Origin of the sequence: Leptolyngbya sp. GGD (assembly GCF_026735145.1) — a bacterium.
GTDB lineage: Bacteria > Cyanobacteriota > Cyanobacteriia > Leptolyngbyales > Leptolyngbyaceae > Leptolyngbya > Leptolyngbya boryana.
This window is the reverse complement of the sequence record NZ_JAPQKE010000004.1, coordinates 403700-519042: the sequence shown is the minus strand read 5'-3', so window position 1 is coordinate 519042 and position 115343 is coordinate 403700. Positions and strand designations below refer to the sequence as shown.

111 protein-coding genes (2 of these 111 running past the window's edge) are annotated in these 115343 nt (G+C 47.3%); 52 read left to right on the top strand and 59 right to left on the bottom strand.

Features of this window, described 5'->3' with window-relative positions; all coding sequences use genetic code 11:
* The 6 genes from OU814_RS21650 to OU814_RS21625 all read right to left on the bottom strand — a co-directional run.
* A protein-coding gene (locus tag OU814_RS21650) for a hypothetical protein (protein ID WP_017287269.1) crosses the window boundary here: on the bottom strand, window positions 1-160 show its beginning. Its footprint begins 857 nt before the window's first position; only the first 160 of its 1017 coding nucleotides appear in the window; the start codon lies at window positions 158-160; its stop codon lies off the left edge, out of view.
* Between the two features lie 394 nt (window positions 161-554).
* On the bottom strand, window positions 555-2057 hold the full coding sequence (locus OU814_RS21645) for a mannitol dehydrogenase family protein (protein WP_268242048.1): 1503 nt from the start codon (window positions 2055-2057) through the stop codon (window positions 555-557).
* Window positions 2014-3171, bottom strand: coding sequence for an ABC transporter ATP-binding protein (locus OU814_RS21640; protein WP_268242047.1), 1158 nt, complete (start codon window positions 3169-3171; stop codon window positions 2014-2016). The genes OU814_RS21645 and OU814_RS21640 overlap by 44 nt, the downstream gene beginning before the upstream one ends.
* Window positions 3172-3207: 36 nt before the next feature.
* Window positions 3208-4029: a carbohydrate ABC transporter permease gene (locus tag OU814_RS21635; protein WP_017287272.1), complete on the bottom strand. Its 822-nt coding sequence runs from the start codon at window positions 4027-4029 to the stop codon at window positions 3208-3210.
* Window positions 4030-4043: 14 nt separating this feature from the next.
* On the bottom strand, window positions 4044-4961 hold the full coding sequence (locus OU814_RS21630; RefSeq protein WP_017287273.1) for a carbohydrate ABC transporter permease: 918 nt from the start codon (window positions 4959-4961) through the stop codon (window positions 4044-4046).
* Between the two features lie 120 nt (window positions 4962-5081).
* Window positions 5082-6428, bottom strand: a complete 1347-nt coding sequence (locus OU814_RS21625; protein ID WP_017287274.1) for an ABC transporter substrate-binding protein — start codon at window positions 6426-6428, stop codon at window positions 5082-5084.
* A 157-nt stretch (window positions 6429-6585) separates the two neighbouring features.
* Here OU814_RS21625 and OU814_RS21620 point away from each other — a divergent pair, with 157 nt between their 5' ends.
* On the top strand, window positions 6586-7389 hold the full coding sequence (locus OU814_RS21620) for an SDR family NAD(P)-dependent oxidoreductase (RefSeq protein ID WP_268242046.1): 804 nt from the start codon (window positions 6586-6588) through the stop codon (window positions 7387-7389).
* A gap of 134 nt (window positions 7390-7523) precedes the next feature.
* A complete protein-coding gene (locus OU814_RS21615) occupies window positions 7524-8486 on the top strand; it encodes a sugar-binding transcriptional regulator (protein ID WP_017287276.1) in 963 nt (320 codons plus the stop codon).
* Between the two features lie 99 nt (window positions 8487-8585).
* On the opposite strand, the gene OU814_RS21610 is transcribed toward OU814_RS21615, so the two are convergent.
* Window positions 8586-8888, bottom strand: coding sequence for a hypothetical protein (locus OU814_RS21610; protein WP_026148523.1), 303 nt, complete (start codon window positions 8886-8888; stop codon window positions 8586-8588).
* A gap of 108 nt (window positions 8889-8996) precedes the next feature.
* On the opposite strand from OU814_RS21610, the gene OU814_RS21605 reads away from it, so the two are divergent.
* On the top strand, window positions 8997-10226 hold the full coding sequence (locus OU814_RS21605; protein WP_017287278.1) for an ROK family transcriptional regulator: 1230 nt from the start codon (window positions 8997-8999) through the stop codon (window positions 10224-10226).
* A gap of 26 nt (window positions 10227-10252) precedes the next feature.
* On the opposite strand, the gene xylB is transcribed toward OU814_RS21605, so the two are convergent.
* The 6 genes from xylB to OU814_RS21575 form a co-directional block, all read right to left on the bottom strand.
* On the bottom strand, window positions 10253-11719 hold the full coding sequence (xylB, locus tag OU814_RS21600) for a xylulokinase (protein WP_268242045.1): 1467 nt from the start codon (window positions 11717-11719) through the stop codon (window positions 10253-10255).
* 265 nt (window positions 11720-11984) lie between these two features.
* Window positions 11985-12329 carry a hypothetical protein gene (locus tag OU814_RS21595; RefSeq protein ID WP_017287281.1) on the bottom strand — a complete coding sequence of 115 codons (345 nt, stop codon included), beginning with the start codon at window positions 12327-12329 and terminating at the stop codon, window positions 11985-11987.
* 213 nt (window positions 12330-12542) lie between these two features.
* Complete coding sequence (locus OU814_RS21590) at window positions 12543-13046, bottom strand: hypothetical protein (RefSeq protein WP_268242044.1); 504 nt, start codon at window positions 13044-13046, stop codon at window positions 12543-12545.
* 212 nt (window positions 13047-13258) lie between these two features.
* The gene (locus OU814_RS21585) at window positions 13259-14251 is read right to left on the bottom strand and encodes an ABC transporter permease subunit (protein ID WP_017287283.1); all 993 of its coding nucleotides are present in this window, start codon (window positions 14249-14251) and stop codon (window positions 13259-13261) included.
* Complete coding sequence (locus tag OU814_RS21580) at window positions 14248-15801, bottom strand: sugar ABC transporter ATP-binding protein (protein ID WP_017287284.1); 1554 nt, start codon at window positions 15799-15801, stop codon at window positions 14248-14250. The genes OU814_RS21585 and OU814_RS21580 overlap by 4 nt, the downstream gene beginning before the upstream one ends.
* A complete protein-coding gene (locus OU814_RS21575; RefSeq protein WP_017287285.1) occupies window positions 15801-16880 on the bottom strand; it encodes an ABC transporter substrate-binding protein in 1080 nt (359 codons plus the stop codon). Before OU814_RS21575 ends, OU814_RS21580 begins: the two co-directional genes overlap by 1 nt.
* Before the next feature lie 762 nt (window positions 16881-17642).
* On the opposite strand from OU814_RS21575, the gene OU814_RS21570 reads away from it, so the two are divergent.
* Window positions 17643-18059, top strand: a complete 417-nt coding sequence (locus OU814_RS21570) for a DoxX family protein (RefSeq protein ID WP_268242043.1) — start codon at window positions 17643-17645, stop codon at window positions 18057-18059.
* A gap of 96 nt (window positions 18060-18155) precedes the next feature.
* On the opposite strand, the gene OU814_RS21565 is transcribed toward OU814_RS21570, so the two are convergent.
* The 3 genes from OU814_RS21565 to OU814_RS21555 all read right to left on the bottom strand — a co-directional run bounded on the left by OU814_RS21565 (window position 18156) and on the right by OU814_RS21555 (window position 20725).
* Window positions 18156-19211, bottom strand: a complete 1056-nt coding sequence (locus OU814_RS21565) for an NAD(P)-dependent alcohol dehydrogenase (RefSeq protein ID WP_268242042.1) — start codon at window positions 19209-19211, stop codon at window positions 18156-18158.
* A gap of 242 nt (window positions 19212-19453) precedes the next feature.
* Window positions 19454-19936 (bottom strand): hypothetical protein, encoded by a 483-nt coding sequence (locus OU814_RS21560; RefSeq protein ID WP_190651597.1) that lies wholly within the window; start codon window positions 19934-19936, stop codon window positions 19454-19456.
* A gap of 51 nt (window positions 19937-19987) precedes the next feature.
* Window positions 19988-20725: a phycocyanobilin:ferredoxin oxidoreductase gene (locus OU814_RS21555; RefSeq protein ID WP_017287290.1), complete on the bottom strand. Its 738-nt coding sequence runs from the start codon at window positions 20723-20725 to the stop codon at window positions 19988-19990.
* Window positions 20726-20852: 127 nt separating this feature from the next.
* On the opposite strand from OU814_RS21555, the gene OU814_RS21550 reads away from it, so the two are divergent.
* Entirely contained in the window at window positions 20853-21671 is an 819-nt protein-coding gene (locus tag OU814_RS21550; RefSeq protein ID WP_017287291.1) for a serine/threonine protein kinase, read from the top strand.
* Window positions 21672-21882: 211 nt separating this feature from the next.
* Here OU814_RS21550 and obgE read toward each other — a convergent pair whose 3' ends face one another.
* Complete coding sequence (gene obgE, locus OU814_RS21545; protein ID WP_017287292.1) at window positions 21883-22950, bottom strand: GTPase ObgE; 1068 nt, start codon at window positions 22948-22950, stop codon at window positions 21883-21885.
* Between the two features lie 123 nt (window positions 22951-23073).
* Here obgE and OU814_RS21540 point away from each other — a divergent pair, with 123 nt between their 5' ends.
* Together OU814_RS21540 and OU814_RS21535 are read left to right on the top strand one after the other, a co-directional pair.
* Complete coding sequence (locus tag OU814_RS21540; protein ID WP_268242041.1) at window positions 23074-24057, top strand: cysteine synthase A; 984 nt, start codon at window positions 23074-23076, stop codon at window positions 24055-24057.
* Window positions 24054-24335, top strand: coding sequence for a (2Fe-2S) ferredoxin domain-containing protein (locus OU814_RS21535; RefSeq protein WP_268242040.1), 282 nt, complete (start codon window positions 24054-24056; stop codon window positions 24333-24335). The genes OU814_RS21540 and OU814_RS21535 overlap by 4 nt, the downstream gene beginning before the upstream one ends.
* A gap of 122 nt (window positions 24336-24457) precedes the next feature.
* On the opposite strand, the gene OU814_RS21530 is transcribed toward OU814_RS21535, so the two are convergent.
* From OU814_RS21530 to OU814_RS21515, 4 genes are all read right to left on the bottom strand, one after another.
* Window positions 24458-24706 (bottom strand): hypothetical protein, encoded by a 249-nt coding sequence (locus OU814_RS21530; RefSeq protein WP_017287295.1) that lies wholly within the window; start codon window positions 24704-24706, stop codon window positions 24458-24460.
* Entirely contained in the window at window positions 24688-25710 is a 1023-nt protein-coding gene (locus OU814_RS21525; RefSeq protein ID WP_017287296.1) for a ParM/StbA family protein, read from the bottom strand. Before OU814_RS21525 ends, OU814_RS21530 begins: the two co-directional genes overlap by 19 nt.
* 209 nt (window positions 25711-25919) lie before the next feature.
* On the bottom strand, window positions 25920-27215 hold the full coding sequence (locus OU814_RS21520) for a D-alanyl-D-alanine carboxypeptidase (protein WP_268242039.1): 1296 nt from the start codon (window positions 27213-27215) through the stop codon (window positions 25920-25922).
* Between the two features lie 162 nt (window positions 27216-27377).
* A complete protein-coding gene (locus OU814_RS21515) occupies window positions 27378-27611 on the bottom strand; it encodes a Nif11-like leader peptide family natural product precursor (RefSeq protein WP_017287299.1) in 234 nt (77 codons plus the stop codon).
* 171 nt (window positions 27612-27782) lie between these two features.
* Between OU814_RS21515 and OU814_RS21510 the strand changes: the two genes are divergently transcribed.
* From OU814_RS21510 to OU814_RS21485, 6 genes are all read left to right on the top strand, one after another.
* Window positions 27783-28415: an HAD-IA family hydrolase gene (locus OU814_RS21510; RefSeq protein ID WP_036044517.1), complete on the top strand. Its 633-nt coding sequence runs from the start codon at window positions 27783-27785 to the stop codon at window positions 28413-28415.
* Between the two features lie 183 nt (window positions 28416-28598).
* Window positions 28599-29660, top strand: coding sequence for a class 1 fructose-bisphosphatase (gene fbp / locus OU814_RS21505; protein ID WP_017287301.1), 1062 nt, complete (start codon window positions 28599-28601; stop codon window positions 29658-29660).
* An 11-nt stretch (window positions 29661-29671) separates the two neighbouring features.
* Window positions 29672-30820, top strand: coding sequence for a transaldolase (gene tal, locus OU814_RS21500; protein WP_190651607.1), 1149 nt, complete (start codon window positions 29672-29674; stop codon window positions 30818-30820).
* Window positions 30821-31012: 192 nt separating this feature from the next.
* The gene (gene zwf / locus OU814_RS21495) at window positions 31013-32542 is read left to right on the top strand and encodes a glucose-6-phosphate dehydrogenase (RefSeq protein WP_268242038.1); all 1530 of its coding nucleotides are present in this window, start codon (window positions 31013-31015) and stop codon (window positions 32540-32542) included.
* Window positions 32543-32697: 155 nt separating this feature from the next.
* Window positions 32698-34059, top strand: a complete 1362-nt coding sequence (opcA, locus tag OU814_RS21490) for a glucose-6-phosphate dehydrogenase assembly protein OpcA (protein WP_017287304.1) — start codon at window positions 32698-32700, stop codon at window positions 34057-34059.
* 256 nt (window positions 34060-34315) lie between these two features.
* A complete protein-coding gene (locus OU814_RS21485; protein ID WP_268242037.1) occupies window positions 34316-35950 on the top strand; it encodes a mechanosensitive ion channel family protein in 1635 nt (544 codons plus the stop codon).
* A 24-nt stretch (window positions 35951-35974) separates the two neighbouring features.
* Here OU814_RS21485 and OU814_RS21480 read toward each other — a convergent pair whose 3' ends face one another.
* The 5 genes from OU814_RS21480 to OU814_RS21460 form a co-directional block, all read right to left on the bottom strand.
* On the bottom strand, window positions 35975-36883 hold the full coding sequence (locus tag OU814_RS21480) for a succinate--CoA ligase subunit alpha (protein WP_017287306.1): 909 nt from the start codon (window positions 36881-36883) through the stop codon (window positions 35975-35977).
* 373 nt (window positions 36884-37256) lie between these two features.
* On the bottom strand, window positions 37257-38540 hold the full coding sequence (locus OU814_RS21475; RefSeq protein WP_242044454.1) for a succinate--CoA ligase subunit beta: 1284 nt from the start codon (window positions 38538-38540) through the stop codon (window positions 37257-37259).
* On the bottom strand, window positions 38450-39358 hold the full coding sequence (locus OU814_RS21470; protein ID WP_268242036.1) for an SDR family NAD(P)-dependent oxidoreductase: 909 nt from the start codon (window positions 39356-39358) through the stop codon (window positions 38450-38452). Before OU814_RS21470 ends, OU814_RS21475 begins: the two co-directional genes overlap by 91 nt.
* Window positions 39359-39433: 75 nt before the next feature.
* Window positions 39434-40768, bottom strand: coding sequence for a sensor histidine kinase (locus OU814_RS21465; RefSeq protein WP_268242035.1), 1335 nt, complete (start codon window positions 40766-40768; stop codon window positions 39434-39436).
* Window positions 40769-40774: 6 nt separating this feature from the next.
* Window positions 40775-41326, bottom strand: a complete 552-nt coding sequence (locus tag OU814_RS21460) for a heme NO-binding domain-containing protein (RefSeq protein WP_017287310.1) — start codon at window positions 41324-41326, stop codon at window positions 40775-40777.
* 173 nt (window positions 41327-41499) lie between these two features.
* On the opposite strand from OU814_RS21460, the gene OU814_RS21455 reads away from it, so the two are divergent.
* From OU814_RS21455 to OU814_RS21445, 3 genes are read left to right on the top strand one after another with little or no spacing between them, the layout of a single operon-like run.
* Window positions 41500-42114 carry a sigma-70 family RNA polymerase sigma factor gene (locus OU814_RS21455; RefSeq protein ID WP_225903959.1) on the top strand — a complete coding sequence of 205 codons (615 nt, stop codon included), beginning with the start codon at window positions 41500-41502 and terminating at the stop codon, window positions 42112-42114.
* The gene (locus tag OU814_RS21450) at window positions 42111-42449 is read left to right on the top strand and encodes a hypothetical protein (protein ID WP_268242034.1); all 339 of its coding nucleotides are present in this window, start codon (window positions 42111-42113) and stop codon (window positions 42447-42449) included. Before OU814_RS21455 ends, OU814_RS21450 begins: the two co-directional genes overlap by 4 nt.
* A 12-nt stretch (window positions 42450-42461) precedes the next feature.
* Window positions 42462-42950: a Spy/CpxP family protein refolding chaperone gene (locus tag OU814_RS21445; protein WP_268242033.1), complete on the top strand. Its 489-nt coding sequence runs from the start codon at window positions 42462-42464 to the stop codon at window positions 42948-42950.
* A 49-nt stretch (window positions 42951-42999) separates the two neighbouring features.
* Here the strand turns inward: OU814_RS21445 and OU814_RS21440 are convergent, their stop codons facing one another.
* Entirely contained in the window at window positions 43000-43368 is a 369-nt protein-coding gene (locus OU814_RS21440; RefSeq protein ID WP_017287314.1) for a single-stranded DNA-binding protein, read from the bottom strand.
* A gap of 222 nt (window positions 43369-43590) precedes the next feature.
* Between OU814_RS21440 and OU814_RS21435 the strand changes: the two genes are divergently transcribed.
* The 4 genes from OU814_RS21435 to OU814_RS21420 all read left to right on the top strand — a co-directional run bounded on the left by OU814_RS21435 (window position 43591) and on the right by OU814_RS21420 (window position 47532).
* Window positions 43591-44592, top strand: coding sequence for a rod shape-determining protein (locus OU814_RS21435; protein WP_017287315.1), 1002 nt, complete (start codon window positions 43591-43593; stop codon window positions 44590-44592).
* A 98-nt stretch (window positions 44593-44690) separates the two neighbouring features.
* Complete coding sequence (gene mreC, locus OU814_RS21430; RefSeq protein ID WP_268242032.1) at window positions 44691-45572, top strand: rod shape-determining protein MreC; 882 nt, start codon at window positions 44691-44693, stop codon at window positions 45570-45572.
* Window positions 45569-46129 (top strand): rod shape-determining protein MreD, encoded by a 561-nt coding sequence (gene mreD, locus OU814_RS21425; protein WP_017287317.1) that lies wholly within the window; start codon window positions 45569-45571, stop codon window positions 46127-46129. Before mreC ends, mreD begins: the two co-directional genes overlap by 4 nt.
* Before the next feature lie 311 nt (window positions 46130-46440).
* A complete protein-coding gene (locus OU814_RS21420) occupies window positions 46441-47532 on the top strand; it encodes a beta-galactosidase (RefSeq protein ID WP_268242031.1) in 1092 nt (363 codons plus the stop codon).
* Window positions 47533-47649: 117 nt separating this feature from the next.
* Here the strand turns inward: OU814_RS21420 and OU814_RS21415 are convergent, their stop codons facing one another.
* The 3 genes from OU814_RS21415 to era all read right to left on the bottom strand — a co-directional run bounded on the left by OU814_RS21415 (window position 47650) and on the right by era (window position 49476).
* The gene (locus OU814_RS21415; protein WP_017287319.1) at window positions 47650-47985 is read right to left on the bottom strand and encodes a XisI protein; all 336 of its coding nucleotides are present in this window, start codon (window positions 47983-47985) and stop codon (window positions 47650-47652) included.
* A complete protein-coding gene (locus OU814_RS21410) occupies window positions 47973-48389 on the bottom strand; it encodes a XisH family protein (RefSeq protein ID WP_017287320.1) in 417 nt (138 codons plus the stop codon). The genes OU814_RS21415 and OU814_RS21410 overlap by 13 nt, the downstream gene beginning before the upstream one ends.
* Before the next feature lie 154 nt (window positions 48390-48543).
* Window positions 48544-49476 (bottom strand): GTPase Era, encoded by a 933-nt coding sequence (era, locus tag OU814_RS21405; RefSeq protein WP_190651628.1) that lies wholly within the window; start codon window positions 49474-49476, stop codon window positions 48544-48546.
* Between the two features lie 80 nt (window positions 49477-49556).
* Between era and OU814_RS21400 the strand changes: the two genes are divergently transcribed.
* Genes OU814_RS21400 through OU814_RS21390 form a run of 3 tightly spaced genes read left to right on the top strand, consistent with a single transcriptional unit; the run spans window position 49557 to window position 51710 of the window.
* Window positions 49557-50636 (top strand): ATP-dependent 6-phosphofructokinase, encoded by a 1080-nt coding sequence (locus tag OU814_RS21400; protein ID WP_017287322.1) that lies wholly within the window; start codon window positions 49557-49559, stop codon window positions 50634-50636.
* Window positions 50637-51314 (top strand): 5'/3'-nucleotidase SurE, encoded by a 678-nt coding sequence (surE, locus tag OU814_RS21395; protein WP_268242030.1) that lies wholly within the window; start codon window positions 50637-50639, stop codon window positions 51312-51314.
* Between the two features lie 30 nt (window positions 51315-51344).
* Window positions 51345-51710: a VOC family protein gene (locus tag OU814_RS21390; RefSeq protein WP_268242029.1), complete on the top strand. Its 366-nt coding sequence runs from the start codon at window positions 51345-51347 to the stop codon at window positions 51708-51710.
* 121 nt (window positions 51711-51831) lie between these two features.
* Here OU814_RS21390 and OU814_RS21385 read toward each other — a convergent pair whose 3' ends face one another.
* Both OU814_RS21385 and mfd read right to left on the bottom strand, forming a co-directional pair.
* Entirely contained in the window at window positions 51832-52524 is a 693-nt protein-coding gene (locus OU814_RS21385; protein ID WP_268242028.1) for a hypothetical protein, read from the bottom strand.
* A 205-nt stretch (window positions 52525-52729) separates the two neighbouring features.
* On the bottom strand, window positions 52730-56188 hold the full coding sequence (mfd, locus tag OU814_RS21380; protein WP_268242027.1) for a transcription-repair coupling factor: 3459 nt from the start codon (window positions 56186-56188) through the stop codon (window positions 52730-52732).
* Between the two features lie 142 nt (window positions 56189-56330).
* On the opposite strand from mfd, the gene OU814_RS21375 reads away from it, so the two are divergent.
* Both OU814_RS21375 and OU814_RS21370 read left to right on the top strand, forming a co-directional pair.
* Window positions 56331-57653, top strand: a complete 1323-nt coding sequence (locus tag OU814_RS21375; RefSeq protein ID WP_017287328.1) for a hemolysin family protein — start codon at window positions 56331-56333, stop codon at window positions 57651-57653.
* Window positions 57654-57703: 50 nt separating this feature from the next.
* Entirely contained in the window at window positions 57704-57922 is a 219-nt protein-coding gene (locus OU814_RS21370; protein ID WP_017287329.1) for an addiction module protein, read from the top strand.
* 87 nt (window positions 57923-58009) lie between these two features.
* Here the strand turns inward: OU814_RS21370 and OU814_RS21365 are convergent, their stop codons facing one another.
* A complete protein-coding gene (locus OU814_RS21365) occupies window positions 58010-59266 on the bottom strand; it encodes a glutamate-5-semialdehyde dehydrogenase (RefSeq protein WP_190651640.1) in 1257 nt (418 codons plus the stop codon).
* Window positions 59267-59271: 5 nt separating this feature from the next.
* Window positions 59272-59679 carry a hypothetical protein gene (locus OU814_RS21360; RefSeq protein ID WP_026148526.1) on the bottom strand — a complete coding sequence of 136 codons (408 nt, stop codon included), beginning with the start codon at window positions 59677-59679 and terminating at the stop codon, window positions 59272-59274.
* A gap of 201 nt (window positions 59680-59880) precedes the next feature.
* Between OU814_RS21360 and OU814_RS21355 the strand changes: the two genes are divergently transcribed.
* A complete protein-coding gene (locus OU814_RS21355; RefSeq protein WP_017287333.1) occupies window positions 59881-60243 on the top strand; it encodes a translation initiation factor in 363 nt (120 codons plus the stop codon).
* 1 nt (window position 60244) lies between these two features.
* On the opposite strand, the gene OU814_RS21350 is transcribed toward OU814_RS21355, so the two are convergent.
* Window positions 60245-60604 carry a tetratricopeptide repeat protein gene (locus OU814_RS21350; protein ID WP_268242026.1) on the bottom strand — a complete coding sequence of 120 codons (360 nt, stop codon included), beginning with the start codon at window positions 60602-60604 and terminating at the stop codon, window positions 60245-60247.
* A 148-nt stretch (window positions 60605-60752) separates the two neighbouring features.
* On the opposite strand from OU814_RS21350, the gene OU814_RS21345 reads away from it, so the two are divergent.
* Together OU814_RS21345 and OU814_RS21340 are read left to right on the top strand one after the other, a co-directional pair.
* On the top strand, window positions 60753-61355 hold the full coding sequence (locus tag OU814_RS21345) for a DUF4126 domain-containing protein (RefSeq protein ID WP_268242025.1): 603 nt from the start codon (window positions 60753-60755) through the stop codon (window positions 61353-61355).
* 320 nt (window positions 61356-61675) lie between these two features.
* Complete coding sequence (locus OU814_RS21340) at window positions 61676-62620, top strand: hypothetical protein (RefSeq protein ID WP_268242024.1); 945 nt, start codon at window positions 61676-61678, stop codon at window positions 62618-62620.
* Window positions 62621-62712: 92 nt separating this feature from the next.
* Here OU814_RS21340 and OU814_RS21335 read toward each other — a convergent pair whose 3' ends face one another.
* Both OU814_RS21335 and OU814_RS21330 read right to left on the bottom strand, forming a co-directional pair.
* Entirely contained in the window at window positions 62713-63471 is a 759-nt protein-coding gene (locus tag OU814_RS21335) for a lipase family protein (protein ID WP_268242023.1), read from the bottom strand.
* Between the two features lie 145 nt (window positions 63472-63616).
* Window positions 63617-64942: an aromatic ring-hydroxylating dioxygenase subunit alpha gene (locus OU814_RS21330; protein WP_268242022.1), complete on the bottom strand. Its 1326-nt coding sequence runs from the start codon at window positions 64940-64942 to the stop codon at window positions 63617-63619.
* Between the two features lie 274 nt (window positions 64943-65216).
* Here OU814_RS21330 and OU814_RS21325 point away from each other — a divergent pair, with 274 nt between their 5' ends.
* The 5 genes from OU814_RS21325 (at window position 65217) to OU814_RS21305 (ending at window position 69689) form a co-directional block, all read left to right on the top strand.
* A complete protein-coding gene (locus OU814_RS21325; protein WP_268242021.1) occupies window positions 65217-66365 on the top strand; it encodes a hypothetical protein in 1149 nt (382 codons plus the stop codon).
* A 214-nt stretch (window positions 66366-66579) separates the two neighbouring features.
* Entirely contained in the window at window positions 66580-66954 is a 375-nt protein-coding gene (locus OU814_RS21320; protein WP_268242020.1) for a cupin domain-containing protein, read from the top strand.
* A gap of 22 nt (window positions 66955-66976) precedes the next feature.
* Window positions 66977-68173, top strand: coding sequence for a chromate efflux transporter (gene chrA / locus OU814_RS21315; RefSeq protein WP_268242019.1), 1197 nt, complete (start codon window positions 66977-66979; stop codon window positions 68171-68173).
* A gap of 38 nt (window positions 68174-68211) precedes the next feature.
* Window positions 68212-68685, top strand: coding sequence for a peptide-methionine (S)-S-oxide reductase MsrA (msrA, locus tag OU814_RS21310; protein ID WP_017287342.1), 474 nt, complete (start codon window positions 68212-68214; stop codon window positions 68683-68685).
* Window positions 68682-69689, top strand: coding sequence for a VOC family protein (locus tag OU814_RS21305; protein ID WP_017287343.1), 1008 nt, complete (start codon window positions 68682-68684; stop codon window positions 69687-69689). The genes msrA and OU814_RS21305 overlap by 4 nt, the downstream gene beginning before the upstream one ends.
* Before the next feature lie 128 nt (window positions 69690-69817).
* On the opposite strand, the gene OU814_RS21300 is transcribed toward OU814_RS21305, so the two are convergent.
* On the bottom strand, window positions 69818-70621 hold the full coding sequence (locus OU814_RS21300; RefSeq protein ID WP_017287344.1) for a DUF1838 domain-containing protein: 804 nt from the start codon (window positions 70619-70621) through the stop codon (window positions 69818-69820).
* Here OU814_RS21300 and OU814_RS21295 point away from each other — a divergent pair.
* The 7 genes from OU814_RS21295 to OU814_RS21265 all read left to right on the top strand — a co-directional run bounded on the left by OU814_RS21295 (window position 70620) and on the right by OU814_RS21265 (window position 76568).
* Window positions 70620-70757, top strand: coding sequence for a hypothetical protein (locus OU814_RS21295; RefSeq protein ID WP_190651661.1), 138 nt, complete (start codon window positions 70620-70622; stop codon window positions 70755-70757). The two genes, OU814_RS21300 and OU814_RS21295, sit on opposite strands and share 2 nt — an antisense overlap.
* Entirely contained in the window at window positions 70747-71784 is a 1038-nt protein-coding gene (locus tag OU814_RS21290; protein ID WP_268242018.1) for a nitrilase-related carbon-nitrogen hydrolase, read from the top strand. The genes OU814_RS21295 and OU814_RS21290 overlap by 11 nt, the downstream gene beginning before the upstream one ends.
* 3 nt (window positions 71785-71787) lie before the next feature.
* A complete protein-coding gene (locus OU814_RS21285) occupies window positions 71788-73185 on the top strand; it encodes an aldehyde dehydrogenase family protein (protein ID WP_268242017.1) in 1398 nt (465 codons plus the stop codon).
* A 9-nt stretch (window positions 73186-73194) separates the two neighbouring features.
* Window positions 73195-73650, top strand: a complete 456-nt coding sequence (locus OU814_RS21280) for a DUF3598 family protein (protein WP_268242016.1) — start codon at window positions 73195-73197, stop codon at window positions 73648-73650.
* A gap of 27 nt (window positions 73651-73677) precedes the next feature.
* The gene (locus tag OU814_RS21275) at window positions 73678-74496 is read left to right on the top strand and encodes an alpha/beta fold hydrolase (RefSeq protein WP_268242015.1); all 819 of its coding nucleotides are present in this window, start codon (window positions 73678-73680) and stop codon (window positions 74494-74496) included.
* Window positions 74497-74544: 48 nt separating this feature from the next.
* Window positions 74545-75495, top strand: coding sequence for a 3-keto-5-aminohexanoate cleavage protein (locus OU814_RS21270; RefSeq protein ID WP_268242014.1), 951 nt, complete (start codon window positions 74545-74547; stop codon window positions 75493-75495).
* Window positions 75496-75563: 68 nt separating this feature from the next.
* Entirely contained in the window at window positions 75564-76568 is a 1005-nt protein-coding gene (locus tag OU814_RS21265) for a zinc-binding dehydrogenase (protein WP_268242013.1), read from the top strand.
* On the opposite strand, the gene OU814_RS21260 is transcribed toward OU814_RS21265, so the two are convergent.
* Window positions 76565-76999: a RidA family protein gene (locus OU814_RS21260; protein ID WP_017287352.1), complete on the bottom strand. Its 435-nt coding sequence runs from the start codon at window positions 76997-76999 to the stop codon at window positions 76565-76567. The genes OU814_RS21265 and OU814_RS21260 overlap by 4 nt on opposite strands.
* A gap of 36 nt (window positions 77000-77035) precedes the next feature.
* On the opposite strand from OU814_RS21260, the gene OU814_RS21255 reads away from it, so the two are divergent.
* Window positions 77036-77431: a nuclear transport factor 2 family protein gene (locus tag OU814_RS21255; protein WP_017287353.1), complete on the top strand. Its 396-nt coding sequence runs from the start codon at window positions 77036-77038 to the stop codon at window positions 77429-77431.
* Here OU814_RS21255 and OU814_RS21250 read toward each other — a convergent pair.
* Window positions 77428-78228 (bottom strand): aspartyl/asparaginyl beta-hydroxylase domain-containing protein, encoded by an 801-nt coding sequence (locus tag OU814_RS21250; RefSeq protein ID WP_268242012.1) that lies wholly within the window; start codon window positions 78226-78228, stop codon window positions 77428-77430. The two genes, OU814_RS21255 and OU814_RS21250, sit on opposite strands and share 4 nt — an antisense overlap.
* Window positions 78229-78282: 54 nt before the next feature.
* Here OU814_RS21250 and OU814_RS21245 point away from each other — a divergent pair, with 54 nt between their 5' ends.
* Together OU814_RS21245 and OU814_RS21240 are read left to right on the top strand one after the other, a co-directional pair.
* On the top strand, window positions 78283-79746 hold the full coding sequence (locus tag OU814_RS21245) for a dihydroorotase (RefSeq protein ID WP_268242011.1): 1464 nt from the start codon (window positions 78283-78285) through the stop codon (window positions 79744-79746).
* A 154-nt stretch (window positions 79747-79900) separates the two neighbouring features.
* A complete protein-coding gene (locus OU814_RS21240; RefSeq protein WP_268242010.1) occupies window positions 79901-80707 on the top strand; it encodes a class II glutamine amidotransferase in 807 nt (268 codons plus the stop codon).
* On the opposite strand, the gene OU814_RS21235 is transcribed toward OU814_RS21240, so the two are convergent.
* The 6 genes from OU814_RS21235 to OU814_RS21210 all read right to left on the bottom strand — a co-directional run bounded on the left by OU814_RS21235 (window position 80690) and on the right by OU814_RS21210 (window position 86069).
* Window positions 80690-81319: a nitroreductase family protein gene (locus OU814_RS21235; protein WP_017287357.1), complete on the bottom strand. Its 630-nt coding sequence runs from the start codon at window positions 81317-81319 to the stop codon at window positions 80690-80692. The genes OU814_RS21240 and OU814_RS21235 overlap by 18 nt on opposite strands.
* A gap of 78 nt (window positions 81320-81397) precedes the next feature.
* The gene (locus tag OU814_RS21230) at window positions 81398-82954 is read right to left on the bottom strand and encodes a bifunctional metallophosphatase/5'-nucleotidase (RefSeq protein ID WP_268242009.1); all 1557 of its coding nucleotides are present in this window, start codon (window positions 82952-82954) and stop codon (window positions 81398-81400) included.
* Window positions 82955-83276: 322 nt separating this feature from the next.
* Complete coding sequence (locus tag OU814_RS21225) at window positions 83277-83699, bottom strand: hypothetical protein (RefSeq protein ID WP_190647775.1); 423 nt, start codon at window positions 83697-83699, stop codon at window positions 83277-83279.
* Between the two features lie 247 nt (window positions 83700-83946).
* Window positions 83947-84402 (bottom strand): hypothetical protein, encoded by a 456-nt coding sequence (locus OU814_RS21220; protein WP_268242008.1) that lies wholly within the window; start codon window positions 84400-84402, stop codon window positions 83947-83949.
* Window positions 84403-84519: 117 nt separating this feature from the next.
* Complete coding sequence (locus OU814_RS21215) at window positions 84520-84951, bottom strand: EamA family transporter (RefSeq protein ID WP_268242007.1); 432 nt, start codon at window positions 84949-84951, stop codon at window positions 84520-84522.
* Between the two features lie 47 nt (window positions 84952-84998).
* Window positions 84999-86069, bottom strand: coding sequence for an alpha/beta fold hydrolase (locus tag OU814_RS21210; RefSeq protein WP_268242006.1), 1071 nt, complete (start codon window positions 86067-86069; stop codon window positions 84999-85001).
* A 377-nt stretch (window positions 86070-86446) separates the two neighbouring features.
* On the opposite strand from OU814_RS21210, the gene OU814_RS21205 reads away from it, so the two are divergent.
* Window positions 86447-87904 (top strand): mechanosensitive ion channel domain-containing protein, encoded by a 1458-nt coding sequence (locus OU814_RS21205; RefSeq protein WP_017287247.1) that lies wholly within the window; start codon window positions 86447-86449, stop codon window positions 87902-87904.
* Between the two features lie 97 nt (window positions 87905-88001).
* Here the strand turns inward: OU814_RS21205 and OU814_RS21200 are convergent, their stop codons facing one another.
* Both OU814_RS21200 and OU814_RS21195 read right to left on the bottom strand, forming a co-directional pair.
* Window positions 88002-90062 carry a sensor histidine kinase gene (locus OU814_RS21200; RefSeq protein ID WP_268242005.1) on the bottom strand — a complete coding sequence of 687 codons (2061 nt, stop codon included), beginning with the start codon at window positions 90060-90062 and terminating at the stop codon, window positions 88002-88004.
* Between the two features lie 136 nt (window positions 90063-90198).
* Complete coding sequence (locus OU814_RS21195) at window positions 90199-91011, bottom strand: YwiC-like family protein (RefSeq protein ID WP_268242004.1); 813 nt, start codon at window positions 91009-91011, stop codon at window positions 90199-90201.
* 74 nt (window positions 91012-91085) lie between these two features.
* Between OU814_RS21195 and OU814_RS21190 the strand changes: the two genes are divergently transcribed.
* Window positions 91086-91781 carry a Crp/Fnr family transcriptional regulator gene (locus tag OU814_RS21190; RefSeq protein ID WP_268242003.1) on the top strand — a complete coding sequence of 232 codons (696 nt, stop codon included), beginning with the start codon at window positions 91086-91088 and terminating at the stop codon, window positions 91779-91781.
* Here the strand turns inward: OU814_RS21190 and OU814_RS21185 are convergent.
* From OU814_RS21185 to OU814_RS21165, 5 genes are all read right to left on the bottom strand, one after another.
* A complete protein-coding gene (locus tag OU814_RS21185; RefSeq protein ID WP_017287243.1) occupies window positions 91776-92096 on the bottom strand; it encodes a cupin domain-containing protein in 321 nt (106 codons plus the stop codon). The genes OU814_RS21190 and OU814_RS21185 overlap by 6 nt on opposite strands.
* 202 nt (window positions 92097-92298) lie before the next feature.
* Window positions 92299-96519 (bottom strand): PAS domain-containing protein, encoded by a 4221-nt coding sequence (locus OU814_RS21180; RefSeq protein ID WP_268242002.1) that lies wholly within the window; start codon window positions 96517-96519, stop codon window positions 92299-92301.
* A 530-nt stretch (window positions 96520-97049) separates the two neighbouring features.
* On the bottom strand, window positions 97050-97760 hold the full coding sequence (locus OU814_RS21175) for a response regulator (RefSeq protein ID WP_017287241.1): 711 nt from the start codon (window positions 97758-97760) through the stop codon (window positions 97050-97052).
* Window positions 97761-98195: 435 nt separating this feature from the next.
* Window positions 98196-98408: a hypothetical protein gene (locus tag OU814_RS21170; protein ID WP_190647758.1), complete on the bottom strand. Its 213-nt coding sequence runs from the start codon at window positions 98406-98408 to the stop codon at window positions 98196-98198.
* 26 nt (window positions 98409-98434) lie between these two features.
* Window positions 98435-98641 carry a hypothetical protein gene (locus tag OU814_RS21165; protein ID WP_268242001.1) on the bottom strand — a complete coding sequence of 69 codons (207 nt, stop codon included), beginning with the start codon at window positions 98639-98641 and terminating at the stop codon, window positions 98435-98437.
* Here OU814_RS21165 and OU814_RS21160 point away from each other — a divergent pair.
* The 3 genes from OU814_RS21160 to OU814_RS21150 all read left to right on the top strand — a co-directional run bounded on the left by OU814_RS21160 (window position 98627) and on the right by OU814_RS21150 (window position 103128).
* Window positions 98627-99772 (top strand): glycosyltransferase family 4 protein, encoded by a 1146-nt coding sequence (locus OU814_RS21160; protein ID WP_268242000.1) that lies wholly within the window; start codon window positions 98627-98629, stop codon window positions 99770-99772. The genes OU814_RS21165 and OU814_RS21160 overlap by 15 nt on opposite strands.
* Before the next feature lie 151 nt (window positions 99773-99923).
* A complete protein-coding gene (locus tag OU814_RS21155) occupies window positions 99924-101330 on the top strand; it encodes a hypothetical protein (protein ID WP_268241999.1) in 1407 nt (468 codons plus the stop codon).
* A 154-nt stretch (window positions 101331-101484) separates the two neighbouring features.
* The gene (locus OU814_RS21150; protein WP_017287236.1) at window positions 101485-103128 is read left to right on the top strand and encodes an iron uptake porin; all 1644 of its coding nucleotides are present in this window, start codon (window positions 101485-101487) and stop codon (window positions 103126-103128) included.
* A gap of 341 nt (window positions 103129-103469) precedes the next feature.
* On the opposite strand, the gene OU814_RS21145 is transcribed toward OU814_RS21150, so the two are convergent.
* On the bottom strand, window positions 103470-104492 hold the full coding sequence (locus OU814_RS21145; protein ID WP_268241998.1) for an NAD(P)/FAD-dependent oxidoreductase: 1023 nt from the start codon (window positions 104490-104492) through the stop codon (window positions 103470-103472).
* An 81-nt stretch (window positions 104493-104573) separates the two neighbouring features.
* On the opposite strand from OU814_RS21145, the gene OU814_RS21140 reads away from it, so the two are divergent.
* Both OU814_RS21140 and OU814_RS21135 read left to right on the top strand, forming a co-directional pair.
* A complete protein-coding gene (locus OU814_RS21140; protein WP_017287234.1) occupies window positions 104574-105416 on the top strand; it encodes a YaaW family protein in 843 nt (280 codons plus the stop codon).
* Complete coding sequence (locus tag OU814_RS21135) at window positions 105403-106677, top strand: O-antigen ligase family protein (RefSeq protein ID WP_268241997.1); 1275 nt, start codon at window positions 105403-105405, stop codon at window positions 106675-106677. Before OU814_RS21140 ends, OU814_RS21135 begins: the two co-directional genes overlap by 14 nt.
* Window positions 106678-106713: 36 nt before the next feature.
* Here OU814_RS21135 and OU814_RS21130 read toward each other — a convergent pair whose 3' ends face one another.
* The 5 genes from OU814_RS21130 to OU814_RS21110 all read right to left on the bottom strand — a co-directional run bounded on the left by OU814_RS21130 (window position 106714) and on the right by OU814_RS21110 (window position 113297).
* Entirely contained in the window at window positions 106714-107169 is a 456-nt protein-coding gene (locus OU814_RS21130) for a hypothetical protein (protein WP_017287232.1), read from the bottom strand.
* Between the two features lie 317 nt (window positions 107170-107486).
* A complete protein-coding gene (locus tag OU814_RS21125; RefSeq protein ID WP_268241996.1) occupies window positions 107487-110603 on the bottom strand; it encodes a valine--tRNA ligase in 3117 nt (1038 codons plus the stop codon).
* Window positions 110604-110721: 118 nt separating this feature from the next.
* Window positions 110722-111459, bottom strand: a complete 738-nt coding sequence (locus OU814_RS21120; RefSeq protein WP_268241995.1) for a hypothetical protein — start codon at window positions 111457-111459, stop codon at window positions 110722-110724.
* A 381-nt stretch (window positions 111460-111840) separates the two neighbouring features.
* On the bottom strand, window positions 111841-112851 hold the full coding sequence (locus OU814_RS21115; protein WP_017287228.1) for a phosphoribulokinase: 1011 nt from the start codon (window positions 112849-112851) through the stop codon (window positions 111841-111843).
* Between the two features lie 302 nt (window positions 112852-113153).
* Window positions 113154-113297 (bottom strand): hypothetical protein, encoded by a 144-nt coding sequence (locus OU814_RS21110; protein ID WP_268241994.1) that lies wholly within the window; start codon window positions 113295-113297, stop codon window positions 113154-113156.
* 36 nt (window positions 113298-113333) lie between these two features.
* Between OU814_RS21110 and petH the strand changes: the two genes are divergently transcribed.
* Both petH and OU814_RS21100 read left to right on the top strand, forming a co-directional pair.
* Window positions 113334-114575, top strand: coding sequence for a ferredoxin--NADP reductase (petH, locus tag OU814_RS21105; RefSeq protein ID WP_268241993.1), 1242 nt, complete (start codon window positions 113334-113336; stop codon window positions 114573-114575).
* Window positions 114576-114767: 192 nt separating this feature from the next.
* Window positions 114768-115343: the start of a hypothetical protein gene (locus OU814_RS21100; RefSeq protein WP_268241992.1), read on the top strand. It continues 2022 nt past the right edge of the window; only the first 576 of its 2598 coding nucleotides appear in the window; its start codon is at window positions 114768-114770; its stop codon lies beyond the right edge, outside the window.

Genomic DNA, 115343 nt, shown 5'->3' with positions numbered 1-115343 from the left:
CTGGGGAAAGCCCTGCGACATCGAGTTCGACTAGAAAGAAGCGACGCTTGGCAGATAGAGTAGCTTGACTATCGGAGTCATGCTGTCGTGCCAGTTGCACAATGTCGCCCGATCGCTTTTCGAGGCTATCTAATGTCGCTTGCTCAGGAATTGTCACCATGAGATGAAATCTGGAATAGTAATAGGTAATAAATCATACTTCTTCTCAGACCTGCCTAACCTGCCAAGCCAAAGTTAACGCCAGTGTCCCCAGAGCCAGCGTTTGTTTGCAAGCACTCTTGATTGCTGAGGCTACAAATCTTGAAACACAATGCTAGTTTTGAGCGATTGACAGCCATCCCAAAGCAACTCCGATTTGCGAATACGGATGCGAAGACTCTCAAAGATTTCCCATTCTCGATAAAAACCTCATAATTGTTTTTAGAGAGCAGGCGAAGATAGTCACGCTTGACAAATCAGATAAATTTTGAGAATGTTCCTCAGAATGGATTTCGCCCAACACTAAGCGCCTTATGATGACGGGAACGCTTCACGAGCGAGTAACTTCAATCTCTTCATTGATGAACCTGAAGCAGCCCGATTAAGGTCTCTTTTGCTCCGAGATCATATAGATTGCGGAGATGATGCGTCACTGCCTCAACGAAACGCGAGGACTGCGGGAGATCGCCAAAAAGTTCAGAAAGCCCGAAGAGACTACTGGGATCGGAACCGCCTGCTTGGGCACGTTGAGTGAGAGCATCTGCCATTGGATCATCAATTGAAATCGGCTTCTTCTGGTCATCCAGTCCATTTAAGTAGCGGAACCAAGCAGCGATCATCAAACTCAGATAGTCAATGGATTCACCTTGCTGTAGTTTCTCCCGCAGTGGACTGAGCACCCACTTAGGTAGCTTAGCTGAACTATTGAAACACAAGCGTGGAAGCTGATCTCGGATTTTGGGATTTGCAAACCGCTCAATCAATGTCTTTTTATAGGTGTCCAAGTCAATTCCGGGAACAGGCTGAAGCGTAGAAGTTACTTCCTCCATCAACTGTTCAACGGCTTGTCGAATTAACTGATCAGCCATTGCTTCATGAACATAGGAATAGCCCATCAATGTGCCGAGATAGCCGATCAGCAGATGGCTAGCGTTGAGCAGGCGAATCTTCATCATCTCGTAAGGATGAACATCATTTGTAAATTGAACGCCCACTGCTTCGAGTTCCGGTCTACCTGCACAGAAGTTATCTTCGATGACCCACTGAAGAAAAGGTTCAGCAACGACTGGAAAAGCATCTTCAATGCCAAACTGATTCCGAACCATTTCAATATCCGCTGGAGTGGTCGCGGGAGTAATGCGATCGACCATACAGTTTGGAAAAGCAACATGGTCAGTAATCCAACGCCCCAACTCTGGATCGTGCAGTTCTGCAAAAGCTGTTAGCATTTTTTTAACAATATTGCCGTTCCCCTGCAAGTTATCGCAAGACAGGACAGTAAAGGGTGCTACTCCCTGTTGACGACGTTGATCTAATGCAGCTGTCAAAAAGCCATAGACCCCGATCGGTTGATCTGGATGTTGTAAATCATGCTGAATTGTTGGGTGATTGACATCAAATTCACCGCTGCCTTCAATGTAGTAGTAGCCTCCTTCTGTAATCGTGAGTGTCACAATGCGACATTGGGGATGGGCTAAGGTATCAATCACAGCTTGCCGATTTTCTGGTGCAAATAGGTACTGTGTAATCGAACCAATGACTCTAGCATTATCGCTTTCGGGCGATCGCTCTACTAGGGTGTATAAGCAATCTTGTGACTTCAAAGCATCTCGCATCCGCTGATCGAATTCCAGCAAGCCAACTCCGCAAATGCCCCAATCACTGTTGGGATGCTGGTGAAGGTAATCGTCAAGATAAAGGGCTTGATGGGCGCGATGAAATCCGCCTACCCCAATGTGAATAATTCCATTCTTGATTTGATGGCGATCGTATTGGGGAATGCGAACATCACTCGTTAAACGAGAAAGAGATGCTTCATTCAGCTTGATGGCTGATTCGGTTTTGATATTGGGGTTCATGGGATTCATCCATTGTTAAGTGGTGACGACGAGCTTTGGGAACAGATTCACCGTTTTGATCAAACAGGTGGCACAGATCGCCATCTACATGAATAAATGCGCGATCGTGCATCCGGCTAGGATTGTCACCATCGGTTTGCACAACCAATGTGTCACCCCCCGCAATTCTGACGTAGAGAAATGTTTCTCCACCTAGTTGTTCTACGACAAGCACTTCACCTGTCAGAGTTGGATCATTGTGATCCAGTCTTAAGTGTTCTGGTCGAATTCCTAAGGTTGCGCCATCTCCAGTAGAGAGGCTTCCAGGTCTAACGGGAATGGTCACGCGAGCACCCCCCGGAAGTTGAACTGTTGTCCCGGAGTCATTGACGGCGGATACCGTGACGGGGAGAAAGTTCATTTTCGGTGAACCGATGAATCCAGCCACGAATAGATTTCGAGGATGATGGTAGAGTTCCAGCGGTGATCCTACTTGTTCCACAATCCCGCCCTGCAAGACCACAATCTTATCGGCAAGTGTCATTGCTTCGACCTGATCGTGCGTGACATAAATCATCGTGGATTGCAGGCTATCGTGTAGGCTTGCAAGTTCTAGCCGCATCTGTACTCGCAAAGCTGCATCTAAGTTTGACAAAGGTTCATCAAACAAAAATACCTTGGGATTCCGAACAAGTGCCCGACCGATCGCGACGCGCTGACGTTGACCGCCCGATAGCTCTTTCGGCTTCCGGTTTAAGAGAGGTTCTAATTGCAGGATACGAGCAACATCTCGCGCCCGTTCCATTCGTCGTGCTTTTGGCATACCCGAGAGCCGTAGACTGAATGCCATATTTTCTGCCACGGTCATGTGGGGATAGAGCGCATAGGTTTGGAACACCATGGCTAATCCCCGTTTGTCGGGTGGTACATCATTCACCCGTTCTCCATCAATCAACAGATCCCCCGAGGAAATGTCCTCAAGTCCAGCAATCATGCGAAGTAATGTTGATTTCCCACAGCCCGATGGACCCACAAACACCACAAACTCACGATCGTTAATATCCAGATCAATGCCTTTGATGATTTCAACGTCAGTGTACCGTTTATGGATATTTCTTAAAGTAACTGTAGACATGAACTGCTCCTATCGATGATTAAAAACAAGCAGATGCTATTTCACGGCGCCAAAGGTCAGACCTCGAACTAATTGTCGTTGGCTTAACCAACCAAAGATGAGAATGGGTGCGATCGCTAACGTTGATGCAGCAGAAAGCTTTGCCCAGAACAATCCCTGCGGACTGGAGAATGAAGCAATAAACGCAGTGAGTGGAGCTGCATCAGACGTGGTGAGATTCAAGCTCCAGAAGGCTTCGTTCCACGACAGAATGATAGATAGTAGCGCAGTAGAAGCAATTCCCGGCAGTGCTAATGGCAGTAACACGTGGCGAAGTTCTTGTTGAGTACTAGCACCATCCATTCGATCGGCTTCTAGAATTTCTTTGGGGACATCTTTGAAGAAGCTATAGATCATCCAAACGACGATCGGTAAATTGGTCAGCGTGTAAATGATAATCAAAGCGAGACGAGTATCTAGCAGCCCCGCATTCCGACACAGGATGTAGATGGGAACCAAAACGCCAACAGACGGTAGCATTTTGGTGGACAACATCCAGGTCAAGGTTCCCTTGGTGCGTTTGGTGGGGAAGAATGCCATCGCATAGGCAGCAGGAATAGCAAGCAGTAGTGCAAGAATCGTTGAGCCGAGGGAAACGGCTACGCTGTTAAACGCATAATTGAAGTAACTTGCCCGATCCTGGATAGTCACATAATTTTCCACGGTTGGCTGGAAGAACAACTGAGGTGGAGTCGCAACCGCAGCAACTTCAGTTTTGAAACTGGTAATAAACATCCAGAAGATTGGGAAGAACAGGAGTAAAGCAGTTAACCAGCCCAGCACTGCCCACAGCCATGTACGAGAATTTTTACGTGCCATTTTAAGTGCCCCAATTAGGTATCCAAATTACGAGCAACACTCCGCAACAAGAAGATTGCTACGATATTTGCCAAAATTACGGCAATCAAACCACCGGCTGAAGCACCACCGACATCAAATTCTAGTAGCGCTTTCAGGAAGATGTAATAGGCTAGGTTTGTTGTTGCTAAACCAGGCCCACCACCCGTCGTTACGAAGATTTCCGCAAAGATGGTGAGGAAGAAAATTGTTTCAATCATTGCGACAACGGCGATCGCACGACTCAGATGCGGTAGCATCACAAATCGGAATAGCGCGATCGCATTTGCGCCATCCATCCGAGCAGCTTCTAACTGCTCATGATCAAGCGACTGAATTGCGGTCAATAAGATCAGCAACGCAAAAGGAAGCCACTCCCATGACACAATGATGATGATTGCTAGTAATGGGAAATTGGCAAACCAATCGATCGCGCCTAATCCTAAGCCTCGTGTAATTTGAGCAAACAACCCATTGACCGGATGCATCAGCATATTCTTCCAAATCAATGCACTAACTGTAGGCATGACAAAGAAAGGAGAAATCGCTAGCACCCGCGCAATTCCCTGTCCGGGAAAGTCTTGATCAAACAAGATGGCGAGTAATGTCCCAAGTCCGATCGTAATTGCCAAAACGGCAGCAACTAGCACGATCGTAGTCCCAAGCGAAATCCAAAAACCTGAATCACCGAGGATAAAGGTGAAATTCTCAATCCCAATGAACTTTTGTGCATCTGGATTCAACAGGTTATACCGCTGAAAAGAAAACCAGATGGTCATCACCAGCGGCACAATCATCCATAGCAGCAGCGCAATGACGGAAGGCGCAACAAGCGGTAAGGTTGATGCCTGACGACGAGTTCGTCGTCTGGGTGGCGGTGTTTCGGGGTGACGTTCTACAACAATTGAAGACATAGTTTTGAAGACATAGTTTTAACGATCGCAAATTGAATGGTCTTTGAACCGCATTGGTCAGAAAGTAGGAACAGATCTCAAGCGATTGAGTAACCTTGAAAACTGCTGCTCAATCTGTCCCTACTGGATATAGCCTGTATGTCTCATGAAGCGCTCCGTTGTGCGTTGAGATTGCTGCAATGCTTGATCAACAGAGGTACTCCCAGTCAGTGCAGCCGCGATCGTTTGTCCAGTCGATGATCCAATCGCTTGGAATTCTGGAATATCCACATACTGAATGCCTTTATAAGGTGTGGGTTGAGCCGCAGGTCGGGTGACATCAGCAGATTGGATAGAACGCAGCACGATCGAGGCAAAAGGAGCGGCTTTTTGATAGTTAGGATTCTGATAGGTGGAAGTGCGAGTACCCGGTGGTACGGCAACCCAACCATTTTGTTCAGCAACTAGCTGGATATACTCTTTCGAGGTTGCCCAAGCAATAAACCGTTCCGCTGCTTCTGGTGCTTTCGAGGTTTTAGGAACTGCTAAAGCCCAAGCCCAGAGCCAATTTGAACCATTGGGATATTTCTCGATCGGGGCACGAGCAAAGCCTAGCTTGTCATACACTTTAGACTCTTTCGGGTTCGAGAGGAGTCCCGCCGCAACGGTTGCATCAACCCACATTCCGCACTTGCCTGTTGAGAACAAGGCTAAATTTTCATTGAATCCATTAGAACTTGCTCCAGGTGGGCCGTAGTTCCGCATGAGATCTACATAGTAGGTGATCGCTTCTTTCCAAGCGGGTGTATTAATGGTTGGATTCCAGTTCGTGTCAAACCATTGACCTCCATAGGTATTCACGAGCGTTGAAATGAACCCCATATTTTCACCCCAACCCGGTTTCCCCCGTAAGCACACGCCATAAACCCCATTTTTGGGATCATGGATTTTACTTGCCCACTCTTTAATTTGAGGATAGGTGGGCTGTTCAGGAACCGTAATTCCTGCTTTTTCAAATAAATCCTTGCGATAATAAAGCATCGAACTTTCGCCATAGAACGGCACCGCATAGAGTTTGCCGTCATTAGAAAGTCCTTCTCGAATCGGTTTTAACAGGTCGTTGACATCATAGCTAGCAGGCAAATTTAGTGGTCTGAGCCAATCGCGTCTTGCCCAGATCGGAGTCTCATAAGATCCGATCGTCAAAACATCAAATTGCCCACCTTGGCTGGCAACATCAGTCGTGACCCGCTGGCGCAATACATTTTCTTCCAACACGACCCATCTCAGTTGAATGTCGGGGTTCGCTTTCTCAAACTGGCTGGAAAGCTCTTGCATGATCACCATATCGCCGTTATTGACGGTGGCGATCGTGAGTCTTGTTTTTTCTGCCGCTTGCGAACCTGAAGAACAAGCATGTAACAGTTGCGTCAACATCATGCCAATCAGGAACACAACGATGATCTTGGCGAAGCGAGGTGTACGCATCGCTAGCTCCTTATATTAAAGATCGAGCAAGTAATATCGAGTTTATGCTCCACTCTTGGGCAAAAGCTCAATAATAGAAATCATACTGATCTCAGTTCTAAAACTAAATCGTTCATTCGGATTTGAAACAATTCTTGATTAACAAGGAGATAAGACCGTGACGGCAAACGCAACTTATTCGTTTGAGGGAAAAACGATTTTAATCACAGGTGGTGCTGGAGATATTGGAAAAGCAACGGCACAACGCTTTGCAGCCAATGGTGCTGGAGTAGTTTTGCTGGATTTGAATGAAACCAAAATGGCAGAAGTGGTGCAGGAATTAGAGGAGTACAATGTCCCTCTTGGTGCATTTCAGTGTGATGTGACGCTTGCAGACAGTGTGGCGAAAGCATTCTCGGATGCTGTGGCGCAGGTTGGACAGATTGACTACATCTTTAACAATGCTGGTTATCAAGGAGTCTTTGCCAAAACGGATGAGTATCCAGCGGATGATTTTCAAAAGGTCATAGATATCAATGTCATTGGCGTTTTTCATGTGCTAAAAGCTGCGGCTCAGCATCTCCGGGATTCAGGGGGTGGCGCTATCGTCAATATGGCGAGCCATGCAGGAGTGGATGGTCCTCCGAACATGCTGGCTTATGCAGCTTCCAAGTTTGCCGTGATTGGCATGACTCAAACGGCTGCAAAAGATTTAGCAGCTTACGGAATTCGAGTGAATTCTCTCTCTCCTTCACTTATTGGGCCAGGTGTAATGTGGACACGGCAAACTGAATTGCAGGCAGCAGTGGGTTCTCAGTATTTTGATCTCGATCCCAAAATGGTAGAACAACAAATGATCAACTCAGTCCCCATGCGCCGTCTAGGTAGTTTAGAAGAGGTTGCCAACGGGGTTGCTTTTCTCATGAGTGATGAAGCGAGTTACATTACAGGATTTAACCTGGACATTACGGGGGGACAATAGCGATCGCAGAATTTGAGTAGATTTTTGTGAGAGAAATGTGATAAACCTGACAAAGAGATTTGAGCAAATGCTCTAGCTTTAGATATAGGCTCAAAAATCTCTTTGGGTAGATGCTTTTTTCTGGATGGTGAGATATGGGAGAACCTTTTATTGAGCGACGCGATCGTAAACTGGATCTTGCGGCTCATGCAGCTTGGCTCTATTACATTGGTGGCAACACTCAAGAAGAAGTTGCCAGTAAGCTCAATGTCTCCCGCCAGGCTGCTCAACGCCTAGTTGCGTTGGCGGTTAGCGAAAAACTGATCAAGTTTCGCCTTGATCATCCGTTAAAGGAGTGTATCGAGCTAGCTGAATCATTACGGGACAAATTCCAATTGTCTTTGTGTGAAGTAGTCCCCAGTGATACGAGCAAAAATGACGACCTCAGCGGGATTGGTGTGTGTGCTGCTGGTTATCTAGAAACTTACTTGCTCGCAAAAGCTCCAACGATTCTGGCATTCTCTTCTGGGCGGACATTGCGTGCAATGGTGGAACAGATTCCAGCAATGGATCAACCTCAACACAAAATTATCTCTATTATTGGCAACCTGTCCCACTATGGGCGTGCGGGTCGTTATGAAGTTGTTATGCATCTCGCCGATCGCGTCGGTTCTCAAGCCTATCCTGTTCCGACTCCGGTTGTTGCGACCAGCGTTGAAGAACGGCAGCTATTACAGACACAGCGATCGTTTATCACCGTAAAAACCTTAGCAGAGCAGGCGAAAGTAACATTTGTTGGGATTGGTCATATTGTTTGGAATGCTCCACTTCATCAGGACGGCTTTATTAACGATGAAGAAGTTGCGAAATTGATTGAGCTAGGAGCAGTTGGAGAGATTGCAGGTTGGGCATATAACTACGAGGGAGTTTTGCTACAAGAAGGTATCAATAGTCGCGTCGCCAGCGTTCCTTTGCAGCAACCCGCTCAGCGTTTGGTCATTGGTGTTGCAGGGAGTGAAAAAAAGGCAGAAGCCATTCTAGCTGCGATGCGGGGTAAGCTCATTACAGGACTCGTCACTGATAAAGCCGTTGCTGAAGCAATTCTTGCCAAAGTGTAAGTGCGGTAGAACATCAACCCAGAATTGATCAAGAACGACTGTGTGAATTGAAGCCTTATACAGTCTTCTTAATCACTCTCAAGGCTGGAAATTAGTAGCCTATCCATCGATGTTCCATAAATTTGCCCGTGAGCGCCGATAGATTTGTCTATCTAACCACTCCATGACTGCTTGCTCATCCTCGAAGCGGATAGTGAGATGATGCAGAGGATCATAAGCCTGCCAGTATAGAGTGCCAGAGCTATCCATTTTCTGTCGAACCTTGGGTTCGCTAGAAGGTAATTGCCAGAGATTCGACAAAACCTCCCAAATCCAGCGGAAGCTTGAGGCAGTTAATTGATCAAGTTGTGGCGGAAGTTGTTCAAGCCGTTCGTAGTTTCGTTGCTGTTGAAACGTTCGCATCATTAAGACTCCTTAACACTACAATCCCACCTTAGATTGTTTGAATCGTGAACAAACACCCTTATGATTGTTTGTCATCTCAACAAACCTGAAGTTGGATAGTTTCTTATGAAAGCAAACCTCAGTAAGAAACCCCTGGCGACGGATGCGAGCTTGCTGAAGCAAATTAACTTTACGCGAATTCTCAGCCTATTACGGTATTTGCCCCATCTGACCCGTGCTCAGATTGCCCATCGAACTGGCTTGACTCGTTCAACGGTTACTCTCATTACGGCTGAATTAATTGAGGCTGGACTGGTACGTGAGGGAAAATCAACGGCATCTGGAACTGAAGGCGGGCGACCTGGCATCGAGCTAGAACTCAATCCAGAAGGTGCTTTTTTTATTGGAGTTGCGATCGAAGATGAAATCTTGCGAGTTGTCGAACTGAATTTTGCAGCTCAAGTGACCCGACGAGTCGAAATCCCGATTACCGACACGGCTCCAGACATTATTGCTCAGCAGTTAATTGAGTTAATTCAACAGGTCTGGGAAGCAAACCCAGAGAGTAAAGCGCGATCGCGGGGAATTGGTATCACGATTCCAGGGAGTTTAGATCGGCAAGGAATTGTCCTTCGTGCTCCCAGACTAGGCTGGAAGAATATCGACTTACGAACTTATTTGGATCTATATCTGGATGTGCCGCTCTACATTGAAAACGATGCTAATGCAGGTGCTCTCGCTGAGATGTACTTGAGTGGATCGATGCCCAGTCATAGTTTGCTTTACTTATTTCTCAATGTTGGTATTGGCGCTGGCATGGTCTTAAACAATCGCCTAGTCCGTGGAGCGGGAGGTACTGCTAGTGAAGTATCTGAACTGATGATTGACCCGCACGATTCTGATACTCCAGCCGATGTGCGTCCTGGAACCTTTGAAGCTTTGTGCAGCAAGCGAGGTCTATTACACGCCTATTACCGCCGCACTGGAGAAATCATCAATCTTGAAACTCTGCTGTGCTGTTTAGAAGGGGGTGACGCGATCGCTCAAGCTGTCGTGAACGAGTGGGGAAAATATCTGAGTTGGGGAGTTCGAGGATTGGTTGGAGTACTGAATCCAGAACAGATTGTCTTTGGAGGACAACTCGCAGGATTAATCCCCTATGTGCGAGATCAGTTTGATGAAATGTTGCAAGGTTGCTTGCCGGATGGGAGCGGCTATGGTTTTGATCAGGCTGCTCGTTTTCGGCTCAAGATTTCTAGATTTGGAAAGGATTCTACAGCGATCGGGGGTGCAGTCCTGGTTTATCAATCACTGTTTCAAATGCCTGATTTATTACTGCTGCATCATATCGTGTGAATGGCTATTGAATAGTCGTGAATGATTCAACGCACTGCTTTAAGAGCTTCATATAATTGCTGATATTTTTGAAAAGCAGACTCATAAATTAGATTTTTCTGTGGTTGTACAACGTCTTCAGCTTGGGGAAGGATCTGAAATGCAGCTTCTAAATTGGAATACACCCCAACTCCTACCATCGCTAGAATTGCAGCTCCATAGGCAGCACCTTCTTCAGCTTTAGGTGCAATCAATTCTGTCTGCAAAATATCTGCTAGAATCTTGAGCCAAACACTCGATCGTGCTCCTCCTCCGGTTGCCAAGAGTTGCTTCATTGGAGTGATGTTGTGAATTATATCCAAGGCTTCTCGTAGACTGAATGCAACGCCTTCCAGTACAGCCCGGATGAGATCAGCTTGCGAATGGGCTAAAGCTAGATTGACCCAGGCACCCCGAGTTTCTGGATCAAGGTGAGGGCTGCGTTCTCCCGCAAGGTGAGGCAGAAATAAAACACCCCGAGCACCCGGCTGTGAACGTTCCGCCAACTGCATCAGATCCGCGAAGGCAATTTGGGGAGCGATCGTGTCTCGATACCAGCGCAACGAGCCACCTGCTGCGAGCGTCACACCTAGCAAGTGATAGCCGCCATCCGCGTGACAAAACAAATGCACTTGCCCTTCTGGATCAGGGATAGGATGCTCCAGAGGCGCAAAAATCACGCCCGACGTACCGATACTCAGACTTCCTCGATTCAGATTACTGGCTGAAATTCCCAACCCAATTGCGGCGGCGGCATTATCACCCCCTCCAGCAATGACGGGTAATCCGGCTGGTAGCCCCACGTGTGCTGCGATCTCTGGTTTCAAGCGCCCGGCGATCGCCGTAGACTCCACGACAGGTGGAAACCAGGCTGGATTCATCTCAAGCGCATTCAGAATATCAATGTCCCATTGCCGATTTGCTAGATTCAGACAGCCTGTTCCTGAAGCATCGGAGGGTTCTGTAACCGCTACGCCAGTTAGGACATAGCCCAAATAATCCTTAGGCAGCAAGATTTGCCGAACTTGGGCATAGGCTTGTGGCTCTTCTGTTCGCAACCAGACAAGCTTTGGAAGCTGAAACCCTGTAATTGCAGGATTGCCAGTTCGTTGAATCAATTCTTGACGAGGAATTTCAGCTTCGATCGCTTCTACCGCTTTTCCAGTACGCTGGTCATTCCACAAAATCGCGGGTCTGATTACATGACCTTCTGCATCGAGCGGAACCATCCCGTGCATTTGCCCGGATAACCCGAGCGCGATCGCACGATGTTCACTAAGCTGTTGAGCAATGTCTGATAAAGCCTTCAGGCTAGCTTCTACCCAATCTGCCGGATTTTGCTCTGTCCAACCCGGTTGTGGTGTGAACAGGGGATAACTTTTTGTGGTCTGAGCCATGAGTTGTCCATGCAGATCAACCGCGATCGCACGCACCCCTCCTGTCCCCAGATCTAGACCTATCACTACGTCAGCCAAGCTTCCCTCCCAGTTCTGAATGTGGTTTAACGGGCTTTCTTCTTATGCAATCAGGCGAGAATCTCCTTTGCGGCTGAAGTAATTTCAGAGGTGAGGAACGGGATGATCATACGCTTGCCTTAAGTGTATTAGAACTTCCGCAAAGCGTTCATACTCTCAGAGAATGACCCTGAAACAAAAAAAGACCCGTCAAATCTGACGAGTCTAGGCGAGATGATTGACCTTAAGATTTTAAAGAATCGGCAATCAATAGCTCTAGCGAAACTTAATTCGTGAATTCTAGATCGGGTTCGCTGCAAAAGTCGAACTCAGCAGCTTCAGAGGGGCCATCTGCATAAACTCCCCGGACTTGCCAAACGCAGTTCGAGTCATCTGTAGCAGGTGCCCACTGCATGGTTGCAGTTTCACCAGGGTCGATCGAGCTGCCCTTAAATTCTCCCCAAGTCTCGCCATCCTCGGATGCTTCCACCTTGAGCAAAGGAGTGCTGCCACTATTGGTGACTTGAAACGTCCAGCCGGATGCTTGAGCAAATGGCATATTCAGCACAAAAACAGAAACAGCGCTGACAAGACCAATCAGAGGTTTGCGATAGCTATAGTTCAGGTTCATTGGATCATATTCCTATTAGGAGATAACCCTACAGTTCCCGGTTCTTAGATTAGAACAATAAGCTTATTGAAAATTTTACAGTTACGAAATTCTACTAGGATACCATTTTGGTTGCTGTTCAGGGATTTTCTCAGCACCCTGTAAACATACGGAAAGTCTTCAACCAGACTTCTTTGCGTATGGAATAGCTACTGCCGACTTTCACATTAGATCTCAATGAATCACGCCTGCCTTTAAGTGTCTTGGAACTTCTAGAAAGCTTTCATACTTTGTCAAATGAAAGCTTTTCGCGTGCGGATCACTAAAAATGCTTTTATATTCAACGCGATGCCAGCAATGCTGCTCTAAATCCAGAAAATAGGCTTCAGTGTGATCCACGAGGGTGGGTTTGTCCTGCTGGATTGCCCAAATTTTGCCACCGCTAATGTGAATTTGACCATGGCTCAACACGGCACGATGCTTATGAATCCAGCCTGGAGCTTCTCCACAAGTTGTCACTTTCTCGATCGCAAACGTGGAGCAGTTCAAGCGATAGACTGGGGTTTCGCCGATAGTGCGATCGCCCAGATATCCCAAGTTACCGATGATGTAGATCCAACCCGCAACCCAAGTAGCAGTGTGGAAATCAGTCGGTGGAAAAACGGTTGTCGGATAGCCATAAATTTGCAAATTGCCTTGTCCATCGTAGACGACGACATCGTTGTAAAAGCGACTCAAACACCTTTACTGCTATCTTGAGCCACCGACTGAATGTGCAGGAGCTTAAGATAGCAGTAAAGGTTCTAGAAGGTTAAGTTCAGTCTGAAACTGAGAAGGCAAATTACCTGTTGCTGATCCAAGTCAGGTTAGGCAAGACTTATTGCTCACAATTTTAGGTAGACCTTAAGTAAAAGTCTGCACACCTACGAAATTGAGAAATTAAATTCAGATTATCGTGTAGAACGACGGCGCAATCGATCGATCACGACAGCTACAATAATCACTAAACCTTTGACAACAAGCTGCCAGAAGTAAGACATATTGAGGAGCGTTAGCCCATTGTTCAGGACTGCAATAATCAATGCACCAAGCAGCGTTCCTGGAATTGTACCAATCCCACCTGTAAAGCTTGTCCCGCCTAAAATCACAGCCGCGATCGCATCTAACTCATATCCATTTCCGAGCAAACCAGTCGCACTATACAGCCGACTAGAACTCATAATGCCAGCCAACCCTGCTAACAATCCGCTGACACCATAAACAAACAGCAAGACACGGTTCACCTTAATCCCGGTCAGTCGTGCTGCTCGCTGATTTCCCCCAACCGCATAGATTTGTACCCCTAACACCGTTCGACGCAAGACAAACCAACTCGCTAAAACAGTAAGCAGTGCAATCACAACGAGCCACGGAAAAGGCCCTAAATAACTATTGCCAACCCAGGCAAAATTGAGATTACGATTCAAAACCGTAGTGCCATTGGCAACGAGATAAGCCGTCCCTCGTAGCGCAGTCAAACCGCCTAATGTCACGATAAAAGGCGGGAGATCTAGAAACGCAATCAATGCACCGTTGATTAATCCGATGGCTAATCCAGTCAACAAAGCGGCTGGAATGGCAAGCCAGCTCACCGCAGACAATGAGACTAATACACCAACCACCGCTGACACACCTAAAATCGATCCAACAGACAGATCAATTCCTCCGGTCAGAATGACAAAGGTGAGTCCTGTTGCTAAGACAATGTTGATAGATGCTTGACGAAAGATATTGACAACGTTTCCAGCGGTAGGAAAGTTCGGAGTGAGAATCGAGAAGAGAATACAGATGATGACCAAGATTGGCAAAATTCCAGCAATCTGAAGCCAGTTGCCCGTGGATTTTCGCCGATTCGGGGGGCGATCGCTGGGTTCTTTTAAAGGTCGTAGTTCGGTTTGACTCATAGTGCGGCGACCTCCGATGCGCCAGTAGCATAATGCATAATGTTTTCTTGGGTAATTTCTCGATGAGTTGAGCCACCAAGCTCACCCACAATTTGTCCTTGGCGCATCACTAGAACGCGATCGCTCAGTCCAATCACTTCAGGCAGTTCACTCGATACCATCAAGACTGCAACGCCTTGTTGTGCTAAATCGCTAATAATCCGATAGATTTCGCTTTTCGCACCAATATCAACGCCGCGAGTCGGTTCATCAAGTAAGAGGACGCGCGGTTTGATCGCTAGCCAGCGCGCCAGTAAAAGCTTCTGTTGGTTGCCCCCCGACAGATCCATCGCGCGAATTTCTAGATTGGCTAATCGAATGTTGAAGCTCTCGACCGCAGCATTCGCAATTCCGCCTAGAGTCTTCCAGTTAATGACGCCAGCTTTCGCATCTTGCTTGAGCATATTCAGCGTAATGTTCTGACCGGAACTCATTTCCAGAAATAAGCCTTGATCTTTACGATCTTCTGGAACGTAGCCGATGCCTGCTGCGATCGCGTCTCCAGGCGTATGAATATCTAGCTTTTTCCCATTGAGAAATACTTCTCCACTGGTCTTCGGATCTGCCCCAAAAATCAAGCGCGATAGTTCGGTTCGTCCTGCTCCAACTAATCCGGCTAATCCGACAATCTCTCCGGCTCGCAGGACTAAATCAGTCGGTTGAACTTTATGACCGTCGCTAATTTGTCTGACTTCTAGCACCACGTTGCCTGGAGTCGTTTGTGGGTGGTGTTCGTAGAAGCCTTCCATCGATCGCCCGACCATCATTTGCACGAGTCGTTCTGGCGAAATTTCAGACCGCTCTAAACTGCCAATGTACTGACCATCTCGCAGGACACTGACTCGATTTGCCAACGCATAGACTTCTTCCATGCGGTGACTAATATAGACGATCGCAATTCCATCCTGTCTTAGTTTGTGAATCACCTCGAATAGGCGCTCTGTTTCTCGCTCAGAGAGTGCAGCCGTTGGCTCATCCATCACGAGAATGCGGCTTTTGTCTTTGAGCGCACGAGCAATTTCGACTTGCTGCTGTTCTGCGATCGACAAACTTGAGACCAGATCATCTGGTGCAAAACTTGCCCCTAGATCTTGGAGGACTTTTGTAGCTTCTCGCAACATGCCTTCTCGATCTAGCAGTTGCCCATGACTGAGTTCACTGCCCATGAACATGTTTTCAGCGACGGTCAAGTTCGGTGCAACGTTTAGCTCTTGATAGATCAGATTAATTCCAGCTCGTTTCGCAACTCCTGGATCAGTAATATGGAGCCGTTGACCATTCACCCAAATCTCGCCTTCATCGGCAATGTAAGCTCCGGCAAGAATCTTCATGAGTGTGCTTTTTCCGGCTCCGTTCTCGCCCATCAGAGCATGGACTTCACCTGGATAAAGCGTAAGATTGACGTTTTGTAGCGCTGGAACGCCATTAAAGCGTTTCGTGATGCCCCGCATCTCTAGCACTGGAGCTACGGTCGGAGCATGATCTGGCATCGTTTCTGGATTGGTTGTCATTACTGCCACCCTTTGTATTGGCTCACGTTGTCTCGCGTAATCAGCTTGACGGGAATCTGAATGTTGGGATCCGCAGGTTTTTTACCGTTTAGAATGTCATTGCCGACTTGCACCGCTTTCTGAGTCATGCCTAATGGATCTTGCGCGGCGGTTGCTACAAACAAGCTGCTTTTATCTTCGATCGCGCTTTTTGCTTCTGGTGCGCCATCGACTCCCACAATAAAGAACTCATTGCGCTTGGCTTGTCGGGACGCTAATTCTGCACCAACTCCACACGGATCATTAATGGCAAAGACTGCATCAATTTTCGGGAACGAGGTCAGTAAGTCCGTCATGACGCGCAACCCACCATCACGGCTCCCTTCAGCATTTTGGTCTTTTGAAAGTAGTTTGATGCCAGGATATTTTGCAAAAACCTTCTCGCAGCCTTCAACGCGATCAAAAACGGATTGCACAGGAGGGCCATTGATAATCACAACATTGCCTTTCCCTTTTAAGCGATCGGCAATGTACTGACAACTGAGTTGTCCCGCTTGCAAGTTGTTCGAGGTAATCGTTGCATCGACTCCTCCATCTGCTCCTGTATCCACTGCAATCACTGCAATGCCAGCTTGTTTTGCTTTCTCAACCGCAGGGGCAATACCTTTACTATCTCCTGCATTCAGAATAATCAAGTTAGTATTTGCAGCAATAAAGTTTTCGATTTGATTGAACTGTTGATTCAAGTCATATCCACTTGAAACCACAGTTGTCCGAACTGTATCGCCTCCAATTTTTCTAGCTTCTTCTTCTGCTCCTCGACCCATCAGCACAAAGAAAGGATTACTCAAATCTCCCACTGTAACGGCTACCGATTTCAGCTTTGAATCACTCTGATTAGTCTGCTGTGTAGAGGAACAAGCTAGTAAAAGCCCCCCGATCAGACCCAATACGCCGATCGTGCTTAAACTACGACGTAGCGCAACTTTATTCACGCCTGTTTCACTCCCAAAAAGTAATTGAAGAGAATCAACTGAATCTAACTCTGCGGATTGGATGTAGCTTGCAGCGCTAGATTCAGTTGATTCTCTATGTTTCATCGTGCGCTGAAGCTGAAATATTCCACATCTATCGAATAGTTTATGCCTCAAGATAGAGCACTTAAGATGAACTGCTCAAATTATCTCCCTGTAAGGCTTTTCAGAAGTGCGCTGTTGAGGTTCGGCGTGAATAGTTCATAAAATGTAACCTAACATACAAACAATCATATACATTCAGGGTCAGCGTGATGGCTCAATCCGATTTGTTCAACAAGGGCGGGAATCTATTGGAAACCATTGCAGCTTGAGTGCGATCGCGAACATTCAACTGGCTCAGAATGTGAATAATAGGTTCTTCTATAGTTCACTTTGAGATATATGGTGCAGCTGCGATTTCATCATTGCTTGCTTTGCACACTAACCTCAACCTCTATCCGATTCGTTCGGTCTAACTCTATCAGTTTTACAAATTTTTTACTATGAACTACAAATTCGCTGTCGCAGCGATCGTACCTTCGATCAGTTTTACTATTTTGCTGAACACATCTGTCTCAGCAGCAGGCACCGAGTGAGCCGCAAGCGCAAACATTTCTAACGAGTCGTCAGTCAGCCTGAGTCAAAGTCGCCTGGGTAGGGAGAATTGATAGGAGAGAGAAGTAATCTGCACTGCTTAGTTCTGCTTTCGTTTACTGAATTCGATAGATGAAGAAAATTGAGGAATCGCCTATGCTAATGCGATCATCAATTCCGTTTGTTTTTTATCAAATTTTCATCCCTCAAAAGGCACATAACTTATCTACACGGAGGAAAGAGATTACAACCATGCTGACTCGATACTCACCCTATATTTATGCAATCTTGCGAATCATTGTAGGATTGTCCTTTCTGCTGCATGGAACTCAGAAAATATTCGGGATTCCAAGTGGTAAAGCTCCGGTTCCGATCACATCATTAATTGGCATAGCCGGAGTACTCGAAGTTCTTTGCGGTCTACTCGTTGCCTTGGGACTCTGGGGAAGCTATGCTGCATTTCTTGCGAGTGGTGAGATGGCAGCCGCTTACTTTATCACACATGCTTCCAAAGGATTTCTCCCGATCGTCAATGGTGGTGAGCTTGCAGTTCTCTACTGTTTCATTTTCCTCTACATGGCAGCTCATGGTTCAGGAATCTGGAGTGTGGACGCATTTCTCAATAAAACAGGCAACCAATTATCATCTCCCACTCAGTTAAGAAACTAAGAGGTTTGTGTGCTGTCAGCACAATAGCAATCCAGTCACTTGTTCAACAACTGCAATTTCAGCCGCCGTTAAACAAGTGACTGGCGGGTTAATAAATTATTCAGATTTGAGTGATGCCATATCGATCGAGAAACGATACTTGACATCGGACTTGAGCAGTCGATCGTAAGCTTCATTGACTTTTTGAATCGGGATAACTTCAACATCGGCTGTGATGTTGTGTTCGCCGCAAAAGTCGAGCATCTCTTGAGTTTCGGCAATCCCACCGATGTTGGAGCCAGAAAGATTGCGCCGACCCATGATCAGGCTGAATGCTGCGACCTCCAGAGGCTTCGGAGGCGCACCAACTAGGGTAATATTGCCATCGAGCCGAAGTAGATTGAGATAGGCGTTAATGTCGTGATTGGCGGCGACCGTATCGAGAATGAAGTCGAAACTGTTCACATGCTGCTGCATCTCGTCCAAGTTGCGGGAGACGACCACTTCATCAGCACCAAGCCGGAGCGCATCTTCCTTTTTGTCAGGTGAAGTTGTGAAGACGATGACGTGCGCTCCAAGTGCATGAGCAAACTTCACGCCCATGTGTCCTAGTCCGCCAAGACCAACCACTCCTACTTTTTTGCCTTTAGTCACGCCATGGTGGCGCAGGGGCGAATAGGTAGTGATACCAGCACAAAGCAGGGGCGCAACTCCAGCAAGATCGAGATTCGAGGGGACACGCAGCACGAAGCGTTGATCGACGACGATGCTATCCGAATAGCCGCCGTAGGTGACACCATCAAGGTGCTTGTCCGGAGAGTTATACGTAAGAGTCATGTTCGGGCAGAACTGCTCTAAACCTGCTTTGCATTGGGGACAAGTGCCATCCGAATCGACCATACAGCCCACTCCTGCAAGATCGCCAGGTTTAAATTTGGTGACTGCTGAGCCGACTTGAGTGATACGACCAACGATCTCATGACCCGGAACGATCGGATAAACCGTAGGCGCGACGCTCCACTCATTGCGCACCATGTGCAGGTCAGAATGACAAACGCCACAGAAAAGAATTTCGATTTGTACGTCCTGTTCGGTTAGATCGCGACGCTCGATCGTATCGGAAGCCAGGGGCGAGGTTGCACTGGCGGCGGAGTACGCTTTCGCGTTGGACATGAATGATTCTCCTAGATTACAAAATCTTTATCGATGCGGTTTCGGTTGCCCCCAATCGTAGAGATTTGACCCTGATCATTTGCTCTATCCGTAGAGATAAGAGTTTTTGAAACAGGGTTAAGCTGTATGCCGTTTGGGTGATCGATCGACAAGCGTTTAGTTCAGGAGAAACTGAGTTGGGAGTGCAAGGTATTCTGTGAGAATATACGACCTAGCACATGACCGAACCTTCTCTTAGATCCCTAATCATCGCCCTTCCACGCTTCAATGATGTCATCGACGGTCTTCCCTAAAATCCGAGACAGGGGAATCAATTGATGACTTTCAATCTCTTCTCCACCATAAATCTCGCGCAGTTCTGCTCGCGATAATCGATAAGAATCACAGAACTTAGCAAACTCATCATCTGTCAGATCCAAATCGATCTGACGTTCTTTTAGCAAGACCGCAATCAATGCACTGCCTTGGAGTGGGCGCTCTGCTTTTGCAAGATAGCGCTTTACCAACTCACCTACGCTTTCTGAAGACCCACCCGATCGCGCAACCAACTCATAACACGCTAATTGCAATGCCTTTTGAAGCACCTCCGCCTCATTGAGTGATTTGGCAATCTCAGTTGCACAATCTGGGCGACAAAATCCTACCACTTCTCCCTCAAAAGAAAGCGGTACATAAGCAGATTTGGTAGAGCATTCCCACGGTAGGGGAGGTTTTACTTTTGGCATAGTGACACCGCAACGAAAATCTCTGCTTAAGATTCCCGTTCGCTCGTGACATCACTCAGGCAAATCAAACAAAACTGTCGTAATGTAGCGATCTGCCCAAGCTTCCCCGAATGCCTTCTCCAAAACTCGCCGAGTCTTGTCATTCTTTTGCTGCTGAGAACAGTAATAGTGCTGACCTGCCAAAATTTCTGCCTTTCGCTCCGGAGTGGGCGCAGTCGCGATCGCTCTTTGACAATGAATCTTCAAATATGCCTTCACCTGATCGAGAAACGCATTCTCCTCTTCCGCACTGCCCGGACGCACCAATAAACAAAAATCCGAGAAAATATCCCCCCACTCTGGAACTGCCCGACGTTGCACAAATTTCGTTTCGGGAACTGCTTTCAACTCGGTCTGATATTCAAGGGGCAACTGGCGATCGTGACTCAATGCCGAGAGATCCGCGATCGCCAAACTCACCTGCCCGGTCTTTCCACCGACTAAATCCGCACCAAACATTGGCAGCACATACTCTGGGCGAGGAAACATGACACAGTGCAAGATATCGAGCGAAGAACCCAATTTCGCTAGCTCTAAATGCAACTTCCGAAATTGAGGAGTCTGAAAACACTTATTTTCAATCACCAATTTCTCCCCTTCCATGCGTCCCTCTACATACCCCAAATCTTCAGGGAGGTGATAAGGCGAAAGGTCTAAATGCTCATGCCAAATTTGCTCGATCGCATCCGCTAAATTTCGGATTAAGGGATGTTGCTGTTGACGCAGCGAAGGATTTGAAATTGAAGACATATTAAATCAGAGATAAAGGATAGGGGCAGAGCGATGAACTTTTGCTCAAATTCCTAGCTATATAAGGATATCAGCTTGCGGTTGGTAAATTATCAAAGCTATAACGGCTCTAGAATTCGGTGAAATTATGGCAGGGCAAATCCTGGGCGATCGTTATCAAGTTGAACGAGAATTAGGGAAACATGCAGGACGCTGGACGTTACTTGCACACGATCTCCATGCCAAAGAACGGGTTGTGGTGAAATTATTGTGTTCGGATGAAGACTTGCGTCCGGATGACCTGAAACTGTTCGATCGAGAAGTCGAAACTTTAAAGTCTCTTTCTCATCCTTGTATTCCAAAGTATTTGGGCTACTTCCAACATCGCCTCCCTGGAGGTCGAGCACTGGCACTCGTTCAAACTTACGTAGCCGGTAAATCCTTGGCAGATTGTCTCAAACGAGGTCGCACCTTTACCGAAGCAGAAGCCAGACAGATTGCGAAGTCAGTGCTCTATATCTTGATCTATCTGCAAGGTCGTAATCCCTCGATCGTGCATCGGGATATCAAACCGAGCAACATTTTACTCGGCGATCGCCGAGTGCACCTTGTCGATTTTGGCTCGGTGAAAACGATTTTGAATCGGCAAGACGGGACTTCAGCATTCACTTTGGTGAATACACACGACTTCACACCGCCAGAGCAATATACAGGTCGATCGGTAACGGCTTCTGATCTATATAGTTTGGGTTTGACGATTATGACAGCCCTGACAGGACTTCAACCCTCACAGCTTCCGCGTAAAGGTAGTCGCTTTGATTTGGAAGCGGTGGTTGATGTCAGCCCAGTCTTTGTCGATTGGTTGCAATGGATGACGGAAACTACACTGGAACGACGGCTTCAGTCGGCAATAGTGGCATTGCAAGCGTTGGATGCAGGTCAGGTCAGGAATGCGGTCGCGTTGTAGGAGTTTACGACGTTAGTTTTGCAGAGTGGTGAGATAGGGAGTGGTGAAATAGGGAGCGGCAACTATAATTTCAGATTTTTCTCGGTTCTTCTATCTCCCCGATGCTCAACCCGTTAAGCTGAAAATTTTGGGCATTGCGGCTCCGCTCAACGCAGCTTGCCTATTTCAGGTGAACACTCCAAGGTTTTCCATTCGCCTTGGAGGTTTGAAATTAACTCTCGACGAGAGATGGAGTGGATTGGAGTTGTTCCAATGCTTGCAATTCCTCTTCTTCTTGGGACTTCAATTCATCTAGCTCTTGCCAAACTCGTTGCATCAAAGAATCTAATCCCATATGCGCTGCCGCTGAGATTCGATAAACCGATGTGCCGCTGAGTTGTTCAAGTTGAGACGCGATCGCTTGAACTTCCTCACTCTCTGGATCAACGGTGTCTAATTTGTTAATCGCAAGAATTTGCAGGCGATCGCTTAATCCGCGACCATAGGCATCTAACTCACCTTGAATGGTTTGATAATCTGCGATGGGATCTTCTGCAGTCACATCGACGAGATGCAACAGCAATCGAGTCCGCTCCACATGGCGCAGAAAATCATGCCCTAATCCGATTCCCATATGTGCCCCTTCGATCAGCCCTGGAATATCGGCAAAAACAGTTCCATCCCCACTGGGTTTACGAACCACGCCTAAGTTTGGAACGAGCGTTGTGAAAGGATAATTTGCAATTTTGGGACGTGCAGCAGAGAGCGCTGAGATCAACGTCGATTTACCTGCATTGGGTAAGCCGATAATGCCAACTTCTGCTAAAAGTTTGAGTTCGAGTCGTAGCGATCGCAGTTCTCCGGGTTGTCCTGGAAACGCATTCTCTGGCGCACGGTTGCGATTACTGAGAAAACAATGATTTCCGAGTCCACCTTTTCCGCCTTCGGCAACTTTCAGCGTTTGACCATGCGTGGTTAGATCCCCGATCAGTTCGTCTGTTTCGAGGTCATAAATCATCGTGCCACACGGAACTTCGATAATGCGATCGCGTCCTGAAGCGCCAGTGCAATTACTCGTTCCGCCTTTTTGCCCGTTATCGGCTTTGAACAATCGCATATAGCGAAAGTCTAAAAGCGTTTGTAAATTCTCATCGGCTTGTAACACGATCGAGCCACCGCGTCCGCCGTTGCCGCCGTTTGGGCCTCCAGCCGGGACGTACTTCTCACGACGAAAAGACACCATTCCATCGCCGCCATCGCCTGCCTGAACTTGAATTTCTGCTTGATCAATAAACTGCATGGGTGGGTTGCGTCTGAATGTGAGTGAGGCTTGATTATATCAATTTGATTGCAACTCCTGCGCACCAAACGATTCTATAATCCGTCAAAATGGCAATAGGGAACACATCGCGCAAAAACTGGCATGGATATCAAACACGGATTCGTAGATACGATCGGCAACACTCCCTTAATTCGGCTCAATAGCTTCAGTGATGAAACAGGCTGTGAAATTTTAGGAAAAGCGGAATTCCTCAATCCAGGCGGCTCTGTGAAAGATCGTGCTGCACTCTACATTATTGAAGATGCGGAAAGACAAGGACTTCTAAAGCCTGGCGGAACGGTTGTTGAAGGAACCGCAGGCAATACAGGGATTGGACTCGCGCATATTTGCAACGCGAAAGGCTATAAGTGTTTGATTATTATTCCAGAGACGCAATCTCAGGAGAAAATCGATTTATTGCGAACCTTGGGCGCAGAAGTCCGAACGGTTCCGGCTGTGCCTTATAAAGATCCGAATAACTATGTGCGCCTGTCTGGCAGAATTGCGTCAGAAATGGAGAATGCGGTCTGGGCGAATCAGTTTGATAACCTGGCAAATCGTCGCGCTCATTATGAAACCACTGCGGCTGAGATCTGGGCACAGACAGATGGAAAAGTTGATGTCTGGACGACTGCGACCGGAACGGGTGGAACCTATGCTGGGGTAGCGCTCTATCTCAAAGAAAAGAATCCTCAAATTAAATGTGTGCTGGCTGACCCAATGGGAAGTGCGCTCTATAGCTATGTCAAAACGGGTGAGACGGTTTCTGAAGGCAGCTCAGTCACAGAAGGGATTGGCAATAGTCGCGTGACTGCCAATATGCAGGGTGCGCCTGCGGATGATGCAATTCAAATCGACGATCGAGAAGCGCTGCGAGTGCTGTATCAACTGCTCGAAAAAGATGGTTTATTCCTCGGTGGGTCTGTGGGGATCAATGTTGGGGCGGCAGTCGCACTTGCAAAACAGATGGGACCAGGACATACGATTGTCACGATTCTCTGTGATGGAGGCAGTCGATATCAATCTAAATTGTTCAATCGGGAGTGGTTAGCAACCAAAGGACTTCTACCCGATTCTGAGTCATGATAACGGTGCGAATTTGTCAGCATCAGTCTTGCCGAAAAAAGGGCGCAGCGAAAGTGATTCAAGCCTTTCGATCGCTTGCGCCTGCTGAAGTAACAATCGAGCCTTCTAGCTGTCTCGGTCAGTGTGGGAATGGTGTGATGGTACTCGTTTTGCCCGATCAGATTTGGTACGATCGCGTTCGACCGGAAGAAGTGGGAGCGATCGTCGATCGACATTTAATTCGAGGCGAACCGATCCGAGCTATGCTTTATCGCAAATTTCACCCCACGCAAATTTGATCAGGATTAATGCTCATCCGCAGGCCTGGCTAGAAGCACAGAGGAGTAGACCGATTCTTTTCGTCATTTAGGCTTGACTCTACGCTTTGGACAAATTAAGAATCGATCTACAACAATCGAACTTACAATCCCAACAAATCATCCAATTCGTCGATCGCATCACATGCAACTGCCTGACTATCTCGATCGACGATCGGTTGAGGTGCATGAATCATCGTTGTACCTTGCAATCGTCCGTATAGATAATCATCTGCATACTTGCGAAATACAGCCTCGATCGCAGCCCGAGAATTTTTCAATCCCCATTCTTCTGCAATCAATTCTGCTTTTTCAATCACATCTTTGCTCAGTCTTACTTTGTTGTCATACATAGCTGCCATCCTTCTGCGATCGGAAACAATCCACGAACATTTGCGAACTGCGGATCAGGCATCACCGCAAACAATTTTCGTCCTGCAAGCCGTTCTGCAATCAAATGCGAACTGCCACCTGTGACCAAAAATCGAGTCACTCGCGGCATATAAGGGGTGTACTGTGCCTTAATCGTTTGGAAAATCCCTTTAAACCAAGGATCTAAATACTCTTCTAGCCACAATGACCAAGAGAGTCCTGTGTCGGCATAGACATGCCCGGACTTGAAGCCATCCATGACGATCGCCGGATCAACGGTTGTACCCAAGCCATCAATCAATCGGCGATCGAAGCTAATTGACGTTGCGAGTTCATAAGAACCTCCGCGATCCATCACGTTTTCATCAATTACATCGCCTTCTGCATCGACGAGCCGTGTTAACCAGGTTCCGCCACCGATGTCTACGACGATCGTATAGCCATTGTCAGGAATGAGTCCTAACTGTTGCGCATAGCGATATGATCCGATTCCTTCTCGTTCTACTTCAACGTGTTCAACTGTAACTTTAAATGGAATTCCATTGCGCTTGAATTCATGCACTCCCATCAATTGAGCTTTGATCTCTGCTGCATTGCGGTTTGGATCAGGAGTAGACGCATAGACATGCAGTGGAAACTGGCTCAGTTGTTCATCGCGTTCCGGTTCTAGGCAAGCATACAGATGCAACCGCGACAAATCAACCTTGTTTTCTACAACAGTTTGTTGCTGGCGGCGATACTTATACGCTTGTGTGCCAAAATGATAGCGCGTTCCATCGGGTAACTCGATCAAGGGAGAGTGATCCGAGAAACGAACGGGATCGCGTCCTTGAGGGAGTTGAAACCTCACAGAGCGAATCGCTCTTGGATGTCCTGCACCGTTCCAAAACTTGAGATCATAGTTTCCAGCATCTAGAGCGATCGTGCGATGTGAAACTCCAATGGTCTCTTTGGGAGGTCTGCTGCGTGTACCTAATCCGTTCATGGCGTTTTCCTCAACGAGATTTGGGTAATACAAATGTATTTAGTACTTAGGTACTATAGTCAGTTTGAATCTCTGTGTCAACCTGGGGACGGAAAGTTTTTTCAGATCAAAGTTGAAACCCTAGCTTGATATGCGTTCAAGCTAGGGTTTCAATCAGTTCAATTTTTCAATCAAGCATCGATTTCAAAACGTTGTGTTACGCGTTCCCATCAGTTTGCTTTTTCAATCAAGGATTTCAAACTTGCGCGATCGCGATTTGCTGCCAATTGGGCAGGAACTGCTGAAACTGCTCCCCACTGATTTGCAAAAGTATTCACTAGCGACTCTTGCCCTGCCCGGAACCCTTCTAAGTTTGCGCCTCCGCCATTCATCACAACAAACCAAACCACTCCTTTCTGGCTCGTCGGCAATGCTCCTGCGAGCGCACTAACTTCATTCAAACTTCCGGATTTTGTAACTAATCCTTTGGGCAGCTTTCGCTGATCCAAAATTCCAGCATCCTCACCCACGATCGCAAAAATATCTCCCACGGTCATTTGACTCGGTTTGAGATATTGCTCGATCGCGAGAAACATCGCACATACTGCGCGCGGCGAAATCCGATTTTCTGGAGAGAGTCCTGAACCGTTGACGAGAATCACTTCTTGTTGAGGGACACCTGCTGCCTGTGCAGACTTCAAAGCAACCACTTTTGCTCCACCAACCGCAAGTGCGACCATCTCTGCCATCGCATTGTTGCTATAGCGATTCATCTTTTTCAGCAGTTCCGGCAAAGGTAGAGAACGATGCCGAATTAAGGTTTGAGCGATTGAGGGATTGGCTGCAACTTTCACATTGCCCGCGATCGCAATCTGGGGTTTTGGAGTTCCAGCAGGTAAGGTAGCATACTGTTCAGCAACTTCGCCTGTCCAAGTACTCGCATTCAGGGCTTGCTTAAATAACTCACCTGACGCGTCTAATTCTGGATTGAAGTTCATAAAGAAGCGACCCGACACAATCAGATTGCCTGTGACTTTTTTGATGCCGAGTTGTGAAAGCGCATTGGCAACTGCGATCGCTTCTTCCCAGACAAAGAGAGGATTACCATTGCCTTGAAGAATCAGATCGCCATTGAGAACGCCGTCTTTGATCGTGCCATTGGTTCCAATGACCGTCTCAAACCGATGATCAATTCCGAAAGTCTGAAGGGCTGCAAGAGAGGTGGCAACTTTCGTTAAAGAGGCAGCAGACAGAGGGATAGTTCCTTGATTCTGCGCTAATAACGTATTGCCGGATTGCATCCAGATGCCTTGAACCGTTTGCGGATAGCCTTGAGCAGAGATCTGGCTCAAATACTTTTGAACGATCGCGCTAGTGTTGGGATCGACTGGAGAAGTTGGAGAAACTGATAAAGGTGCAGTCGGGGGAGCAGGCGGAAATGTGAGCGTACGGCGGGCTTCTTCCGGTGTCGGATTTGGAGATGCAGTCGGAGAATCTGCGGTTTTCGGAGCTGTGCAACTCGTCACAAGCAGCAAACTAACGAAGCACACGAAAGAAGAGTAGCGCATGGAACATTTCGCCAAAATAGTCGGAATCAAGCTTAACGCAATCTTTCAACAATTTTGGAATGGTGTGACAGCAAAAATCGGGGATTTATCCAACCCCCGATAATTCACTCACTCTAGAGGCTATCGTGGAATTAACCGTTGCCGCCCCCCAACACCAGGATTAAAAATCGCAGCCAATTCGGATTCCGGGAATTGTTCCAATGCATTCTCTAGCTCAGTTTCTGTAAACTGATAGCCTCGATCGCTAGCAATTTTCACAAACGTCTGCGGATCGCTTGTTGCCTGCAATCGGGTTTTCAATGCCTGATCATTGCGAACCGATTTGAAGAACTCAGCAGCATGAAGTTGCGACATATGAAATTCCTCTCAGATTGAAGTGTGAAGAGACTGGAACGTAGCGCTAAGATCTCTAACTCTCAGAATAGAGGAACCTGAGAAAAGTAGGATTAAATTGATATCAAAGTTGATTACCCTGTAAATAAGTATTAATCTTGCTGTTGGCTTTATCGTTTCATACCTTCACCTGTGAAAGTTATCTTGTTCGATTTTGATGGCACGATCGTCGATAGTGTCGAAGTTGGAATTGCGATCACGAATCGATTAGCGGCTGAGTTTCGCTTTCCGCCGTTTGATGAAGAAACCTTAGAAGAACTCAAGCAACTCGGATCGCGAGAAGCCCTACGTCGATCCCGAATTCCGGTTTGGAAACTCCCATTTTTGATTCGACGTTTTACGCAAGAACTCAATCGAGAAATTTCCTCTTTACAGCTTTTCCCAGAAATGAGAGAAACGCTTTTACTCTTGAAAGAGCATGGACATTTATTAGGAATTGTTTCGACAAATTCAGTTAGAAATATTCAGGAATTTCTCAGAATCCAAGAATTAACTTCGACATTCGATTTTGTTTCGGCAAGCTATGCTTTGTTTGGCAAAAGTCGCCTGATTCTTAAGATTTTGCGCCAGCATCAATTCCATCCGTCTCAGGTCTATTACGTGGGGGATGAAACCCGTGATATCGAAGCGGCAAGAAAAAGTGGAGTGTGCGCGATCGCGGCAACTTGGGGATTGAATTCTACTGAGATTTTACAAGCGAATCATCCTGATTTTTTGATTCAGTCTCCTCAAGAATTAGTTCCTTTAATCGTTGACAGATTCTAATTCTGAGGCATTCAGCTTTGTCTCCGTATCATTGCTTACTTAAATGGATTGACATTCTTTAGCTCATCTTAAAGAACGCCCCGTTTCGAGAATGCCTTCTTAAGATAGAAGTATCCGCACAGTCGCCTTTACTAATTTAGAGACGTGTGAAATAAAAACCCTGATCTCAGGGAGGAAACTGGAATGGTCGATGCTCAACCTCTGCTCGATCGCGATTTGACCCTCGATCGAGACTGCACTACTCTCTCTCGTCATGTTCTGGAACAACTGCAAAGTTTTTCAGCCGATGCTCAGGATTTGAGTGCGATCATGTCGCGAATTGCGCTTGCTGGAAAACTCATCGCTCGTCGCCTCAGTCGCGCCGGGTTGATGGAAGGCGTTTTAGGATTTACGGGCAGTACAAATATTCAAGGCGAGTCTGTCAAGAAAATGGATCTCTATGCCAATGAGGTCTTTATCTCTGTGTTTAAGCAGAGTGGGCTAGTCTGTCGCCTGGCTTCAGAAGAGATGGACGAACCCTATTACATTCCAGAGAACTGCCCTTTGGGTCGATATACGTTGCTATATGACCCGATCGATGGCTCCTCGAATGTCGATATCAATATCAATGTTGGCTCTATTTTTGCGATTCGACAGCAAGAAGGAGACGACGCAGACGGAACAGCACAGGATTTGTTAAGTCACGGTCGCAAACAGATCGCCGCAGGCTACATTCTGTACGGCCCGAGCACGATGCTGGTTTATTCGATCGGCAAAGGGGTGCATTCCTTCGTGCTTGACCCAAGTTTGGGAGAGTTTATCTTAGCGGATGAAAATATCCGAATTCCTGAACATGGCGCAATCTACAGCGTCAATGAAGGGAATTTCTGGCAGTGGGAAGAGTCCTACCGGGATTTTATTCGCTACGTGCATCGGCATGAAGGCTATACCGCACGCTATGGCGGCGCGTTGATTGGTGATTTTCACCGCATTTTGTATCAAGGTGGTGTATTCCTTTATCCCGGTACAGTCAAAAAGCCAGAAGGCAAGCTGCGATTGCTTTACGAAGCTTCGCCGTTAGCATTTTTGGCAGAACAAGCAGGTGGGCGGGCAAGCACTGGAACCCAGGAAATTCTAGATGTTGTTCCTGATAAGTTACACGACAGGGTTCCATTGATCATTGGAAGCACCGAAGATGTTGCGCTGGTTGAATCCTTTGTTCAAGAGCGCATCCGAGAAAAGACAATTTTAGGTTCGTACAAATAGGAGCAGACCCCATGGTAACGGTAAACCACATTCTCGAAATCAAAGATTACGGTCAAAGTATCTGGATGGATAACTTGGCGCGCGATCTGATTCAATCCGGCGAACTCAAGCGCATGATTGAAGAGCGTGGATTACGCGGACTAACCTCGAATCCAGCGATTTTCGAGAAAGCGATTAAAGGAAACAAAATTTACGATGCGGATATCGAAGCAGGGATTCGTGCGGGTAAGCCGTTGCTCGAACTCTATGAGTCGCTGATTTTTGATGACATTCGCAATGCCTGTGACATCTTTCTGCCTGTGTATGAAGAGTCCGGCGGTTTGGATGGCTATGTGAGTATCGAAGTTCCGCCCAATATTGCCAACGATACCGAGAAGACGATTCAAGAAGCGCGTCGATACTACAAAGAAATTGGTCGTCCCAATGTGATGATCAAGATTCCTGGTACGTCAGCCGGATTGCCTGCGGTGGAAGCGGTGATTGCAGATGGGATCAATGTCAACGTGACGCTATTGTTCTCGGTTCAAAGCTATGTCAACACGGCTTGGGCATACATTCGAGGCTTAGAAAAACGCGTTGAAAAAGGCGAAGACATCAGCAAAATTGCTTCAGTTGCTAGTTTCTTCTTAAGCCGGATTGATAGTAGTATCGATGCTCAAATCGATGAAAAATTAGCAAAAGGTGTAGATACTGCTGAACAAGAAGCGAAGCTACGTGCTGTGAAGGGAAAAATTGCGATCGCGAACGCCAAAATTGCTTACCAAGAGTACAAGACGATCATTAATGATCCCCGTTGGCTCGCTCTGAAAGAAAAAGGTGCGAATGTTCAACGCCTGCTCTGGGCAAGTACCGGAACGAAGAATCCAGAGTACAGCGATGTGATGTACGTCGATGAACTGGTTGGTCCGGATACCGTAAATACGTTGCCGCCAGCCACGATCGAAGCCTGTGCAGATCATTGTGACGTGGCTTCTCGTATCGATACTGGCGTTGAAGAAGCTTACAACTTGATTGAAAGCTTGAACGATCCCGATATCAATATCAATCTTGCAGGAGTGATGACGGAACTGCTAGAAGACGGCATTGCAAAGTTTGTGCAGCCGTTTGAATCGTTGATGGCTTCGCTGCAAGAAAAGGTCGATCGACTAGCTGCGGTCTAAGCTTAGTCTTGGATAACGCCCCCAATCCATAGAAATCGCGGCGGACAGACAAAACCGCACAGATGGTCTATCCCATCTCCATAACTGTAAGTGTTCTTATCTGTTCGTCGCGACTTCAACTAACAGGCTCTCAGCTACTCTCTTCATTAGCTCTGCACTCCGAAATTCACTCCCCTGATTTCCCCTCCCAATATGGTTACTCTCTTACAGAATCCTCTGCGCGTTGGACTTCAACAGCAACGAATGCCCGAACCGAACATCATTGTGTTCTTCGGTGCCTCCGGCGATTTGACGAAACGCAAGCTTGTTCCGGCTCTCTATCACCTCAAGCGAGAGCGGAGACTCCCTCCAGAATTAACGATCGTTGGTGTCGCCCGCCGGGAGTGGAGCGATGATCACTTCCGCGAACAAATGCGAGAAGGCGTTGAAGAATTCTCTGATGGCGTTGGCTCCGATGCGCTGTGGCAAGACTTCGCGCAAGGACTGTTTTACTGTCCCGGGGACATTGATAATCCAGACAGCTATCAAAAACTCAAACAACGCCTAGAAGAAATCGACAAAATTCGGGGCACAAGAGGCAATCGAGTCTTCTATCTCTCCGTTGCGCCGAAATTCTTCCCAGAAGCGATTCAACAACTTGGCAAAGCTGGAATGCTCAAAGACGCGCAGAAAACGCGCCTCGTGATTGAAAAACCCTTTGGGCGGGATCTCAGTTCGGCGCAAGCGCTCAACCGCGTGGTGAATGAAGTCTGTCAAGAACATCAGGTTTATCGGATCGATCACTATCTCGGCAAAGAAACGGTTCAAAACTTGTTAGTCTTCAGATTTGGCAATGCGATCTTTGAGCCATTGTGGAATCGTCAATTTATCGATCACGTTCAAATTACCGTTGCTGAAACTGTGGGCGTTGAAGATCGAGCAGGGTATTACGAATCTTCTGGCGCTCTGCGAGACATGGTGCAGAATCACTTGATGCAGCTATTCTGTCTGACGGCAATGGAACCACCGAACTCACTCGATGCCGATAGCATTCGGACTGAGAAAGTGAAAGTGATTCAAGCGACTCACCTCGCGGATGTGGCTCGTTTAGAACACTCTGCTGTGCGGGGACAGTATTCTTCAGGCTGGATGAAAGGCAAGCAAGTGCCAGGATATCGAGAAGAACCGGGAGTCGATCCGAATTCGCTCGTTCCGACCTATGTGGCGATGAAATTTATGGTCGATAACTGGCGCTGGCAGGGGGTTCCTTTCTATCTCCGCACTGGAAAACGCTTGCCGAAAAAAGTCAGCGAAATCGCCATTCAGTTCCGAGATGTTCCCTATTTGATCTTTCAGTCGGCAGCGAAACAGGCAAATGCAAATGTTCTCGTCATGCGTCTGCAACCGAATGAAGGAATTGGCATGCGGTTTGAAGTCAAAATGCCGGGAGCGGATCTGAGAACGCGATCGGTAGAAATGGACTTCAGCTATGGGTCTTCGTTCGGCGTAACCGGAGGAGAAGCCTACGATCGCTTACTGCTCGACTGCATGATGGGCGACCAAACGCTGTTCACCCGTTCTGACGAAGTAGAAGCCGCGTGGCGTGTTGTCACTCCTGCTCTAACCGCTTGGGAAGCCCGCACTGATCCGAGCCTGATGCCTCAGTATGAAGCTGGAACCTGGGAACCTTCTGAAGCTGAGCAGTTGATTAACCGTGATGGTCGTCGTTGGCGAAGACTCTAGAGAAATTGGGGTTTAGAGATTGGATGAGCGATCGAACTGCCCAGACTCTAAACTCCAGATTCTTCAGAAGCTTGCCTGAGGTTGGATAGCTGATCGCTTGACTCAGCCTCCAAACTCTAAACTCCAAACTCCAAACTCTAAAACTCCGCAGTGTTATGGCTCCTAAATCTGCTCCACTCGTTTCACTCCAAGCTCCTAAGGATGTCTCGCTCAATGAGATCGAACAAGAGCTAAATCAAATTTGGCAAGGGTATCGAGAAGTTGGTGGTGATAATTCAGGTATGGTTGCCACCCGGGCTACAACGTTTACCTTAGTCGTTTATGAACCAGAAGAAACCCAGCGATTGTTAGCGATGATGGGCTTTTATACTGGTCCCGTGGACGGGATTGACGGTCCGAGAACCGAAGCTGCCATTCGGGTTGCACAGGCAGCTTATGGGCTGGAAGTGAACGGATATTCCAGTCCTGAACTGTTAGCGAAGCTGCGCGAGGACCTAGCCAAGCGAAAGGGAGAAATTCCGACTCAGAACTCAGAAGCCCCTCGCTATGTATCAGATGCAGCAGGCTCTGGAATTGCCGATGTCGTTGCGAGCCAAAATCCTTGTCGAATTATTTCGCTGTTTCCTTTTGCGGGAGAAGATGAAGGCGTTTCGGCTCAGGTTTCGGCTTACTGTCCAATCAATAAAGCCAATCAGGCGGCTCTCGTCTGTTGTGAGTATGTTTCGTTGAAAGGAACAGAAGCCGCTTTGAATCGAGCCAGTGACTTAGCAACTTCTTTATTGATTAGCGAATTGCCCCGGATTGTTTGGTGGAAGGGAGCACCGCATCTTGATCAACCACTCTTTCAACGGTTGTCGAAGCTTTCCAATCAGATTATTTTTGATTCCAGTCGGTTTGCTGCGGATGCTGAAGCAGAACTCTTAAAGCTTGCGAACTTACGTGAAGAGGGTGTGTTTGTCACTGACCTCAATTGGCGACGGTTAGCTGCTTGGCAGGAACTTGCAGCAGAAGCATTTGATGCTCCGGAGCGGCGGGATGCAATTTGGGAAGTCGATCAAGTTGTCATTGATTACGAAAAAGGCAATTCTGCACAAGCATTGATGTATCTCGGTTGGTTAGCCAGTCGTTTGGAGTGGGAGCCGGTCTCGCGCGAAAAAGAAAATGACATTTATGATTTGCAGCGCGTCTTCTTTATGGCGGCGAACGGGCGCAAAATTGAGGCGGAACTTGCGGGGATTCCGACCGCAGACGTGGGAGAAGTGAAAGGCGATATGGTGAGCTTGAAACTGTCTTCGACGAATTTGCGCGCGGATTGCTGCACAGTGTTGTGTTCTCAGACGACTGGATGTATGCGAATGGAAGCAGGAGGGGGCGCCCAGGCGTGCCGGATCAATCAAGTGACCCCACTGAATGATCAGAAGGCTGAAACGTTGTTGAGTGAACAGCTTCAGCGGGTCGGGCAGGATGTGCTGTACGAGGAAAGTATGGCTGTGACTGCAAAAATCATTCAGTTGTAACCGTTCAGTTGTCACCAAAGTCGTCAACGAATGCCTGATCTTCGAGTTTTCGGAGATCTTTTTTTGTCAGAAGTTCTATCGCGGTGGAGAATCGATCGCGCACTCAGTTTGGTTATCTTGATCGATCGAGACTAAATTTCAACTGGATCTAGGCAGGGGATCAAACTCTGTCAATCCAATGCTGTATTTAAAAATAGGAGGCTTAAGGTTGCGTCGTTTCGGCTTTCTTTTCGGTTTTGCTCTGAGCCTAATCCTAGTGCTCAGTCCAACGACTTTGGCACAAACCCCAATTCTGCCAACTCCTAAAATTGCCCTTCCCCAAATCAATAGCACCGATATTGTCACGACCGGGATTCAACTTGACGGACGGGAACTCTTCACGATCGCGCTGCCTGCGACGGCTCAGCCGAATCAACCGAACCAAAGAAGCGCGATCACAGTTCGTCGTCAAAGTATTGAAGCCACATTGCAACGATTCGCAAATCAACGGAACGCCCCTGACCTTCAAGTTAATTCCACACTAGACGCAAATAGCAACCTGCCGATCATTTCCATCAATCAACGGTATTTGATGACCGTGACAACATTGGATGCCCAACTTCAGGGACAAGAACCGACTCCTTATGCAGAAGAACTCACTCGGATCATTCGCACCGCTTTACTCGAAGCGGAACGGGAACGACAGCCTGAAGTGATCACGCAACAAACGGGAAAAGCGATCGCGACTCTGGGTGGCATGTTTGCACTCAGTTGGCTCGTTTCCCGCTTGCAAAAATATTTGCGCAAGCGACAAAGGCTGCTTGAAGACGAAACGCCCTCCCCGGCTGACATTCTGCCGAACACACCAGAAACAGCGAGTCCTCGCACTCAACTCACTGTCAAACAACAGATGAAAAGTAGGCGGGAGCGAACCTTGCAAGATATGCAACGGCGATCGCTGCAACTGATGCAGATCGGAATCTGGATGGCTGGCATCTATTTCATTTTGGGACTCTTTCCAGATTCGCGTCCCCTCCAACCGCTCGTCCTTTCAACACCGTTAAAGGTGCTTGGAATTATTGTTGCGGCTTATTTGGTAATTCGATTGAGTGATCTGATCGTCGATCGCATCTTCGGAGCACTTGATATTTCTGAATCAACGCCAGATGCCTCTCAACGGGTGGCACTGAGAGTTTCAACGTTTTCGGGCGTTGCAAAAGGTATCCTCAGCTTAATGTGGATTAGCATTGGCATTGTGATTATTCTATCGATTATCGGAATTCAAATTCTGCCATTGCTCGCGGGTGCAGGAATTATTGGGATTGGTATCTCTTTAGCGTCTCAGAATTTGATCAAAGATATGATCAATGGATTTCTCATTTTATTTGAAGATCAATATGCGGTAGGCGATATTATTCAAGTCGATGATGTCAGTGGATTAGTCGAATTTATTAGTCTCAGAATTACTCAGATTCGTAGTGCAGATGGACGATTAATCACGATTCCCAATAGTTCGATCGCGATCGTCGAAAATCTCTCGAAAGATTGGTCAAGAGTCGATTTGTCGATTGTCATTTCATACGATGCAGATGTCGATCGCGCAATTCAGCTGATCGAAAAAGTTGGCAGAGATCTCAGCGCAGATCCCGACTGGCATACCAAAATTCTCGAAGCCCCTCAAGTATTAGGCGTTGAGGATTTTAGCAATGCAGGGATTACCTTACGAACTTGGATTAAAACCCAACCTTTACAACCAGCCGTGGTCGGGCGAGAATTCCGGCGGCGAGTCAAACAAGCTTTGGACGCAGCAGGGATTTCGATCGGAATTCCCCAACAGGTATTCTCGGTTCGAGAAGCATTCCAAGATGATCCATTTGATTCCCCGAATCGATCCAACCCAGAAAAGCAATAGAAATGGGTCTGCGAAGTTCGGGCTTTAGATTGCTTTTTTCACAGAGGTTTTCAGAATCCGGTTGACCAACTCAGGAATTTCTGAAGGTCTTTCCGCCACTGGAATGCCTGCCCGCTTAAATGCCGCCACCTTACTTTCAGCCGTGCCTAAATCTGGTCCTAGATCTGCTGCCTGCGAATCAATAATCGCGCCAGCATGTCCCATCCGGCGATTGCGGGGTGCACTCCGCCCCGCAACATACGCAACGACAGGCTTATCGATCGCTTCTGCAATATAGTGCGCTGCCACTTCCTCACAATCTCCGCCAATTTCCCCAACCAGCACAATCACATCGGTCTGAGGATCTTCATCCAAAATCTGCAACCACTGCGGAAACGTCGAACCCATAATCGTATCGCCGCCAATACTCACCGCGATCGATTGCCCTAAGCCCGCTTGTGACAACACCCAAGCTACCTCATACGTTAGGGTTCCATTTCGACTCACCAGTCCGACTGACCCAGGTCGATAAAAGTCTGGAGGATGAATCCCGAGGAGCATTTGCCCTGGAACAATCACACCTGGACTATTAGGTCCCACAATGAGCGTATCGGTTGCCTCAGCTTTACGGATCAGATGTACCATATCTAAAGGAGGAATCCCTTGGCTAATCAGAATAATCTGACGAATTCCAACTGCGATCGCTTCTAAGGCAGCGTCTAAGGCAGCATAGGGGGGCGAAAAAATTACCGTTGTATCGATCGATCCCAGTTTCGGGATCGCCTGCTCCAGCATGTCAAATACCGGAATTCCAGCCAGCGAACGACCTCCTTTGCCAGGGCTAACCCCTGCGACAATCTGAGTTCCGTACTTCTGCATCAAAGGAGTATAAATTTCTCCCAATGGTTCCAGAATGCCTTGCACAATCACTTTGCTGGCTGGCGTAAATATCATAAGAAATAGATGATCGCTGGTAGACTAAAAATCATTCCGCTGAATGGCGTGCGAAACTGTTCAAAATGAGCTTTTCGCTAGAACTATAGACGGTTGACTTTGGCGATACAATCCGTTTAGGTTCAGCATTCTATGACACAAGTATTCGTATTTCTAATATCACTACGGAATTGCAATCGGCTCGAAGCATTCTCGTAGATCCCGTTATGATAACGCTATTCCCAGGATCAAGTCATCCCTAGAATTATAGTTGTGTGAGTTAAGGCACAGTTGCCTAGATTTGCCAAACTCCAAAAAAGAAACGATTTGGTCAAGCAAAAAATCCGTAAAAACACTCGAATTATATTTTGGTTAAGACAAGGTTAATACCGTCTTAACCTTCGCGCCGCTTTGTGAAAGCAATCAGTTGCTCGATCGCGCTATCGAGATCGTCTAGAACCAGGGCGGGAGTGCTTGCTAGGATTTCTTTTGCTTCATTCATGTTGGTGCCTAACAGCCGAATCACCAGCTTAGGAACTGGCACGCCTCGGCTAATCCGGAGATTATCTTTATGTGCCCCAATCGCGATCGGAGGCGCAGGCGGACGCTGGAGAAATTTTGAGATCGTTGAAGCAATACGATCGCTCGGAACCGTTCCACCGACGAGGTTCACTAAAATGACTTTGACTTGCTTGTTCTGCGACAGCATTTTCAAGCCTTGGTCAACCCGGTCACAGAGCGTTTCAGGTTGCCAATCGTGATGGGTTTCGCTGCCAATGTTGAGATAGTGCAGGAGCTTGCCACCCGCTTGACTGACTAAATCCATCGTTGCCATGGTCAACGCTGCCCCATTGCAAAGAATGGCAATCTGTCCATCGGCATCGATCGTGGTCAGCGAATCCGGTAAGCGATCGAGCACAAATTTTTGGGGTCGGTTATCCAAAGCAGCAAGCGCTGGATGCCGTCCTAGGGCCGCATCATTCACGCTGACTTTTCCGTCGAGTGCCATGACTTCGCCTGCGGCATTCACGCCCAAGGGATTGATTTCGACTAAATCGAGATCTTTATCAATGAACAGGCGATACATTCGCTCCACCACATCACTGACCAAGTTGATCAAATCGCCACTCAGTCCCATTTTGATCGTTAATCGACGCGCATAGAATGAGGAAAATTCTTGATCGACGACCACATGCTGCATCTCGTCGATCGAGGTCTGAACATCGATCCCGCCTTTCTTCGATCCCAGTAAGACAGGGCGACGAATCGAGCGATTTAACACAACCGCCAGATAAAATTCTTGCTGAGCATCGTATTTCGCTTCAGCCAAGAGAACTTTGGGGTATTCGCCGACGATCGACAAATTGAAAATCGAATGAGCGGCAGCAATGGCATCGATTGTATTACTGACAAAACGAATTCCGCCGACTCGTCCCCGTTCTCCCACGTATACCTGGGATTTCAATACAACGGGGTAAGGAATTTTCAGTGCTTTCAAATCAGTTGGACGCTCAATTCGCTGGGCTGGAAGCACTGGAATTCCAACTTCGCGAAATAGCTCTTTGGCTTGATATTCGAGTAAATTCATTACAGGGAGGGCTGACGTTGACGATTTTTCCACTCTTTGGCGACTCGATCGATGCCGTAAAACTTCTGCCAAAAGCGATCGACGATCCATGTCGGTAACACCTTAGTCATCATAAACAACAGGAATCCACCCGCCGTCGCTGCTACATATCGGGGTTGAGGATATTCTGCCATGATAGCTTTAACGATGACCGCTGCAACTTTGTCAGAACTCCAAGCCTGGCTTTTTGTGAGTTTATCTAGGTTATCTAGATTCTCAAAAGCTGCGCGATATGGTGTATCTTTCCCGTCCGGCATCGTGATATTCACTTCCCGCTCCACCACATCAAAGAATTCTGTACTGACGGGACCGGGTTCAATCACACTAACTCGAATATTAAACGGTTCTAATTCTCGCCGCAAACTATCACTGAGCGATTCTAGAGCGAATTTAGAAGCACTGTACATTCCACAAAATGGAAATGCAATCCGTCCTCCAAGCGAACTGACATTAATAATTTTGCCGCCCCCTTGATCTCGCATCACCGGAATCAGGGCTTGAATTAATGCGATCGCGCCAATCACATTGACTTGGAACTGGCGCTGAGCTGCCTCGATCGGCATCAGTTCGATCGGTCCCATTTGCCCATACCCCGCATTATTGACTAACACATCAACTCTGCCGAATTTGTCGATCGCGGTGTTTGCCAACGCTTTCACTTGATCCGGCTCAGCCATATCTGTTGCAACAGTGAGCACTTCGGCTCCTTTTTTTCGAGCACGATCGGCAACAAGATCAAGCTTGGCTAAGTTCCGCGCCGCTAAAATTAATCGAATGTTGGGAATGCGATCGGCGAGGGCTTGAGCAAGTGCGGCTCCAATTCCCGCAGATGCACCCGTGATCAGAACAACTTGAGGCGACGCAGACATAAGCAAAAAGAATGATTTCTCCTTCTCAATCCTATGCTAAGTCGATAAATTGTAGCGGATCAGTTATTGCGCGGCTTATGAGATCGGCAGAGTGATACAAAATTGAGTCCCCTGTCCGAGTTCTGAAATGCATTGGATCGCGCCTTTATGCCGCTCTGTAATCACCTGATAGCTAATTGAGAGTCCCAGTCCTGTTCCTTGCCCTACAGGCTTTGTTGTAAAAAACGGGTCAAACAACTTCGCTTGAATTGAAGTCGGAATACCCGTACCATTATCGGCAATCACAATCGAAACGGAATGCTCAGACTGCATCTCTGAAGTGATCGTAATGGTAGCTGGATTAGCTTCACACTCTTGTTTGGAGCATTGGGATGCAGCTTCATCCAGGGCATCGATCGCATTCACGAGCAAGTTCATAAAAACCTGGTTCAATTGCCCCGGATAACATTTCAGAAGGGGCAGATTGCCATAATTTTTAATGATTCTAATTTCTGGGCGGTCTATTTTTGACTTGAGGCGGTTTTGCAGAATCAACAGAGTACTATCGATTCCCTCGTGGATATCGGCAATTTTCATGCCATCCTCATCCAAGCGGGAGAAATTCCTTAAGGATTTAACAATTTCTTGAATCCGAATCGTACCGATATCCATCGAAGCTAAAACTTTCGGTAAATCCACACGGAGAAATTCAAGATCAACCGCTTCGCTTAGATCGACGATCGTCGCGTCCGGATGCGGATACGATCGCTCGTAAGCTTGCAGCATATCCAATAAGTCCTGCATATACTTCTCAACGTAATGCAAATTCCCGTGAATAAAGTTGACGGGATTATTAATTTCATGAGCAACGCCTGCCACTAATTGTCCTAGGCTAGACATCTTCTCACTTTGCACCAATTGCATTTGGGTTTGCTGCAATTCCTGAATCGTTTGAGAGAGATCTTGGGTTAACTGGCGGGCTTCGTTGAGTGCTGCATTTTTGGCTTGCATTAAAAACAGAAAATCGATGATCGGATCGTGAATCGCAAAATCCTTAAATTTCAAACCCAATTGGGCTAATTGCTGGGTGTCATTGATCCGAGGGGAACCGAGAAAGAAGATGACATCTTGTTCTTCGACATACACCATTTGCCCTCGAATGTGTAGATCACTATGCAGGAGTTCCAGCAAAAATAGAGCCTGCGACTGTTTCTGAATTGCCTCAAACTCGAGTTGTATTCTTGGACGGCTGATTTTGAAGTGATCGAGGAGGGAACTGCCGACCAAGGGTTTTCGGCTCATACGTTGCAACACTTCCCCGGTTTGAATGATCGTTAGACTGCGATCGTAAACAAAGTGAAAGGGAAATGCGGTCGTAAAGAGATGCGGGGGTAGGCTCCAAGCTTCACGGGGCAACTCAGGTGAAGTCATAGGTGATTAGTCTTGATGGTATTGAATCACAAACTCATCATGGTCAGCCCCTTCTGCTTTGCTTTGTGTCTGGGTCACTTCTACCTCAGTCTCAAATCGGTTGCCTAAGCCCTTAACCAATCCAACAATCATGGGGGCGAGTCCTTCTCGATGCGTGTGGTATTCCAAAGTTATTGATGCTTCATCTGTCTCAGTGCACTCAAACGAAGGAGGCTGAAGTTTGGGAAAGGCAACGCCAACTCGTGCATGGAGGGTATCGAGATTCTGCAAGAATTCGGGTAAGTTCTCTCCACTCATTGCCATCAATTCTCCGTACCCTTCTTCTGCGGTATACTGCACCCAAAATTCGCCAAATGCCTGCATGATTTCGGCAGAAGAGAGTCCCAAGACCTGGCTGGCTGCTTTCACTAACCGATGAGTCAAGTCATCAGGATATCCTTCCATCGTCAGAAAAACGTCGATCTCAATATCAGCTTTTTGTCGAATTTCGTGCCAAGTTGCCTCACCAAAATGAGCGCAAACCATGTCGCGAATTGCCTTATTCACTAAGCCATACATAAAATATCTTTCCTTAGATGGATGGAAAATTAGTGAGCCTAGTATTCCCAGGAGAATAATCGACCCAACAGAGCGAGATTGCGGTTCGGTGAAGTTGGGGTTGACCGATTGAACTCTTTTGAACTTAGTGCAGTCAAAAGAGTATCCTCAATAAATTGAAGGCACATCTTTCAGTGTTAGCGGTAGCAATTTCTTGGATAGGTTCTACATTTCCGGTGCAAGCAAATGATTCTTCCTCAAATTCTGCGGATCAGGGCGATCGCGAACTGATTTTAGCTGCGATCGAGGGAGATACTCAGAGCTTCCGTCATCTGTATCGTCGCTATCATCCGCGTGTGCGTGCTTTGCTCTACCAACTTTGTGATGTCTACGCCATTGATGATCTGGTTCAAGAAGTGTTTCTGCGAGTCTGGAAAGGCTTGCCTAAATTTCGGCAGTCTTCGCAATTCTCGACGTGGCTCTATCGAATTGTTTGGAATGTTGCATCCGACTATCGGCAATCTGCGGCAAAAGGTCGATCGCGCTTAGAAGTTTTGACTCAACAAGCTTCCAAGCAGCAGGATGCACCGGATCTCATGCAATTACATTACGAAGATATTGTTAGGCGAGGATTACAAGACTTAAGTTTTGACCATCGAACGGTCTTGGTGATGCATGATTTAGAAGGAATGCAGCAAAAAGAAATTGCGGACATTCTACAAATTCCAGTAGGTACAGTTAAATCTCGATTGTTTCATGCGCGTGGTGCGATGCGTCAATTTCTCGATCGTCAAGGAGTCCAATTATGAAACCTTTTCCTGAAGATGACGAGGATCTGACTCAGTTTCTCCAACGTCATCGGTCGAATCCTCCCCCTCCTGCCCTCGGCTTAGAAGACCAGATTATTCAATCCCTGCCGCGCAGAACTGCGCGATCGCGATCGCTGATTTTTCTAGTGACTGGAATTGCTGCCTGCCTTTTGGCAACGGTGATCACGCGACCTGGACAAACGCCTTATCCGGTGGCTGATGCCGATGAGATAGAAAGCTTTATGACCAGCAATTGGTCCAGTGTGGTGGAGGGAGCATCGATAAACGATATGCCCGATTATCTTGCCTTGGTTGAACCAAATTTGAATGAATAGGAGTTGAAATCTATGTTTCGTCGTGTCGCGATCGTGGCAGCTTCAACCGTGCTTGTTTTAGTGGGAAGCGCGGCGGTTTTGCGGGCGATCGATTTTGGAAATGAGAATTCACCTACGATCGCCCAGGCTCCCAACGAACGTCCTGGCAAGCGAGGACCTGGATTGATGCGTGACTTAAATCTCTCTGCTGATCAGATGCGATCGATCCAGCAGATTCGATCGCGCTATCGAGATCAATTAGACAGCGATCGTACGGCTGCCCGCCAAGCTCAACAAGAGTTACGCAAATTAATGGCTGGCTCGGCAAAAGACGATGAGATTCGCGATAAATTTCGCCAGGTTCAATCTCTCAGAGCAAAAGCCGCCGAAGCTCAATTCAACAGCATGTTAGAAATGCGCGGCGTTCTGACTCAAGAACAACGTCAGAAATTTTCGGAACACATGGAGAAACGGCGCGGAGAAATGCGAGAACGGTTTAGAGATAGAATGCCGGGGATTTGATGGGGGAATGGGGAATGGCGAATGATAAATTCCCCACTCTCCTACTTTTCTAAAAATCTTCCTCGTAACCTGCCGACTCTCCACCGCCGCCTTCATTGTCACGCTTCGAGCCGAGTAATTGCAGCCGATCGACTAGAATGACAGGAGACGATCGCGCCGCACCCGAATTTTTATCTGTCCAAGTATCGAGCTTCAGCGATCCCTTAACCCCGATTAAGCTACCTTTACGAACATAATTGGCAGCCACATCTGCTTGCTTGCCCCAAAGTTCTAAATTAAACCAATCTGGCTGATCGCTATTGCGTGTCTGACGATTCACTGCCAGCGTCAGCCGACACTTGACGCTGCCTGACTCAAAATACTTGACATCCGGATCTCCACCGACTCGCCCAACCAGCGTGACAACATTTAAGCTCATGGTTCTTTTGTACTAAATAATGCAGTTGCCTCCCATATTAAATGATTTTCTGGGTCATTGCTCTTAACTTGTGCTAACCCCTAGACTCAGGGGTGAAACTGTAATAAAATCCACTATCGATCAGCATCATTGCTTACCATTTCATTTGATCAGCGTACTCATTGCAGTTAAAGAGGCAAGAATCTAGTGGGTTTTTTCAATCGCTTCTCCCTCTCGCGGGACATGGGTATCGATCTCGGTACCGCTAACACCCTGGTCTACGTATCCGGAAAAGGTATTGTTCTCTCAGAACCTTCCGTCGTGGCGATCGACCAGTCTGACAGAGTCCCCTTGGCTGTCGGAGAAGACGCAAAGCGGATGCTAGGTCGAACCCCCGGAAACGTTGTGGCATTACGCCCACTTCGAGATGGCGTAATCGCCGATTTTGATACGGCTGAGTTAATGCTCAAACACTTCATTCAGCGCGTGCATGAAGGAAAAGCATTAGTTTCTCCGCGGATTGTGATTGGAATTCCTAGCGGTGTTACTGGCGTTGAACGCCGTGCGGTGATGGAAGCTGCGTCTCAGGCAGGTGCGCGTGAGGTTTATTTGATCGATGAACCAGTAGCCGCCGCGATCGGGGCAGGATTGCCGGTTGCTGAACCCACAGGGAACATGATCATTGATATTGGTGGTGGGACAACGGAAGTTGCGGTTCTCAGCTTGCAAGGAACCGTTTTGAGCGAGTCGGTTCGAGTTGCAGGGGACGAACTCAGCGACGCGATCGTGCAGTATATGAAAAAAGTCCACAACCTGGTGATTGGGGAACGGACGGCGGAAGAAATTAAAATTCAGATCGGCTCGGCATATCCGGGTGCAGTCGATGAAGAAATGATGGAAGTGCGCGGACTTCATTTGCTGTCTGGATTGCCACGAACTGTGACGATTAAGGGACCTGAAATTCGTGAAAGTATGTCAGAGCCTTTGTCTGTGATTGTCGATGCTGTGAAACGGACGTTGGAAAGAACTCCGCCAGAACTTGCCGCCGATATTATCGATCGAGGCATTATGTTGGCAGGTGGTGGAGCATTGCTGAAAGGCATTGATACCCTGATCAGTCATGAGACTGGGATCGTCGTACACGTTGCTGCTGATCCTCTCAGTTGTGTTGTGTTGGGAACCGGGCGCGTGTTAGAAAACTTTAAGCAATTAGAGCGGGTGTTTAGTACTCGTCCGCCTCGCTAAAGTTGTCCTGATAGGGCGACCTTAAGTGTGAAAATTGTGTTTAATCTTGCCTCGGTAAGGTGTATTGTTAGGCTGCTCACTGATTGAGAACGCGCTGAATGTACGAACTGCGTCGCTGGTGGGATCGATTTGGGATTCCATTCACTCTTGCTACTCTTGGATTGGGAACTGCACTCTTGATACGTCAGAGTCAGGCGGGGTTTGTGATGGAAACTTATCAGTGGTTAACTCGCCCATTTCAGAGTAAGCCAGTGGCGATGGATCGGTTGATGAATGCTCAAACCCGTGAGTTACAGCAGCGCTTAATCGAGCTAGAGAGCAAGAATCAAAAGCTCGAAGAACTGCTGGGATTCGCCAAGTCGAAGAAGGCAGAAGGGATTCCAGCCTCAGTGATTGGGCGGAGTGCGGATCATTGGTGGCAGCATGTGACGTTGAGTCGTGGCTCGAACGATGGTGTGAAAGAAGGAGCCGTGGTCATGAGTCCGGGCGGACTGGTCGGACGGATCATTGATGTTAGCCCGAGTACGAGTCGAGTGCTGTTATTGAGCGATCCTTCTAGTCGGGTTGGGGTTGCGATTAGCCGTAGTCGATTTATGGGCTATCTGCGCGGGAAAACAGGGAACCGTGCGGTTATGGAATTTTTTGAGAAGGTTCCAGATGTCCGCAAAGATGATGTGGTGACGACTTCTTCGTTTAGTCAACTGTTTCCGGCGGGAATTCCGATCGGACGAGTTGAATCTGTTGATCTCACCAAAAGTCCGGCTCCTGAAGCCACGATCGAACTGACTGCCCCGATTAATTATTTAGAGTGGGCAATGATTTATCCGCATTCTCCTGCTCTCGCAGATCCTCAACCTGCAGCTAAACCAAATCTGGTTCCGTCTCCCTCTGCCTCGCCTGATCCCACTGTTTCACCGAGTCCTGATGCTAGTTTGACTGTTTCGCCCACTCCTGAAGCTTTGCCGAGTTCTACGCCATGAGCCTGCGTGCGATCGAGAATTTTGTCGATACCTATCCGAGCGCTCGCCCGCTTGTGAATGGAGCCGTAACTGTCGCATCGGTATTTTTATGTTTGTTGATTTTGCCTCTGCGATTGCCAGGAATGGAACTGGCAGGGATTAGTCCAAACTGGCTCTTAATTTGGGTGGTCGCTTGGAGTGTCAAACGTGTAGTTTGGCAAGGTGCAATGGCAGGTTTAATCTTAGGACTGCTGCAAGATGGCATGACTGCACCCGAACCGACTCATGCGATCGGCTTGATGATTGTGGGAGCTTTGACTGCAAAATTACAAAAGCAACGGTACGTGCAAGAAGACTTTATTTCTGTTGCACTCATTGTCTTTCTCATGGCAGTGATTTCAGAAACGATCACTGCGCTACAGTTTAGTTTCTTAGGGGAACGATCGCTGTCTGACATTTGGACGTATCACCAATTTATTGCGCTGAGTTCTGCAATTTTAAGCAGTTTGTGGGCACCGGTCGTTTATTTTCCACTGAATCGGTGGTGGGAAATGATGGGCATTGACGAACAGAGCTAAATCGATTTTAGATTGGGATTTTTAGACTGGGGATGGCTCAGTCTGAATTTGCGATCGACATAAATTTTGAAGATCAAGCGTGAATGAGGGGGTTGAACTAACGACCTCAAGATTTCGCGCGCAACTTAGATTGAGTAGCATAATATACTCACCTAGACTGATTTTTTGCTGTGAAATTACTTGCATTATTTTCTGCGATCGTTCACCCGTAACCGCTAGCATTGCCTTTGTTGTTGAAAGTGAGCACGATTGCGAATGCAATGATTTGAAAAGTAGATCAGCGTGCTGAGTTCGTTATCTTACTTTGAGCCATGATATTTCATCGAGCTTCTCGCAACTTAACCCGCAGGCAATTCACCGCACTTTCGACTTTTGGTTTTCTCAATTTGATGGCTGCTAGTGCAGGGGCAACGATCTCTCTGCCGGATCTTGTTACTCCACCTCGATCGATGAAATTAGGGACGACGTTTAGCCAGTTGCAATGTTGGTATTTGGGATTGGATTATCGTGAGACATTCCAAGCGATTTGCGATTTGGGATTTAAGCAGTTGCGGCTGTGTGCTTATTGGCATGAATTGCAGCCGCAGGCGAATCAGTTTGATTTCAGTAAGATTGATTGGCTCTTAGATGAGAGCCATCGACGCGGGATTCAGGTCGTATTAGCAGTCGGTATGAAAGCGCCTCGCTATCCTGAGTTTCATTTTCCAGATTGGATGCGAGCAAAGTACGATACGACGAGTGCGAGGGTTTTGGATCGAGATCTTGCGATCGCAGATTTGACGTTGAAGATGCTCGATCGCGTTGTCAGTCATGCAAAAACGGCTCCAGCGATTCGGTATTGGCAAGTTGAGAATGAGCCATTTACAACGTTAGAAATTACGCATGGGCGATCGTTAAGTGAGAAGTTTGTCCGACAAGAAGTGAAATTAGTACGATCTCGCGCGCAAGCAGGTCAGAAAATTTTACTAACGAATGCAATTACCCTCCCGGATGGGCAGGGACAAGAAGACGATCAAGCCTTTCGAGCCAGTCTTTGGTTAGCTGATGCGATTGGATTTAATGTGTATACGAAAGTGCCACAAGGGGCGAGTCAGGCCTATCTTGAGGCACAACCTTCGTATTGGAAAAAGTTAAAAGATTGGCGATCGCAGTTGCGACGATGGGGCAAAGAGAGCTGGATTGCTGAAGCACAGGCGGAACCTTGGGAGGCGAATGAGTTAGTTCCGGTATCGCAGCTTGAGTATCCGAGTTCATCCCCGATTCAGGCAACGAGTATTGTCGATCGAGTTCAAGAAATCGGCTTTGATCCGGTGATGTTGTGGGGCTGTGAATATTGGTATTGGCAGCGCAAGCAAGGGCGCGATCAGTGGTGGCTGGCAATGCAGCAATTGTTGAGTTTGTGATATCTCTTAATTGCTTCTGAGCGAGTCATTGACCGCAATAAATCTGATAGGGGGATAGGGTGAAGATCTGAAATCATGGTTTCTGCTCCTATCTCCCCAAGCGCACTTTTCCTCTCTTCAGGCGACACCATAGTCTGTATAGGGTCGTTTGTAAGGCGGCTGTAATCCTAAAACAATGTCTTCTCTAGGTACGCCCATCTTGATTAGCTCCTCAGCCGGATTCTGATCAGTTAGGTTCTGTTGAATCCAAATTTTTTCATTTTTGATATCAATGTGCATGACACAACGGTAGATCCGATTCAACCCTTGCCAACCAACATTCATCCACTGATAATGATCCCGTTCAGCATCAAGAATGAGTTGCACCTCAACTTGCTCATCTGAAATATCATCGCTGGCGTACTGGCTCAACAGCGTTTGAATATACTGGCGGTATTGAGTTAGTTTATCCATTGCATGATCACCTCATTGGCAGGATCGTACACAATTATTAGAACTTGATATCGTTGTATCGCAATTTGGGTGAATTCGTACTGAAAAAAGGTTTGATAGGTATCGAACGGGACTGCAAGGTATAAGGTTCGATCAGGATGAATCGATTCTAGAGCAAGGCGATAGCTCAGAAATTGCCCTAATGCAGCGTAGAAATCTGTAATTGCTGATGGATTGAGAAAACTTTTGATTTCGACTGCGATTTTCTCGCCCGATCGCTCTGCGGCAAGCAGTTGTTCTGCTCCTAAATCAACTTGAAAGTTGACGTTGCCAAATTTGAACTTCAAAGGATCGTCTGTGATCGTCCATTGTTCTTTCTGCAATGCGTGTTTGACAGCATCATGAAAAAAATCTTTGGCAGACACAGATCGAATCTCATTACGGCAAACTTATGATACTTTGTGCGATCTCTGTATTTTTGATGCGATCGCACAAGTGCAAAGCAATTTGCTAATCGTTCAAAAACTAAATCTATCGCAGCGCTGCTCAAAGTCGCGATTAACAACTTTGAGCAGTTCACTACTCTTCCTCGACTCGATAGCCAAATTCTGCAAGCTTGACTCGCGATTGTCGCCATTTCGGCATGACTTTCACAAATAGCTCTAAGTGAATTTTGCCTTCAACTAGCTTTTGCATTTGCTCGCGGGCAGCAGTCCCGATCGCTTTAATCATTCCTCCACCTTTGCCGAGCAAAATGGCTTTTTGTGAAGGACGTTCAACATTGATGGCAGCAAAGACTCGCGTAATCTTTTCTTCCTCCACAACTTTCTCAATTTCAACTGCAACGGAATGGGGAACTTCTTCACGAGTCATCATCAAGATTTGTTCTCGAATCAACTCGCCCATAATGAAACGTTCGGGCTGATCGGTGACTAAATCCGGTGGGTAGTAGTAAGGCCCTGGTTCAAGCTGTCCGATAATTGCCTGCTGCAATTCCTCCATGCCATCGCCTTGCAGGGCTGAAAATTTCGCGATCGTCCAGTTTCGATCCGCCGCTAAGGTTTGGTAGGTTTGATCGAATTCTGCATCTGATTGCTGATCAGATTTGTTCAAACCCAGAATGACAGGCGTTTCAGTCTGGGCTAGAAGTTCTGCAACATAGCGATCGCCTCCTCCTGCGACAACAGAGCAATCGACGACAAATAGAACGACATCCACTGAGTCGATCGCACTTTGAGCATTTTTGACTAAGACTCGTCCGAGTTGATGATGCGGTTTGTGAATCCCAGGGGTATCTACAAAGATAATTTGGGCTTCAGGCGTGGTTAAAATGCCCCGTAATCGATTTCGAGTCGTCTGGGCAACGGGAGAGGTGATCGCGATCTTTTGACCCACGAGAAAGTTCATAATCGTGGACTTGCCGACATTGGGGCGACCAATAATGCCAACAAAGCCCGATCGATAGTTCTCAGGCGGCGTGGGAATCGTGAAAATGTCTGGATGTTCTGACATTCCTAAATGAATTCTGTAATCTGGGACACTGTCTGACGTGGCGTATTAAACTCACACAGCCTATTCAGTGTAGGGGATTTATGGGTGAAGTCAAACGGATTGGAATTTTAACCAGTGGTGGCGACTGTGCTGGGTTGAATGCGATCATTCGCGCTGTGGTGTATCGAGCGACGGGCTATGGCTGGAAAGTGTTTGGAATTTCACGAGCGACAAACGGGCTGATGGCTCGCCCGCCAGAGTTTACGGCTTTGGAGATTGAAAAAGTCGATCGCATTTTGACCCAGGGTGGCACGATGCTAGGAACGACGAACAAAGGCAATCCCTTCGCTTTCCCGATGCCGGATGGGCAAATTCTCGATCGCTCTGAGGAGATTATCGAAGGCTATCGTATGCTCAACCTCGATGCCATCATTGGAATCGGGGGCGATGGCAGTATGGCAATTCTTCGCAAACTGGCGCAACAAGGCGGAATGAACCTCGTCACCATTCCGAAAACCATTGATAACGATGTCGATATTACAGAACAATCGATTGGATTTGATACGGCTGTGAATATCGCCACAGAAGCGCTCGATCGCTTACATTTCACAGCAGCAAGTCATTCGCGCGTGATGATTTTAGAAGTGATGGGACGAGATGCCGGACATATTGCCATTAGTGCGGGAATTGCCGGGGGAGCGGATGTGATTTTGATTCCTGAAATTCCCTATACGATTAGCAATTTGTGTCGCAAATTAGATGAACGGCAAGCCCAAGGTAAAAATTATTCATTGATTATTGTTTCGGAAGCAGTCAAAACTGAGGCAGGTCAAGCCGTCAACTGTACTCATGCATTTGGGGAGATGCGCTATGGAGGAGTCGGGCAGTATCTTGCCGATGTCATTCATGAATGTCATGGTGCAGAAACGCGGGTAACTGTGCTAGGACATGCTCAGCGAGGTGGTACACCTTCCCCGCTCGATCGCTTACTGGCTTCTGCCTTTGGAGTTGCCGCAGTGGATCTGATCGCGCAAGGTAAGTTTGATCGTATGGTCGCTTGGCGCGATCGCAATGTGATCGATGTACCGATTTTGGATGCCATTCAGCAGTACTGTGTGGTCGATCCAGATAGTACACTCGTCAGGACGGCACGAGGGTTAGGAATTTATTTGGGAGATTGAATGACGGTTATTTTGACAAATGATGATGGCATTGATGCCCCAGGCATTCGAGCTTTACTGAAAGCGGTGAATGGATCTGGAATTTTGGTTGCGCCAAGTGGTCATTATTCCGGCTGTGGGCATCAAGTCACAACGACCGCACCGATTCGAGTTGAGAAAAGAACTGATCAAGAATATGCGATCGCGGGTACTCCAGCGGATTGTAGTCGCATTGCGCTAAATTATCTTTTTCCTGATACTAAGCTAGTTCTGTCAGGTATTAACTCCGGTGGTAACATGGGCGTTGATGTTTATATTTCAGGAACGGTTGCAGCAATTCGAGAAGCAGCATTTCATCGCGTGCCTGGAATTGCTATCTCACAATATAAAAAAGGTAGAATTCCCGTAGATTGGGAACGCTCGGCGCGATGGGCAGCGCGAGTTGTCGATCAGCTTGCAAATCGTCCCTATGAGCCGGGATTTTATTGGAATGTGAATCTTCCCTACGTTGAACCTGATGATCCTGAGCCTGAAATGGTGTTTTGTCATCCTTGCACTCAGCCCTTACCAACGGATTTTCGGATTGAGGGGGATGAGTTTTATTACTGCGGTCAATATGGGGCAAGAAAGCGCGATCGCGGTTCTGACGTTGAGATTTGTTTGTCTGGAAAAATTGCGATTACTTACCTCAGCATTTAGAATTAGTACAAAACAACTCAAGGCATACAAATGGCAAGGCTGAGAAAGATTTGCCCATTTATTCCAGCAGGTGACGATGTTGCAAAGACGATCGCATTCTATGAGCAGAAGCTAGGCTTCAAGCGTCAATGGCAAGATAGCGAAACACCTGAATTAGCTTTGATTACGCGCGATGACATTGAGTTATTTCTACAAAAGAATCCAGATCCAGAGTGCGCGGAATGGACAACTTTGAGAGTTGAAGTGCAGGACATTGCTGACCTATATCGGGAGATTGTGGAGCGCGATCGTACCCTGATTCATCCCAATGGCAGGTTAGAAAAGAAATCTTGGGGAAGTACTGACTTTACGATTCTCGATTGCAATGATGTTTGTATTACTTTTTATGAGTTCTAACGGGTTTTGGTAGTTCATTGCAGTGGTTTACATCAGTTCAAACAGCAAAGAAGCAAAACGACAAAGCCTTGGAACTAGGAGATTTAGATTCTAGTTCCAAAGCTTTCTCATGCACTAATTGCTAAGCAAATCGTTTACGCAAACGATTGATTCCACACAGCAGACCAGAAACCGCTAACCCTGGAAGCGGCGTGAAGCCGAAAGGCACAGGCGTAGCCTCTCCGACTTGAAGACTGCTAATTCCTGCTGCTCTCAGATCCGAGCCGCCTACAGCAATCTGGATTTGGTCGAATGTTACCCCTGTAAAGCCATAGTATTCTCCGGGAGGTCCATTAGTGACACTACTAGAGGTGAACGATTCTATCAGTGTGCCATTCAGTAGGGCTGTGAAGGTTACAGTAGGTGTACTACTGTAGATTTTGAAGGCTGCCTGCGTTTGGGGAGATGCGAACTGGATAGAGAAGGGGTTCACAGTTGTCATTCCATTGGAAAGACTAGTGATATTGAATGCAGATGCCGAATCTTGGTAAGGGAATTCGCCAAAACTTATAGTGTCAAAATCCGCAGACCCCACAAAATAAAGGTTAGAAAACGTGACTCCCGCGCTGGAATATTGATTAGTAAGCGCAGTTGTACCAAATGCTCCCCCGCCAGCCAGGTCACTAAAGTCGATCGTTTGAGCCGGATTTGCAAGTCCAGTGGGCGAGGTATCAATTGCTAACGCATGAGCCGGGGCAACATCAACACTCGATAGTGCGATCGCCATCGCCGCTCCAACTTGAGCAACGATAGTACGCTTCAAAAATGAGTTCATCGTCTAACACCTGTTAGGAAACAAGACCATTTTGTTGATCTCCTAACTTGCGCCATCCACAGTTCTGCTTACATCTATTCTCTTGCATGTAGAGAAAATGTGAAGATATACTGACTTGCTTTTCCAATGCACCTCGCAGTTCGAGCCATACTTTCGATGCCACCCCAATCATGCAAGGCAGTACAACGTTACGACACACACACACTCACTGACTCGCTCCACTCAGTGCAGGCTCAGGTAACGCTCCTTGCATTCGACCTAACCAATCGATCAAATTGGTCAATTGTTGCTCTGCACTTAGCGCACCTAAACCGCGCACAGTTACTTTTCCAGTCGTGAAGACAAAGCGCGATCGCAAATGATCGGGTAAGTTCTCTTTCAGCAGATTCCAAGCGGGTTCTTCCATTGGAGTTTCTAAAATCACATGCTGCTTGCCTTCTGGCTTGATGCGTGAGAACCCAAGCTTTTTCGCAATTTGTTTAAGTTCCATGACTCGAAGTAACTGCTGAGCCGCAAGTGGAATCTGTCCATACCAATCAATCCAATCGGCTGAAACCTGCATCAACTCAGTTTTAGATTGAGCCGCAGCGACCGCACGGTAAGCGGACATTTTCTGATCGAGATCGGGAATGTAATCGGCGGGAATAAACGCTGTCAGACTGAGATCAATCTGAGTATCATCAACTTGCGGAATCTCTTGACCTCGAATCTCTTGAATCGCTTCTTGCAGCATTTCCATGTAGAGATCAAACCCGATCGCATCCATCTGTCCCGATTGTTCTGCGCCGAGTAAGTTCCCGACTCCTCGAATTTCCATATCTCGAACGGCTAATTGATAGCCCGATCCAAGCTGTGTAAATTCTTGCAAGGCTCGAAGTCTTTGTCTGGCGTTATCTGAGAGTTGATGCTGTTTTGGATAGAACAACCAGGCATGAGCTTGAATTCCTGCCCGTCCGACTCGACCTCGAAGCTGATAAAGCTGTGATAAGCCAAACTTCTGAGCATCTTCGATGAGAATCGTATTGACTCTGGGAATGTCTAATCCAGATTCGATAATCGTAGTGCACAGTAAGACATCTGCTTCGCCTGCACCAAACGTTAGCATCACCGATTCGAGTTCAGCTTCGGGCATTTGACCATGTGCGATCGCAATTCTCACACCCGGAATCATTTCTCGAATGCGCGCTGAAATCTCTTCAATTCCTTCGACACGCGGCACAACATAAAAGATTTGTCCCCCACGATCGAGTTCTTGGCGAATTGCCGATCGCACCATTTCCCCATCGTAAGGAGAGAGATGTGTTTTAATCGGACGACGCGATGGGGGTGGAGTCGTAATTAAACTCATTTCTCGCACCCCTGAAAGTGCCATATACAAGGTTCTCGGAATTGGAGTTGCACTGAGCGTCAGAACATCAACTTGCGTTTTCAGGGATTTGATCTTCTCTTTCTGATTCACTCCAAATCGTTGTTCTTCATCGACCACGAGTAAGCCTAAATCTTTGAATGCAACGCCTTTTCCGAGAAGCTGATGGGTTCCGACAACAATGTCAAGTTCACCTGTGATCATTCGACGCTGAATATCTTTGCGTTCTTCGGCAGATCGAAATCGATTGAGCAATCCCACTTGAATCGGATAGGGGGCAAACCGCTCTTTAATTGTGTGATAGTGCTGCTGAGTCAGAATAGTCGTCGGTGCGAGTAACGCAACTTGCTTTCCAGCCGTTACTGCTTTGAAAATTGCTCGAATTGCAACTTCAGTTTTACCAAAGCCAACATCACCGCAGACTAAACGATCCATCGGTCGATCGCTTTCCATATCGAGCTTCACATCTTGAACTGCTTTTAACTGATCCGGTGTGGGCTGGTAAGGGAAAGAATCTTCCATCTCTTGCTGCCAAGGCATGTCAACCGGATAAGTAAAGCCTTGCTGCTGAGCGCGTTGTGCATAGAGTTGTAGCAAATCGACTGCAACTTTTTTAACGGCTTTGCGAACTTTGCTTTTCGTTTTTTCCCAAGCTTTACTCGACATCTTGTTTAGCTCAGGCTTGGCATCGCCCATGCCTCGAAAACGCGAGAGTGAACCGAGTTGATCCGCGGCGACTCTTAGCAATCCATCTGCATACTTCAGAACGAGATATTCACGAGTTTCATTGTTAATCGTCAAGCTTTCGAGCTTGATAAATTGCCCGATGCCATGACTTTTGTGAACGACAAAATCGCCTTGCTCTAGCTTGTTTGGATCGACTTGTTTTGATGCGGCTCGGCGACGTTTGCGAACATAAGTTGGAGTTGCTAACGTTTGCTGTCCAAAGAATTCTTTATCTGTAACGACGACTAGACGAAACGTCGGTAGAATGAACCCTTCAAGTTCTGCTAAGCCAGAGTATTTGACTGCGACAGGAACGTGTTGAATTTGCAGTTTCTCGATCGCTAAATAATCTTTCGGATTCGGAACGAACTGCGCTGGACAGTCATGTTCTTGAAGCAAAGCAACCGAGCGAGAAGGCTGTGCTGAAACGAGCCAAATTGCAAAATTACGATCGCGCTCCCCCCTCAATGTCTCAGCTAATCGCGCAAACTGATGGGGAATTGCCGGAACCGGACGACTTGCAAGGTTCAGACCATTGTTGACCTCTGCTAACTCAGCGAGATTAATCCGCTCGAACCTCGCCAATTCGACCAGCGAATCCTCGAACGATCGATGAATCTTGGGTACAGTCGGCTTAACTTCTTGCCAATGCTCTTCGACATGTTCCAGCCAGCGATCGCTGTGAGCTTGTGTCATCTCTAGCTCATCGAGTGCGACCAGCGTATTCTCAGGTAAATAATCGAGCAAGGAGGCGGGTTGCTCAAATGCCAAACCTAAAAAGCGGCGAACTCCTTCGATCGACGTGCCTTCCACAAATCGCTCTTGGTCTTCAGGCGAGAGAAAATCGAGAACGTCTTCCCCAAGTGCAGATTGAATAATCGGACTAAAGCTCGTCGGTGTGAAAGTGACTTGCGTAACGCGATCGAGCGATCGCTGCGTAGACGGATCAAACTCCCGAATCTGATCCAACTCGTCGCCAAATAGCTCTAAGCGCACAGGGAGTTCTGCGGCAACGGGAAACACATCAATAATGTCGCCTCTACGGCTCCACTGCCCTTCGGTTTCGACCAAGTTCGATCGCTCATATCCCAACTTCGCCAACGTATCGCTTAACTGAGCGAGATTGAGGCTACTGCCTTTCTCTAACGTCAGAAAATAGGGCAAAAAAGCGGCAGGCGGTGGTAAATGGGGCTGGAGCGCGCGCTCGGTTGCCACGATCGCAATCTTCTCTCCCGCTTTTACTAGATCCGCGAGCGTCTGCAACTGTCCCCAAGTCATCTCCGCTTCCGGGTCAAACGGTTCATACGGCGAAGATTCCGATGTGGGATAAAAATGCACCGTATTCCAGCCCATCGCATCCATCTGGACACTCCATCGCCCGGCTTCTTCCAAAGTCGAAGTTACGACTAAAAGCGTGCGATCGCTTGCCTGTGCCAACGTCGAAGCGACAATTCCTTTCGCCAAACGAGAAAGACCACTCAAATTCAGTGTCGAATTTTGTTTCAGTTTGCTCAGGAGTTCTGCCGTGAGCGGCGATCGACCCAGTGCGCGAATAATCGAAGAAAAAGCCATGTCGGACAAGAGGAGCTGAAATGAGTCTTTACATTGTATCGAATCCCGTTTCTGCTGGTTGGCAGAAGATCTCTCGCCTCAATGAACTCACCATTCAGGGATACACTAATACGGTCGGATTTAAGCTTTTTCAAATTCCCCGATGAATTCGTTCACTACAGATTTACTAATTATTTTGTTACTGACGCTAGCAAATGGGCTATTTGTCATGTCCGAGTTAGCGATCGTCTCGGCTCGCAAAATCCGACTTCAGCAAAACGCCAATCAAGGTGATACCCGAGCCAGAGCCGCACTCCGCTTGGCTGAAGAACCGAACAATTTTTTAGCGATCGTTCAAGTTGGGATCACGTTGATTGGGATTGCATCGGGTGCATTTGGGGAACAGGCATTAACAAAACAATTAGAACCGTTTTTCAGTTCAATTCCATTTTTACGTGGGTATAGTCAGCCGCTTTCTTTCGGGATTGCAATTCTGACTTTGACGTATTTAACGCTGATTGTCGGGGAATTAGTTCCCAAACGCGTCGCGCTGAATTCACCGGAGCAGATTGCATCCTGGGCAGCCGTCCCCATGAGTCTGATGGCAAAAGCTGCGGCTCCGATCGTCTACCTGCTCAGTGCTTCAACGAATGTCGCAGTTCGATTTTTGGGAATTCGCCCCTCGGATGATCCGCCCGTCACTGAGGAAGAAATCCGCGTCATGATCGAGCAGGGAACTGAAGCCGGGATGTTTGAGCAGGCGGAAGAGGACATCATGAAACGGGTATTTCGATTGGGCGATCGTCGAGTCAGTTCGCTGATGACTCCTCGTTTAGAAATCACCTGGATTGATCTAGAAGATTCCGAAGACGAAATTCGCCGCCAAATGATGGAAAGCGCTCATTCAAGATTTCCAGTGTGTCAGGGTGGACTCGACAATCTGCTGGGTATTGTCCAGACCTATGATCTGCTCGTTAAAACCATGTATGGTCAATCTCTGGATGTTCGCACTTCGCTGCAACCTCCCGTGTTTGTGCCAGAAAGTACTCGCGCACTGAAAGTGTTGGAATTATTTAAGCAAACCGGAACTCAAATCGCATTTGTAGTCGATGAGTATGGCGTGATTCAGGGCTTAGTGACGTTGACGGATGTTCTACAAGCGATCGTCGGTGACATTCCCACCGTTGAAGAGTTAGCAGAACCCCAAGCGATTCAGCGCGAGGATGGAACTTGGTTACTTGATGGCATGTTACCGATTTACCAATTCAAGGAAATTCTCCATATTGAAGATCAGGAATTGCCGGGAGAGCAACGGGGGAGCTATCAGACTTTAGGCGGGTTTGTGGTGATGTATTTAGGAAAAATTCCCACTGCTGCTGATCATTTTGAGTGGGAAACCCTGCGCTTTGAAGTCATGGATATGGATGGAAATCGAGTAGATAAGGTGCTCGTTGGGGAAGTACATCCAGGAACTACGACATCTTGAGGTTTCGCAAGTTTTGCAGTACAACAAAGATATTGAATCGAGCGATCCCCATGATTAATACTGAACATGCAGACTTGCTCAAACTCAGTCCTTCTGAACGTCTCTTGTTAGTGCAAGATCTGTGGGACAGCATAGAAGCAGAAGATATTCCTCTCACAGATTGGCAGAAAGACGAACTGGATCGTAGAAAAGCAGCTTATCAAGCCGATCCTTCTACAGGTCGTTCGTGGGAGGACGTGAAACGGCGCATTATTGAGAAACATGGCTAAAAGGATTACGCTCACTCCTGAAGCGGAGGACGATATCGACCAAGGATATTTTTGGTACGAAAGTAGAAAGATTGGATTAGGCTTACACTAGCTTCCAACGCCTTGCACAATATGTTTCACGGTCGTTAAGGTTTCTAGTCCAATCAATCCGCGTCGATGTCCTTTCTGATTGGACATGCCGAGAAAGATTGCATCGCCCCGCTTCGGATTGCGATAAAACCGAGGCGACGTATTGATATAAGTCGAAGCACTGTTCACCCCGAGCGCAAACTGCCGACTCTCCTGATAAGATTCGCTGACTAAACAATCGGCATGACCACTACTGTAGTGATTGATCAAATCGATCGCGCTAGTCAAGCCATCTACCATTCTAAAGCTGACAATACGATCGAGATAAGCCTGTCCCCATTCGACATCTTCTGTTAGTCGCAAGCCTGGAAATTGTTCGACTAAATTCACATCACCTCGAATCTCAAATCCTTTCTCGCGCAAGCTATCCCACAGCATCACGAGAGACGAAAAATTTTGCTGTCGATGAATTAAAACTTTCTCGATCGCATTGACCGGATCAGGCTCACTCAAATGGCTATCGACGATCATCGATCGCGCCAGATCCAAACTGCCCGACGGCGACCAATATAAATAACAATTGCCCATTGCCGATCGTAAAACTGGAGCCGTTGCCTGTCTTACGACTTGTTGCACTAAGCTCGGTCTTCCGTAAGGAATGATCAGATTGAGATAGCGATCTTGACTAATCAAATCCCGAATCGGCGTACTTTCGCCGGGAAGCAGTTGCACACTCTCGATCGGGAGTCCTTCATCTTCTAAAGCCTGTGCCAGCGTTTCAGCAATTACACTATTCGAGTGGCTCGCCTCATTTCCACCTCGCAGCACCAGACAATTTGCTGTTTTGATACACAATCCAGCCGCGATCGCACTGAGTTCTGGAAACGCTTCATAAATCAGGGCGACGACTCCAAGCGGCATCAACTGCGAATAGGTCTGAGCGCGATCGACTTGAAAATTGGCAGGCATAACCCGCCCGATCGGATCTGGCAACTCACTCAGGCGATTGAGAATTTGTACCGTATTTTGAATTCGCTCCGGAGTTAATTTCAGCCATTCCAGCAGCAAGTCTGAAATCGCCATCTCTCGACTAATTTCGAGATCGAGCGTATTCGCCTCCAAAATATCCATTTGGCGACGACACAACGCTTGCGCCATTGCCTGCACTGCCCGACTCCGGTTCACACCACTTGTCGCCGCTAAAGCCAGCGAAGTTGTATGAGCCGATCGCAGCGTTGAAATCGGGTCAAATGCTCCCAGAGAATCCGTTGTCATTGGGCTTACCGCCGATAGGCTAACCAAACCATTAAGGCGGGCAGCACGGCTAACACCAGCGCTACGATCGCCCACAACATAATACTGGCTCCGGACGGCGAATGAAGCGCAACGGGTAGCCAAATACTCAACAGCACTAGGAGAATACCGAGTGCTAGGGGTAAATAACTGTCTCCAAGTCCAGGCTGGACAATATTCCACTGGTGACCTGTCCAACGCCACGATCGCTTATAGGGATAGCTGGTTGCGAGTTGTTCGATCACGTAGCCGTTTTCTTCAAGGACGAAGATCTGCTGACAGCGATCACAGCCAAATGCGTCAGTTAGCGCGATCGGGACAAGGCGACCGCGACGGCGGCACGGACAGGGATAATCCGTACTGAGTTCGATCTTTTGGTGCTTCTGGGTCTGCACGAGTAATAGAAGTTTTTTTAAATTCAAGTTGATCAGTATCTTTGCGGCGGGAAAATTTCCACTGCACCCAGTCACATCCTAAACTTGAGCAGTATACTCAACTTCTGAAGGTGACGATGATCGAAATTCTATCATTTTCACTCTAGAGACACAGACTCTTTAAGATTGACATTACGATTGCTCTGTAACATTTATTCATTTATGGCGAAGAAACCCACCGATCGCAACGGTTCCGGCACAGGCAAGCAGGATCGCATTGTTTACTCTGAGTTTGGCAATTCAGAGGAGGTGTTCGAGCGGGCGGTTCCCGATTTGCCTCCAAATCAGCAAAATCTTCGGGTGCAGGTGTCACGCAAAGGTCGTGGGGGGAAAACGGTGACGGTGATTTCTGGGTTCCAAAGCAAGCCGGAAACGCTAAGCGATTTGGCGAAAAAATTAAAAGCGCAGTGTGGAACTGGGGGATCAGTGAAAGAGAACACGATCGAGATCCAAGGGGATCATGCTCAGAAGTTAGTACAACTCTTAACAGGACTCGGATATAAGGCAAAAATTAGCGGCGGTTAGTTTACGTAAAGATCAGTTGCTGTTTGATGCCGATCGCGGCTCGTGCGTGGAGATAAACCGGATCGGGTTTGTGCTGAATGGCGCGATCGTAAGACTCGATCGCGTTGCCATAGGCTGCCATTTCGGTGAGCATGGCTCCTCGATTGAACCAGGCTACATGATAGTCAGGTTTCAGAAAGACGGCTTGATCGTAATCTCTCAATGCCTCGGCGTAGCGCTTTAATCCAGAAAGTGCATTGGCTCGATAATTCCAAGCCGTTGCACAGGTTGGATCGGCTTGAATGGCTTGATCGAAATGGGCGATCGCTGCTAGAAATTCACCTTGCTGACAACATTCGCATCCTTGTTCCAGGCTGTTCATTTTTGACTCCACAGACTCGCTTCAATTGTCGAAGCAAAATTTGCTGCTGTCTGGGTGGGATTTCTCACCAGAATTGAGCCGGATTTACGACTGCAATATTGATGAGTGCGATCTACATTTAAGAGTTAGAGCCTTCGAGGAAAACGCTGTGGATTTGACTCTTCATACGGTGATTGAATTGCTTTTAGGCATCAGTTTGAGTGCCGCGGCAGGATTTCGCGTCTTTGTGCCACTGCTGGCGCTGAGTGCGTTCTCGGTTTTGGGACACTACGATTTGCCGAGTAATTTTGATTGGATTGAGAATCAGCAGGCATTGACGTTATTCGCGATCGCAACCGTTCTCGAAATTATTGGCTACTCCATTCCTTGGTTTGACCATGCACTCGATGTTTTAGCCACTCCAGCCGCAATGATTGTCGGCACGATTGTAGCTGCATCGGTTTCGCCGGATATGAATCCGTTGATTCAATGGACGTTAGCGATCGTTGCTGGAGGCGGAACAGCCGGAATTACGAAGCTATTCACAAATCTGCTGCGCGGGACTTCGACAGCAGCTTCAGGAGGTTTGACGAATCCGATTTTTGCAGCGATTGAACTTGTGATTGCGACTGCATTGTCGGTTTTGGCTTTTACAGTTCCAGCGCTAGCAGGACTATTGGTGATTGGATTATTCGGATTTGGAATTTCTCGGATTACACAGCTTGTCCTGCGCTGGCGGACTCGCGATCGAGGAGCAAGTCCAGCGAAATAGAGTCTCCCCACTCCCCACTCCCCACCAAATTTCTAGTAGCCCAACCATTTACGGAACCTACTCTTCTGCTCGTGTGTCTTTACTTATGCAATCTCCATCAGTTTAGGAAAAATTGAGATTCCTGTTTTTAGAGGATGCCGTTTGTCAGTAAATGACCCTTGACAGTTCGACAACGCCATCTCGCTAAACTCTAACGCTACAGACACCCGAAAATGACAAACTTAAAATTGTTTTCTTTGGTTGGCACTGCTCTGACTTTAGTAAGTTGTGCCGTTATAAATTCTTCACCGCGCGCAGTCTCTCAACCTTCGGCACAACCTGTGCAAGATAATCTCATTGGGCTTTTCATGCTCAAACGTAACAATCTCAATCAACAGTATCGAGGAGAAATTTATCCGATCGCACAATACAGGAACGGACGCTACACCGATGCTAGCCTCGACGTAACTCCAGAAGTTCGAGAAGATTCAAAAGAAGCAGAGATCGTTCAGCGCAATGCGGCAAACAGTGTGCTCAATACGAATCCGACTTTCACGATCGCGAATCCAGGTTATGCCTTGGGCAAATTCAGCGTCGATCGACTGGGAGTAGGTCAATTTGCTTGTTCTGCGGTTTTAGTTGGACGAGGAAAGCTTGCGGGACAGTCAGATTTCAACCTCGCATTTAATCAGCTTCCTCGCGCTAGCCAAAGAACCTCAAGTGGGGTCTTCAATGGTCAAGAATTTGATGAAACTTGGCGTTCTGCGATCGCTGCAAAAGTAACGACCCCGGCTACAACAGTTCGCCCAACTCGTGCCCAACTCGATCAATATCGCAAAGATTTAATCCGGATTGGGACAAACGAAATTGCCAAGAACCCACAGGCAAAATCAGTTCAAGGAACAGTCACACTCGTTGAACTCCGAGTGTTTGATCTCAATGGCGATGGTCAGCCAGAAGTGTTTGGAAAGTTAAGGAAAGCTCCGGCACGAGCGGTTCAACCCAACCGAGATCGACCAACTGTTAGCTCAATCTATGCCAATGTTTGGTTAGGCTATGGCGCGTCTCAACCGCAACTGCTTTCATCTCAGGCTGTTCCTTACTTTGTGCCTGCTATCGAGGCTGGACGAATCTATGAAATTGTCGGCACGATCGATGCAAATGGAGATGGTCAACAAGAAGTACTGATTCAGAACAATGGGTATGAAGCCATTACTTTCAGCCTTTACGAATTACAAGGAAACCAGTTGAAATCGGTGTTCACGGGCGCAGGCTATGGTTGCTAAACCCCGCTTTAGACTTGCATTGTAATCTCAACCTTCTTCATCCAACTGAATTGAAAAGCCAGCTTATCACTGGCTTTTGCTGTTTCATCTCTCTATTTCACCAACTGTTTGAGCACGTTGATGTAGCAGTCGATCGCGTGATCTTTGAACCGTTGGCTAATAAAGTTTAGACTGAAGCGTTTGCCAATCCGAATTTCCTTATCGACTGATTTATAACCTTGCCACCATCGCGGTAGCTCTGGCACGAGATCCATTCCATGAACAATTCGATAGGTATTCGGAACCCGCTCATTGTAGGAATCTCGAAATCCACCATTTCCCACTGCGGGTGAACCGTAAGTATAAGATTCGACCGTAATCTTTGCTGAAAAATTGTATTGCAGATCGACGGCACACAATGTTGCCAATGCTCCCCCTAAACTATGCCCAGTCGTAACCACATTCGTGACTTCACTCGTCCTAATGTAATCATGAATTTGATTGCGAACGGCAAAGTAAGCCGCTACAAACCCGCTATGCATCTGCGCGTTTGAACTATTCTTCGTTGCATAAGGATAGGTTTTCTCTTTAGGTTCGACAATTAACTCCTGAATCACATTTTGATCAAACTGGGCGCGCTCTAATCGTGTAGTAAAATCAGTTTCCCAATCCTGAGACGAATCACTACCTCGAAAGACGATCGTGGCAGATGTTCCTTCGGTAAGAATGGCGCACTGCGTATCTGTTTTCGCTTCGCTGATCAAGACTGGAGTGAGAGTGATGCCGTCAAAACGAACTGTATCAAAGTTTTCGTAGACTTTTTTACAGAAGAGGGCATACTTTGCGGCTTTTGAGTAGTCGATCGACATCATGACCCCTGGAATTATGGATATTATTGGTCAATACTGACTACCATAAGCACTCAGCAATTTCCAAACGATCGACGTAAATCTATACGTCTTAATCTTTGACAATCCTCGATCGCTGATTGGAACTCAAGCCCAAAATCTTGCAAGCTCATTTCTGTGCATGAATGTAATCTACAAAGTAAAACTTCGGACGAAGCCAAAACTTTAGTCCACCATAAATGCCTAGTCCCAAAACTGCGATCGCAATGCCGGGTAGACCGAGTTTCAATCGGAGCGCATCTGGCAAAAGTGCAACGATCGCAACCGTGAGCGCAAAGTAAATTAAGAGTGCTATCTGTAAGCGATCGATCGTTAAGAGTGCTTTACGACAGCTACTACAATGCTGTGTGTGTTGTTGATAGCGATCGAGAACCTGCTCACGATGATCATTCCAGCACGGTTGTTCTTCGAGTCCAACTTCGCTCCACGGCAGGTGTCCTTGGCAATATTGATCGAACCAGTTGCGAAACTCAATGACTAAACGATCTGCGCTCGTCGGCAACTTATAGGCAGTTTTCCAACTTTCGGTGCGCGTTTTTTGATGCAAAAAATACTCTTGCTGCTGAAGTAAAATCATATCTCCATCTAGCACCTGATTGCGCGTCTGGATATGTTCCCACCAGCGCGGCGTAAATCGATGCAGGGCTTGTGCAAAGTTGCGCGGGAACTGAGCGACAATTCTCGATTTTCCTGGAGACACAGGAATGCAATAGGTCACGAGTCCCACTTGCTTGCCGCTATCTCCAAACTGAATGGCATACTCTAAACGGCAAGGAGGCTCAAACGTAATCGTTGCAGGAAATCGTCCTGAAGCAGTTGCTTCAATCCGTTCGGGTGTCGATTGCACAATTTTAATGGGCATTGGGGCGGCTTTATTGCGATCGCCTTGTACTCCATGATGTGCAAAAGGCACATGACTCGGATCAGTGACATTTTCGACTAAGGTCTGCCAGTCGTATTCTAGATCGCGCACGAAAGAAGACCAGACAAAGCCTTTACTTGCATCGATCTGAGGCGATAAAGGCAACGGAGTTTGTGCAGCTTGCTCAGGAGATGCTGGATCGAGCCAAACCCAAAGTAACTCTTGCTGCTGTTGCACCGGAAACGCGATCGCGCATAAATTATCTTGATTTTTACTGACTAATTCTGGATTGTCCGCTTGGGGAATCTGAGTACAAACGCCTTGCGAGTCAAATTGCCAGCCGTGGTAGCTACACATCAAATTTCCCGTTTTTTCGTCAATTCGCCCTTCGCTGAGTGGAGCAAGACGGTGAGGACACTGATCTAAGAATACTTGAAACGTCTCAGCAGACTTCGGTTTCCAGATGACTAGCCGTAATCCTAGTACGGTGACTGCGGTAGGTTGATTGATCTCTAGATCTTCAATAGGAGTAAGCGGATACCAGTGCTGAAAGAAGTTAAATTGAGGTTTCATATATTTTGATCTGAATCGTTGAACTGAAAGAGCGATCGCTCATTGTGAGATCTCATTGTGAGACATCATCGCTTTTGGCAACTATCCTACCTCTAACTCTACCTCTGATGTTCTGTGTTGTGCTTTAATGGTGGCTTGAATTGGGTGCTGGATTGTGAAGGTAGTAGTTCCAGACAAACTTTTTTAGAAACGCTTGAGTTTTGAACAAGTGAGTTCATTCTCTTTGGTTCCAAGGGTGTGATCCAAGTCGGAATGTCATTGATTTTTAAGCAATATGAAAACATCCACGATTTTTTTAAGCTCGCGGCTGAGTATTGTGCTTGCCGCTGGACTTGTGCTTGGTTTATCTACAGTGGCTAGAGCGCAGAAACAGCCAGCGATCGACGAATCCTTTGCCCGTGCTGCTCTGATTGTGAAAGTGTTTGATCAGTTGTCTACTCAATGTGCAGCAGGGCGGAGTTTTAATGCTAGTGAATCCGCATCTATCGCTGCTTGGGAAAAGGGACAAAATGTGACTGCGCTTCGGACTCAAATTCAGGGGCTATCCGCGGATATGCAGCGCCAACTGGACAAAGGAGCTTCGATTTTGCTCACTGCTCTGACTCAGAAACAGCCCAATGCTGATCCCTGTAATCTTGCTGTATCGGTTACACGGCTTGCTTCACCCACAGTCGCAACCGCAGGTTCACCATCGACGAACAATACCAAGCCACAGCAGATCACAAATTCTGGGTCTAGAACGACGAATCGTTCAAGCAATCCAACAGCGATGTCGTCTAAATCTGACTCTGATGTTTCCAAGGTAGTTGCGACGATCGACTCTTTTGGTTTCAATATGCGAACCATGATGGGCGTTGGTGGATTCTTGACGCAGGATATCTATCCGGTTGTGCTGTTTCGGAATGGCGAAGCGCTCACCGATGTCAAAGGTTTGATGTATGCGGGTGGCCTGGATGCCTATCGACGCGCCCATCCTGAAGACTGGACGCAGTGGCAGCGCAGCGGCGGACGGGTGCAATTAAAAACTGCTAAGGGATGGAAGGCACTCCCTTTTCCCACGACTTATCAATCTTTACCGAGTCAGTTTCGCTTAAATGGAACCTATCGATCTCTTTCCGGGACGGGCAACGTCGCGATCGGTGGAAGTGCTTCTGTGGCAGCGTGGCGTGCTTACACGTTTTTTCCAGATGGTCGAATTGTACGAGGTAATGGTGCGGGTTCATCCGCATCAAGTGGGGGCAGTAGTGTGGTCACATCCTCGGTCGCACCGAACCAACGGGGACGGTACCAAATCGATGGGTTAGTCTTGCGGATTAACTATGACGATGGGACGACAGAAAACCGCATCATTATTACCGATCCCAAAGACCCCAAGAGTGCGATTTGGCTGAATGGCACGGGTTATGTTAGACGCGGTAAATAAGTCGTTCTCGTTTGCATCCCGCCCCGCATTGAAAATACGGGCCTAACTGTGCGAAGTAGGTTGAAACCCACTGAATTCGGGGCGAGATAGAACGGAGCGAGAGAACTTGCCGAACTGGTGTTGAATTACGCCCATCTACTTGGAGTGTCGATCGTGCAATCCACGTTTAGTTTAGATTAAGGAAACTAACGCTTGATTGAGAGGTGGGCAGATCATGTTGATCCGAAAATTGGATGAGTGTGAAGAATTTTTTGCAGGAGATCAAACGATCCTACGTGAGCTTTTACACCCCGATAAGCAACCGATCAATCTGCGCTACAGTCTCGCTCATGCAATTTTGCCTGTTGGTGCAACTTCACTTCCGCATTCACTCACGACTTCTGAGGTTTACTACATTCTGAGCGGCACAGGAGAAATGTTGATCGATAACGAACTGAAAACCATTGAGCCTGGAGATGCGGTCTATATTCCGCCGAATGCGGTTCAATTCCTTCGCAATACTGGAACCGAAGCGATCGTATTTATCTGTATCGTTGATCCGGCTTGGAGAAAAGAAGATGAAACTGTATTTTCAGAGACTATATCCTGAGTCTTATTACAGAATTTAGGTTATGTCTTCCTCATTACATTCTGCTCGACTGATCGAACTTGCGCACCTCTTTCTGAAACTTGGCACAATTGGCTTTGGTGGCCCAAATGCCCACATTGCCATGATGGAAGAGGAAGTCGTCGTGAAGCGACAATGGCTCAGGCGCGAAGAGTTCCTCGATCTGATTGGGGCGACTAACTTGATTCCAGGTCCCAATTCGACTGAGATTGCTATTCATGTTGGGTATCTCTATGCAGGTTGGTTAGGGCTGATCGTAGCAGGGGTGTGTTTTATTCTGCCTGCGGTGCTGATTACGCTCGGATTTGCCTGGGCTTATGTTGCGTTGGGTGCGCTGCCACAGCTTGCTTTTTTGCTCTATGGCATTAAGCCTGCGGTACTCGCGATCGTCGTTGATGCCCTGTGGCGATTGGGCAAGAAAGCAGTGAAGAATCGCATATTATTTGCGATCGCGCTGATCGTGATTTTGCTCGTCTGGTTCGCTCGTGTGAGTGAAATTGTCGCTTTGCTGCTCGGTGGCTTTCTAGGAATGCTCTGGCTGAAAACACCGCACGATCGATCAAACGAGCAGGCGAATTTATTGATCACAGGGTTGACGCTTACATCGGCTCTGAAAGCAACAGCAGCAGTCGGGCTGACTACCGTTCCATTCTCACTCTGGCAATTAGGCTGGACATTTCTGAAGATTGGAAGTGTGTTGTTTGGGGGTGGATATGTCTTAATTGCCTTTATTCAAGGATCGTTTGTTGACAATTTGGGTTGGTTAACTCAGCAGCAATTGTTCGATGCGATCGCAATTGGTCAATTTACACCAGGTCCAATTCTTTCGACAGCAACATTCATTGGCTATGTAATCGGAGGAATTCCTGGGGCGATTGTTTCGACGATCGGAATTTTCTTACCGTCGTTTGTGTTCGTCGTGGTGCTGAATCCTGTGATTCCGCTCTTACGTCGTTCTGAATGGGCTTCGGCATTCTTAGATGCAGTGAATGTCAGTGCGGTCGGATTAATGGTTGTCGTAACGGTGCAACTCGCGATCGCAACGCTTGGAAAATCGTCAGCTCCATTTATCGATGTTTTAGCAACTATGATCGCACTCATGAGTGCCTTGCTTGCGATTCGATTTCGAGTCAGTGCCGTCTGGTTGGTACTTGGTGGAGCCGCGATCGCTTGGGCTGCTTCTTGGTTAGGGTATCTATAGGATGCGATTCTGGATGTAGAGCGTTTCAGAGAGATGATATGGAAAAAGCAACGTTTGGAGCAGGATGTTTTTGGGGGGTAGAAGCCGCATTTCGTAAGATTTCGGGCGTGAAATCTACTTCTGTTGGGTATATGGGTGGACATTTCGAGAATCCTTGCTATCTGGATGTGCTCTCGCGAATTACTGGACATGCGGAAGTCTGCCAGGTTGAATATGATCCGGCACAGGTCAGTTATGAGGCTTTACTGGATGTGTTTTGGCGAATTCATGATCCAACGAGCTTAAATCGACAAGGTGCAGATCGAGGCGATCAGTATCGTTCTGTGATTTTTTATCACACCTCAGAACAAGCCGCGATCGCGCGCCAATCTAAGCTTGCTTTAGATCGTTCAAACCGCTATGACAAGCCAATTGTGACTGAAATTCAACCTGCTGCTGATTATTGGTTAGCGACAGAGGATCATCAACAGTATTTTGAGAAACAAGCCGCACAGAGAGAAGTAGCAACATGATTACAGGCATTTACGATGTGTGCATTGGAGTCTCTGATATCGATAGCGCGATCGCGTATTGGCAGCAGTTTGGCTACAGTGTGGATCAAACAGGTAGCCTTTCAGCCGAGAGTGCTCAACGGTTATATCAATCAAATTCTGCTTTGCATTCAGTGCGACTGACGCATCAAACGGCGGATCATGGTTTGATCCGACTCATGCAGTGGGAGCATCCCCGAAATGAAGGCTTAGGGCTGGCATCAATGCGAGTCAGAGGTAATCGTTGGGCAACGACGATGACAGCAGATGTGCTAACGATTCTCAATCAGGCAGAAGAAGCCGATCGCGCAGGATTTCCAATTCGTTACACAATGCCGTATTGGGAGATCATTTACAACAAAGATCGCAAGATGCGCCCGTTTCTAGACGATACGATCGGGGTTCGTGAAGCCCTACTATTGCAGCCTTTGACGCGACAGGTTTTATTTCAACGCTTTGGGTATAGTGTGCCAAACTATGGGCAGATCAATGAACAATCTGCATTCAAAGCCAGCCAAGTCACTCACATGGGCATGATTGTTCAGGATGATAGCAAGGAAACCATCCAGTTTTACGAAGATGTTTTGGGATTGTTGCGAGTGCGGGACGATGTAGAAACGTTCTATGAGTTTTCAGAGGCGGGGCGCGTGTTTTTTGATTTGCAACCCGGCGAGAAGTTTATTGTGACTGCGTTTGATGATCCGCGATCGTCTGCGACAGATTGGCAAGCCGCGCGCTCTGGACGATTGTACATTGTGAGATTTCCAGAAGCATCTGTAGTCCCAGAGCAATTTGAAAAGGCACAGCCTGGATGTTTAGGAATGTCTTTGTATACCTATCGAGTTGGGGAGGTTGAGGAATATCGCGATCGCATTCAGGCAAGTTCTGCGCGGAATGTGACTGAAATTTGTTTGGATGAATTTGGCGATCGTAGCTTTTCTTTTACTGCTCCTGATGGTTACTTCTGGACATTAATCGAGAGTTAAGAGGATGTTTGAAACGTATCGTTCATCGCCTTCACCCGCCCCCGGAATAGAACGGAGCGAGGAAATTCTTGATACGTTTCAAACACCCTCATGAAGACAAGAAAAGAACCCCTACTTCCCACTCCCCGCTAAGCCGCCGGAATCGGAAAAGTCTCCCCCGCCAGATAAGCATCAAAATGCTTCTCAAAGTAAAGCCAAGAAGTCATATCTTCCGTATCTAGCTGATCTGCTGGAGCATCTCGATACAGTGGCATTCGCGTATTAATCTCATCTTGAAGCAACTGAGGCAACTGCTCAAAGCCATCGACTTTCTTACCCGTAGCACTGTAGATTAAGTATCCAGCGCGATCGCCCATTTTCATCCAAGGTAACCAAGGCCCAATGCGATCCCAACTCAGCCAGAGCTTAGAAATCGAGAGAACTTGGTCATCAAATAGCTCATCTGTCGGAATCATAAACTTAAACAACTCTGCCGCCTGGTAATCGGGATTGGGGAAGTACTCGGCAAACTTTGGATCAGCAAGGGGACTGGGATAAGCCGGAAAGATATCAAACGATAGAGTTGTCGTTTCATCATCGACTTGGGCAGGAAACTGTCCTTTGAAAAGTCCTTGAATCGGATTGTTTGCAACATGCATGACGGGCAGAACTTCCTCAGTCCAGGGATTTTTCCAAGTTTCGAGCTTCTCACCTGTCTGTGGGTCTAAGTAGTACGTTAATTCTCTAGAGGTGAACTTCCAACTATTCTCCTCAGTGGGAAGACAACGACTCACGCTCATTCCGACCATTTTGAACAAGCGCTGTCGCTTTTCACCAGGGATAAACGAGTGAATCGAACCTGTCCAGATTAAGAAATTCGATTGCGTCGGGTCGAGCGACGATCGCACTTTTACCCAATGTTTGGCATCGAGAAGCTGAGTTGAAACTGACATGTCAGGATTCCCCCATGTTGCACTGCCTGAATTATATTGGCGTTTCTCTCAAGTTTTACAACGCAAGTCGGTGGGAATCGTTGTATCGATGCTAGAATTCACGCGCAATCCTCAGCAGCAGCACTATGATGATTGACCATGAGCTTGCTTATCAAGCATTAGCACTTCAGGTAACCTGTCATGCGATTAATCAAAGCCGCGATCGACAAGAAGCGCGATCGCGTATGCAAAGTGCGATCGCACGGTTAGAACCTCAAATTGCTGCAAGTCTTGCATTTATTGGGTCGAGATGTCGCTTAATTGTTTTGCCAGAATATTTTCTCACTGGTTTTCCACTGGGCGAATCTCTGGAAGATTGGGCAGACAAAGCTTGTTTGGAAATGGCAGGCGCAGAGTACGAAGCTTTAGGCAAAATCGCTCAAACTCATCGAATTTTCTTAGCCGGAAATGCTTACGAAGTCGATCCACATTTCCCAGGCTTATATTTTCAAACTTGCTTTGTGTTAGACCCGAGTGGCTCAGTTGTTTTGCGCTATCGCCGCTTGAATTCACTGTTTGCGCCTACTCCTCACGATGTGTGGGATCGTTATCTTGATCAGTATGGATTAGAGGGTGTGTTTCCAGTTGCTCAAACCGAAATTGGCAATCTTGCAGCAGTCGCATCAGATGAGATTTTGTTTCCAGAAGTGTCGCGCTGCTTGGCAATGCGTGGGGCGGAAGTGTTACTTCATCCGACTTCCGAAATTTATGGTCAAGCTCGCGCGCCGAAAGAAGCAGCAAAGATTAGCCGCGCTGTAGAAAATATGATGTATGTGATTTCAGCAAATACTGCCGGAATTGCAGACAGTCCAATTCCCATCTCATCTGTCGATGGTGGTTCTAAAGTTGTCGATTATCGGGGCTTAGTACTCGCAGAAACCGGAGCAGGTGAGAGTATGGCAGCTTTTGCAGAAGTCGATTTAACGGCTTTGCGGCGCTACCGTCGGCAGCCTGGACTGGGAAATTTACTATCGCGTCAACGGTTTGATGCTTATGTAGAGAGCTATCAGAATGCAGAGTTCTATCCTAAGAATACAATGGCAAATGGCGCGATCGAGCGTAAGCATTTTATTCAAACTCAGTTAGCAACGATCGAACGTTTAGCGAAGCAGGGAGTGATTTGAACCATGTCAAACATTCCGGTTCGTAATCCTCGCACAGGAGAGATCGATTACTGGATTACTCCTCCAAAGCTTTCTGAGGAGTGTGATCGCTTGCGCATGGCTCAACCTGCTTGGGCTGAAAGCTTAGAACAGCGAATCAGCGCACTCCAACAGTGGAAACAATCGATTCAAACTCATCGCGAAGCTTTACTAACCGCATTAGTTGCAGATACAGGTCGATTCGGTGTTTCAGTGCTAGAGATTGATTCTGTACTATCGAGTCTCGATCGCTGGTGTAAGCTAGCTCCAGAACTGTTACAAGAAATCGAGAAACCTACTGCAATTCCATTCATTCATCTCAAACAAGATTCTGTTCCTTATCCACTGGTCGGTGTGATCAGTCCGTGGAATTTTCCATTTTTACTAGCAATGATTGATACGATTCCAGCCTTACTTGCTGGATGTGCTGTGATTGTAAAACCGAGTGAGATTGCACCTCGATTCATTCAACCCTTGTTAAAAACGTTGGATGAAGTTCCGAAACTGCGCGAGATATTTACTGTTATTGAAGGAGCGGGAGAAACGGGAGCGGCTTTAATCGAGCAGGTTGATTTAGTGTGCTTTACAGGGAGTGTGAAAACTGGGCGAATCGTTGCGGAGGCGGCAGCAAAGCAATTTATTCCTGCTTTTTTAGAATTGGGCGGAAAAGACCCTGCGATCGTTCTAAAATCCGCAGATTTAGATCTCGCAACTTCTGCAATTTTATGGGGTTCAGTGGTTAATACAGGACAGTCTTGTTTGTCGATCGAGCGAATTTATGTGGATCAATCGATCGCTGAACCTTTTACAGAACAACTCGTTTCTAAAGCAAAACAACTCAAACTTGCCTATCCAACTGTGAATAGTGGCGAAATTGGGCCAATGATTGCCGAGCGCCAAGCCGCAATTATTTCAGATCAATTACAAGATGCGATCGACAAAGGTGCGATCGTTCAATGTGGTGGAAAAGTTGAAAATTTAGCAGGCGGATGGTGGTGCTATCCAACAGTGCTAACGAATGTGAATCACAGCATGAAAATTATGACTGAAGAAACATTCGGAGCAATCATGCCGATTATGCCTTTTACAACTGTAGAGGAAGCGGTGCAATTGGCAAATGATACCATCTATGGGCTAAGTGCAGCCGTATTTGCAGGGTCAGAAACAGAAGCATTATCTGTAGGCGATCGCATTCAAGCAGGTGCAATTAGTATTAACGACGCAGCCTTGACCGCTTTGATTCACGAAGGAGAGAAGAATGCGTTTAACTATTCTGGAATGGGCGGATCGCGCATGGGTTCTGCTGCTTTGAAGCGATTTATGCGCAAGAAAGCGTATTTGATCAAAACAAAACCTGTTACTGACCCTTGGTGGTTTCAATAGGAGGACACAATGGAAAATATTCGCGAAGAAATGCCCGTACTTGCTCGACATGAAGGGGATTGGGTTGGAACCTATACCTTGATCGATTGCGATGGGAAGGTGCTAGATCGTCATCGATCGCATTTGACTTGTTCATTTCCAACCGACGATCCAACGAAGTACTATCAAATCAATCGCTACACTTGGGACAATGGTAAACAAGAAGAGCATCAGTTTCCAGGAGCTTACTGTGATAAAAAACTCTGGTTTGATACAGAACGCATTAAAGGTCATGCCTGGGAAGTAGACGATTCAACTGTGATTCTGTGGTTTGCTTACAAATCGGTTCCAGATTTCTACCTCTATGAAATGATTCAGATTAGTCCCTGTAACAATCATCGTGCGCGAACTTGGCATTGGTTCAAGCAGGACAAAATCTATCAACGGACTTTGATTCAAGAAGAACGGCTTAACTCAACTATTTAGCAACTATTTAGCGACTGTATCAGAATTATGGTTTCTCGAATTAAACGTGCTTTTCTCGATACTGAAGATGGTCAAATTCATTACCGCGTTGGTGGTGAAGGAAAGCCGCTGTTACTCCTCCATATGAATCCTCGTAGTAGTGATGAATATCGCGAATTAATGCCGATATTCGTTCAACAGGGAAGACAAGTCATCGCAATGGATTTGATGGGATTTGGTGATTCAGATAAGCCATCTCGGTTATATTCCGTTGCGGACTATGCAAAAACTGCGATCGCACTGCTTGACGAACTTGGCATCGAGAAAACGGATGTTTTAGGCAATCACACAGGCGCATTTGTTTCTGGTGAAATTGCAGTAGCGTATCCCGATCGCGTCAACAAACTAATTTTGGGCAATGTCGCAGGTTTTGGTGAAGCTGGAAAAGCAGAGCTAATGCGGCGATTTGACGAAGGGTTTGTGATCAAAGACGATGGTTCTCATCTCATGGAACGTTGGCTTGCTCGGAGTCGCTACGTGGGTTCAGCCCAGTTAAATCATCGTTGGGTCTTAGATGATCTCAAGTGCTTCGGCTATCCGTTGTATGCAGTTTGGGCTGTGGGTAACTATTGCATTGATGCAGCCGAACGATTTCGATCGATTCAGTGCCCAACAATGATTTTGTGGGGCATTGATGATGTGCAAGAATTTGAGCATTTAGGATTGGCGCTCGCAAAGGATCGTTACTTCGTATCTCAAGCGATTCCCCACGGTAAAGTCGCTGAGATTCAAGGCGGCACAATTTGCATGATGAATCAGATTCCAGAACAAATCTCTAAGGTTGTAATCGAGTTCCTGAACGAATAGCAGTCTTAAACGATAGCGATTTTCTTGAAAACTATTAGGAGGAAGACAATGAACAGTTCCCTACCGCTGATCATCGAGTGCCGCTGCAACGATATGGATTACCGTCAGGATAATCCGAACTTCCCATATAGTCCAAAAGAGATTGTTCAGGAAGCAGTTCGTGCTTGGGAAGCAGGAGCTTCAATCTTTCATTGGCATGGGCGCGATCCCATAGGTGGGAAGTGGCTGAATGATGTGGAACTCTATCTCGAAGTCATTGAAGGCATCCGGGAAAAGACCGATCTGATTGTCGATCCTACACTGGGCTATGTCACCACACAAAACCAGGTAGAGGAGCGGGTTCGACACGTTTTAGCAGCAATTGCTAATCCAGCATTGGGAGTTGACATGGTGCCTTTGGAGTTCGGTTCCTTTAATGCAGATTTTTGGGATCCGCAGGCGAAACAATTTAAGACCTATGATCAGGTTTATGCGAATTCCCGCGCTCATATTCAGACTGTACTCAAAATCCTGAATGAGAACAATGTCTTTGTGAGTTGTGCTTGCTGGGATATCGGGCAGGTTAGAACAGCACGCTGCTTTCAAGAGATGAAGCTTCTCTCACAAAATACGTTCTGGGAGTTTGTCTTCACTGGGGAGATTATGCCAACTGGTGCCTTAGGAACATATTCTGGCTTGCAGGCGATGATAGATGCAATTCCCCCTGACGCTCCTTGGTTAGTAATGTGTTGGAATGGGGACGTGATGCATTTGGCAGCTTGGGCAATCACACAGGGAGGTCATGTCGGCATTGGATTAGGGGATTATCCTTACACCCGCTTTGGAACGCCGCACAATGGCGAGTTAGTCGAGAAGGTTGCACAGATGGCAAATACTCTAGGTCGGGAAGTTGCAACGCCAGCACAGGCTCGCGAGATTCTCAAGATGCCGCCGCGAGATTCTGCAAGCCATCCAGGGAAACGCTCCTCTCTAGAGGATGAGGTAATAGAGGTAAGGTAGCAGATGATCGAATTGGCAGTGAAGGTGAGCCTCTGCTTTTACTGCCCATGAACTCAACAGTAGTAATGATGTCAAAAACTTACAAAAAACTGATTGCAACCCGATTGAGTGATGACTTTAGGAGTGCGATCGACATTCAAGAAATCCCCATTCCCACTCCAAATCCTGGCGAAATCCTGATTCGCAACAAATTTGCTGGCATCAATGCTGGATTCGATACCTTACTGTGCAAAGGTATTGTTCCTTATGTGAATCTCACGCCACCCTTTGATCTCGGTGTCGAAGCAGTTGGCGAAGTTGTAGAAATCGGGCAAGAGGTGAACACTTTTCAAATTGGAGATGCCGTCGCGACCACTGTGCGAGGTGGTGGTTATCGCGAATACCAAGTGATTTCTGCACACCAAGCAATCAAAATTCGCGAAGCTATTCCTGAAGTTCTCACACTGATGCCTACTGGAATGTCAGCACTCGTTGCTTTGGAAAAAGTGGGAGAGATGACGAGCGGAGAAGTTGTGTTAGTCACTCCAGCAGCAGGAGGAGTCGGACATATTGCGGTGCAACTTGCTAAGTTAGCTGGAAATCATGTGATTGGAGTTTGTGGTTCTGAGCAAAAGGTGAAATTGTTGGAGAATTTGGGATGCGATCGCATCATCAATTATCGAAACGAAACACTAGATACTGTTCTCCAACAAGAATATCCCAACGGAGTTAATTTAGCTTTTGATTGCGTTGGAAAACAAACTTTCGATACCTGTGTGAAGCATTTAGCAGTTCGAGGGCGATTGGTTGTAGTAGGTTTTATTTCTGAGTATGCGAATGATTTAGAATCTGTGACTCAACCGCGAATTTATCAGAAGTTATTTTGGAAATCTGCTTCAGTGAGAGGATTTTTGATGCCGCACTTTTCTGAATATGCAGAGGAAGCCCGCGATCGCTTACTCGATCTGTTTTACACAGGTAAGCTCAAGGTCGCGGTTGATCCTAGAGAATTTCATGGCATTGAGGCGATACCGGATGCCGTCGAGTATCTCCTCAGTGGTCAGAACTGCGGCAAGGTCGTCGTAAAATTCTAGGGCATCAGAACGGCTGTACATTTAATTTCTACAATTAACCCAGGAGTCGAAAGCGTTGTCACGCCAACTCCTGTCCAAGTGGGATAGGGATTCGTAAAATAGCGATCTTTCACCTGCATGAACAAGGCGAGATAAGGAATTGTAAAAGGTTGTTGCTCTGATGCAGCATACAATTCTGGACTCGTCACATGGTAAGTTACCATTTCAACAACGTGATCAAACGTTGCACCCGCAGCATCTAAGACTCTTCTGACATTTTCAAAAGTCTGAACAAATTGTGCTTCCGGTTCCGTTACGACTTGCATATTTTCATCTCGACCAACTTGTCCAGCGATATACAAAGTGTTACCAATTTTAATACCAGGGCAATAATGATAGCGTTCGTATAACATTTCCATCCCTTTTGGGACAATGACTTCACGAGTTGCCATGATCAACCTCTAGAACAACGTTAGAGCCATTTTAGTATGACCTCAGAATCTGCCAATACATTAGCTGTTGCTCAGCAAGCATTCACGCATTTTGAGCATGGACTTGCGACCGGAGACTGGCAAGCTTTTTTCGATATGCTGACCGATGATTTTTCGTTCTGGTTTCCGCTTGGGAAATTTTTGGGATTAAATGTCGGGAAGGAACGCGCGATCGAGTTTTTTAACTATGTTTCTGAAGTTTACGAGCAGGGCTTAACATTGACCCTCGATCGTGTAACTAGCAACGAAACGACAGTCGTATTCGAGTTCCGCGACCAAGGGCTGATGCGGGGAACGCCTTACAAAAATCGCGTTGCAGTTTCATTCGATGTACGCGGAGACAAAATTTGTGGCTATCGAGAGTATCTCGGCAGCGATGGCAAATCGAATTAAGCTCCCAATCCTTTATCCCATTCCAACTGATGACTTAGCCCATATAGAACAAAGTCTTCAGGCTTGGCTTTGTCATTCTTGCCAAAAACACCCAAGCTATAAGGATCTTCCGCCATCCGCTGCTTGACTAACTCTTGCTCAAATCGGGCAACGTCTTCTCTCGGCTGATCCGTTTTGAAGAAATCGACGACTAGCACCGTTCTTTCATAGTCTGTATAGTTATGCGGGCAGTGCGGATAGCTATGATCGAGCACCATAAACTCGCCCTCATGCCAGTACAGCTTGTCATGACAGATTTTCATCGCAATATCGCCTTCTGGCACAATCAAACCGAGATAGCCTCGATTCATATGGGGATTGTAGTTCACATGCAGCTTCACATCTAACCCCGGCAGAAACGTTCCAAAATAGACGTTTCTTAAAACATTCTCATGCAGGGCATTGGTTTGCGCGATCGCGGTTGCTAGCTTCGGGAAATAGTGCTCTCTTAACTCAAGTACTTTTTCCGAGACATTCTGTAACTCATACTGCGGATATGTAAGGTGATGTGCCTGAATATATTGTTCAATAAACATTCCTTGAAATAGCACACCAAACGCACTATATTTCGACTTACCTTTTGTTTTAATTGTTTTACTTCTTGGCCCCATCACATTGAAGGCAAGCTCTATTTCTTCGGGAGAAGCATTCTGCCTGAATGAAATAAATTCATCTCGAATCGCTTGCCAATTTTCCTGAAGAAGATTTAGGAAAGAAAACTGTTTGGGATCTAAATGATACTCGTTAAACTGTGCCATAGGTTTTGCTCCCAACCTAGAATCTCACTTCATTCTAAGAGCTTTGGAGGCGTTGTGAATCTGCTGGATAAACTGATCAAAAATGTGCGGGTTGTCTGCCCCAACCAATCTGAAGTTGAGTGCCTCGACTTAGGGATCAAAGACGGGAAATTCGTTCAAATTTCACCCGAAATCAGCGCTGACCAAGCCAAAGAAGTCCTCGATGCTCAAAATCTGCTTGGCTTTCCGGGTGTAGTCGATGCTCACATGCATATTGGAATTTATCGACCCCTTGAACAAGATGCGATCGCAGAAAGCAAAGCTGCTGCAATGGGAGGCGTAACGACGAGCCTCAATTACATGCGCACCGGACAGTATTACCTGAACAAAGGCGGCTCGTACAAAGATTTTTTTCCAGAGGTGCTTTCTCTATCAGAAGGTAACTTTTTTGTTGACTATAGCTATCACATTGCACCGATCAGTGCTCAACATATTGATGAAATGCAATGGCTATTTGAACAGCATGGCGTTGCGTCGTTCAAAATCTTTATGTTCTATGGAGGGTATGGCTTGCATGGTTTGTCTGATCAGCAAAATCTCTTCTTAATGATCAACAAAGAGGAGCGCTATGATTTTGCTCATTTTGAATTTATTATGCGAGGCTTGTCTAAACTCCGAGAGCGCTATCCCAATGAGGCAATTAGCCTCAGTCTCCATTGTGAAGTCGCTGATATTCTGAATGCTTACACCAAGATAGTTCAGCAAGATCCAAGTCTTACAGGACTCAGTGCCTATAGTGCTGCGCGTCCTCCGCATTCAGAAGGCTTAGCAATCTGTATTGCATCTTATCTCGCTCATGAAACGAACTGTGTCAATATCAATCTGCTGCATCTGAGTTCTCGTAAAGCGATCGAGGCAGCACTGATGATGCAAACGATCTTTCCTCATATCAATTTCAAGCGAGAAGTTACAGTAGGTCATCTTCTCTTAGATGTCGAAACGCCGACAGGCAAATGGGCAAAAGTCAATCCTCCGATTCGACCGCGATCGGATGTTGAAGCGCTTTGGAATGCGGTGATTCAAGGTCAGATCGATTGGATTGTCAGCGATCATGCTTGCTGTGCTGCGGAGAAGAAAGCTAGCCTTCAAGATCCAGACAACATTTGGCTTGCGAAAGCAGGTTTTGGCGGAACAGAATACTTACTGTCTGGAGTGGTCAGCGAAGGAAGCAAGCGAGGTCTGTCTTACAATCAAATTGCGAAATTACTCTGCTGGAATCCGGCTCAACGATTTGGATTATCACAAAAGGGAGATATTGCGATCGAGTATGATGCTGACCTAGTGCTGGTTGATCCGAATGAAACCTTTGTAGTTCATGCTGCTGAATCTCTGTCACAACAAGGATATACACCGTTTGAAGGAATGGAGCTAACCGGACGAGTCAAGCAAACCTTCTTGCGAGGAAACCTAATTTACGATCGAGGACAAATCTTAGGAAACCCGCAAGGGCGTTATTTACCGCGATCGCGCAACTTGTAGAAGAAACAGAACAAAAGAAGCGATTTCCTTGATCAATCATACAAAGTGGCAACAAAAACTCGCCCTAAAATCAGTCTCCCCCAAGCCAAAATGGTATAACTCGGGAACAAGCGATCGCACACTCAAATGTAGTGTGTGAGTTTAGGGAGTCATCATGTGTCAGTTATTGGGGATGAACTGTAATGTGCCCACCGATATTTGCTTCTCGTTTGAAGGATTTTGTGCGCGGGGTGGGAAGACAGACGATCATAAAGACGGTTGGGGGATTGCCTTTTTTGAAGGTTTAGGGTGTCGGATTTTTCTCGATGATAATCCCTCAAGTTCTTCTCCGATCGCTGCCTTTATTCGCCAATATCCGATCAAATCAATGAATGTGATCGCGCATATTCGCAAAGCAACAATTGGAGCCGTTGGGTTAGAAAATAGCCATCCTTTTCGCCGAGAATTGTGGGGACGCTATTGGGTATTCGCTCATAATGGCGATTTACCATCGCTGCAATACGATCACAAAGGGTTTTATCGTCCGGTCGGACAAACCGACAGCGAGCAGGCATTTTGTCTGATGCTCAACTACATTCGGCAACAATTTCCTGATGGAAAACCTGCGATCGCAGAACTCTATGCTGCCTTGCAATCGATCACACAGAAGATTGCTCAACATGGCATCTTTAACTACTTACTTTCTGACGGTGAACACTTCTTTGCTCATTGCTCAACCAAACTTTGCTACATTGTCCGCCAAGCTCCGTTTGCCGCAGCACACTTGATTGATGAAGATGTTACCGTTGATTTTCAAGAGCTAACGACATCGAGCGATCGGGTTGCAGTCATTGCCACGACTTCATTGACAGATAATGAAACCTGGACAGTGATACAACCCGGTGAATTGCTCGTCTTTCAAGATGGTCAACCCCTCATCTTTCAAGATGGTCAACCAATCGAGCTATCTCAGCAGATTTGAAGATTGTTGCCAACGTCCTGTAAACACAAATGACTCTAGAGGTTTGCGCGATCGCGGAGCCGATAATCTCTGCTGCAATTTATCTGACAGGCTATAAGGATCGCCGAGGTAGCCTAATGCGACTGCATCCACAGGCTCATAACCTTGAGGAATACCATATAGTTCTCTTGCCTTTTCAACATCAAAGCCTGCCATTTGGTGAACATGCAGTCCTAGCGCAGTCGCTTGAATCGCTAAATTTGCCTCGGCTGCTCCAACATCATGAAAGGCGTGACGGTTCTGAGTTCCATTCTTCTCAAAATTGAGCTTAGCAACCGAAATCATCAGCACAGGAGCACTCTGCGCCCATTCTTGATTGCCTTCTGCTAAACAGCTTAAGAGCCGATCGAATTCTGCTGGATTGTCTTTTGTCGCAACAATGAAATTCCACGGCTGCTCGTTGTAAGAAGAAGCTGCCCAGCGTGCGGCTTCTAGCACACTTCTCAGTTTTTCTGGCTCGACGAGACGATCCGAAAACGCAAGCGGACTCCAGCGATTTTGGATCACAGCTTCGATCGGATACTGCGTTTCGACAACTTTATCAACTAACGGATCAGAGACAGTTTGGCTCATAAAAAACTCCTAACGGGGCGATCGTTCAATCGTGGTCTAATTTACTTTTTGCAACCTCACTCTCTAGAGGGTTGCCTGTTACTTCATGGCTTGCATTTCCTGAATCACAGCAAATCGAATATCTCGTTTTTCTGCGATCCGCTTCACTCCGGGCGCTTGCAGCGACAAAAATCCAAGATTTTGTTCGTTGCCACTCATCAGAAACTCACTGATTGCAATTCTATAACTTCGGTTCGTCTGAAGCGATCGCTCTTGAATCAACCATCCTAACTTTTCGTCATATCGCACATTCGCCATTTGCAAATATCCACCTGCACCTCGGTTTGTGCGACCTTGATCTAAAACTCGTTTCAGCAATTCTCCGGGGATTTCCACCGAGAGCACTTTCCCACCAAATGGCAAAATCCGAATCACATCATACTGGGTAATTTTTCCGGGTGGAATGCGATCGTCAATCCGAATGCTCCCACTGTTAAAAATTGCAAGTTCTGCATCTCCAACTTCTCGAAGCATTGATTTTGCAATCAAATCAGTCAAATTCGTCGATCGATTGCGAACGCTTTCTTCTAGTCCATCTAAATATTCAGAGGTCGTCGCAATGGTTTGAGCCGGATCAAATCCACTATCGCGAAAGCCTTGGAACCCTTTCTGCTGCCACTCTTGCACAACCTTAGCTGTCGTCGGATCATCAGGAATCGCATCGGTAATCAGTTGCAGTCGAGAGTCGATCGTCAGACAGCGGCTCGTCGTGTCGTATCTGAGTGTATGAATATAAGCGGTTCGAGCATTGGCATCTGCTTTGAAAATCGGAGTTCCTCGGTCAAAGCAGCGAGCCGATCGAGTTGGGCGCTGAACAAATCTCCATTGCTGAATGTTCTCGTGTTCGTGTCCACCCAGAATCAGATCAATTTCAGGCACAGCAACCGCAAGCTGCTGATCTTCTGCAAGACTGAGATGCGTCAGAGCCACAATTACATCTACTTTTCCACGCATTGCAGCAACTTGAGCTTTTGCAGTTTCAATCGGGTCACGATAGCGGACATATTGAGCGGGATTACTATCAATCGTTAGTCCAATTAATCCAATGCGAACTGTGTTACCGCGATCGCCTTGAGTAATGATGATCGGAGCGCGTTCTACATTCGGAAAAGGCTGCCCAAACTCATTATCGACATTGCTCGAAAACCATTTAAATTTTGATTCACTCAGACGTTGTAAAAATTCTTCTTTCGTAATGTCAAATTCATGATTTCCCAGAGTCGCGTAGTCGAAGCCAACTGCATTCATAGCAGCAACCATTTGCTGACCTGCGAGACGTTTACCATTAATTTTTGCAGTGCCTAACGCGGATGGACTCAGTGCATCACCTGCAAGCATAGTAAACGTTCGGGGATTCCTAGCAAGAAGCCGTTTTCGCAATGTTGCGATCCGTGCCATTCCGCCTCGTTTACCTCCTTCAATCGGGGTGATTTCATAAATATCATTGAGATGTAAAAGTGTAATATTCACAACTTCTGCAACCGAAGTGTGAGCAATACTGAGCACAGCCCCAAAGCTGAGCATAAGACTTTTTGCAGTCAAAGAGATGCGTTTTTGTATTGAGCGTTTCGCGGCTCGCCGTTTCGAGAATTGCATACTAGGATGAACGATGTAAACTGAGTCGCCTAGAATACATCGGAATTCGAGTAAGTAGCGCGAGGTGTTTGGATTTCTTAAGAGTGGTCAGACTTCAACAGGTGCTAAATTCTGGTGACAAGCTAGACAAGTGCATAGGGCACTTGCCTAGGACTTCTTTTGATCAATACGAGCGTGAATAGAGCAGCGAGCAGGGTTGAACATGCTGCCATCCTGAAGGAATACTCTAGAGTAACTTACCCAATTGGGTTTCTCCTTTCATTTGGGTCGCATCTAGTGCAGGCTCAGAGATTCACGGCGGCTTATGGTACACTTGCTACGCTTACAAGCGGCAGTCTTGGTTTTGCTGAGGATGCAATGTTGTCCCAAAAGTAGTAAAACATGTGTTCTGAGGGACTGTAGGGAAGCGGTGAAAAAAGACTCGTCTGGTCTCATTAAATAAGCCCGTGAAGAGAATGCCTTCAGTCCGAATATCGGTTGCATTGAAAGGCACTTTAAAGCTGACCGATCGGTTGATCACAACATCCCCTGTCTTATGAGTGACAGGTCTGCCATTAACCGTGTAACTCAATTGATAGCGAGCAACGTAGAGACCTTTATTGATAAATTGAAATAATCTCGGTGGAGGTGTTTGGGCAGTGCTGGGCGCGACATTGGTTGTCATATGAGTCGCTGTCATAGTTGCAGCGGTCATTGCCATTAGACCCATTGCTTGAATTGCTTTGAGGGAGTGGCGAAAGTTCATGGTTCAATAGCTCCTAATGAATGTAAGGTTTTGTGCTTGTGATGAAATTCACGTTAGGAATTTGCAGTTTATGCAGGCAGACCTGGCAAATTAGGAGTGTCTTGGATCAGATTATTTAGAAAAGGCAAGCAGAGCGAGAAACTGAACGGCTGACAACTGACAATTTTCGGCACAAAGTTGCGTTGTCGTTGTGGACAACGTTCTAAATGACTGAAATGTGATGTTCTCAGTTTTTGGAGAACGACACTTACGCGGCTCGATTTTCCCAAGGCTGGCTGTGATTTTGCTCTTTCATCCATTGAAACGATACTAAATTGATCAACAATCCCAGCACAAATAAAATCAGCATGAGGAAGATCTGATACCAGAGAATTGGCGACACCAGTAAATCTGCGAGTAAATGCAAGAAATTCGATACCGTGTAGAGAATGGTGAAGCCAAAATGGAGTTTCCGATAGCGTTTTGAATCCAGAAACAGAGTCGCAACGATCGCGAACATGGGCAAGACAAAAAAGCCTAACATTGCCCAAAAAATTGGTGTAACCTCTGCGATATCTTTCGCCTGAGATTCAGCAACACTCAGGTCATGGAAAAGTGGCATCAATCCAAGATCAGTATGAAAGAGCAGCCCGAGCAAGAAAACAAGCCAGAGAATGATGATTTTCACCGGATGCGAAATTGCTGTCCTTGTTTGCGTGATCATAAGATTTAAATTGTTTTATTTTTTTCAAGGTGTAGCGACAGAGCGTGCTAGGGCAATGCGACCTGTTGTCCTAACATCAAGAGAGTCTTTGAACCAGTAGGAATCAAAGATGATTTACTACAAGACTACAACTAATGTGCCGACGATAATCAGCAGCACTCCTAGAAATATTTTGAGCGTCAGGGGTTCTCCGAGAAAAAAATGTGCGAAGAGAATCAACCAAACCAAACTGGATTTGTCGATCGCCACAACCGATCCAGTCGTGCCAAGCTGAAGCGCCCGAAAGTAGAAAATCCAGGATAATCCGGTTGCGATACCCGAACCCACTAAGAAAATTAAGGCTTTCTGAGGAATATGCAAGGCTTGTTGCAAGTTGCCTTCACGGATGACAATGCCCCAAGCGATCGCGAGAATAATCACCGTCCGAATTGCTGTTGCCAGATTTGAGTTGACTTCAGCCACGCCAAGCTTCGAGAAGATCGCAGTTAATGCCGCGAACAGGGCTGATAGAAGCGCCGGAATCAACCAGGCGAGTTCATGATTGAGCATGGCTGAATAGTCTCTGACACGAGCGGAGAATGATTTAACTTATTAACTTATGTAGTTAATCTTAAGCAAGATCTGCTAAATGCCCGAATCAGGTTTGAAAATTGTAAGTTGCGCTCCATGAGTACCATATGTCCTCCGGGAGACAGTACGCTGAGTTGTGCTTGAGGAATGGCTGTACTCATACGCTCACTGGCAAAAGGGCGTGTCGCAATATCAGATTTACCAACGACAACGAGCGTCGGTACTGCAATCGTCGATAAAGTTTTAGTCTCATCAAATCTCAGCATCGCAAGCACTCCTCGCGCCAATACACCCGGAGATGCTTTGATTCCGATCAAACTAGAAAAATTAAGCTGTCCCCGTGTTTCTCTGCCTGTAAATCCAGAAAGTTCAGTTGTGAGTAGCGTTGTTCCGTTCAAATAGCTTAACCAACTCATCACCCAGAGAACTGGAGATAGTGCGATCGTAAGGTAAAGCAAAGGTTCTAGTAAAGGCTTTTGCAGTGCTACTAATAGCCGATTCAATAAAGCTGTTTTGAGAGGATTTGTATAAGTGCCATCGACTAGAATTAAGCCTGCGACTCGCTGCTCTAGATGTTCAGGAAACAGGCGGCAAAACGTTAGCAGAATCATTGCCCCCATACTATGCCCGAGTAAGATAGCAGGCTGATCCCCAACTAACGTTAATACTGCTTCCAAGTCACGCGCATACTTTTCTAACGAGTAGTCTCGATTCTGGGGCTTCTTAGATTTACCAAGCCCTGGCAGATCCCAGACGATGACTCGAAACTGCTCAGCAAGTTGCTTTTTCGCGTAATACCAAACCGTGCTATCGGGACCCCAACCATGTGTCAAAATCAGTGGAGGCGCATGTTCAGACCCATAAAACTCAACATTGATTTCACTGCCATCGGGTCGTTGTAACCGTTGAACTCGCTCACTTCGGAGTGGACTAGGCTCATCTCGTCCAGGACGGCGAAGAAGTAAAATGGGCAGCAAGCCGAGAAATGACCAGGCGAATAGCCCAATACTCAGATACAACCAGCGATCGCTAATCAATTCACCCTGATACCATTCGTAAAAAATATAAGCGCCACTTCCCAGAATCGCGACTGTCACCAAATTAGACAAAAAACGTAGTAAAAAGTCGAGGGGCATGAACATAATAGGATTCGGCTACTTAAAGTAGTAGATTCAGATAGTGCTGAGCTTAAAGAACAATTGAAATAGACGTAACCCTCTGAAGTTAGAACACAATTTTTCCGAATAACATAATGATGCAATCCTGACTGTAAATAACCTCAGTTCGGGTTAACGTTTGGATGGCTGGCGAATGGAATTCGCATCGGCACAGGGGCGAAAACTTTTATCTCGAATTCACGTTCAATACTCTCAGAAAGATGAACCGACCACAATTCATCCCCAAGACGGTAATATTTCATTTGCAGAGATGATTTATTCTCTTTGAAGTACAGTACTACAGCCCTCTAATCTTTATGGAATTTCAGGAACTTCTCAACAGAATCGTCATGCAAGGCTTGCCTGAGGAGTTTTCTAGCTTTTTCTCAACTCATTTATTTACTTTTGGGGGAAAGCAGTTCTCGATGGGATCAGTTATCGAATTGCTTGTCCAAGTGATTCTGGTGCTGGTCATTTCTAATTTAATTAAACAGCTTCTAAAACAGCGAGTCTTTCCGGGATTTGGCTTAAATATTGGAACCCGAGAATCGCTGTCTACGATCGTGAGTTATGTGATCACGATTATTGGGTTTTTTATTGTTATTGAAACGACAGGCATTAATCTGAGTTCGCTGACGGTGTTTGCAGGTGCGATCGGGGTTGGGTTCGGACTAGGCTTGCAAAATCTAACAAGTAACTTTGTCAGTGGCATTACCCTTCTGCTTGAGCAACCTGTTAAAGTTGGCGACTACATTGAAGTCGATCACTTAGCTGGCATTGTCGAAGAAATTTCGATTCGCAGCACCACGATTCGGACAATTAATGGGGTATATGTGATTGTGCCGAATAGCCGATTTTTGGACAATAACGTCGTGAACTGGAGCTATCGCAGCTCAGAATGTCGCATTGTTCTGCCCGTGTCTGTTGTGGATGAAAGCGATTCTTTAGCAGTGATGGAAGCTCTACTTGCAGCATCGCGTCAAGAATCGCGCGTTTTAAGCTCGCCTCTACCCGAAGTGTACTTTAAGGGGTTAGATGCTGAGAATTCGATGTTACGGTTTGAACTGCTCGTTTGGATCGAGCGACCGATTGAGATGGAGTCAGTTCAGAGCGCACTGCGATTTTTAATTGAAGCTGAGTTTCGCGATCGCGGAATTGACACGAAAGCAGCGCCAACTGATATCGTGTTCAACCATTTGCCAATTTTGGTGCAACTCCTCAATCAAACGCATCAAAATGGCTCAGTTCCAGAAATTACAACGTCTGACCAACCGATTGGCGGGTGGCTTTTGCGAGATTTGCTCAAAAAAGTGAGCTATTTTCAGAACTGTTCAGACGTAGAACTTCGCCAGGTGATTGAAAAAGGGTATCGTCAGAAGCTAGCAGCAGGTCAGGTCATTGCGCGCGAATCTGATCCAGGCGATGCATTTTATCTCATTCTGTCCGGTGCAGTTGAAGTGGTCGTCGAATCGATCGATCAGCAAGTTGCTGTCCGCCGAGCAGGTGAATTTATTGGAGAGATGTCTTTATTGCTCGGCACGCCGCGGACTGCTACACTCCGCACGATCGAAGATACGATTCTATTTGTTGTCGATCATGATAATCTACATAGCTTATTGAGACAGCATCGCACGTTAGCCGACCAAATTGCTGAAGCGCTGTCTCAGCGACAAGAATCGCTCAGAAGTTTAGGAGTCGCGGTCGTAGAAGAAACGAAAGAAGAAACAACGTTTGAACAGATTCGCAAACGGATTCGATCAATTTTTGATCTTTGAAGCATTGCTCCTGAGACCGAATCAATTGGTCAATGCTACAAATCAATTTGGGATGACACAGTTCATATCACAGCCCCAACTTGCAAGATCTGACACATCAACCCTCATCTCGATCGCAATCTCCCTGATTCATGCCGTCTCTAAAAGGCAATTTCACCGTAAATGTTGCCCCTTGATTGACTCCTAGACTTGCTGCTTCAACAGTCCCTCCATGCAGTTCAACGAGATAGCGAACTAATGCTAACCCCAATCCCAAACCGCCATAACTGCGCGTGAGTGTACTATCTTCCTGCCGAAATCGATCAAAAACATACGGCAGAAACTCAGGATGAATGCCTTGACCCGTATCGCTGACTTGAATTTGAATACCGTCATCCACTCGGGTTAAGGTCACGTTTACCCTCCCTTCAGCAGGCGTGAATTTCACGGCATTCGAGATCAGATTCCATACAATCTGCCGCATTCGATTTGGATCGCAGAGGACTTGATCGATTTGGGGATCAAAATCCGTGTGAATGTGAATTCGTTTCGCTTGGGCTGCCGGGCGAATCGTGCGAATTACTGTTTCAATCACGCTTGCTAACCGAGTTGGAGAAAGCTGTAACTGGAGCCGACCTTGCGCCAGTCGCGCCATATCCAGTAGATCTTCAAGGATTTGGGCTTGGGCTTCGGCATTCCGTTCGAGGGCATCAATGCCTTGCGCAACCGTATCAGGCTTGAGCGATCGCGATCGCAATAAGTGAATCCAGCCGAGTACAGAATTGAGCGGTGTGCGAATTTCGTGTGACAAAATCGCGAGAAATTCATCTTTCATGCGATTGGCAGATTCTGCGCGGACACGGGCAGTTTGTTCTAAGCGAAATAAGCGATCTCGCTCCTCTTGCAGTTGCCGATGTTCTGTAATCTCAAAACTCACGCCACTGATGCGGACGGATCGCCCTTTTGCCGTGTAGAAACAGCGTCCCTTAGACGCAATCCAATGCACACTTTGATCGCCCCAAACGACTCGAAACTCGTCGTAGTAGTCTTGTTGCATCTCGATCGCATCATTCAGATGGTGCTGCACCAAAGCTCGATCGTCGGGATGAATACAGCGTAGAAATGCTTCATAAGTTTCCTCAAAGCTCTCAGAGGCAATGCCAAATAGCTGCTTTTGGTACTCACACCATTGCAGTTGATTCTGTGCAATATCCCAATTCCATCGCCCCAAGTGAGCCGCTTCCTGTGCAAGCTCTACCCAGGTTTCATGATCTTCAACCACGGCTTCCGCCTGCTGATAATCTTGACGAATACGAGTAAGTAGTGAAACGCTCCAGCCAACGAGCAGCGTAAAGATTAAGGCAGTTTTAATCGTCAGAAATGACAAATGAAACAGAGTATCTCCTGGCGCTTGAGGTTGTCCCCACAAGGTCACGAATGCTTCGAGTACCGAGAGCGCGATCGCGGCGAGCAGCAGTTGGCACACCATGCCTTCACTCGACCCATCACTAATCTGCATCACCCGCATTACTGCTTCATCTAAGTGCAACGCCTGAATTCCTGCACTCAACACTAAAAACGTAAATGCGGTTGCCAGTGCCATCGTCGAAACAGGATGAGCAGGCGGCAACCCAATCGGATGCACATTGTTGAGTAACGCATTGACAGCAATGAGAGCGGTGATCAGCGTGAGCGCTTGAGCTAAGCGATGAAATCCTCGCTCAGGTCGGCTAGATAACAAAAGAGCATTTCCAATCAAGACAAAGTTCAGCCCAGTACTCAGCGCGATCGGATAAGGTGCACTCCATGCCTGAAGATGAAAAAAGAACGCCATATGATCAAGCTGCCAGGTCAATCCAGCTTCACTGAAACTCAAAAAACCAAGCAGAATCACAGCGATCGCCAGTACTGGCGAGATCCAACGGGCAGGCGAAGCTTTAGAACGCCAGTGCAAGCATCCGAGAGATATCGCCGCTGCAATAAATGCGATCGCGCTTTTGATACTCATAGGGGCAAGATCATTTGCAAAGCTTCCTGTCAACAAAGGGCGATGCAGTTGCCAACCGAGTAAGACAAGCACAGCGATGAGGAGCACGATCGCACTACTCAGCCCAGAAGCCCGCTGAAAGAGCTTCGTCAAATTAAGATGAGCAGTGTGATGCAGCGGGGAAAATATCATAAGTTCTCTAGCAGCGCGAGGACCTCATTTTGAGGAAATATGCTTACTAGATTAAGGCGCGTCTCAGCATCCTCAATCCATCGGGAAAAGGAGCTTTGATGCAAATAGCGTCTCTCTTACGGAACGATTGCGCCGACTATCCCAAGTGAGCAGGGAGTAGCGAGAGGGAGGTCATCAGCAAAAATAGAAGAGATGTGATGGTTTCAAGTGTAGCAATAGATTGAATTCGAGCAGTGCGATACCAATCTTGCTGAGCCAGCACGATCGCAAATTTGCATAAAGCAATCACAAATGCCGCAGCCGTCAACGGAGCAAGCCAACCTAACCCCCACAGCCCAAGCACGATTCCAGTCGCGATCGCATAATACAAACTACTTGGAACAATTGTCGGTGTTTTCGACTTGCGAAACTTAACCGTAAAAATTGTGCCAGCAAAGAACAGGGTATTCAGGAGCCATAATCCTATGCCTGTCATCGAAAGAGTCCCAGTCGTAGCAATTAGGGCAAACGGAGCCGATAAACACACTGCCGCAAAGGTGATCACTTCGTTGAAGATTGATTTTTGTTCTCGCTGCCAGACTGAAATTGCATCAATGAAAAATGCAGCGATCGCACCCAGATAAATCCAGAGCAGCATCGAATAATTGAGCAAAAGTGAAACCGCGATCGTCATTGCAGCGATCGTGTAAATACTTCCCCAGACACAGAAGCGCAATTTCAAACTCTTGCGCTGTCTAATTTGCATCGCCCAAGGATGCTCTGCCTGAAATCCACAAAAAGCACAGACGAGAGCCAAAGCTGTTTCGTTTGTCCAAGCTTGTGCGGCGGCTGCGCCCGTCAGAAAAGAAACGAACAAGACAACATAGACTCCATGCTCTGGAGAAAAAGTCGGACGATACCATTGTTGCGAAGACGATCGAGGCGAAGTTAAGTTAGATGACAGTGACACTGGATCATCTCCTATGTGAAACGGTTGCGCTATGCTCATTCTGACAAACTGCTGCAAGCTCTGAATATTCGCCGATGAAAGCCACGATCGAGCAACTTGCCAAGGTTGCGATATTTGCACATCTCAACCCAGAACAAGCTGCTCAATTGCTACCGGATGCAAACGTGCAGCATTATCAAGCTGGTGAAATGATTATGCAGGAGAACGATCGTCTCTCTGCTACCCTGTATGCGCTGATAGAAGGCAAATTGCGAGTTGTAAAGACAGCAACGACCGGGAAAGAAACTCTACTGCGGATTTTGAGTACTGGAGAGTTTTTTGCGGCTCCTGCCCTGTTCGGTAACGCTATTGCACCTGCAACGGTGATTGCAGAAAGCTCAGTGCAAGTGCTAACGGTGAAACGCGAAACCTTACTCAAAGCAATTCAGATGACTCCAGAGATTGCCCTCAGTATGATGGCAGTCTTTAATCAACGTCTACAACAACTCCACGAAACGGTGCATGGTTTAGTGTCTGAACGAGCGATCGTGCGGCTAGCTCGATTGATTCAAGACGCTGCCACCGAGCAGCAGATGAATCTTACACAGGAAACTGAGGTTAATCTGCAATCTCACTATCACATGGCTCGAAGAATTGGCATTACCTACGAAGAATGCGTTCGGTTATTTAAGCAGATGCAGGGGATTGTCTCCTACCGTCGAGGCGGAAAAATTACCATTCTCAATCAACAAGCCTTACACAGTCTTGCTCATGGCGAAGTTGAGCTATAGGTGCAAAAATGCCAGATTTTCTTCGGCTCGCACTGCATGACGGGTATTCGGCAACATGTGAATCAATACCCCAGGCTCCATGACGATTTCGCGTCCTTCTAGGGTAAATGTGCCCCGTCCTTCAATCACCACCAGCGAAACCGTGCGCGGAGCCGTATGCTCAGCTAGTTCTGTTCCTGCTGTCAAACACAAGAGCGCGATCGCGGGTTGGGTATCTTTGACGATCGTTTTTCGAGTCACACCGGGTTTGCTGTAATCAATCCACTCTTTGAGTTGAGTGCTAAAGGATGGAGAATGGGTTGAAGTTGTCACCATGATCTATGTTCCTCTACTCGTTCATTACAATCAATCTGATAGGGAAGTGGAGAAGTAGTGAAATACGGAGCAATCCGAGTCTAGGCTCCCCCCATTCCTCTATGTCCCACTCCGCAACATGAATGCGGTTGACTATTACTATGCCGCAGGCTGAGAAAAGTTTCTATGAGCTAGCTCATTCTGAGCAATATTTTCAAGAGAGTTAAGGCTTGAGCAAGCGGATCAGCTTTGAGAGTAATTCCAGCGGATCAATTGGCTTCGTAATGAACCCCTGGAAACCGGATGAAATCGCTTGCGCCTCGTCTTCTATCTGAGCATATGCCGTGAGTGCTAGGGCGGGAATTTCTCTGGCTTGTGGCAGCGATCGCACGCGGCGAATAAATTCAAAACCATCCACTTGAGGCATCCCAATATCACTGATAATCAGGTCGGGTTGTTTTTGGCAGAGGAAGTCGAGCGCATCGATCGCTGAAAGTTGAGCAGTCACGATCGCACCATATTCTTCCAGCAAAAAGCGCAATAGTTCTAGATTGTCTTGATCGTCATCCACGACCAGAATATGCAGTCCCTTTAAAGTGATTGTGAGATTGGCACTCGGTTGAACTTCTGAAGCGAGGACTTCGGCTGGCGCTGAAATAACAGGCGCGATCGCTGGAGATGCGTTAAGAGGCATCGGGGCAAGATCTGCTAGATCATTCGGTGCGCTGCGCTGCAAACAGTTCGTGTGGTATGGAAATCGCACCATAAAAGTTGTGCCTTGTCCGATTCCAGGGCTTTCGACACTGACTGTACCACCGTGCAGTTCCACCAAATGCCGGACGATCGACAGCCCCAATCCTAACCCACCAAATCGGCGGGATGAACTACTATCTGCTTGTCGAAAATGGTCAAACACATGCGGCAAAAACTCAGGCGCGATCCCAATTCCCGTATCAATGACGCGAACTTGAACAGAACGAATCCCATTTCGATGAATGAAAATCGATGACTCGACTTTGATGCGTCCGTCTTCGGGCGTGAACTTCAGAGCGTTGTTGAGCAGATTCCAGAAGACTTGCTGTAAGCGATCACCGTCTCCAAGCACAGGCAACGCCGCAGTATTATCCACTTCAATTTCGATGCGTTTGGCTTGAGCGGTAAACTGCACCGTCTCGATCGCATGAGCCACGACATTTGCTAAATCTAATGGCTGTAATTTCAGATGCAGTTTGCCTTGAATCACACTAGAGACATCGAGGAGATCATCGACTAAAGCAATTTGCTGTTTGACGCTACGTTGAATAATATCGAGTGCTTCAGCCGTTTTCGCAGGGTTGAGCTTGTGATCTTGCATCAGCCGCGTCCATCCCAAAATTGGAGTCAGTGGCGTTCTGAGTTCGTGAGACAGCGCAGCCAGGAATTCATCTTTGAGCCGATTGGTGCGCATGAGTTCTTCAGTTTGCGCCGCTAAAACATCTTCGAGCTGTTTACGATCGGTGATGTCTGTATTGGTACCAAACCAACGCAAGATATTGCCTTGCTCATCTCGAATCGGAATGGCTCTAGAGAGAAACCATCGGTATTGTCCATCCTGACCCCGCAACGGAAACGTATCTTCCCAGACTTCACCCGTTTTAATTGCGTGGCGAAATCGCTGAGTCACCCGCTCGATGTGATCGGGATGTTGCACAACCTGTCGCCCCCCGTCCTGCATTTCTTCGAGCGTAATCCCGGTGTACTCAAACCAGCGCTGGTTGTACCAAAAAACTGAACCACTCGCGTCTGCAATCCAGGCGAGTTGAGCAATGTTATCTGCCAAGGTGCGAAATCGAGCTTCGCTTTCTCGCAGAGCTTGCATGGCTTGCGTTTGCCGAATCAAAGCCCAAAAACGTGCTCCCACAGATTGCAAGAGTCTGACCTCATCCGATCGCCACTCTCGAATCGCGCGGGAATGCACCGTCAGCGATGCGACCCAACGCCCAGACTCAATACAGGGAACTCCAATCAAAGCCCGAATCTGCCGCTCAAGCAAATGATGAGCAATGGGCACCGTGCTGCTGTGCGTTTCCACATTGTCAACGACAAGGGACTGACCCGCTTGATAGCACTGGATAATCTCTGGCGGAATGTACTCCGACAGTGAATAAACGCCTGCGATACTTTCGAGATCTGCTTGCCGCCAATCTTGCCGAATCGTCGTGCTCCCCGCTTCTAAATCAACGCTATGTAACAGGCAGCGATCGACGTTGAGATAATGACCTAAACGACTCACAATTTCCCACATCATCGCTTCTGGCTCAGAGCACTGCCGCAACTGAGCATCGAGATGATTGAGGAAGGTATCGTTGAGTTCAGCCAGTTTGCGATCGTGAATATCGGTCGAAGTGCCATACCATCGCTGCAATTGTTGACGATCATCGAAGACGGGCACTGCCCGCATTAAAAACCAGCGATACATGCCTTCTGTCGATCGTAATCGTCCTTCAAACTCAAAGAGTTGCTGTGTTGCTAGCGCTGTTTCCCATTGAGCGGAGGCAGAGGCTTGGTCGTCTGGATGATAATGGCTAACAATGAGAGTCTGATCATGACTTTGTTCTTGGCTCAATCCTGAATAGTCGCACCATTGCTGATTCACATATTCAAGTTCTCCGTGAGCACCGCATATCCAGACAAACTGCGGCATTGAGTTGCTGAGTTGCTCTAACTGCTGCTCTTTGTCACGCAGCGCAATCTCTGCTTGCTTGCGCTGCGTGATTTCTTGAACTACCACATTGATGCCGATCGGTTGTCCTGCTGCATCTCGGAGTGGATACAAATCTTCGAGCCAGGTTCGCTGAACGCCAGGTTGAGCAGCCGTTTCACCCATAATCTCTAGATTCAGCAATGGTTCGCCCGTCTCTAGCACCCGGCAGAGTAATGGTTCTGCGTCATCTGCAAGATCGGGGACAATCTCTCGAACTGTCCGACCGAGATGATCTGCGATCGACAATCCATTAATTTCGGCTAAGCGTTGATTGATCCGAGCAAAGCGCAAATCTCGATCAAAAAGACCTAGCCCAACCGGAGCCGTATCGTAGATCGCCTCAATTTCGGCGAGTTGTCGGCAAATCGTTTCCTGAGTTTGGGCGCGTTCTAGCTGCTCCTGTTTACGATCGGTGATATCCAACGAAATGCCGCGCAGCAGTGCAGGATTATCAGAAGCGGCTCTGGCTCGGCTAAACATCCAGCGCAGTCCTCGTTCTGGATGGTGATAGCGGTACTCAAGTTCAACGGCATTCAGTGTCGTTCGCTGCTGCACAACGGCTTGGATAGTCGGCAGATCCTCGGCATGAACTTTTGACATAAACGCTGTCAGCAAATCTGCCTCCGTCGATGAAACGCCAAAGAGAGGATAGCAAGGGTGTGACCAAACGATTTTTCCCGTCTGAACATTCCACTCCCAAGTGCCCGTTTCCGTCACCATTTGTGCAAGCTGCAGCCGTTCTTCACTCGAACGTAACTGATCGAATGATCGTCTGCGATCTCGATCCATTCGGTTGAGGGTATCAGCATTTCGCCCCACCAGTCCCAACGATGCAGCAATGAGCGTCATCACCATCAGCGACACCGCAAAATTTGAGTCATACCATCCTGCCTTTTGCCCCTGCAAAATTAGCCAGCCTAGGATGACCAGAATCACAATTGCAGTCGGAATAAACCGTCGTGCGACAACGCCCCCGACGAGCGGACTGGTGAGCGATCGCATCACTCCTTGTTCGCTTTTGAGTGCCAGCATTCCGATAGTTAAAATGCCAAAGGTAAGTGCAGTATGCAGCGCCATTCCGGTCGTCAACCGTGGGGATTGATAAAAGACTTGCACCTGATAGGCATACCCAATCACAGCTTGTAGGGACATCAAACCGACCGCGATCGCAAGGAGTTGAGCAACAATCAAGCGATTTATTTTGCCGCGCTCCTCAGTCATCTGGGCAGGCTGACTCAATAGCCAAAGTGCGATTCCGATCAGAGCGAGATCGATCGCTGTATTCACCCCCATCCGACCCGGATATAACGTTTCAGCAGCATCGGGTCGTGCGTGAAAGAGCAGTTGATCAATACCAAGATCCCACCCGAAGCTATACTGACAGAGGGTCAGAAAAGCAATGATGGTAGCGACGATCGCACAGCCTTGCGCAGCTCGAATCGTTCGCAAATTGTAGCGTTGTCGAGTTTGGAGTCCGAGGGATAATCCAGCCAAGAGCAGCCCGATCGCGGTATTTGCCTTCATCGTGCTCATACCAAGAAAGAATTCTTTCAAAACCGGAATATCAAAGCTCCAGCCTAGGAGGACGAGACAGGCAACTGACATCGTGATATGACTAGCAGCCCGTGCTACCCGTTGATGGAAGTGGTGGCTGGAGAAAAACCAGCGTCTTAAGGCTCCTAGCAAGCGCGATCTCCGCATCCTCGTTTACCTTCTCAACCTAATTAAATCCATTATCGTAGCGACCAAAAGTTTTGGTTCTACAGGTTTGTCAGGTGGCTTTGAAATCCAGCTTACAGCGGGTGCTCTAGAGTTGCACTTTGTGCTCAATGTTCTTCATAATTTGTGTTAAGCGGGGAGATTAAAAGTGATCACTGATACACATTCATCCGCTCCACTTTGAAATCTACTTTCAAACCCTTGAAAGCCCTCAGCAAAATCGCTCAGGGCTTTCAAGGGTTTAGTTTCATATAGATCCAAAAGACAATGAGTATCCGTTGGATTAGTTAGGCATATCGCTAAAAGAGAATGGTTAAGTTCGCTTCCGCGTTTTCTTTAAGATGAGGTCAATTTAGCATTGTCTGATGGGGGAGCAGATCTATCCTTTGGGGGAAGAGTAAATCTCAGAGAGAAATAGAATCAGCGATCGTATCTTGTCCCTAAGCGTGATGCGATTTGCTCAGTCTCCATTGCACTGCTCCAATCTCAGAGCTTCAATCGACTCCTATTAATTACTGAACTAATCCTGCGCGTAATGCTCGAACTGCAATTTGAGTACGATCGCTCACACACAGCTTGTTGAGAATATTGCGAACATGAGTCTTGACGGTTCCAACGGTAATGTAGAGCCGCTCTGCGATTTCTGCATTACTGCGTCCATCTACAATCAAAGTCAAAACATCAAGTTCGCGAGCTGTGATGGGATAAGTCGAGATGCTTTGGCTTTCTTCTTCAGACAATCGATTGATCGTCACGGTTGAAGCCGGGGCTGAAGTTGGGCTGTTTGTCTGGACTTGTTTTAGCACAATCTTCGCGATCGCTGGATCAATCCATCCATGTCCCTCTGCCGTTAATGCCACCGCTTCGCTTAAACGATCACCACTAATATCCTTCATGCAGTAAGAATCTGCACCTGCTGCGAATGCTGCTAGTACAACTTCTTGATCATCTTGCATCGTCATGATCAAAACTTTTGTTGGAGAAACACCTGCTTCAGCTTGCATCGCTCTCAACTGCTGCGTCAGTTCGACTCCATTCATATCCGGCAGACCGATATCGACGATCGCGACATCCGGATGAGTCTCTTGAATTACTTTTAACCCCGATTTTGCATCTCGCGCTTCTCCAACCAGTTCAATGTTGCCATGCTCGCGCAGCATTGCCCGGACTCCAAACCGAGTCAGATCATGATCTTCTACTAAAACAACACGGATTGATGGCATCGCTTGATCTCCAAAGAATTCAACAAACAGGGGTAGACCTCAGAAAATAAGTTATTTCAAAATGCTGATTGATCTATCTGTAGAAAAGTTTAGAGGAAGAGCGCGCGAATCTCTGTCTGCCCGGAGAATGACTTTTAGATAAGAACTTCGAGAACTTTCCGCCCCCTAAAGGTATAACCTAGATTTATTCCTCTCGATAGATTCTAACGGGATGAGGCAATTTTTGAGTTCTTGCATGTAGAACGTTACAAACTCAAATGCTGTCCTACTAGAAGTAGAAGTAAGGATCGACACTGATAGGTGAACTACAGATAACCTAGCTCTCATAGCGGCTACATCTGTCCAATCTAGCCTGGATTAATCATTTCAATCTTGCGAACCGTAAACCATTAAAACTCCTGACTTTGTGTCGAAACGTTTCACGGTTTTACTCAGTCAAGCGATCAGAACAGAAACTTTAGGACAGAAAGGAAAAGGAGCAGTTGCGAAGGGAGTAGATTTTGAGATGGCTTCGATAAAGGCTTGTTTGCGATCAAGAATAAATTCACTGTAGTCAGCTAAGTCATCAATTCCAACACAGGTTAGCGCAACTTCTGAGACTGCCCAAATTGCAACTTGTACAAAGAGTGTTTTCCATCGCAGTTTCATTGTCTTGCCTCCATGAGTTGATCACGTTAGGTCTGGCATCCACTCTCTTTTACGCTTTGCTCGATCGAGTTATGCAGCGCATTTTTCGCAGATCCACCTAGAAACCCGATCGCAACTTTTGGGCATACCGAGAAAGTCGCGATCGTTTCATTTGCCCCATGAACATCCTCATGCTCTCGACCACGTTCCCCTATCCCCCCACCAAAGGCGGAACTCAGGTGCGAACTTTCCATTTACTGAGATATCTCCATCACTTTCATTCCGTTACCGTTCTCACTCAACGAAGTGCTGATGTGAGCGATGCGGACATTGCTGCACTGCGAGAACATGTCAGTGAATTAGTCGTTTTTGACAAACCTATTGATCGCTCAAATAAACTGCAACGATTCGCGAATTTTCTCATGGAAGGCACGCCGCCTAGTGTGCGATCGAACTATTCCCCTGCGATGCAAACCTGGATTGATCAACACATTGATAAGTTTGATGTCATCACCTGCGAACACAGCGTCAACGAAGCTTACATCCGTCCTGAATTTCGGCATAAAGCAGTCGTCAATGTGCATAGTTCAGTCTATGGTTCTTGTCGCAATCAATTGCAAACCGGGACTTCTGAGCATGAACTGCGCGATCGCATCAATCTACCCTTGCTCAAACGCTATGAGAAACGCTTTTGCAGCAAATTCTCACACATTGTCGTTACGACCGAAGACGATCGCACCCAGCTTCAAAGTTTTCATCCAAACGCTGCAATCCGTGTCATTCCGAATGGCGTTGATTTTACCGAATTTCCTTATCGCACAGCCGATCCAGGCGGACATCACCTGATCTTTATTGGTGCGATGGATAACTTAGCCAATATTGATGCAGCAAAATATCTCACGTTGGAAATCCTGCCGCAAGTACAAGCAAAATATCCAGATACCACCTTATCTCTAGTTGGCGCACGACCAACTTCAGAAGTTTTGCAACTGCAAGATCGAGCATTTGTCACTGGACGGGTCGAATCGATCGCTGAACATTTACACTGTGCAACAGTCTGTGTGATTCCGATGCGAACCGGATACGGAATCAAAAATAAAACATTAGAAGCAATGGCAGCCGGAACACCGATCGTATCAAGTGATCGAGGGCTAGAAGGATTGCAGTTTAGCCATCCAATGCGCGCATTACACGCCAATACGACCCCTGAATATGTCACCGCAATTTCCCGGTTATTTGACGATGCAGCGTTACGATCGCAACTTTCAGAAAATGCACGATCGCTCATTGAAACCGAGTACACCTGGGAACGCGCCGGACATCAATATTTACAAGTCTTAGAGGAGATTCTAAACAGATCAAAAGATTCTGGGCTTACGGGGTGATTTTGACCCAAAATTCTATTTCAGGGCAGATCAGACCTAAGGCAAGAATCTTTAGAGCATCCTCTTAGAAAGGAAATCGCGCGCAAACTCAGAGACGCATATACCATTCAAAGAAGGGCAGTTTTTTACAACGCATCAGTTTTAAGAAGCTATGAAAAAAATCGGAGCAGTTCCTTGGAAATCGGTCGGCTCATTTTTAGCGATCGCCAGCGCAGCAGGATGCGTTGTCACCAGCATTTGGCTGAGTACAGAATTCATCATGGATCCAAAATCGGTTGCATGGATGAATCGCTATTTGCCCGATGATGCGCAAATCCCCATCAGCGCGTGGGACGATCCAAAATCTCTAAAAGAAGTTCAAGCCGATCTGCGAAAAGCGGGATTATATGCAGGCGAGGTCGTTCGAGTCGAAACTGTCAAGCAAGGCAAACCAAAACAAATCGATATACTCATGCCTGTTTTTCGACCACAAGCGGATCAAGACGATCGCTTAGTCGAACTTCGGGCTTACCGCCTTGTCAAAAATTCCACTGCCCGCAAGCCAGAAGCACTACAATTCGTCAATCAAATCGAAGTGCGCGAGATGCGAGAAGATTTTGTCACCGAGCCACTGGTGCGCGCACGGGCGATGAATCCTAGTTCCGATCGCGAATTGCCGTTTACCAACGTGCAGCGCCTTGAGGATCGTGCCCCCCAGAACGGCATTTGGCTGAATGTCAATGGCAAACTTCAACAGGGAGATAGCTCGATCGCATATGGTCAAGTTATCTACTACAACCCGATAACCACGGCAATGAGCGCGATGCTGTCTTGGACAAGCCCGGATGGCGAACTCCCCACTTGGCAAGCTGTCCCGAAGGGGCGACCCGCCGAATTTGTGGTGAATCAAACGGTAGGATTGGAACCCGATTTTCAGGTGTATCAACTGAGATCAGTCAAACGTAAAAATATCCCCTTTCAACTCCAGCCAATTTCGCTCAGCCAACCTGCGATCGCCAATGGAGCTTTCACCGATGCACTCTTTCTCGCACGCAGCGGATTGTGGTCAAATGCCTCGGAATACTTGAAATCGGTCAAACGTCGAGTCGGATCAGCCTGGACTCCTGCGGCTCAAGCTCAGATGGATTTGATCGATCGACATGCGAAAATTACCAAAACTCAAGCCGATCAACCTTGGGCAAATGTCAGCCAGCAAATCCTAGCAAACTTGCTGGATGGACGCTGGGAAAGAGCCGCTCAGGTGATGGAAAAATCCTCGATCGATCATCCTGAAGTGCTAGATGTGCTCAAATACGATCCCGGACGCGTTCAAAAGCGAATTAATGCAGCGCTTCAATTTAATCCGTCGCGATCCGAAGTACAGATGTGGGGCGCACTGAGAATGGCAACTCAGCAGGGCAAACCCAATGCGATCGCGTGGCTGAAAAATCAACCCCTCGATTCGAGCGCCCGCCGTGCCCAAACCCTCAAGATGATCAACCAACTGGACGCGATGACGTTCGGCAACCTCATGCCCGCCGATGAACCAGCTAAAACTTCTCAAAACAAGAAAATATAGATGAGAATATTCTCAAGTTTTAGTAGCATCTGATAAGTTTTACAAGCTGTCATCGTCCTAAATAAAAGCTTAAATTTAATCACATCGATCGTAATCTTGTTGACAATGAGATTTATTATCAGAAAGTTACTGATGTGGTGTGAGATTTAGCTCCATGACAAAATCTTTATTCGTTCATTCCCTGGTGGTTGCGGCAAGCTTAGGCATTGCAACGAGTGCAACGGCTGCTGAAGTGGCAGAATTGACTGCTCAAGAACCTTTCAATCAAGTCACTTCGGTTTCCCAACTTTCCGACGTGCGCCCGACAGATTGGGCATTCCAAGCTTTGCAATCCTTAGTCGAACGCTACGGCTGTATTGCAGGCTATCCCGATCGTACCTATCGCGGCAATCGGGCTTTAACGCGGTATGAATTTGCAGCGGGACTGAATGCTTGTCTCGATCGTGTGAACGAACTGATCGCAGCAGCAACCGCTGATCTCGTGAAAAAAGAAGATTTAGCCACGTTACAAAAGCTGCAAGAAGAATTTGCAGCAGAACTGGCAACCTTGCGCGGACGCGTCGATTCGCTCGAAGCTCGAACTTCCACGCTGGAGAAACAGCAATTCTCAACGACCACGAAACTCAATGCAGAAGTGGTGCTTGGCATTACTGGAGTCGCAGCAGGGCGCGATTTTATTCGCAGAGAATTCGATCCAGTCACGGGAACAAGTAATGAAGTTGTCGATCGCGTGTCTCGCAATACGATCGTCGGCAATCGGGTTCGTCTCAACTTCGATACCAGCTTTACTGGGCGCGACATCTTGAGAACTCGCCTCCAAGCTGCGAATCTTTCTGCTCTGCCCGCAGGCATCAACGGCAACACCCTGACCAATGAAGGCGCACTGCGCTTTGCAGGTGGAGAAAACAACGAACTGGGAGTCGATGCTCTGAACTATACGTTTCCCCTCGGTGAAAAGACCACCGTTGTCATCGAAGCGAATGCAGGTGCGATCGATGACTTTACCGATACGCTCAATCCGTATCTGGATGGAGATGGGGGATCAGGCGCACTCAGCCACTTTGGGACTCGGAACTCGATTTACTATCTAGGGAATGGAGCGGCTGGAACTGGGGTTGGAGTACGCCACAAATTTAGCGATGCTCTAGAACTAAGCTTGGGCTATCTTGCGGGTGAACCTAGCTCTCCTGCGCCTGGAAATGGTCTATTTAATGGCTCTTATGGCGCGCTAGCACAATTGACCTTCCGCCCTAGCGAGCGATTAGGCATTGGACTCACTTACATTCATGCTTACAATGTTGACTTCTCTGGCAATGGCGCAGTCGGCAGTACCCGCGCAAACTTCCGATCGCTTGCTGAGAATGGTTTCCTTGCCGATGAAGTTCCAACATCTGCGAATGCGTACGGAATTTCAGCTTCTTTCCAAATTACGCCGCAGGTTGTTTTCAATGGGTCTGTCGGCTATACGAATGCTCAATCGTTGCAGCCTGGAAATCGAGGCGATTTGGACATTTGGAACTGGTCGGCAGGGCTCGCATTCCCAGATTTTCTCAAGAAGGGAAGCTTGGCTGGCATCATCGTAGGTATGGAGCCGAGAGTGTCGAGTAGCAGCGGCACATTTGGACAAGCAATCGGACGCGATCGCAATACCTCTCTGCACATCGAAGGCTTCTATCAGTATCAACTCACTGACAACATTGCGATCACGCCTGGGATCATCTGGTTAACAGCTCCAAACCATGACAATCGCAATGATGACATTGTGATTGGAACGATTAGAACGACTTTCACGTTCTAAGGCGAGACTGCTCTCTCTGATAGGGAGATGGGGAGATAGGGAGCAATCTGAATCTAGGTTCTCCCCACTCCCCACTCCGCAAAATGACAACTAAGTAGGGAGATGCAATTAATTGAAAGATCGTCGCTCTCGTTTGCGTCTCGCCCTGAACTGGAAGTTCGGGCTAACCGTGCGAACTGGGTTGAAACCCACTGAAGAAGGCGTTTTCATGGGCTGTTAGTCCCAGAGCGGACTTCGCACCGTTAGCCCCGAATTCATTCCGGGGCGGGTGAACAACGAAGCGAGAAAACTTGCCGAACTGATTATTAATTACGCCCATCTACTTAGGTTCTACGCCAAGCCTATATTTGCCACCAAAATCGCTCTCCCAACGATCGATTCTCCAACCTCCGATTTAATTCACGCGCCGTCGCCATTCCCGCCTGAAAAGCATTCTCAACCCGATTTCCCCCACACCAATCTCCCGTAAACATTAACGGTTGCACGGTATCTGCAACCAGAAACGGCTCCGGCAACGGTTGGATCGGAAAAGCATACCGCCACCGATGCACCTGCAACACTTCAGGACTCGTTAACCATGGCAACCCGACCTCAGACGCTCGTTCTAGCAGCCTTTCCCCCACTTGCTGAAGATCCATATCCTCTAAGTGTCGAGTTGCAAATGCGGCATTACTCTGAACCACAACCGTCGGCTGTACCGGATGCAACTGCTTCGTACTATCTAATCCAATCCATCCCAACTCCGAATCAGCACAAATCAATGCTTTCCACGGCAATTGCTCAACTTCACTCTGTCGCTCTGCTGGATAAACCGCGATCGCACTAATACAGGGCGAATACTCAACCTGATTTAACTTGTCCCATTCATACAACTGTGCCGCCTGTGGAGCCGGGATCGCGATCACCACGACCTGAGCCGAAATTGTTTCGCCTGATTCGCAGTGCAATTGCCAACCTGGTTTGATCTCGGTCACGCGATGATTCAGCTTTAACGTTAAACCAGCCGAGAGAAACTTCGCGATCGCCGAAATTCCCGTTGGCGAAACATAACAAGCTGCTTGAGATTCAGGAGCGCGGATCTCTCCGTCTACCCATTCGTGAATTCGATCTGTCCAAACTCGGCTAACTTGACGATCGACTAGCTGATCCAATAAATTCTGAAACTCATCCGACTTCGGCTTGAGATAACACACGCCATGATCGGCATGAGTTCCGTGGAGACGGCGCGTTGCCATGCGTCCGCCCAAACCCCGCGATTTATCCAGCACGACAACCTTATACCCTGCTTGGTGCAGCATTTGGGCACAAGTGAGACCAGACATACCTGCACCGACGATCGCAATTTCAAATTGAGAATCTAACATATTGATGAAACCGTAAATTCCGAAGTACCGTCTTGCTTAGGTAGAATGAATCTTGACGCTGCATCGGGAGGAAAGTAACCAGTGGATGAGTTTAGAGCCGCATTGGAATTAGCAACAGATGATGAACTGCGCGAACTGACTGAAATCTTGTTTCGTCCCAAATTCAATCCTCTCGATTATGTCAATGCCCCCGATCCAATCGATCTGCAAAGCCTATGTCGAGAAGACTGGCTTGATGCGATCGACGATCGTTTCCGCTTTCTCGCTGCCGATGGCATCACGGTCTTGCGCCGCAAAACTGGGCAAGTGAGCTATCGCCAAGTACTCATTCAGGTCTGCCGATATTTGAAATTGCCTTATTCAGCCTCAATGTCTACGACAGACTTAGAAGCAGAAGTTTTTCTCAGTTTATTAAACCGAGCTTGGAAGCAATTGCCTGCATCAGAACAAACGGCTTTGACGAACCGTATTCAGAATACTTTATCGAAAACTGATTTTGTTGCAGATTTGCCGCTGTCTCTACAAAAGAATCCGATGTCACTCGTAGTTAAAGGTGGCAGCGCTTTAGCGGTGAATACTGTTCTTCAGCCGCTCCTGCTGCAACATATCGCCCGCCAGTTTGCACTGCATTTTGCCCGCTATCAAGTGGCACAACAAGCGATCACCCAAGGCGGAATTGCTGCGGCAACTCAGATTCAAACTCAGGTTTCGATGCAGCTAGCTCGACGCGGAATGACAATGGCATCAGCGCGATATACAGCATCTCGTGCAGCATTTGCCTTTGTCGGATCAGCGCTTTGGGCTTGGTTTTTAGCGGATTTGGGATGGAGAGCGATCGCGACAAATTACGGACGAGTCATCCCAACAATTTTTGCGCTGGCTCAGATTCGCTTAACGCGATCGGAATGTTTTGAACCGATTTAGTTTAGAGATGAAAGCACTTCAGCCTCACCCCGATCCAAATTTCCAACGCCATTGGAATGTCGTGCAAATCGGATTATTTCTGCTGCCCTTTAGTGCTTTTTTGGGCGGCACTTCGATTTTGATGGTTGCGATCGCAATCTGGGTGAGAAAATTTTCGAGCTTAAGTCGTGAACCTGTCAATCGAGGCTTTGCGATTCTAGGACTGGTGATGATTGCAGCCGCTTGGTTTGCAGACGATCGCGCAAATGCTTTTCTTGGATTGTTCAATTTTTTGCCGTTCTTTTTCACGTTTGCAGCACTAGCTGATCTGATTCGATCGCCAAAACAACTCACGCAAATTGCTTGGATTTGGGTAATCACTTCTATCCCTGTCACTGTGATCGGGATTTTGCAACTGCTCAATTTCGGTGGTATGCCTTCGCTGCTGTGGGGGTTAATTTCTTGGAAAGTTTTCGCCGGGGGTAATCCTGTTGGGCGAATGGCATCGGTGTTTGAATATGCGACGATTTTGGCAAATTACTATGCGATCGTCTTTATTCTCAGTTTGGGGTTATGGCTGCAAGAGCGCAGAAAACTCCTAATCGGAATTGTTTTACTCAACGCAATCGGACTCATTCTCACCAATTCTCGCAATGTTTGGGCGATCGCAGTTTTAGCCTGTCTAGCCTTTGCCCTGTATCAAGGCTGGAAAATCATTGTTGCTGTAGTAGGAGCTATCACAGGAATTGTCCTAGGAGCCGCCTTTGCGCCAGACTCGATCTCAGTCCCCTTACGCAAAATTGTGCCGCGATTTTTCTGGGCAAGACTTAACGATCAAATGTACAGCGATCGACCTGTGAATCAACTGCGATCGACGCAGTGGAAATTTGCCTGGAACATGACCGAACAGCGACCGCTAACAGGTTGGGGCTTGAGAAGCTTTGCTCGTCTCTACACTGAACAGATGCAGCTTTGGATCGGACATCCGCATAATTTATTTCTCATGCTCTCTTCTGAATCCGGCTTACCTGCTGCTGTAATGTTGTATGGACTCGTCGGTTGGATCATGGCACAGGGTATTTGGATTTGGAAAGCACTCTCCCCGACAAACCGCCCGATCTATTTCACGTTCTGGATTGCCTTTTTAGCCTGCACCTTGTTCAGTTTCTTAGATATCGCCCTGTTCGATGCGCGGATTAATTTGATGGGATGGGTGTTGCTTGCGGCGATTTGGAAGATGGAAGAGAGTGGGGAGTGGGGAGTAAGATTGCGAGGGTCTTAACCCTGCCTACTCCCTATCCCCTACTCCCCACTTTTTCTACTCCTGCTGCGCCCTCACCTGTGACATCAACATCTCCAACTGTTTCTTCTCGTTCTTCAGTTCTTCTTCCAACTCCTGAATCTGCTCGCGTCTCGCCTCAAGCTCGATCGCTCGTCTCGCCAACTCTTGGCTTTCCAGCGTCAAAGACTGCCGCCACTGTTCCGCCCGCTCTGTCTCCTGCTGCAAAAATGCAGGCGTAATTCCATACGTTAGATAGCGCTGAACCAACTCCAGCACCCAATCTTTCGCTTCGCGAATATCTAAAATCTGATTGCTACTCGAAATCTCAACCAAAACTAGCAAGCCATCCGCATACGTATTGGCTTCAGCCGAAAGAACCGTTTCTTCTTCCGGGAGCCTCGTCCAAACATGCTCAGACTTTTGAGCAGCCAATAAGCGCAATCCTGCCTTGCCTAGATAGCCTTTTTTTTGAACTTGCGCCAAGTGCAGCATTAATTTACTCTCGATATCATCTCAAAGGGAACGATGCAAGTCAGGGGTGTCTACAAGACGCTGGAGATGCTGCCTGGGCTGATTCGACAACATACTACGCTGTATCCCCGTTTCATCGCCCGTAGGTGCACTGACCTGATAAGTACCGTTATTGAACTGCCTCCGTTATAACCCGGGTGCTTCCACTATCTGTACCTAACATGACAGTATAACTTTTCCGTTTTCTCTGGCGATGCTCATTCTCCCTGCCTCATCGAATTAAAAAAAAAGACGCTAGATTTCAGCGTCTCTTGTTGAAAAATTAAGAATTGATAAATTTATAGGCGATCGAGCTTCGACTTGAGAATTTCTGCCTGTTTTTCTGCTTCGGCTAATGCGTCACGATTTGCCTGCACCACTTCAGGCGGTGCTTTATCCACAAATTTCGGGTTACTCAAGCGTCCCCTCAAAGATTGAATCTCGGCATCGACTTTCTTCAAATCCCGCTCAATCTTGGCTTTCATCGCCTCAAAATCGACCAGTCCAGCCAGAGGGATCGAGATTTTCACGGTTCCAGTGACCCCGACGATCGTTTGAACATCATCTGTTTCGACATTATCCGCTGCTTCCGAGATCTGCGGTTCTTCAACGGGTGCAACTGCGACGATTGGCGCAGGTTCTCCAATCACTTCACGAGTAAAGGTTTGCACTTGCTTGAAGAAAACTTGGCGATCGTCTTTGTTCCAGAGTCGCGCTTTGGTAAACCAGATCGTATAGATAATCCCAACCACTTCAAGGAATGGTGCGAGCAATGGAATTTCGTGAATTCCACTGGTGACTGTCGCAGCAATCTTAAGGGCGAAAATAATCGAGCCAATCAGCAACAGCGATAACAAGACGTTCTGATTCTTGGCAATGAAGGAGCCAACGATGTCGAGCGCCATGACTAAAACTGGAGCATCGTTCTCGATCGCACTCGCTTTCGGAGCAGATACGGTTCTAGCAGGCTGATCTGCCGTACTCGTAATCGACAAGGTTTCAACTCTTGCCAAGTCTTTGATATAAGACTGTCCTGCAATCAGGGTTTGCTTTTCTTGCGGATCTTCGGTTTGCATCGCAACCGTGATTCTCGCTCCTGGCTTGATTTCCGCTCCGGCTCTCAAGTTCCGAATTGTGCGAATCGAGTTGATAATCAGGTCAAACTGCCGCTCTAAGTTGGCATCGATCGCACTTACGTCTGGGTTCGGATAAGGTTGGAGCGCCAACGATTCTGTTTCAGGCGATTGAGTCAGAGTGTGCCAAATCTCTTCGGTAATGTGTGGCATGAACGGATGCAAGAGTTTCAGCGTTCCTTCCAACACATACGCCAGAGTTTGCTGAGCCGCCAAACGCGAAGCCGTCGGTTCTCCTTGAAGGCGCGATTTTACAAGCTCGATATATTGGTCGCAAAAATCGCCCCAAATGAACTCATAAAGGCTCTTTGCAGCTTCTCCAAACCCATAGCGATCGAGCGCTGTTCGGACATCTTGAGCCACTTGATGAAATCGCGACAAAATCCAGCGATCGCTCAACTCCAACTGATCCGGCGCACCCAATTGAGCGGGAGTCTTCCCGTCCAAGTTGAGCATGACGAACCGCGACGCATTCCAAAGTTTGTTGGTGAAATTGCGCGAGGCTTCAACTGTTTCGGATTCATCGGTTTTGCGATCGTATGCGATGCGAATGTCTTGCCCTGCACCCGTCACTTCTCGAATCAGGGTATATCTCAGCGCATCCGTGCCATATTTATCGATCAAGATTAGAGGATCGATGCCGTTGTTGGCAGATTTCGACATCTTTTTATTGTTCTCATCCCGGACTAATCCGTGAATGTAGACATCCTTAAACGGCATTTGTCCGGTGAAATGTCCTGCCATCATCGTCATCCGGGCGACCCAGAAAAAGATAATGTCGAAGCCTGTTACCAGCGTGGCAGTGGGATAGTAGCGCTTGTAATCCTCGGCATCGGTATCCGACCAGCCCAACGTCGAAAAAGGCCACAATCCAGAAGAAAACCAAGTATCCAACACATCCGGATCTTGCTCAATCTGAACCGATTCGCCAAACTGCTCGATCGCTTTCTGTTGCGCTTCGGCTTGAGATCTCGCCACAATAAACGGCGTATAGTCGGTGATCTCGCCATTGGTTTCACTCACTGCATACCAGGCTGGAATCTGATGTCCCCACCACAACTGCCGCGAGATACACCAATCTTTCAAACTCACCAACCAATCGCGATACACTTTCGTCCAGCGATCGGGCACAAATTTCGGAGAAGTCTGATCATCTAAAAACGATAACGCTCGACTCGCCAGCGGTTCAATTTTGACAAACCACTGCGTTGACAGTAACGGTTCAACCGGGACTTTTCCGCGATCGCTGTACGGAACCGTGTGCTTATAAGGCTCAATTTTTTCTAAACAGCCTTCTTCTTCTAAGCGTTTGACAACATTTTTACGAGCAACGAAGCGATCCTGCCCCTGGAATTCTCCAGCGTTCTCATTCATCGTGCCGTCTTTGTTCATCACATTGATTGACGGCAATTTGTGACGCTGACCCATCTCGAAATCGTTTGGATCGTGAGCAGGCGTGACTTTTACGCAACCTGTTCCGAAACTTGGATCAACGTGATCATCTCCGATAATTGGGATTTCGCGATACACCAGCGGCAAGATCAGCGTTTTACCGATCAGATGTTTATAGCGATCGTCATTCGGATTCACTGCAACGGCTGTATCTCCCAACATCGTTTCCGGTCGAGTCGTTGCCACAACTAAAAAACCGTCTCCATCCACGATCGGATATTTGAAGTACCAGAGATTCCCGTCTACTTCTTTATTTTCAACTTCGAGATCCGACACAGCAGACTGACTGGACGGACACCAGTTGACTAAATAATTACCGCGATAAATCAAGCCTTCGTCGTGCAGCTTCACGAAGGCATCTAACACCGCAGCCGAAAGCCCTTCATCCATCGTGAATCGTTCGCGCGACCAATCGACGGACACCCCTAAGCGTCGAAGTTGATTCACGATCGTGCCGCCGGATTCGGCTTTCCATTTCCAGGCACGTTCTAAAAACTGCTCGCGCCCTAAATCATTGCGCGTCTTACCTTCTTCTTTTAATTGCCGCTCCAGAATCGTTTGAACCGCAATACTCGCGTGATCGGTTCCAGGTAGCCACAGCGTATTCTTACCGAGCATCCGCTGATATCGAATTAACACATCGATCAGCGAACTCTCAAAGGCGTGACCCATATGTAAGCTACCCGTGACATTTGGTGGCGGAATCACGACGCAATAAGGTTCGCCAGGTTGACTCGGATCAGCCTTAAAGACCTGATTTTCCTCCCAAAACTTTTGCCATTTCGCTTCGGTGGTGCTTGCGTTGTATTGAGTTGGGAGAGAGGCAATCATGAGAAGTTTTAAAAAATCGGGGACATTTAGCCATCATAAACGCTTCTCAGCGTGAGCAGGCGTTAAAAATGGGCACTCCTTTTCAGAAGCGCCCATCGATTCAGATTGAATGAAATCTCTAGTCGATGAAGCCCATGAGCGTCGAAGGATCGTCAACATCGTTTGTGAAAATCGGTCGATCGCCCGGCAGTTTCTCAGCGTGCATCAAGCCGGATGCGCTTGCCATCACGGGACGATCGCCCGCTAGGGTCAATGCCGAGACAGAATGGAAATCGCTGTAAAAAATTGGACGATTGCCAGGCAGCATTTCAGCGACTTTCAAATTGCTTGCCAGAATGGGACGACCATTCAAAATCGTGCCGAATACTGCAAGATGGCTTGCTTCGATCGGGCGTTCACCGGACGAAGTAATGGTGCCAACAATTTCGATATCACTGGGCATGACGGGACGATTCCAAATCGAGAGACTGGGAACATCGCTACGAATTTCAATCGCGCTACCGTTTCCTTCAGCGGGAGTTGCTGTTGCTTCGATCACGTCTGCGTTACTCATAGGAGGTTCCTCCGGGATTGATTCTTTTGGAGTTGATTCTGTGGATGCTTCTTGAAAATCGCTGTCTAAAGCGGTTTCTGAAATGGGGTCAGTCGGTTCGCTGACTTCGGGTTGTTCACTGACGATGGGCGGTTCGTTAATTTCTAGCGATTCGCCAACGTCTGGACTTGGAGATTCTGAAGTCGCTTCTGGGGTCTCAGCCGGAGCAGGAGCCGAACTCTCAGGAGTTTCTGTGACCTTCGCGGCAGTGCGTCGATTACTGGTCCTGCGAGTACTGGTTTGAGTTCTGCGGCTGGTTGCCATCGCGCCATAACCTCAATATTGTTTACAGAATTACACTGTGCCAACCACCGGAAGAGTTTACCCAGGGCGCAGTATGTAAATTAGAAAATTACGATTCTTAGGAGATCATTATAAATTAAAGCGTTGCTTCAGATTGCATCAGATTCCGAAGCAGAACTTATCAAACCGATTAGTCGATCGCAACTCATTGCCGCGTTTCAGCTTCCCTTCGATCCGGATCAAGACTCAAGCACGAACTTTTCAAGATGCTTTGACCAAAACTGATTCGCTACGCGAGTTGAGTCGATTCAGACCGAACGCGATCGTCCAAAACCTTTATGACGAAATTTCTGACAAAAAAGGGACGCATTTCGCGCCCCATCATCATCATTTCAAATGGTTCTAGACATTTGCAGGCACTTTTGTTGCACCAGCTTGATTGGTCAGACGCTCGTACGTTGCACGCATCTTCAGACCCGTCAACACTTGGAACAAGCCTGTTCCATTGTTAGAGCCAGGATACTCACGGTGTTGCAACAACAATTCGGTTACTTCCCCGTTGTACTTCGCAGAAGTCTTGCTCAAATGCTGTTCGATATAGATGACTTCTTCGAGCTTGTCGAATTGACCATCCACTTCGAGCACCGAAACTCCGTGCTTGTAGTACACATCCGGGCCGTAGTGCATTCTGATGCCGGGATATGAACAGGTCAGCTTCCGTCCACAAGGAGTCCAATCGATCGTCGAACCCTCATCAAACAGATAAACCGGGTCGTAGCCTTCAATGCCATCGCGTTGAATCATTTGAACACGCAGAACTTTCCGTTCTTTGTCCTCTTTGATCAACTGGGTCGGCAACACCTGAATCACAACATCTGCAAACTCTTTCTGCGGATCAATGTACGCATCAAAGTCCGGTTTGCGTGAGTTAATTTGTGCCAACACATCTTCGTAGCTATGACCACGCTCAGCCATATCGCGTTGAATCTTCCAAGCGATTTTGACTTCATCGCTAATGTCGAGATAGACGCTGAAATCAATCAAGTCGCGCACGCGCTTGTCATACAGCGGATGCAAGCCTTCGATCACAACGATGTGGTTCGGTTCGATCTTCTCAGGTGGATCAATTTCCCCGGTTTCATGGTTGTAAATCGGCTTATCGATGGTTTCTCCACTCTTGAGCGCTTTGATCTGCTCTGCCATCAGGTCAAAATTATTTGCCTTTGGGTTGAGTGCAGTGATGCCCGTTTCCTTGCGTTGTTTCCGATCCAGACTGTGGTAGTCGTCCAGGCAGATGACGGTGACGAAATCTTCCCCAAACAAATCTGTGATTCGGCGCAGAAACGTGGACTTACCGCACCCGGAGTCTCCGGCAACGCCAATCAGAACCACGCGGTCTGGCTTACTGGTCATAAGTTTCCTCTAAAAACAAAAAGTCAACGACGTTTTTTTGGGTCAGCCAGGAGAGTCTGGACTGTCTCGATAGCACTCTACCCTCACAAGTCACAGCACAAGGGTCTTTGGGCAAGAGCGATTGCCACAAAAAAACACCCTGCAAGCAGCCCCGCAAAGGCTCAAGGCATAGCGTAAGTATTTAGTACTATCAGCTAAGGGGATTCTACCAAATCGCGATCCCACGGACAAGGCTTAAAAGAACTTAAAATTTGAAATTATTTTTTATTGTGAAATTAAAAAGATTAATCTGAGTTTTACATTTAGAGCGATCGAACGGTTCCAAGCCTCTGTAAAGTAAGGACGGTAGCGAAGTTGTCGCGTCCGATACGGTCTTGGCAGGTTGGGGAAATTTGCGATCGATCCCCAAACCATGCATATTTATGTAAATGGGCAGCTTGCAGCACAATTCATTCTAAATTAGGTCGGAGAAACACACAGCGATGTATTATTCCAGCGCGTCGGGTGCTGCGAACACCCAATCGGGGAACCGAGTTTTTCGGTATGAGGTGATTGGTTTGGGTCAGAGTGACGCAGACGGTTCCTCAGGTTCCACGGTTCGGAAAAGTGGGAGCACTTTTTTTAATGTCCCTTATAGCCGTATGAATTCTTTCATGCAGCGGATCTCCCGAATGGGGGGCACGATTGTTAGCATTCAGCCTTTAGATGCAAACGGCAGTGGCAATGGAAACGTTACTGTTGAACAGAAAGCTCCTGCAATCGCGCAGGAAAATGCTACTGCGAGCAGCTCAACAGGATCTAAGCCGATGACACAAGCCAAGGCTAAAAAACACGCAGATGTTCCAGTTAACATTTACAAGCCAAACAGTCCGTTTATCGGGAAATGTATTTCTAACGATGAATTGGTGGGCGAAGGCGGAATTGGAACCGTGCGTCATATCAAATTTGATATCTCAGCAGGCGATCTGACTTACGTAGAAGGTCAAAGTATTGGGATCATTCCTCCTGGTCTAGACAAGAATGGTAAGCCAGAGAAGCTGAGACTGTATTCGATCGCATCGACTCGCCACGGCGATGATGTGGATGACAAAACCGTGTCGCTTTGCGTGCGCCAACTCGAATACAAGCACCCTGAAACAGGCGAAACCGTTTATGGGGTTTGTTCGACCTATCTCTGCAACCTAGAACCAGGTGCAGATGTGAAGATCACAGGGCCGACCGGAAAAGAAATGCTCTTACCGGAAGAGACCGATACGAATGTGATCATGATGGCAACCGGAACCGGGATTGCTCCGATGCGGGCATACTTGTGGCGGCAATTCAAAGATAACGAGAGAGCAGCGAACCCCAACTATCAGTTCAATGGTTTCTCTTGGTTGATCTTCGGGATTCCCACCAGCGCAAATATTCTCTACAAGGGCGAACTTGAAGAGATGGCGCACAAGTATCCGAATAACTTCCGCTTGACGACTGCAATCAGCCGTGAGCAGCAGAATAAAGATGGCGGCAGAATGTACATTCAAGACCGCGTCGCTGAAAATGCGGCTGAGTTGTACAAGCTGATGAAAGATGAGAAAACTCATACCTACATTTGCGGTCTGAAAGGCATGGAAGATGGCATTGATGCCGCTCTCGGTGCTGAAGCTGCAAAAGAAGGCGTGGAGTGGAAAGAGTTCCGCAGCGCGATGAAGAAAGCAGGTCGCTGGCACGTTGAAACGTACTAGAGTTCTGTAATTTTTAGCATAAGAAACCGGGGAAACTGAAAGGTTTTCTCGGTTTTTTGTTGAGATCCCACTCCCCACTCCCTACTCCCTACTTCTCTCACCGTGGAGATTCATCACGATCGCGTTCTGATCTACCAGATTTTCCGCTATAGTGCCGAAGGGAAAGCGTGATTTGATGTTAGGAGAGTACTGGTGTTAGGGATCATGCGCTGGCGAGGGACGGCTAAAACTCTTTCAGTCTCATTCGTGTTGGCAATGTTGTTGAATTGGGGGACAGCCCCTGCGTTTGCTGCCTCTTCAACTAAGCTAGCAGGCAAGATTTCAGAAGTGTCGCCGCCTGATGTAATTCAGCAGTTGCACGATCTGACTGATCAATATCAGCCTCAAGTCTCGATCGTATCTCCTCGTCAAAATGAGGTGCTGCAAGACAATACCGTTTCGGTGAAGCTGAATGTCAAAGACTTGCCGCTGCGCAAAGACGAGAAATTTGGGCTAGGGTCGCATTTGCACGTCTTTCTTGACGATCAGCCGTACCAAGCGGTTTACGATACGAGTCAGCCGCTCATTTTCAAGGATTTAGCAGCCGGAACCCATACTTTGCGAGTCTTTGCGGGTCGTCCTTGGCACGAAAGCTTTAAGAATGACGGAGCATTTGCTCAGACGACTTTCCATGTGTTTACGAAAACACCGACCAATAATCCTGATCCAAAATTACCGCTTTTAACTTATAACCGACCGCAAGCGACCTATGGCGCAGAGCCGATCTTA

Excerpts from the sequence above, each read along its gene's own strand:
- OU814_RS21420 (WP_268242031.1), top strand. The coding sequence starts at position 46,441 with ATGATATTTCATCGAGCTTCTCGCAACTTAACCCGCAGGCAATTCACC.
- OU814_RS21235 (WP_017287357.1), bottom strand. The coding sequence starts at position 81,319 with ATGAGCCAAACTGTCTCTGATCCGTTAGTTGATAAAGTTGTCGAAACG.
- OU814_RS21460 (WP_017287310.1), bottom strand. The coding sequence starts at position 41,326 with ATGTATGGCTTAGTGAATAAGGCAATTCGCGACATGGTTTGCGCTCAT.
- OU814_RS21335 (WP_268242023.1), bottom strand. The coding sequence starts at position 63,471 with ATGATGTCGATCGACTACTCAAAAGCCGCAAAGTATGCCCTCTTCTGT.
- OU814_RS21185 (WP_017287243.1), bottom strand. The coding sequence starts at position 92,096 with ATGGTGACAACTTCAACCCATTCTCCATCCTTTAGCACTCAACTCAAA.
- mreD (WP_017287317.1), top strand. The coding sequence starts at position 45,569 with ATGAGCCTGCGTGCGATCGAGAATTTTGTCGATACCTATCCGAGCGCT.
- OU814_RS21265 (WP_268242013.1), top strand. The coding sequence starts at position 75,564 with ATGTCAAAAACTTACAAAAAACTGATTGCAACCCGATTGAGTGATGAC.
- OU814_RS21385 (WP_268242028.1), bottom strand. The coding sequence starts at position 52,524 with ATGAACTCATTTTTGAAGCGTACTATCGTTGCTCAAGTTGGAGCGGCG.
- OU814_RS21400 (WP_017287322.1), top strand. The coding sequence starts at position 49,557 with ATGGGTGAAGTCAAACGGATTGGAATTTTAACCAGTGGTGGCGACTGT.
- OU814_RS21355 (WP_017287333.1), top strand. The coding sequence starts at position 59,881 with ATGGCGAAGAAACCCACCGATCGCAACGGTTCCGGCACAGGCAAGCAG.
- OU814_RS21540 (WP_268242041.1), top strand. The coding sequence starts at position 23,074 with ATGGATATCAAACACGGATTCGTAGATACGATCGGCAACACTCCCTTA.
- OU814_RS21150 (WP_017287236.1), top strand. The coding sequence starts at position 101,485 with ATGACAAAATCTTTATTCGTTCATTCCCTGGTGGTTGCGGCAAGCTTA.
- era (WP_190651628.1), bottom strand. The coding sequence starts at position 49,476 with ATGTCAGAACATCCAGACATTTTCACGATTCCCACGCCGCCTGAGAAC.
- chrA (WP_268242019.1), top strand. The coding sequence starts at position 66,977 with ATGTCTTCCTCATTACATTCTGCTCGACTGATCGAACTTGCGCACCTC.
- OU814_RS21275 (WP_268242015.1), top strand. The coding sequence starts at position 73,678 with ATGGTTTCTCGAATTAAACGTGCTTTTCTCGATACTGAAGATGGTCAA.
- OU814_RS21165 (WP_268242001.1), bottom strand. The coding sequence starts at position 98,641 with ATGGAAAGTTCGCACCTGAGTTCCGCCTTTGGTGGGGGGATAGGGGAA.
- msrA (WP_017287342.1), top strand. The coding sequence starts at position 68,212 with ATGGAAAAAGCAACGTTTGGAGCAGGATGTTTTTGGGGGGTAGAAGCC.
- tal (WP_190651607.1), top strand. The coding sequence starts at position 29,672 with ATGGTAACGGTAAACCACATTCTCGAAATCAAAGATTACGGTCAAAGT.
- OU814_RS21305 (WP_017287343.1), top strand. The coding sequence starts at position 68,682 with ATGATTACAGGCATTTACGATGTGTGCATTGGAGTCTCTGATATCGAT.
- OU814_RS21285 (WP_268242017.1), top strand. The coding sequence starts at position 71,788 with ATGTCAAACATTCCGGTTCGTAATCCTCGCACAGGAGAGATCGATTAC.
- OU814_RS21525 (WP_017287296.1), bottom strand. The coding sequence starts at position 25,710 with ATGAACGGATTAGGTACACGCAGCAGACCTCCCAAAGAGACCATTGGA.
- OU814_RS21580 (WP_017287284.1), bottom strand. The coding sequence starts at position 15,801 with ATGACAACCAATCCAGAAACGATGCCAGATCATGCTCCGACCGTAGCT.
- OU814_RS21130 (WP_017287232.1), bottom strand. The coding sequence starts at position 107,169 with ATGCTGCACTTGGCGCAAGTTCAAAAAAAAGGCTATCTAGGCAAGGCA.
- OU814_RS21260 (WP_017287352.1), bottom strand. The coding sequence starts at position 76,999 with ATGGCAACTCGTGAAGTCATTGTCCCAAAAGGGATGGAAATGTTATAC.
- OU814_RS21645 (WP_268242048.1), bottom strand. The coding sequence starts at position 2,057 with ATGAACCCCAATATCAAAACCGAATCAGCCATCAAGCTGAATGAAGCA.
- OU814_RS21640 (WP_268242047.1), bottom strand. The coding sequence starts at position 3,171 with ATGTCTACAGTTACTTTAAGAAATATCCATAAACGGTACACTGACGTT.
- OU814_RS21125 (WP_268241996.1), bottom strand. The coding sequence starts at position 110,603 with ATGATTGCCTCTCTCCCAACTCAATACAACGCAAGCACCACCGAAGCG.
- OU814_RS21225 (WP_190647775.1), bottom strand. The coding sequence starts at position 83,699 with ATGAACTTTCGCCACTCCCTCAAAGCAATTCAAGCAATGGGTCTAATG.
- OU814_RS21325 (WP_268242021.1), top strand. The coding sequence starts at position 65,217 with ATGAAAACATCCACGATTTTTTTAAGCTCGCGGCTGAGTATTGTGCTT.
- OU814_RS21280 (WP_268242016.1), top strand. The coding sequence starts at position 73,195 with ATGGAAAATATTCGCGAAGAAATGCCCGTACTTGCTCGACATGAAGGG.
- OU814_RS21585 (WP_017287283.1), bottom strand. The coding sequence starts at position 14,251 with ATGAGTCAAACCGAACTACGACCTTTAAAAGAACCCAGCGATCGCCCC.
- OU814_RS21330 (WP_268242022.1), bottom strand. The coding sequence starts at position 64,942 with ATGAAACCTCAATTTAACTTCTTTCAGCACTGGTATCCGCTTACTCCT.
- OU814_RS21610 (WP_026148523.1), bottom strand. The coding sequence starts at position 8,888 with ATGCGAACGTTTCAACAGCAACGAAACTACGAACGGCTTGAACAACTT.
- OU814_RS21630 (WP_017287273.1), bottom strand. The coding sequence starts at position 4,961 with ATGTCTTCAATTGTTGTAGAACGTCACCCCGAAACACCGCCACCCAGA.
- OU814_RS21215 (WP_268242007.1), bottom strand. The coding sequence starts at position 84,951 with ATGCTCAATCATGAACTCGCCTGGTTGATTCCGGCGCTTCTATCAGCC.
- OU814_RS21270 (WP_268242014.1), top strand. The coding sequence starts at position 74,545 with ATGAACAGTTCCCTACCGCTGATCATCGAGTGCCGCTGCAACGATATG.
- OU814_RS21295 (WP_190651661.1), top strand. The coding sequence starts at position 70,620 with ATGTCAGGATTCCCCCATGTTGCACTGCCTGAATTATATTGGCGTTTC.
- surE (WP_268242030.1), top strand. The coding sequence starts at position 50,637 with ATGACGGTTATTTTGACAAATGATGATGGCATTGATGCCCCAGGCATT.
- OU814_RS21635 (WP_017287272.1), bottom strand. The coding sequence starts at position 4,029 with ATGGCACGTAAAAATTCTCGTACATGGCTGTGGGCAGTGCTGGGCTGG.
- OU814_RS21115 (WP_017287228.1), bottom strand. The coding sequence starts at position 112,851 with ATGACCAGTAAGCCAGACCGCGTGGTTCTGATTGGCGTTGCCGGAGAC.
- OU814_RS21530 (WP_017287295.1), bottom strand. The coding sequence starts at position 24,706 with ATGTATGACAACAAAGTAAGACTGAGCAAAGATGTGATTGAAAAAGCA.
- OU814_RS21365 (WP_190651640.1), bottom strand. The coding sequence starts at position 59,266 with ATGACAACGGATTCTCTGGGAGCATTTGACCCGATTTCAACGCTGCGA.
- OU814_RS21570 (WP_268242043.1), top strand. The coding sequence starts at position 17,643 with ATGCTGACTCGATACTCACCCTATATTTATGCAATCTTGCGAATCATT.
- OU814_RS21535 (WP_268242040.1), top strand. The coding sequence starts at position 24,054 with ATGATAACGGTGCGAATTTGTCAGCATCAGTCTTGCCGAAAAAAGGGC.
- OU814_RS21370 (WP_017287329.1), top strand. The coding sequence starts at position 57,704 with ATGATTAATACTGAACATGCAGACTTGCTCAAACTCAGTCCTTCTGAA.
- zwf (WP_268242038.1), top strand. The coding sequence starts at position 31,013 with ATGGTTACTCTCTTACAGAATCCTCTGCGCGTTGGACTTCAACAGCAA.
- OU814_RS21575 (WP_017287285.1), bottom strand. The coding sequence starts at position 16,880 with ATGAAACATAGAGAATCAACTGAATCTAGCGCTGCAAGCTACATCCAA.
- OU814_RS21250 (WP_268242012.1), bottom strand. The coding sequence starts at position 78,228 with ATGGCACAGTTTAACGAGTATCATTTAGATCCCAAACAGTTTTCTTTC.
- OU814_RS21615 (WP_017287276.1), top strand. The coding sequence starts at position 7,524 with ATGGGAGAACCTTTTATTGAGCGACGCGATCGTAAACTGGATCTTGCG.
- OU814_RS21205 (WP_017287247.1), top strand. The coding sequence starts at position 86,447 with ATGGAATTTCAGGAACTTCTCAACAGAATCGTCATGCAAGGCTTGCCT.
- OU814_RS21595 (WP_017287281.1), bottom strand. The coding sequence starts at position 12,329 with ATGAACCTGAACTATAGCTATCGCAAACCTCTGATTGGTCTTGTCAGC.
- OU814_RS21320 (WP_268242020.1), top strand. The coding sequence starts at position 66,580 with ATGTTGATCCGAAAATTGGATGAGTGTGAAGAATTTTTTGCAGGAGAT.
- OU814_RS21450 (WP_268242034.1), top strand. The coding sequence starts at position 42,111 with ATGAAACCTTTTCCTGAAGATGACGAGGATCTGACTCAGTTTCTCCAA.
- OU814_RS21180 (WP_268242002.1), bottom strand. The coding sequence starts at position 96,519 with ATGCGGAGATCGCGCTTGCTAGGAGCCTTAAGACGCTGGTTTTTCTCC.
- opcA (WP_017287304.1), top strand. The coding sequence starts at position 32,698 with ATGGCTCCTAAATCTGCTCCACTCGTTTCACTCCAAGCTCCTAAGGAT.
- OU814_RS21515 (WP_017287299.1), bottom strand. The coding sequence starts at position 27,611 with ATGTCGCAACTTCATGCTGCTGAGTTCTTCAAATCGGTTCGCAATGAT.
- OU814_RS21465 (WP_268242035.1), bottom strand. The coding sequence starts at position 40,768 with ATGACTTCACCTGAGTTGCCCCGTGAAGCTTGGAGCCTACCCCCGCAT.
- OU814_RS21390 (WP_268242029.1), top strand. The coding sequence starts at position 51,345 with ATGGCAAGGCTGAGAAAGATTTGCCCATTTATTCCAGCAGGTGACGAT.
- mfd (WP_268242027.1), bottom strand. The coding sequence starts at position 56,188 with ATGGCTTTTTCTTCGATTATTCGCGCACTGGGTCGATCGCCGCTCACG.
- OU814_RS21300 (WP_017287344.1), bottom strand. The coding sequence starts at position 70,621 with ATGTCAGTTTCAACTCAGCTTCTCGATGCCAAACATTGGGTAAAAGTG.
- OU814_RS21220 (WP_268242008.1), bottom strand. The coding sequence starts at position 84,402 with ATGATCACGCAAACAAGGACAGCAATTTCGCATCCGGTGAAAATCATC.
- OU814_RS21240 (WP_268242010.1), top strand. The coding sequence starts at position 79,901 with ATGTGTCAGTTATTGGGGATGAACTGTAATGTGCCCACCGATATTTGC.
- OU814_RS21190 (WP_268242003.1), top strand. The coding sequence starts at position 91,086 with ATGAAAGCCACGATCGAGCAACTTGCCAAGGTTGCGATATTTGCACAT.
- OU814_RS21255 (WP_017287353.1), top strand. The coding sequence starts at position 77,036 with ATGACCTCAGAATCTGCCAATACATTAGCTGTTGCTCAGCAAGCATTC.
- OU814_RS21350 (WP_268242026.1), bottom strand. The coding sequence starts at position 60,604 with ATGAACAGCCTGGAACAAGGATGCGAATGTTGTCAGCAAGGTGAATTT.
- OU814_RS21170 (WP_190647758.1), bottom strand. The coding sequence starts at position 98,408 with ATGAAACTGCGATGGAAAACACTCTTTGTACAAGTTGCAATTTGGGCA.
- fbp (WP_017287301.1), top strand. The coding sequence starts at position 28,599 with ATGGTCGATGCTCAACCTCTGCTCGATCGCGATTTGACCCTCGATCGA.
- OU814_RS21145 (WP_268241998.1), bottom strand. The coding sequence starts at position 104,492 with ATGTTAGATTCTCAATTTGAAATTGCGATCGTCGGTGCAGGTATGTCT.
- OU814_RS21230 (WP_268242009.1), bottom strand. The coding sequence starts at position 82,954 with ATGCAATTCTCGAAACGGCGAGCCGCGAAACGCTCAATACAAAAACGC.
- OU814_RS21550 (WP_017287291.1), top strand. The coding sequence starts at position 20,853 with ATGGCAGGGCAAATCCTGGGCGATCGTTATCAAGTTGAACGAGAATTA.
- OU814_RS21155 (WP_268241999.1), top strand. The coding sequence starts at position 99,924 with ATGAAAAAAATCGGAGCAGTTCCTTGGAAATCGGTCGGCTCATTTTTA.
- OU814_RS21290 (WP_268242018.1), top strand. The coding sequence starts at position 70,747 with ATGATGATTGACCATGAGCTTGCTTATCAAGCATTAGCACTTCAGGTA.
- petH (WP_268241993.1), top strand. The coding sequence starts at position 113,334 with ATGTATTATTCCAGCGCGTCGGGTGCTGCGAACACCCAATCGGGGAAC.
- OU814_RS21175 (WP_017287241.1), bottom strand. The coding sequence starts at position 97,760 with ATGCCATCAATCCGTGTTGTTTTAGTAGAAGATCATGATCTGACTCGG.
- obgE (WP_017287292.1), bottom strand. The coding sequence starts at position 22,950 with ATGCAGTTTATTGATCAAGCAGAAATTCAAGTTCAGGCAGGCGATGGC.
- OU814_RS21440 (WP_017287314.1), bottom strand. The coding sequence starts at position 43,368 with ATGAGCTTAAATGTTGTCACGCTGGTTGGGCGAGTCGGTGGAGATCCG.
- OU814_RS21415 (WP_017287319.1), bottom strand. The coding sequence starts at position 47,985 with ATGGATAAACTAACTCAATACCGCCAGTATATTCAAACGCTGTTGAGC.
- OU814_RS21565 (WP_268242042.1), bottom strand. The coding sequence starts at position 19,211 with ATGTCCAACGCGAAAGCGTACTCCGCCGCCAGTGCAACCTCGCCCCTG.
- OU814_RS21555 (WP_017287290.1), bottom strand. The coding sequence starts at position 20,725 with ATGTCTTCAATTTCAAATCCTTCGCTGCGTCAACAGCAACATCCCTTA.
- OU814_RS21435 (WP_017287315.1), top strand. The coding sequence starts at position 43,591 with ATGGGTATCGATCTCGGTACCGCTAACACCCTGGTCTACGTATCCGGA.
- OU814_RS21560 (WP_190651597.1), bottom strand. The coding sequence starts at position 19,936 with ATGCCAAAAGTAAAACCTCCCCTACCGTGGGAATGCTCTACCAAATCT.
- OU814_RS21625 (WP_017287274.1), bottom strand. The coding sequence starts at position 6,428 with ATGCGTACACCTCGCTTCGCCAAGATCATCGTTGTGTTCCTGATTGGC.
- OU814_RS21475 (WP_242044454.1), bottom strand. The coding sequence starts at position 38,540 with ATGGATCGTCGATCGCTTTTGGCAGAAGTTTTACGGCATCGATCGAGT.
- OU814_RS21470 (WP_268242036.1), bottom strand. The coding sequence starts at position 39,358 with ATGTCTGCGTCGCCTCAAGTTGTTCTGATCACGGGTGCATCTGCGGGA.
- mreC (WP_268242032.1), top strand. The coding sequence starts at position 44,691 with ATGTACGAACTGCGTCGCTGGTGGGATCGATTTGGGATTCCATTCACT.
- OU814_RS21120 (WP_268241995.1), bottom strand. The coding sequence starts at position 111,459 with ATGGCAACCAGCCGCAGAACTCAAACCAGTACTCGCAGGACCAGTAAT.
- OU814_RS21480 (WP_017287306.1), bottom strand. The coding sequence starts at position 36,883 with ATGATATTTACGCCAGCCAGCAAAGTGATTGTGCAAGGCATTCTGGAA.
- OU814_RS21375 (WP_017287328.1), top strand. The coding sequence starts at position 56,331 with ATGAATTCGTTCACTACAGATTTACTAATTATTTTGTTACTGACGCTA.
- OU814_RS21200 (WP_268242005.1), bottom strand. The coding sequence starts at position 90,062 with ATGATATTTTCCCCGCTGCATCACACTGCTCATCTTAATTTGACGAAG.
- OU814_RS21445 (WP_268242033.1), top strand. The coding sequence starts at position 42,462 with ATGTTTCGTCGTGTCGCGATCGTGGCAGCTTCAACCGTGCTTGTTTTA.
- OU814_RS21605 (WP_017287278.1), top strand. The coding sequence starts at position 8,997 with ATGAAAGCAAACCTCAGTAAGAAACCCCTGGCGACGGATGCGAGCTTG.